This is a genomic window from Hymenobacter negativus, assembly GCF_016056375.1.
GTDB classification, from domain to species: Bacteria; Bacteroidota; Bacteroidia; order Cytophagales; family Hymenobacteraceae; genus Hymenobacter; species Hymenobacter negativus_A.
Genome location: NZ_JAEDAE010000007.1, coordinates 171,621 through 281,258 on the forward strand (window position 1 = coordinate 171,621; position 109,638 = coordinate 281,258).

93 protein-coding genes, 1 pseudogene and 1 riboswitch are annotated in these 109,638 nt (G+C 61.4%); of the genes and pseudogenes, 72 read left to right on the plus strand and 22 right to left on the minus strand.

The genetic code is table 11. The features are described 5' to 3' along the window. The first annotated feature begins 90 nt into the window (after positions 1–90). The 35 genes from I7X13_RS15420 (at position 91) to I7X13_RS15590 (ending at position 25,187) form a co-directional block, all read left to right on the plus strand. Positions 91–1,359 (plus strand): O-antigen ligase family protein, encoded by a 1,269-nt coding sequence (locus I7X13_RS15420; RefSeq protein ID WP_198076166.1) that lies wholly within the window; start codon positions 91–93, stop codon positions 1,357–1,359. Between the two features lie 160 nt (positions 1,360–1,519). Then, a complete protein-coding gene (rplC, locus tag I7X13_RS15425) occupies positions 1,520–2,140 on the plus strand; it encodes a 50S ribosomal protein L3 (RefSeq protein ID WP_198067452.1) in 621 nt (206 codons plus the stop codon). 9 nt (positions 2,141–2,149) lie between these two features. Next, positions 2,150–2,788: a 50S ribosomal protein L4 gene (gene rplD, locus I7X13_RS15430; RefSeq protein WP_198067453.1), complete on the plus strand. Its 639-nt coding sequence runs from the start codon at positions 2,150–2,152 to the stop codon at positions 2,786–2,788. Next, on the plus strand, positions 2,788–3,075 hold the full coding sequence (gene rplW, locus I7X13_RS15435; RefSeq protein ID WP_198067454.1) for a 50S ribosomal protein L23: 288 nt from the start codon (positions 2,788–2,790) through the stop codon (positions 3,073–3,075). Before rplD ends, rplW begins: the two co-directional genes overlap by 1 nt. A 42-nt stretch (positions 3,076–3,117) precedes the next feature. Next, positions 3,118–3,945 carry a 50S ribosomal protein L2 gene (gene rplB, locus I7X13_RS15440; RefSeq protein WP_198076167.1) on the plus strand — a complete coding sequence of 276 codons (828 nt, stop codon included), beginning with the start codon at positions 3,118–3,120 and terminating at the stop codon, positions 3,943–3,945. A gap of 3 nt (positions 3,946–3,948) precedes the next feature. Further along, positions 3,949–4,227 carry a 30S ribosomal protein S19 gene (rpsS, locus tag I7X13_RS15445; protein ID WP_190925685.1) on the plus strand — a complete coding sequence of 93 codons (279 nt, stop codon included), beginning with the start codon at positions 3,949–3,951 and terminating at the stop codon, positions 4,225–4,227. 1 nt (position 4,228) lies between these two features. Continuing rightward, positions 4,229–4,645 carry a 50S ribosomal protein L22 gene (rplV, locus tag I7X13_RS15450; protein WP_196286018.1) on the plus strand — a complete coding sequence of 139 codons (417 nt, stop codon included), beginning with the start codon at positions 4,229–4,231 and terminating at the stop codon, positions 4,643–4,645. Positions 4,646–4,651: 6 nt separating this feature from the next. Then, positions 4,652–5,536, plus strand: coding sequence for a 30S ribosomal protein S3 (gene rpsC / locus I7X13_RS15455; protein WP_198076168.1), 885 nt, complete (start codon positions 4,652–4,654; stop codon positions 5,534–5,536). A 107-nt stretch (positions 5,537–5,643) separates the two neighbouring features. Next, positions 5,644–6,069: a 50S ribosomal protein L16 gene (gene rplP / locus I7X13_RS15460; protein WP_196286020.1), complete on the plus strand. Its 426-nt coding sequence runs from the start codon at positions 5,644–5,646 to the stop codon at positions 6,067–6,069. 5 nt (positions 6,070–6,074) lie between these two features. Beyond that, on the plus strand, positions 6,075–6,290 hold the full coding sequence (gene rpmC / locus I7X13_RS15465; RefSeq protein WP_198067457.1) for a 50S ribosomal protein L29: 216 nt from the start codon (positions 6,075–6,077) through the stop codon (positions 6,288–6,290). 3 nt (positions 6,291–6,293) lie between these two features. Beyond that, a complete protein-coding gene (gene rpsQ / locus I7X13_RS15470; RefSeq protein ID WP_196286022.1) occupies positions 6,294–6,590 on the plus strand; it encodes a 30S ribosomal protein S17 in 297 nt (98 codons plus the stop codon). A 9-nt stretch (positions 6,591–6,599) separates the two neighbouring features. Beyond that, a complete protein-coding gene (gene rplN / locus I7X13_RS15475) occupies positions 6,600–6,968 on the plus strand; it encodes a 50S ribosomal protein L14 (RefSeq protein ID WP_198067458.1) in 369 nt (122 codons plus the stop codon). Positions 6,969–6,971: 3 nt separating this feature from the next. Beyond that, complete coding sequence (gene rplX, locus I7X13_RS15480) at positions 6,972–7,316, plus strand: 50S ribosomal protein L24 (protein WP_198076169.1); 345 nt, start codon at positions 6,972–6,974, stop codon at positions 7,314–7,316. A 15-nt stretch (positions 7,317–7,331) separates the two neighbouring features. Continuing rightward, positions 7,332–7,886, plus strand: coding sequence for a 50S ribosomal protein L5 (rplE, locus tag I7X13_RS15485; protein WP_198076170.1), 555 nt, complete (start codon positions 7,332–7,334; stop codon positions 7,884–7,886). A gap of 12 nt (positions 7,887–7,898) precedes the next feature. Beyond that, positions 7,899–8,168, plus strand: coding sequence for a 30S ribosomal protein S14 (gene rpsN, locus I7X13_RS15490; RefSeq protein WP_035567891.1), 270 nt, complete (start codon positions 7,899–7,901; stop codon positions 8,166–8,168). A 138-nt stretch (positions 8,169–8,306) separates the two neighbouring features. Further along, a complete protein-coding gene (locus tag I7X13_RS15495; RefSeq protein WP_198076171.1) occupies positions 8,307–8,444 on the plus strand; it encodes a hypothetical protein in 138 nt (45 codons plus the stop codon). Between the two features lie 442 nt (positions 8,445–8,886). Beyond that, positions 8,887–10,047 carry a signal peptidase I gene (gene lepB, locus I7X13_RS15500; RefSeq protein ID WP_198076172.1) on the plus strand — a complete coding sequence of 387 codons (1,161 nt, stop codon included), beginning with the start codon at positions 8,887–8,889 and terminating at the stop codon, positions 10,045–10,047. 247 nt (positions 10,048–10,294) lie between these two features. Then, on the plus strand, positions 10,295–10,693 hold the full coding sequence (gene rpsH, locus I7X13_RS15505; RefSeq protein ID WP_068191741.1) for a 30S ribosomal protein S8: 399 nt from the start codon (positions 10,295–10,297) through the stop codon (positions 10,691–10,693). A gap of 27 nt (positions 10,694–10,720) precedes the next feature. Beyond that, a complete protein-coding gene (gene rplF / locus I7X13_RS15510) occupies positions 10,721–11,275 on the plus strand; it encodes a 50S ribosomal protein L6 (RefSeq protein ID WP_198076173.1) in 555 nt (184 codons plus the stop codon). A gap of 9 nt (positions 11,276–11,284) precedes the next feature. After that, positions 11,285–11,635, plus strand: a complete 351-nt coding sequence (rplR, locus tag I7X13_RS15515; protein ID WP_198076174.1) for a 50S ribosomal protein L18 — start codon at positions 11,285–11,287, stop codon at positions 11,633–11,635. Between the two features lie 90 nt (positions 11,636–11,725). Continuing rightward, positions 11,726–12,217 carry a 30S ribosomal protein S5 gene (rpsE, locus tag I7X13_RS15520; RefSeq protein WP_035567955.1) on the plus strand — a complete coding sequence of 164 codons (492 nt, stop codon included), beginning with the start codon at positions 11,726–11,728 and terminating at the stop codon, positions 12,215–12,217. Positions 12,218–12,222: 5 nt separating this feature from the next. Next, complete coding sequence (gene rpmD, locus I7X13_RS15525; protein WP_190925707.1) at positions 12,223–12,402, plus strand: 50S ribosomal protein L30; 180 nt, start codon at positions 12,223–12,225, stop codon at positions 12,400–12,402. Between the two features lie 13 nt (positions 12,403–12,415). Next, entirely contained in the window at positions 12,416–12,865 is a 450-nt protein-coding gene (rplO, locus tag I7X13_RS15530) for a 50S ribosomal protein L15 (protein ID WP_196291018.1), read from the plus strand. A 15-nt stretch (positions 12,866–12,880) separates the two neighbouring features. Next, positions 12,881–14,200 carry a preprotein translocase subunit SecY gene (gene secY / locus I7X13_RS15535; protein WP_198067464.1) on the plus strand — a complete coding sequence of 440 codons (1,320 nt, stop codon included), beginning with the start codon at positions 12,881–12,883 and terminating at the stop codon, positions 14,198–14,200. An 8-nt stretch (positions 14,201–14,208) separates the two neighbouring features. Continuing rightward, positions 14,209–14,994 (plus strand): type I methionyl aminopeptidase, encoded by a 786-nt coding sequence (map, locus tag I7X13_RS15540; RefSeq protein ID WP_198076175.1) that lies wholly within the window; start codon positions 14,209–14,211, stop codon positions 14,992–14,994. A gap of 5 nt (positions 14,995–14,999) precedes the next feature. Beyond that, entirely contained in the window at positions 15,000–15,218 is a 219-nt protein-coding gene (infA, locus tag I7X13_RS15545; protein ID WP_035567874.1) for a translation initiation factor IF-1, read from the plus strand. A gap of 21 nt (positions 15,219–15,239) precedes the next feature. After that, complete coding sequence (gene rpmJ / locus I7X13_RS15550; RefSeq protein WP_046246595.1) at positions 15,240–15,356, plus strand: 50S ribosomal protein L36; 117 nt, start codon at positions 15,240–15,242, stop codon at positions 15,354–15,356. A gap of 112 nt (positions 15,357–15,468) precedes the next feature. Continuing rightward, the gene (rpsM, locus tag I7X13_RS15555; protein WP_196291020.1) at positions 15,469–15,846 is read left to right on the plus strand and encodes a 30S ribosomal protein S13; all 378 of its coding nucleotides are present in this window, start codon (positions 15,469–15,471) and stop codon (positions 15,844–15,846) included. A gap of 87 nt (positions 15,847–15,933) precedes the next feature. Next, the gene (gene rpsK, locus I7X13_RS15560) at positions 15,934–16,326 is read left to right on the plus strand and encodes a 30S ribosomal protein S11 (protein ID WP_035567868.1); all 393 of its coding nucleotides are present in this window, start codon (positions 15,934–15,936) and stop codon (positions 16,324–16,326) included. A 26-nt stretch (positions 16,327–16,352) separates the two neighbouring features. After that, the gene (gene rpsD / locus I7X13_RS15565; RefSeq protein WP_196291021.1) at positions 16,353–16,958 is read left to right on the plus strand and encodes a 30S ribosomal protein S4; all 606 of its coding nucleotides are present in this window, start codon (positions 16,353–16,355) and stop codon (positions 16,956–16,958) included. Positions 16,959–17,048: 90 nt separating this feature from the next. Then, on the plus strand, positions 17,049–18,038 hold the full coding sequence (locus I7X13_RS15570; RefSeq protein WP_198067467.1) for a DNA-directed RNA polymerase subunit alpha: 990 nt from the start codon (positions 17,049–17,051) through the stop codon (positions 18,036–18,038). Between the two features lie 170 nt (positions 18,039–18,208). Further along, the gene (gene rplQ, locus I7X13_RS15575) at positions 18,209–18,811 is read left to right on the plus strand and encodes a 50S ribosomal protein L17 (RefSeq protein ID WP_198076176.1); all 603 of its coding nucleotides are present in this window, start codon (positions 18,209–18,211) and stop codon (positions 18,809–18,811) included. Positions 18,812–19,044: 233 nt separating this feature from the next. Further along, on the plus strand, positions 19,045–20,316 hold the full coding sequence (eno, locus tag I7X13_RS15580) for a phosphopyruvate hydratase (RefSeq protein WP_198076177.1): 1,272 nt from the start codon (positions 19,045–19,047) through the stop codon (positions 20,314–20,316). A 75-nt stretch (positions 20,317–20,391) separates the two neighbouring features. Further along, the gene (locus tag I7X13_RS15585; protein WP_198076178.1) at positions 20,392–20,706 is read left to right on the plus strand and encodes an FtsB family cell division protein; all 315 of its coding nucleotides are present in this window, start codon (positions 20,392–20,394) and stop codon (positions 20,704–20,706) included. 110 nt (positions 20,707–20,816) lie between these two features. Continuing rightward, complete coding sequence (locus I7X13_RS15590; RefSeq protein ID WP_198076179.1) at positions 20,817–25,187, plus strand: CARDB domain-containing protein; 4,371 nt, start codon at positions 20,817–20,819, stop codon at positions 25,185–25,187. A gap of 676 nt (positions 25,188–25,863) precedes the next feature. On the opposite strand, the gene I7X13_RS15595 is transcribed toward I7X13_RS15590, so the two are convergent. Both I7X13_RS15595 and I7X13_RS15600 read right to left on the minus strand, forming a co-directional pair. Beyond that, on the minus strand, positions 25,864–27,033 hold the full coding sequence (locus tag I7X13_RS15595; RefSeq protein WP_317191582.1) for an anhydro-N-acetylmuramic acid kinase: 1,170 nt from the start codon (positions 27,031–27,033) through the stop codon (positions 25,864–25,866). Between the two features lie 72 nt (positions 27,034–27,105). After that, positions 27,106–29,049: an Hsp70 family protein gene (locus tag I7X13_RS15600; protein WP_198076180.1), complete on the minus strand. Its 1,944-nt coding sequence runs from the start codon at positions 29,047–29,049 to the stop codon at positions 27,106–27,108. A gap of 322 nt (positions 29,050–29,371) precedes the next feature. On the opposite strand from I7X13_RS15600, the gene I7X13_RS15605 reads away from it, so the two are divergent. The 6 genes from I7X13_RS15605 (at position 29,372) to I7X13_RS15630 (ending at position 36,986) form a co-directional block, all read left to right on the plus strand. Next, a complete protein-coding gene (locus I7X13_RS15605; protein WP_198076181.1) occupies positions 29,372–31,546 on the plus strand; it encodes a DUF4331 family protein in 2,175 nt (724 codons plus the stop codon). 119 nt (positions 31,547–31,665) lie between these two features. Next, on the plus strand, positions 31,666–32,994 hold the full coding sequence (locus I7X13_RS15610) for a tetratricopeptide repeat protein (protein WP_198076182.1): 1,329 nt from the start codon (positions 31,666–31,668) through the stop codon (positions 32,992–32,994). Positions 32,995–33,035: 41 nt separating this feature from the next. After that, positions 33,036–33,728 (plus strand): HupE/UreJ family protein, encoded by a 693-nt coding sequence (locus tag I7X13_RS15615; protein WP_198076183.1) that lies wholly within the window; start codon positions 33,036–33,038, stop codon positions 33,726–33,728. Between the two features lie 78 nt (positions 33,729–33,806). Next, entirely contained in the window at positions 33,807–34,196 is a 390-nt protein-coding gene (locus I7X13_RS15620; RefSeq protein WP_198067476.1) for a hypothetical protein, read from the plus strand. A 149-nt stretch (positions 34,197–34,345) separates the two neighbouring features. Then, on the plus strand, positions 34,346–34,576 hold the full coding sequence (locus tag I7X13_RS15625; protein WP_198067477.1) for a hypothetical protein: 231 nt from the start codon (positions 34,346–34,348) through the stop codon (positions 34,574–34,576). An 85-nt stretch (positions 34,577–34,661) separates the two neighbouring features. Further along, on the plus strand, positions 34,662–36,986 hold the full coding sequence (locus I7X13_RS15630; protein ID WP_198076184.1) for a TonB-dependent receptor: 2,325 nt from the start codon (positions 34,662–34,664) through the stop codon (positions 36,984–36,986). 94 nt (positions 36,987–37,080) lie between these two features. Here the strand turns inward: I7X13_RS15630 and I7X13_RS22045 are convergent, their stop codons facing one another. Together I7X13_RS22045 and I7X13_RS22050 are read right to left on the minus strand one after the other, a co-directional pair. Next, the gene (locus I7X13_RS22045) at positions 37,081–38,337 is read right to left on the minus strand and encodes a T9SS type A sorting domain-containing protein (RefSeq protein WP_394368596.1); all 1,257 of its coding nucleotides are present in this window, start codon (positions 38,335–38,337) and stop codon (positions 37,081–37,083) included. Beyond that, positions 38,329–39,468: pseudogene (locus I7X13_RS22050) on the minus strand (alpha-amylase family glycosyl hydrolase); the annotation flags it as partial. The gene I7X13_RS22045 and the pseudogene I7X13_RS22050, both read right to left, overlap by 9 nt. 325 nt (positions 39,469–39,793) lie before the next feature. Between I7X13_RS22050 and I7X13_RS15640 the strand changes: the two are divergent. Next, positions 39,794–40,681 (plus strand): murein L,D-transpeptidase catalytic domain family protein, encoded by an 888-nt coding sequence (locus I7X13_RS15640; RefSeq protein ID WP_198076186.1) that lies wholly within the window; start codon positions 39,794–39,796, stop codon positions 40,679–40,681. A 149-nt stretch (positions 40,682–40,830) separates the two neighbouring features. Further along, the gene (locus I7X13_RS15645; RefSeq protein ID WP_198076187.1) at positions 40,831–41,676 is read left to right on the plus strand and encodes a murein L,D-transpeptidase catalytic domain family protein; all 846 of its coding nucleotides are present in this window, start codon (positions 40,831–40,833) and stop codon (positions 41,674–41,676) included. Positions 41,677–41,753: 77 nt separating this feature from the next. Here I7X13_RS15645 and I7X13_RS15650 read toward each other — a convergent pair whose 3' ends face one another. From I7X13_RS15650 to I7X13_RS15660, 3 genes are all read right to left on the minus strand, one after another. Next, positions 41,754–42,818 carry an Ldh family oxidoreductase gene (locus tag I7X13_RS15650; protein WP_198076188.1) on the minus strand — a complete coding sequence of 355 codons (1,065 nt, stop codon included), beginning with the start codon at positions 42,816–42,818 and terminating at the stop codon, positions 41,754–41,756. Between the two features lie 127 nt (positions 42,819–42,945). Then, on the minus strand, positions 42,946–43,899 hold the full coding sequence (locus I7X13_RS15655; protein WP_198076189.1) for a Ppx/GppA phosphatase family protein: 954 nt from the start codon (positions 43,897–43,899) through the stop codon (positions 42,946–42,948). Between the two features lie 138 nt (positions 43,900–44,037). Next, the gene (locus tag I7X13_RS15660; protein ID WP_198076190.1) at positions 44,038–44,922 is read right to left on the minus strand and encodes a class I SAM-dependent methyltransferase; all 885 of its coding nucleotides are present in this window, start codon (positions 44,920–44,922) and stop codon (positions 44,038–44,040) included. 126 nt (positions 44,923–45,048) lie between these two features. Here I7X13_RS15660 and I7X13_RS15665 point away from each other — a divergent pair, with 126 nt between their 5' ends. The 3 genes from I7X13_RS15665 to dapF all read left to right on the plus strand — a co-directional run bounded on the left by I7X13_RS15665 (position 45,049) and on the right by dapF (position 48,403). Further along, the gene (locus I7X13_RS15665; RefSeq protein ID WP_198076191.1) at positions 45,049–45,537 is read left to right on the plus strand and encodes a DinB family protein; all 489 of its coding nucleotides are present in this window, start codon (positions 45,049–45,051) and stop codon (positions 45,535–45,537) included. Between the two features lie 103 nt (positions 45,538–45,640). Further along, the gene (locus I7X13_RS15670) at positions 45,641–47,461 is read left to right on the plus strand and encodes a peptidoglycan D,D-transpeptidase FtsI family protein (protein ID WP_198076192.1); all 1,821 of its coding nucleotides are present in this window, start codon (positions 45,641–45,643) and stop codon (positions 47,459–47,461) included. Between the two features lie 105 nt (positions 47,462–47,566). Continuing rightward, positions 47,567–48,403 (plus strand): diaminopimelate epimerase, encoded by an 837-nt coding sequence (gene dapF, locus I7X13_RS15675; RefSeq protein ID WP_233454807.1) that lies wholly within the window; start codon positions 47,567–47,569, stop codon positions 48,401–48,403. Between the two features lie 76 nt (positions 48,404–48,479). Here dapF and I7X13_RS15680 read toward each other — a convergent pair whose 3' ends face one another. Together I7X13_RS15680 and I7X13_RS15685 are read right to left on the minus strand one after the other, a co-directional pair. Beyond that, a complete protein-coding gene (locus I7X13_RS15680) occupies positions 48,480–48,914 on the minus strand; it encodes an organic hydroperoxide resistance protein (protein WP_198067487.1) in 435 nt (144 codons plus the stop codon). 44 nt (positions 48,915–48,958) lie between these two features. Next, the gene (locus I7X13_RS15685; protein ID WP_198067488.1) at positions 48,959–49,411 is read right to left on the minus strand and encodes a MarR family winged helix-turn-helix transcriptional regulator; all 453 of its coding nucleotides are present in this window, start codon (positions 49,409–49,411) and stop codon (positions 48,959–48,961) included. Positions 49,412–49,538: 127 nt separating this feature from the next. Here I7X13_RS15685 and I7X13_RS15690 point away from each other — a divergent pair, with 127 nt between their 5' ends. The 15 genes from I7X13_RS15690 (at position 49,539) to amaB (ending at position 75,268) form a co-directional block, all read left to right on the plus strand. Beyond that, positions 49,539–50,042: a GNAT family N-acetyltransferase gene (locus I7X13_RS15690; protein ID WP_198076193.1), complete on the plus strand. Its 504-nt coding sequence runs from the start codon at positions 49,539–49,541 to the stop codon at positions 50,040–50,042. Positions 50,043–50,219: 177 nt separating this feature from the next. Further along, positions 50,220–51,524, plus strand: coding sequence for a glycosyltransferase family 1 protein (locus I7X13_RS15695; RefSeq protein WP_198076194.1), 1,305 nt, complete (start codon positions 50,220–50,222; stop codon positions 51,522–51,524). Between the two features lie 85 nt (positions 51,525–51,609). Further along, positions 51,610–52,788, plus strand: coding sequence for a UDP-galactopyranose mutase (gene glf / locus I7X13_RS15700; protein ID WP_198067490.1), 1,179 nt, complete (start codon positions 51,610–51,612; stop codon positions 52,786–52,788). A 140-nt stretch (positions 52,789–52,928) separates the two neighbouring features. Further along, positions 52,929–56,339: a preprotein translocase subunit SecA gene (secA, locus tag I7X13_RS15705; RefSeq protein ID WP_198067491.1), complete on the plus strand. Its 3,411-nt coding sequence runs from the start codon at positions 52,929–52,931 to the stop codon at positions 56,337–56,339. 133 nt (positions 56,340–56,472) lie between these two features. Beyond that, positions 56,473–58,206: a T9SS type A sorting domain-containing protein gene (locus I7X13_RS15710; protein WP_198076195.1), complete on the plus strand. Its 1,734-nt coding sequence runs from the start codon at positions 56,473–56,475 to the stop codon at positions 58,204–58,206. Positions 58,207–58,323: 117 nt separating this feature from the next. Next, positions 58,324–60,075: a T9SS type A sorting domain-containing protein gene (locus tag I7X13_RS15715; RefSeq protein WP_198076196.1), complete on the plus strand. Its 1,752-nt coding sequence runs from the start codon at positions 58,324–58,326 to the stop codon at positions 60,073–60,075. Between the two features lie 662 nt (positions 60,076–60,737). After that, positions 60,738–65,849, plus strand: a complete 5,112-nt coding sequence (locus I7X13_RS15720; protein ID WP_198076197.1) for a beta strand repeat-containing protein — start codon at positions 60,738–60,740, stop codon at positions 65,847–65,849. A 122-nt stretch (positions 65,850–65,971) separates the two neighbouring features. Then, the gene (gene deoC, locus I7X13_RS15725; protein WP_233454808.1) at positions 65,972–66,652 is read left to right on the plus strand and encodes a deoxyribose-phosphate aldolase; all 681 of its coding nucleotides are present in this window, start codon (positions 65,972–65,974) and stop codon (positions 66,650–66,652) included. 1 nt (position 66,653) lies between these two features. Further along, positions 66,654–67,190 (plus strand): hypothetical protein, encoded by a 537-nt coding sequence (locus tag I7X13_RS15730; protein ID WP_198076198.1) that lies wholly within the window; start codon positions 66,654–66,656, stop codon positions 67,188–67,190. 171 nt (positions 67,191–67,361) lie between these two features. Beyond that, positions 67,362–68,552 (plus strand): M20 metallopeptidase family protein, encoded by a 1,191-nt coding sequence (locus I7X13_RS15735; RefSeq protein ID WP_198076199.1) that lies wholly within the window; start codon positions 67,362–67,364, stop codon positions 68,550–68,552. 84 nt (positions 68,553–68,636) lie between these two features. Beyond that, positions 68,637–69,458 (plus strand): hypothetical protein, encoded by an 822-nt coding sequence (locus I7X13_RS15740; RefSeq protein ID WP_198076200.1) that lies wholly within the window; start codon positions 68,637–68,639, stop codon positions 69,456–69,458. 233 nt (positions 69,459–69,691) lie between these two features. Continuing rightward, on the plus strand, positions 69,692–70,210 hold the full coding sequence (locus I7X13_RS15745; protein ID WP_198076201.1) for an Hsp20/alpha crystallin family protein: 519 nt from the start codon (positions 69,692–69,694) through the stop codon (positions 70,208–70,210). A 243-nt stretch (positions 70,211–70,453) separates the two neighbouring features. Next, complete coding sequence (locus I7X13_RS15750) at positions 70,454–71,956, plus strand: S1C family serine protease (protein WP_211531884.1); 1,503 nt, start codon at positions 70,454–70,456, stop codon at positions 71,954–71,956. 320 nt (positions 71,957–72,276) lie between these two features. Then, positions 72,277–73,461: an AAA family ATPase gene (locus I7X13_RS15755; protein WP_198076202.1), complete on the plus strand. Its 1,185-nt coding sequence runs from the start codon at positions 72,277–72,279 to the stop codon at positions 73,459–73,461. A gap of 202 nt (positions 73,462–73,663) precedes the next feature. Continuing rightward, positions 73,664–75,268: an L-piperidine-6-carboxylate dehydrogenase gene (amaB, locus tag I7X13_RS15760; RefSeq protein ID WP_198076203.1), complete on the plus strand. Its 1,605-nt coding sequence runs from the start codon at positions 73,664–73,666 to the stop codon at positions 75,266–75,268. An 83-nt stretch (positions 75,269–75,351) separates the two neighbouring features. Here amaB and I7X13_RS15765 read toward each other — a convergent pair whose 3' ends face one another. From I7X13_RS15765 to I7X13_RS15805, 9 genes are all read right to left on the minus strand, one after another. Further along, a complete protein-coding gene (locus tag I7X13_RS15765; RefSeq protein ID WP_198076204.1) occupies positions 75,352–75,900 on the minus strand; it encodes a hypothetical protein in 549 nt (182 codons plus the stop codon). Positions 75,901–75,957: 57 nt separating this feature from the next. Beyond that, the gene (locus I7X13_RS21945) at positions 75,958–77,478 is read right to left on the minus strand and encodes a TSUP family transporter (RefSeq protein WP_198076205.1); all 1,521 of its coding nucleotides are present in this window, start codon (positions 77,476–77,478) and stop codon (positions 75,958–75,960) included. Between the two features lie 19 nt (positions 77,479–77,497). Beyond that, entirely contained in the window at positions 77,498–79,201 is a 1,704-nt protein-coding gene (locus I7X13_RS15775; RefSeq protein WP_198076206.1) for an NADPH-dependent assimilatory sulfite reductase hemoprotein subunit, read from the minus strand. A gap of 150 nt (positions 79,202–79,351) precedes the next feature. Beyond that, positions 79,352–82,252, minus strand: a complete 2,901-nt coding sequence (locus I7X13_RS15780) for a TonB-dependent receptor (RefSeq protein ID WP_198076207.1) — start codon at positions 82,250–82,252, stop codon at positions 79,352–79,354. A gap of 228 nt (positions 82,253–82,480) precedes the next feature. Further along, a complete protein-coding gene (locus tag I7X13_RS15785; RefSeq protein WP_198067505.1) occupies positions 82,481–84,310 on the minus strand; it encodes an assimilatory sulfite reductase (NADPH) flavoprotein subunit in 1,830 nt (609 codons plus the stop codon). A gap of 219 nt (positions 84,311–84,529) precedes the next feature. Further along, entirely contained in the window at positions 84,530–85,327 is a 798-nt protein-coding gene (cobA, locus tag I7X13_RS15790) for a uroporphyrinogen-III C-methyltransferase (protein WP_198067506.1), read from the minus strand. A gap of 14 nt (positions 85,328–85,341) precedes the next feature. Beyond that, on the minus strand, positions 85,342–86,634 hold the full coding sequence (locus I7X13_RS15795; protein ID WP_198076208.1) for a sulfate adenylyltransferase subunit 1: 1,293 nt from the start codon (positions 86,632–86,634) through the stop codon (positions 85,342–85,344). 176 nt (positions 86,635–86,810) lie between these two features. After that, positions 86,811–87,725, minus strand: a complete 915-nt coding sequence (gene cysD, locus I7X13_RS15800) for a sulfate adenylyltransferase subunit CysD (protein ID WP_198067508.1) — start codon at positions 87,723–87,725, stop codon at positions 86,811–86,813. Positions 87,726–87,868: 143 nt separating this feature from the next. Next, positions 87,869–88,627 carry a phosphoadenylyl-sulfate reductase gene (locus tag I7X13_RS15805; protein ID WP_198076209.1) on the minus strand — a complete coding sequence of 253 codons (759 nt, stop codon included), beginning with the start codon at positions 88,625–88,627 and terminating at the stop codon, positions 87,869–87,871. Between the two features lie 268 nt (positions 88,628–88,895). After that, a riboswitch (SAM riboswitch) is annotated at positions 88,896–88,984 on the minus strand. A 205-nt stretch (positions 88,985–89,189) separates the two neighbouring features. On the opposite strand from I7X13_RS15805, the gene I7X13_RS15810 reads away from it, so the two are divergent. The 6 genes from I7X13_RS15810 (at position 89,190) to I7X13_RS15835 (ending at position 100,184) form a co-directional block, all read left to right on the plus strand. Then, the gene (locus tag I7X13_RS15810; protein WP_198067510.1) at positions 89,190–89,768 is read left to right on the plus strand and encodes an RNA polymerase sigma factor; all 579 of its coding nucleotides are present in this window, start codon (positions 89,190–89,192) and stop codon (positions 89,766–89,768) included. A 128-nt stretch (positions 89,769–89,896) separates the two neighbouring features. Next, positions 89,897–90,682: a hypothetical protein gene (locus I7X13_RS15815; RefSeq protein ID WP_198076210.1), complete on the plus strand. Its 786-nt coding sequence runs from the start codon at positions 89,897–89,899 to the stop codon at positions 90,680–90,682. Beyond that, the gene (locus tag I7X13_RS15820) at positions 90,679–91,971 is read left to right on the plus strand and encodes a hypothetical protein (RefSeq protein WP_198076211.1); all 1,293 of its coding nucleotides are present in this window, start codon (positions 90,679–90,681) and stop codon (positions 91,969–91,971) included. Before I7X13_RS15815 ends, I7X13_RS15820 begins: the two co-directional genes overlap by 4 nt. Before the next feature lie 348 nt (positions 91,972–92,319). Beyond that, the gene (locus tag I7X13_RS15825) at positions 92,320–99,033 is read left to right on the plus strand and encodes a hypothetical protein (protein ID WP_198076212.1); all 6,714 of its coding nucleotides are present in this window, start codon (positions 92,320–92,322) and stop codon (positions 99,031–99,033) included. Between the two features lie 100 nt (positions 99,034–99,133). Next, positions 99,134–99,670, plus strand: a complete 537-nt coding sequence (locus I7X13_RS15830) for a PPC domain-containing DNA-binding protein (RefSeq protein WP_198067514.1) — start codon at positions 99,134–99,136, stop codon at positions 99,668–99,670. A gap of 16 nt (positions 99,671–99,686) precedes the next feature. Then, the gene (locus I7X13_RS15835) at positions 99,687–100,184 is read left to right on the plus strand and encodes a PaaI family thioesterase (RefSeq protein ID WP_233454809.1); all 498 of its coding nucleotides are present in this window, start codon (positions 99,687–99,689) and stop codon (positions 100,182–100,184) included. Positions 100,185–100,209: 25 nt separating this feature from the next. Here I7X13_RS15835 and I7X13_RS15840 read toward each other — a convergent pair whose 3' ends face one another. The 3 genes from I7X13_RS15840 to I7X13_RS15850 form a co-directional block, all read right to left on the minus strand. Continuing rightward, complete coding sequence (locus tag I7X13_RS15840; RefSeq protein ID WP_198076213.1) at positions 100,210–100,566, minus strand: hypothetical protein; 357 nt, start codon at positions 100,564–100,566, stop codon at positions 100,210–100,212. A gap of 13 nt (positions 100,567–100,579) precedes the next feature. Then, on the minus strand, positions 100,580–102,106 hold the full coding sequence (locus tag I7X13_RS15845) for a DNA integrity scanning protein DisA nucleotide-binding domain protein (RefSeq protein ID WP_198076214.1): 1,527 nt from the start codon (positions 102,104–102,106) through the stop codon (positions 100,580–100,582). A gap of 199 nt (positions 102,107–102,305) precedes the next feature. Then, the gene (locus I7X13_RS15850) at positions 102,306–103,121 is read right to left on the minus strand and encodes an energy transducer TonB (protein WP_198076215.1); all 816 of its coding nucleotides are present in this window, start codon (positions 103,119–103,121) and stop codon (positions 102,306–102,308) included. A 183-nt stretch (positions 103,122–103,304) separates the two neighbouring features. On the opposite strand from I7X13_RS15850, the gene I7X13_RS15855 reads away from it, so the two are divergent. The 5 genes from I7X13_RS15855 (at position 103,305) to I7X13_RS15875 (ending at position 109,289) form a co-directional block, all read left to right on the plus strand. Beyond that, positions 103,305–103,715 carry a RidA family protein gene (locus tag I7X13_RS15855; protein WP_198076216.1) on the plus strand — a complete coding sequence of 137 codons (411 nt, stop codon included), beginning with the start codon at positions 103,305–103,307 and terminating at the stop codon, positions 103,713–103,715. A 57-nt stretch (positions 103,716–103,772) separates the two neighbouring features. Continuing rightward, positions 103,773–104,735, plus strand: a complete 963-nt coding sequence (locus I7X13_RS15860) for a bestrophin family protein (protein ID WP_198076217.1) — start codon at positions 103,773–103,775, stop codon at positions 104,733–104,735. Positions 104,736–104,940: 205 nt separating this feature from the next. After that, a complete protein-coding gene (locus I7X13_RS15865; protein WP_198076218.1) occupies positions 104,941–106,512 on the plus strand; it encodes an FAD-dependent oxidoreductase in 1,572 nt (523 codons plus the stop codon). Between the two features lie 245 nt (positions 106,513–106,757). Further along, positions 106,758–107,060 (plus strand): hypothetical protein, encoded by a 303-nt coding sequence (locus tag I7X13_RS15870; protein WP_198076219.1) that lies wholly within the window; start codon positions 106,758–106,760, stop codon positions 107,058–107,060. Between the two features lie 75 nt (positions 107,061–107,135). Next, positions 107,136–109,289: an FUSC family membrane protein gene (locus I7X13_RS15875; RefSeq protein ID WP_198076220.1), complete on the plus strand. Its 2,154-nt coding sequence runs from the start codon at positions 107,136–107,138 to the stop codon at positions 109,287–109,289. 84 nt (positions 109,290–109,373) lie between these two features. Here I7X13_RS15875 and I7X13_RS15880 read toward each other — a convergent pair. Further along, positions 109,374–109,638 (minus strand): sensor histidine kinase (locus tag I7X13_RS15880; RefSeq protein WP_233454810.1); only part of this gene is annotated, 265 nt, incomplete at its 5' end.

The following is a 109,638-nucleotide window of genomic DNA, read 5'->3' on the forward strand; positions in this document are numbered from 1 at the left end:
GATTTCAGTCTTAATTGAGTTAAAGCCCCACCGCATTTCGTTGCGGTGGGGCTTTTTCTTTGGAACTTGCGGGGCCACTATTGATTCTTCATGCTTGCTGTCTTTTCTCTTGCGCGACTACACCGCTCTGCTTTCTTCTTCTGTGCCTGCATTATCATCAGCATTTTCTTAGTCAATTGGCTGAGGGTCGCGCTGGGTATTGCCATGGGAGGACTGGCCGTAACAGGCGTGGTGTTCGCCTTGGTACATAAGCGCATTGCTAACCGTGCGCTGTGGCCAGTCTTCGGTAGCATCGCAATGGTTTTCGTGTTGCATGTGCTGGCCGGATTTTACACGCAGGCCGGCAATATGGATGAGTATCGGTTTGACCTAGGGATGCAACTGCCATTTCTGATTCTTCCGCTTTCGTTCTGGTTATTGCCGCCGCTGCCTAGCCGTTACCTGCGCTGGTTATGGGAGCTTTTTATCGCTATGACAGTGATAGCCGCTTTGGGTGCCACTATCAATTATCTGTTGCATGCTCGGGAAATCAACGAATCCTACATGCATTCCAAAGTGATGCCGACCGAGCCGGACCACATCCGCTTCAGTATCATCGTTACAATGGCCATTGCCGCTGCCGTTCTACTTCTGGCTCATCAGGCAATTCCACACTCATGGCGCAATTGGGTGAAGGGCGCCGTTGTAGTCCTGGCTTTATTTCTGCACCTGCTAGCCGTGCGAAGCGGAGAAATGACCTTTTATGCTTTGGGAGGCATGGCTGTGCTATGGTTGGCTTTTTCCCGAAAGCAATGGCAGAAGTCGCTGCTTCTATTGGTTACATTGATGTTGCTGCCTACGGTGAGCTACTTGGCCTTTCCTACCTTCCGCAATAGGGTGTACAATACCCAAGAAGATGTGAGCAAGGTGCAGGAGAGTTCTGAAGGGAAAAATTTTTCTATATCCGCCCGCGTCTATTCATACCAAGCGGCTTTGGCTGTATGGCGTGACAACAAGCTGATAGGAGTGGGGAAGCCAAACCTTGAAGGTGAAATGGCTAGGCGTTATGCAAAGCTGCACCCGCAGCTCACGCCAGAATTTTATATCCTGCCTCACAATCAATATCTCTACAATCTGGCGGCGTACGGCGTTATCGGCTTGCTCGTGTTCTGCCTCAGCCTGTTTTATCCCGCGTGGTGGGCACGCCACAGGCATGCCCCGTTGCTGCTGGCACAATACGTCAGCATCGCATTGTCATTCCTGGTCGAATACACGCTAGAAACGCAGATTGGATTAGCATTCGTTGTCTTCTTCCTGCTTCTAGCCCTACAGGGACTAATGCCGTGCGAAGAAAGTGACCCTGCCTGGCGGCCAGCTTAAATAGGGCGTCATAACGGCTCCTTTAAGGAGCTAACAGCCTCATTGAGAAAATATTTCTCGGCTACATTGTGATAGCCCGGCCTTTTTCTCTATCTTTGCACTCCCTTAGCGAAAACGGCACTCGGCCGTTTTCTTTTTGTGTCATTTAATCATTAACAGAATGCCTGGCATTATCGGTAAGAAAATCGGTATGACAAGCCTCTTCACTCCGGACGGGAAAAACATTCCCTGCACGCTCATCGAAGCGGGTCCGTGCGTAGTGACGCAGGTTAAGACTATCGCGAATGACGGTTACACCGCCATTCAAGTGGGTTACGGTGAGAAAAAAGAGAAGAACACCACCAAAGCACTGGTTGGTCACTTCAAAAAAGCCGGTACCACGCCTAAGAAAAAGCTGGTTGAATTCCGCCTCGACGCTGAATCGACCTACGCCGCCGGCGCTACCATCGACGCTACTCTGTTCGAAGAGGGCGAATTCGTTGACGTAGTAGGCACCTCGAAAGGTAAGGGTTTCCAGGGTGTTGTAAAGCGTTACAACTTCCAGGGTGTTGGTGGCCAGACTCATGGCCAGCACAACCGTCTGCGTCACCCCGGTTCTATCGGTGCGTGCTCGTGGCCTTCGCGCGTATTCAAAGGGATGCGCATGGGTGGCCGCATGGGTAACGACCGCGTGAAAGTGCAGAACCTGAAGGTGATGCGCGTAGTAGGCGACAAGAACCTCATTCTGGTGAGCGGCTCGATTCCCGGCGCGAAGAACTCTTACGTGGTAATCGAGAAATAGACTAGTACGATGGAACTCGCAGTATATAACCTCAAAGGCGAAGACACCGGCCGCAAAGTGACCCTGTCTGACGCCATCTTCGGCCTCGAAGTAAACGAGCATGTGATGTACCTGGACGTGAAGCAGTACTTGGCCAACCAGCGCCAGGGTACGCACAAGTCCAAGCAGCGCAACGAGGTGCACGGCACCACGAAGAAGCTCAAGAAACAAAAAGGTACGGGCGGTGCCCGCGCCGGCAGCATGAAGTCGGGTGTGTTCGTTGGTGGTGGCCGCATGTTCGGTCCGCAGCCCCGCGACTACGGCTTCAAGCTGAACAAGAAGACCAAGCGTGCAGCTCGTCTGTCGGCTCTGTCGAGCCTGGCAAAGGATGGCAAAATCTCCGTTGTGGAGAACATTGCCCTCTCGGCTCCCCGCACCAAGGACTTCGTTGCCATCCTGGACGGCCTCAAGCTGAACAACGGCAAAAAGACCATGCTGCTTACCGGTGAGGCTAACAAGAATGTTCTCCTCAGCGCCCGCAACCTGCAGAAAGTGAAAGTGGCTACCCCGGTAGGCATCAACACCCACGACCTGCTGAACACGGACACGCTCCTGATTGCGGAAGACGGCTTGAAATCGTTGGTTGAACTTTATAGCACCGCCGAATAATGAGCACGCTGAAACGCCCCATCGTGACCGAAAAGGCCACCGGCCTGAACGAAAAAGGCCGCTACACTTTTGAAGTGGAGCGCACCGCCAACAAAGTGCAAATCAAGAAGGACATCGAAGCGCTGTACGGCGTAACTGTGACCGACATCAACACGATGCGCACCATCGGCAAAATGAAAACCAAAGGCACAAAAGGCGGTCAGGTGACCGGCCGTCGGGCCCACGGTAAGAAAGCCGTTGTGACCGTGAAAGAAGGCGACGTTATCGACTTCTACGGCAACCTGTAGGCCTCTTCAATTTTTCCGCCGCAAAAGCACAACTAGCTAGTAATGGCACTCAAAAAACTCAGACCAACAACCCCAGGGCAGCGCTTCCGCGTTGCGCCGGCGTTCGACGAGATTACGACGTCGACCCCGGAGAAGTCGCTCTTGACTTCCCTCAACAAAACGGGTGGCCGGAACTCCTCCGGTAAGATGTCCAACCGCTACATCGGCGGTGGCCACAAAACCCAGTACCGCATCGTGGACTTCAAGCGCGATAAAGCCGGTGTTCCGGCTGTTGTGAAGTCCATCGAGTACGACCCCAACCGCACTGCGCGCATCGCCCTGCTCAACTATGCTGACGGCGAGAAGCGTTACATCATCGCTCCGGCCGGCATCACGGTAGGCGCGAAGATTGTGTCGGGCCCGGGCGTAGCTCCCGAAGTAGGCAACACCCTGCCCCTGCGCGAGATTCCCCTCGGTACCATCCTCCACAACATCGAGCTGCAGCCTGGCCAAGGCGCCGCAATGGCTCGTTCGGCTGGCACCTACGCTCAAATCGTAGCCCGCGAAGACCGTTACGCCACGCTGAAATTGCCTTCGGGCGAGATGCGCATGGTGCTCGTGACCTGCATGGCCACGGTCGGCACGGTTTCGAACGGCGACCACATGAACACCGTGATGGGCAAAGCCGGCCGCAACCGCTGGGCTGGTCGTCGTCCGCGCGTTCGTGGTGTGGTGATGAACCCCGTTGACCACCCCATGGGTGGTGGCGAAGGCAAGTCGTCGGGTGGTCACCCGCGCAGCCGTAACGGTATTCTGGCTAAAGGTCAGAAGACCCGCAACAAGAACAAGTATTCGGAGAACCTCATTGTGAGCCGCAAAGGCAAGAAGTAATAGATGGCACGTTCACTAAAAAAAGGGCCGTACATTGACTTCCGGCTGGAAAAGAAAGTCACGGCCCTCGACACGGCCGGTAAGAAATCGGTGGTGAAGACCTGGTCGCGCCGCTCGATGATTTCTCCGGATTTCGTGGGCCACACGTTCGCTGTTCACAACGGCAATAAGTTCATCCCGGTGTATGTGACCGAGAACATGGTAGGGCACAAGCTGGGCGAATTCGCCCCGACGCGCAACTTCCGTGGTCACATCGCCAAAAAAGATAAAGGCAAGCGCTAAGATGGAAGCAGTAGCAAAACTCCGCAATGTGCCGACCTCGCCTCGCAAGATGCGTTTGGTGGCCGACCTAGTGCGCGGCAAGAAAGTGACGCAGGCCCTCGGCCTGTTGCGTTTCGAAGCCAACATCGGCGCCGAGAAGATTGAGAAACTGCTCCTGTCGGCCTTGGCCAACTGGCAGCAGCACAACGAAGACGAGCGCATCGAAGACGCCAACCTCTACATCAGCGAGATTTTCGTGGATGAAGGCCGTCAGTTGAAGCGCCTGCGCCCCGCCCCCCAGGGCCGTGGCCACCGCATTCGTAAGCGCAGCAACCACGTGACGCTGAAAATCGACACGAAGGTTGAGAAGGCCGGCTCGAAAGCCGCCCAGGCGCAAGCCGCTAAAACCGCTTCCACCGACAACGAAGCCAACGCCTAACCACACATGGGACAAAAAGTAAATCCAACCGGCTTCCGCCTCGGCGTGATTAAGGGCTGGGACTCCAACTGGTACGGCGGCAAGGACTTCGCCGAGAAACTAGTGGAGGACGAGAAAATCCGCAAATACATCAACGCGCGCATTCAGAAAGGCGGCATCAGCCGCATTGTGATTGAGCGCACTCTGAAGCGCATCACCATCACCATCAACACGGCTCGTCCGGGTGTGGTGATTGGCAAAGGCGGCCAGGAAGTTGACAAGATTAAGGACGAGCTGAAGCAAATCACCAGCAAAGACGTTCAAATCAACATCTTCGAAATCAAACGTCCGGAGTTGGACGCCAAACTGGTAGGCGAGAGCATCGCCCAGCAGTTGGCCGCTCGTATCTCCTTCCGTCGCGCCATGAAGATGTCGATTCAGGCTGCTATGCGTGTTGGTGCCGAAGGCATCAAGATTCAGTGCGGTGGCCGTCTTGGCGGTGCTGAAATTGCCCGTTCGGAGCAGTACAAAGAAGGTCGGACGCCGCTGCACACGCTGCGCGCCGATATCGACTACGCTCTGTCGGAAGCTCAGACCGTGTATGGCAAAATCGGCATCAAGGTGTGGGTAATGCGCGGCGAAGTGTTCGGCAAGCCCGACCTCTCGCCGAACCAGCAGCTCACCAACCCGGGCGGTGGCGAAGGTGGCGGTGGTCGTCGTGACGACCGCGGCCCCCGCGGCGAGCGTCGCGAAGGCGACCGTGGCCCCCGTCGTGACGGTGGTGCCGGTGGCCGTGGCGGCAACGACCGTGGCCCCCGTGGCGGTGCTGGCGACAACGCCGGTCCCCGTCGTAACGGCCCTGCCCAAGGCGGTGGTGCTACCGGCGGTGCCGCTCGCGGCCCGCGTCGCTAGAACAAAATCGAGTCATTTCGCTTCGTTTGCCGCTTTGGGTGAACGAAGCGAAATGTTCGGCTGTTCGCCCCTCTCTTTTAAGAACACTCTTTTTACAATAAATTAAAATGTTACAACCGAAAAGGACCAAGTATCGCAAGATGCAAAAGGGTCGCGTAACAGGCCTGGCCTACCGCGGCAGCTCCATTGACTTCGGTTCGTTCGCTATCAAGTCGCTGGAAGTGTCTTGGATTACGGCTCGCCAAATTGAGGCTGCTCGTATCGCCATGACCCGCGCCATGAAACGCGAAGGGCAAGTATGGATTCGCATTTTCCCCGACAAGCCGATTACCAAGAAGCCCGCTGAGGTGCGCATGGGTAAGGGCAAAGGCTCGCCCGAGTATTGGGTAGCCTGCGTGAAGCCCGGCCAAATCATGTTCGAGTCGGACGGGGTTTCGCTGGAAGTAGCCAAGGAGTCGCTCCGTCTGGCTGCCCAGAAACTGCCGGTGAAAACTTCTTTCGTGGTTCGCCGCGACTACACTGAAGCCGCCTAATTCCGATGAAGAACAAGACCGACCTCAAAGGCCTTTCCGCTGACCAGCTGAAAGAGCAAATTAAAGCCGAGCAGACCACGGGTCAGCAGCTGCGTTTCGCTCACGCGATTTCGCCCCTCGAAAACCCCGCCCGCCTGAAAGCCAACCGTAAGACTGTCGCCCGCCTGCTCACCGAGCAGAACCGTCGCAAAAGCGAGCAGTCCACTAACTCCGCTCAATAACCGATGGCAACCGACGTAACAACCCAAGACCAAGCCGTAGCTGAAGACTCGCGCAACATGCGCAAGGAAATCACCGGCACGGTAACGAGCTCGAAGATGGACAAGTCCATCACCGTGGCTGTGGTGCAGAAACAAAAGCACCCCAAGTACGGCAAGTTCGTGACCAAAACCACGAAATTCCACGCCCACGACGAGAAAAATGAGTGCGGCGAAGGCGACACGGTGCGCATCATGAGCACCCGTCCGCTGAGCAAGACCAAGCGGTGGCGCCTGGTTGAAATTGTTGAACGCGCTAAATAATTCAGTCCGATGATACAGCAAGAATCCCGCCTGACGGTGGCCGACAACAGCGGCGCCAAGGAAGTCCTCTGCATCCGCGTTCTGGGTGGCACGGGCAAGAAATACGCCAGCGTTGGCGACAAGATTGTGGTGGCCATCAAGTCGGCCATCCCTTCGGGCAACGCCAAGAAAGGCACCGTGAGCAAAGCCGTGGTGGTGCGTGTGAAGAAGGAAGTGCGCCGCAAAGACGGTTCGTACATCCGCTTCGACGACAACGCCGCCGTGTTGCTCAACAACAACGACGAGCCCCGCGGCACGCGCATCTTCGGCCCCGTGGCCCGCGAGCTGCGTGAGCGTCAGTTCATGAAAATCGTATCCCTAGCCCCCGAAGTAATCTAAACCATGGCTATCAAGAAAGCAGACCCCGTGCAGCTGCACGTGAAGTCGGGCGATACCGTGAAGGTGATTGCCGGCGACGAGAAGGGCAAAACCGGCGTGATTAAGTCGGTGAACCGGGTAACCCAGCGCGTTATCGTGGAGGGCCTGAACCTGGCAACGAAACACAACAAGCCGAGCGCCAAATCGCCTCAGGGCGGCATCACCAAGATTGAGGCGCCCATCCACGTGAGCAACGTGCAGGCTATTAACCCCACCACCGGTGAGCGGGTGCGCAAAGGCGCCGCAGCAGCAGCAGCTCCGGCTGCACCTGCCAAGGCCAAGCGTGCCACTGCCAAGAAAACGGCTTAAGCAGCCCCCTTCATCATGGCCCGTCTCAAAGACATTTATAAAAAAGACGTTGTACCCGCGCTCCAGGAGAAATTCCAGTTTAAGAGCATCATGCAGGTACCCCGTATCACCAAAATTTGCATCAACCGCGGCATCGGTGCTGCTGTTGCTGACAAGAAACTGGTTGATAACGGTGTAGAAGAGTTGACCCAAATCACGGGTCAGAAAGCTGTAGCGACCATCGCCAAGAAATCGGTGTCGAACTTTAAGCTCCGCGAAGGCATGCCCATCGGCGCGAAAGTGACGTTGCGCGGCGAGAAAATGTACGAGTTCATGGACCGTCTGCTGACGGTAGCCCTGCCCCGCGTACGTGACTTCAAAGGCATCAACGACAAAGGTTTTGATGGTCGTGGCAACTACACGCTCGGCGTGAAGGAGCAAATCATCTTCCCCGAAATCTCGATTGACAAAATCAAAGGCATCTCTGGCATGGACATCACGTTCGTGACCACCGCCGAGAACGACGAGCAGAGCTACGAGCTGCTCAAGGCGTTCGGCATGCCTTTCGCCAACGCTAAAAAAGACGCTTAATCTTCCGAACTCATGGCTAAAGAATCCATCAAAGCACGGGAGCGCAAGCGCATTGCCACCGTGGCCCGCTACGCTGAGAAGCGTAAGGCGCTGAAAGCTGCCGGCGACTACGAAGGTCTCGACAAGCTGCCCAAAAACGCTTCGCCCGTGCGCCTGCACAATCGCGACATGATTGACGGCCGCCCCCGCGGCTACATGCGCAAGTTTGGCATCAGCCGCGTGCGTTTCCGCGAAATGGCTCTTGCTGGGAAGATTCCCGGTGTGACCAAGTCGAGCTGGTAAGCTTCGATTTTCGCAATAAAGTTTTAATTCCCAAGTTGAGGTCTGCAAGGACTTCGGCTTGGGAATTTTGCTTTTATGTTCCTATCTGCCATTAGATTACAATACTTCAGTTCGTAGCGAGGCTAACTACTTTTTAATATGAAGCTTTCATCTTTTTGCCTGCTTTGCGGTGCCGGTAGTATCGTATTTAGTTGCGCCGAAAAGAAATCAGGAATAACTAAAACCAACATTCTTGGTGAATGGCGCAGGGTAACGCCTGCACCTAAAAAAGAATAGATTCGGAGGCTTTACCCCCGGGTGGATGGATAATTGGTTCGGTATTCGTGAAGTGAATAATCAACTGTTTCTTTCAAGCTATTAAGGGCACTACGGACTGAAACTGAATGTTGCTGGTGATACTCTTGCGTTTCGACAGGTCTGTATCATCTATGAGTCGAGGGGGCGAAAGCGACACATTGTGGATTCTCCCATTTGGAAAGTATGTAAGGATGAATTTGAATGATTTTGATGCAAGCCGCAAAGCATTCATAGATGCAAGGCAGTTGAAAAAGGCTCTATAGATGCGGTGAGCAAATTGCTTGAAAAGAATCCACCTAGCCACTTCCGTTTCTCAAGCTGCTGGGGCGGCGGGGGAACTAGGCAATAGCAGAAGAGCTACGGCGTTGATGTTGATAAAGGCATTGTGATACCACGCAGCCATTACTTTAACACGTTGCTTATGCGTATTCCTTACTTCTCTTCCCGCAGAGCTAACTCTTCGCCCAAGCCGCCCAAAAGCAAAACCCGCGAATGGGCCGACTCCCTGATTTTCGCCATCGTGGCCGCCACGCTGCTGCGTTGGTCGGCGGTGGAGGCCTACACCATCCCCTCGGAAAGTATGGAGGGTACGCTGTTGGTAGGCGATTATCTCATGGTAAGCAAGCTGCACTACGGCCCCATCACGCCCCAAACGCCGCTGCAAGTACCCCTCACACACCAAACGCTGTGGGAAGGCGGCCCGCAGAGCTATTCCGACCTCGTCCAGCTGACCACCTACCGCTTCCCCGGTTTCAGCACGGTGAAACGCAACGACGTGGTGGTATTCCACGTGCCCCACGAGCCGCAACGCCCCGCCGACCTGCGCACCAACCTCATCAAGCGCTGCATCGCCGTGGCCGGTGACACCCTGACGCTACGTCACGGTCAAGTGTTCCTCAACGGCCAGCCCGGCGCGGTAGCCGGCCGCCCCCAAACCACCTACTTCATGCAGGTTGCCGCGCCCAACGATGAAATCCTGGCCGCGCTGCACGCCCATGGGGTGGTCGACTACCGCGAGCCCGACGGCGTGCCCCGCGCCATCGTCAACCCCGAAACGGGCAAGCACGGCTTCGTCATTAGCTGCCCGGCCGAGGTGGCCGCCTACTTCCGCCGGCAGCCCTACGCGAAGTCGCTGGAAGTATTGCAATACCCCGTGCAACTCTTCCCCGACGTGGCCGACTTCGACGTATCGCAGGCCGCCAGCAGCGTGCCCAACCATTGGCAGCTCGATGAGTACGGCCCGCTGCCGGTGCCACGCCAGGGCCAGACTATTGTCCTCACGCCGGCCAACGCGGCCATCTATTACAAAATCGTGGCCCAGTACGAGCACAACGAGGGCATTACTTGGCAGCACAGGATGATATACCAGAACGGCCAGCCGCTCACGCGCTATACCATCAAGCAGAACTACTACTTCATGATGGGTGACAATCGCCACAACTCCGAAGACTCCCGCTTCTGGGGCTTCGTACCCGAAGACCATATTGTGGGCAAAGCCGTATTCACCTGGCTGTCCCTTGACCCCAATGCAGACTTACTGCACAAAGTCCGCTGGAGCCGGCTGTTTCGGTCGATTGAGTAGCGGCAACGCTCAACGGAAATTTGCATAGCACCCTTGCATAAGTGCTTCGCCTCCCGCTACCTTTGCACACCCAAAACCCGAGGCGTGCCTCAAAATCATTTGGCAGGTTGCCGAAAGAAACCATTGGCCGGACCGTCGCCGGACGTGCCAAGTAGTCTTAACCCGAAATTTCGTTAGGCGCCATTGGCAGCCGGGCGAAATTTTCTTATCTTTGCGCTCCGAAAAAAGCGGACGTATTTAATTATCAATGAACACTGACCCCATTGCCGACTACCTGACTCGGGTACGCAACGCCATCAAGGCGAACCACCGGGTGGTAGAAATCCCGGCCAGCAACATCAAAAAGGAAATCACGAAAGTGCTGTACCACAAAGGGTACATCCAGTCGTACCGTTTTGATGATTCGTCGGTTCAGGGCACCATCAAAATCGCCCTGAAGTACAACCCCACCACGAAGGCCCCCGCTATCACCAAGCTGCAGCGCGTTTCGACGCCCGGCTTGCGTCAGTACGTGGCCGCCGACAACCTGCCCCGCGTCCTTAGCGGCCTGGGTGTGGCCATCATCTCGACCTCGAAAGGCGTGATGACCGAAAAGGAGTGCAAAACCGAGAACGTGGGCGGCGAGGTGCTGTGCTACGTGTACTAGTCCGGAACCGCTTTAGCAAATTCAATTATGTCACGTATTGGTAAACTGCCGATTTCTGTCCCCGCCGGGGTCGCTATTTCGGTCGACAACAACAACGCGGTGACGGTGAAAGGCCCCAAAGGCACGCTCACTACGCAAGTAGACCGCGACATCACCGTAGCTGTGGAAGACGGTACCCTCACCGTAACCCGCCCCACCGAGCAGAAGCGCCACAAGGCCATGCACGGCCTCTACCGCGCCCTCATCAACAACATGGTGACCGGTGTTAGCGCTGGTTTCGAGAAAAAACTCGAGCTGGTTGGCGTAGGTTACAAAGCCTCGCTCGTGGGCAGCACGCTGGAACTGGCCCTCGGCTACTCGCATAACGTGTACATCGCCCTCCCCAGCGAAGTATCCGCTACCGCAGTAACCGAAAAGGGTAAGAACCCGATTGTGACGCTGAATAGCATCGACAATCAGCTGCTGGGCCAAGTGGCCGCCAAAATTCGTTCGCTGCGCAAAGTGGAGCCCTACAAAGGCAAAGGTGTGCGCTTCGTGGGCGAGATTATCCGTCGCAAAGCTGGTAAAACGGCCTCTAAATAAATTCGCATCATGGCATTTGATAAAGCAACTCGCCGCAAGCGGATTCAGCGCATCATCCGCACGAAAGTGTCCGGTACCACGGAGCGTCCGCGCTTGTCGGTGTTCCGCAGCAACACAGGCATTTATGCTCAGATTATCGACGACACGACCGGCCGTACCCTGGCTGCTGCTACGTCGAAAAAAGTAACCTCCGAAGGTGGCAATGGTGTAGCTCTGGCTGCTGCTGTAGGCCGGCAGCTCGCCGCCGTCGCCCAAGAGAAAGGCATCACGAAAGTGGTGTTCGACCGCTCAGGTTACCTCTACCACGGTCGCGTAAAATCATTGGCTGAAGGAGCCCGCGAAGGCGGCCTCAATTTCTAAACTATCATGGCGCAAGAACGCGACAACAATCGTCCTGGCGGAGACCGTCAGCGCAGCAACGACCGCGACCGGAACAAGGACAACTCCCGCATGGGGGCTGACTCCGACTTCAAAGAAAAAGTAGTAGCCATCAACCGCGTAGCGAAGGTGGTGAAAGGCGGTCGCCGCTTTAGCTTCTCTGCCATCGTGGTAGTAGGCGACGGCAACGGCAACGTAGGCTACGGCCTCGGCAAAGCCAACGAAGTAACCGACGCCATTGCCAAAGGCATTGACGACGCCAAGAAGAACGTGGTGAAAGTGCCCATGTACAAGCACACCGTTCCTCACCTCATGGAAGGCCGCTACGGCGGTGGTTTCGTGCTCATCCAGCCGGCTGCTGCCGGTACGGGTGTAATCGCCGGCGGTGCTATGCGCGCCGTGTTCGAGAGCGCCGGTATTAAGGATGTGCTGGCGAAGTCGAAAGGTTCGTCGAACCCTCACAACGTGGTGAAAGCGACGTTTGCAGCCCTCGCCAAAATGCGCGACCCGTTGCAAATCGCTCAAGCCCGTGGTATTTCTTTGGCCCGCGTTTTTAACGGTTAATTGACATGGCACAAATTCAAGTAAAGCTCGTGCGCAGCGCCATTGACCGCCCCGAGCGTCAGAAGCGCACCGTTCAGTCCCTCGGCCTGAACAAACTCAACAGCACCGCTACCCACGAATCCAACCCGTCCATCCTGGGCATGGTGAAGAGCGTGCAGCACCTGCTCCAAGTAACCGAACTGTAAGACTATTATCGTCATGCTTAATCTCAGCAATCTATCGCCCGCCTACGGCTCGACTAAAAACGAGAAGCGGATTGGCCGGGGCGAAGGCTCCACGCGCGGTGGCACGTCGACCCGTGGTCACAAAGGCGCCAAGTCACGTTCGGGCTACAAGCGCAAGTCCGGCTTTGAAGGTGGCCAAATGCCCCTCCAGCGCCGTGTGCCCAAGTTCGGCTTCACGAACATCAACCGCGTCGAGTACAAAGCCATCAACCTTGACGTGCTCGCTGGCCTTCTCGAGAAGAACAGCGCCACCACTCTGGATGCCGCTTACTTCGTGGCCGCCGGTCTGGTTTCGAAAAACGCCAAAATCAAAGTTCTCGGCCGCGGCGAAATCGCCACTGCTGTTGAAGTTCATGCTCACGCCTTCTCGAAATCAGCTGTTGAAGCCATCGAGAAAGCTGGCGGCAAAGCGGTAACGCTCTAATAGCTACCTTCGGCAATGAATAAGTTTATCGAGTCGATAAAAAACATTTTTGCGATTGAGGATTTGCGTACGCGAATCCTCAATACGCTTTTCTTCATTGCCATCTATCGCCTAGGCGTTTACGTGGTGTTGCCGGGCGTTGACCCCACGCAACTCAAGACCGGCGCCCAAGGCTTGTTTGGCATTCTGGATACGCTGCTTGGCGGCGCATTCAGCCACGCGTCCATCTTCGCGCTGGGCATCATGCCGTACATCTCGGCGTCGATTGTGTTGCAGCTGCTCACCATCGCCGTGCCCTACTTCCAGAAGCTTCAGAAGGAAGGCGAGTCGGGACGTAAGAAAATCAACCAGTACACCCGGGTTCTCACGATTCCGATTGTATTGGCTCAATCGGTTGGCTTCATCGCCACGATTAACGCTGAGGCCATCATCAACCCCGGCACATTCTTCACCGTTTCGACCATGATTATCATCACGGCCGGCACGTTGTTCTGCATGTGGCTTGGCGAGAAAATCACGGACAAAGGCATCGGCAACGGTATCTCCATGATTATCATGATTGGCATCGTGTCGCGTCTCCCCGGTGCCATCATCGGTGAGGCTGCTGCCAAAGGCGTCAACAAATCCCTCATTTTCCTGCTGGAAATGGTGGTGCTGTTCCTCGTGGTTATGGCGGTTATCGTGCTCACGCAGGCGGTTCGCCGCATCGCGGTGCAGTACGCTAAGCAAGTAGGTGGCACTACGCAGCTGGACGCCCAGCGTCAGTTCATTCCTCTCAAGGTGAATGCAGCCGGTGTAATGCCCATCATTTTTGCCCAGTCGCTGATGTTCGTACCCGCCATCGTGGCCTCGGTATGGCAGAACCAGAGCGATACCGCCAGCTACATCGGCGTGAAGTTTTCGGACTACACCTCGTGGCAGTACAACCTGACCTTCGGCCTGCTGATTATCATCTTCACTTACTTCTACACGGCCATCAGCGTTAACCCTAACCAGATTGCCGATGACCTGAAGCGGAGCGGTGGTTTCGTACCCGGCGTGAAGCCTGGCCGCGATACCTCGGAATACATCGATGAAATCCTGACGCGCATCACCCTGCCGGGTGCTGTAGCGCTGGCCCTCATCGCCATATTCCCCGCGCTGGCCTTGTTGCTGGGCGTAACCCGTCCGTTCTCGGCTTTCTATGGCGGCACGTCGCTCATCATCATGGTGGGGGTAGTGCTCGACACGGTGAACCAAGTGCAGAGCTACTTGTTGATGCAGCACTACGACGGCATGATGAAATCGGGTAAGCTGCGCGGTCGCACGGCCCAGCCCATTTCCATCGCCTCGTAACCAGCATAATGGCAAAAGGTCCGATACAATACAAAACCGAAGAAGAGATTGACCTCATGCGGGCGAGCGGCCAACTGCTAGCCCGGGCTCACGGCGAAGTCGCGAGTCTCATCAAGGAAGGAGTGACGACGCGGCAGCTTGATAAGCGCGCGGAGGAATTCATCCGAGACAACGGTGGGATACCTTCTTTCAAAGGTTTATACGATTTCCCCTACAGCCTGTGCCTCTCGCCGAATGCGGTGGTGGTGCACGGGTTCGCCACCGACGAGCCGCTAAAAAGCGGCGACATCATCTCGGTGGATTGCGGGGTGTTGCTGAATGGCTACCATTCAGATAGTGCTTACACCTACCCAATTGGGGAGGTGGCGCCGGAAGTGCTAACGCTGCTGAAGGAAACGAAAGCAGCCCTGTACAAAGGCATCGAACAAGCCGTGAGCGGCAACCGCGTGGGCGACATCAGCTACGCTATCCAGAACCATGTAGGCCCGTTGGGCTACGGGGTGGTGCGTGAGTTGGTTGGCCACGGAGTTGGCGCGAAGCTGCACGAAAGCCCCGATGTGCCGAACTACGGCAAACGGGGTTCCGGGCCGCTCTTGCAAACGGGGCTGGTCATCGCCATTGAACCGATGATAAACTTGGGCAAGAAGGACGTGGTGCAGGAGGCGGATGGTTGGACCATCCGCACCAAGGACCGCAAGCCCTCGGCGCACTTCGAGCACACCGTAGTAGTTAGAAAAGAAAAGGCGGAGATTCTCACCTCCTTTGAATACATCGAAAAAGCATTGCAGCAGTAGCCCTTATGGCAAAACAAGCCTCGATTGAGCAGGACGGAACCATCCTGGAAGCCCTCTCCAACGCCATGTTCCGCGTGGAGCTGGAGAATGGTCACCAGCTGATTGCCCACATTTCGGGCAAGATGCGGATGCACTACATCAAGATTCTGCCCGGCGACAAGGTGAAGCTGGAAATGTCGCCCTACGACTTGTCGAAGGGCCGGATTAAGTATCGTTATAAATAAACCCGTTTCCCTTCACAGGTCATGAAAGTAAAAACCTCGGTGAAAAAGCGTAGCGTGGACTGCAAACTGGTCCGCCGTAATGGCAAACTCTACGTCATCAACAAGAAGAACCCGCGCTTTAAGCAGCGTCAGGGTTAATTCAAATTTTTAGAACCCCGGAACCTTGGGTACTGAGTCGTTGGTTACTAGCCTTCGGCCCGCCTTCCAAGTAGTTGCCGGGTTTCTGTCCGCAAACACATAACCACACACAATGGCTCGTATCGCAGGGGTTGATATCCCGGACAACAAGCGCGGCGAAATCTCGCTGACTTACATTTTCGGCATCGGCCGGAGCAACGCCAGCAAGATTCTGGTAAAAGCTGGCGTCGACGTCAACAAGAAGGTAAAGGACTGGACCGACGAGGAGTCGGGTGCTGTCCGCGCCATCATTGCCGCCGAACACAAGACCGAAGGCGTGCTGCGCTCGGAAGTAACGACGAACATCAAGCGTTTGATGGACATCGGCTGCTACCGTGGTCTGCGTCACCGCAAAGGTCTGCCGGTTCGTGGTCAGCGTACCAAGAACAACTCGCGTACCCGCAAGGGCAAGCGCAAAACGGTGGCCGGCAAGAAGAAGGCAACGAAATAAATTTAACCGGGAATCGGCGCTGGCTCTGGCGGGTACCATACTCGCGCAGCCAGCGCCAACACCTCCCGCATTTTTTGCGATAACCAAATGGCACAAAAAAGAAAAGACAAAGCCAAGAAGCGCGTTGTCGTGGTGGAGCAGGTGGGCCAGGTACACATCCGTGCCTCGTTCAACAACATCATCATCTCCATCACCAACAACAACGGTCAAGTTATTTCGTGGGCTTCGGCCGGCAAAATGGGCTTCCGTGGTTCGAAGAAAAACACGCCCTACGCCGCTCAAATGGCGATGAGCGACTGCGGCAAAGTGGCCCACGACCTGGGCATGCGCAAAGCCGAAGTATTTGTTAAAGGTCCAGGCTCGGGCCGTGAGTCGGCCATCCGCGCCCTCGGCAACGTGGGCATTGAGGTGACCACCATCCGCGACGTAACGCCGCTGCCGCACAACGGCTGCCGCCCCCCCAAGCGTCGTCGCGTTTAGTTTTCCACTTCAGAAATTAGATTACAATGGCACGTTATACCGGCCCTACCTCAAAAATTGCCCGTCGCTTCAACGAGCCGATTTTCGGCCCGAGCAAAGCGCTCAACAAGAAAGCCTATCCTCCGGGCCAGCACGGCCGCGGCCGTCGCAAGAAGCAGTCGGAGTACGCTGTCCAGCTGATGGAGAAGCAGAAGGTGAAGTACATGTACGGCATGTTGGAGAAGCAATTCGAAAACCTGTTCCACAAAGCTGCAGCACTGCCCGGCATCACCGGCGACAACCTGCTCGCCCTGCTGGAAGCCCGTCTGGACAATGCCGTGTACCGTTTGGGCATTGCCTCGACGCGTCGCGCTGCTCGCCAGCTCGTTGGTCACAAGCACATCACCGTGAACGGTGAAGTGGTGAACATCCCTTCGTACCACCTCCGTCCCGGCGACATCGTGGCCGTGCGTGAGAAGTCGAAGTCGCTGGAAGCCATCACCACGAGCCTGTCGGTTCGCAACTCGCGCCAGTTCTCGTGGCTGGAGTGGGACGGCAAGGAGTTGGCTGGCAAGTTCCTCAACGCCCCCGCCCGTGAGCTGATTCCGGAGAAAATCACCGAGCAGCTCATCGTCGAACTGTATTCGAAGTAAATAACGCTACTGGTAGCGGCCCGGCAGTTTGTCGGGCCGCACTTGTGCTTATACTTCACCAATTTTTTTCTAATTTTTTACGCCCCACATATGTCAATCTTAGCTTTTCAGATGCCGGAGAAAGTGGTGATGGAGAAATCCGACGACTTCACCGGGACGTTTGAATTTAAGCCGCTCGAGAAGGGCTACGGCGTCACCATCGGCAATGCGCTGCGTCGCATTCTGTTGTCGTCGCTGGAGGGTTTCGCCATCACGTCGGTGCGCACTAACAGCGTGCTGCACGAGTTTTCGACCATCGAAGGGGTGATTGAGGACATGTCCGAAATCATCCTGAACCTGAAGATGGTCCGCTTCAAGAAAGTGAGCGATGCCATCTCGGATAAAATTACGGTGCGCGTGAAAGGCCAGGATACCTTCTCGGGCGCTGATATTGCCAAGTTCGCCAGCGGTTTCGAAGTACTGAACCCCGACCACGTAATTGCTCACCTCGACCCCAGCGTGGAGCTGGAGCTGGAGCTGACGATTGCCCGTGGCCGTGGCTACGTGCCCGCCGACGAGAACAAGCCGGCTGACCAGGTTTTCGGTCAGATTGCCATCGACGCTATCTACACGCCCATCAAGAACGTGAAGTATAGCATCGAGAACACCCGTGTGGAGCAGAAGACCGACTACGAGAAGCTCGTTATCGAGATTCAGACCGACGGTTCGATTCACCCGGAGGACGCGCTGAAAGGTGCGGCCAACATCCTCATTCAGCACTTCATGCTGTTCTCGGACAACACGATGACCCTCGAGGGCCCGCGCGTGACCGAAGACGAGCCGATTGATGAGGAAACCATGCAGATGCGCAAGATGCTCAAGACTCCCCTGGAGGACATGGAGCTCAGCGTACGCGCCAAGAACTGCCTCAAGGCTGCCGACATCAAGACGATGGGCGAATTGGTGCAGCTCGAAATTGCCGACATGATGAAGTTCCGCAACTTCGGCAAGAAGAGCCTGACCGAACTCGAAAACCTCGTGGAAGAGCGTGGTTTGGAGTTCGGCATGGACCTGGGCAAGTATCGCCTGGACGAAGACTAGTAGTTAGAATACCGGATGTGCTGATTGGCTGGACTTGTCCGGCGGGTTAGCACATCTTCTTTTTTATCCATTTACTATTTCACCAGTGTGCCCCAGGGGCAGCGGTTCTAATGAGGCCTTGAGGCCCGCCGTGGTCGCCGCCCGCAAGCACACATTTTTTCAAACGACCAATGCGTCACGGAAGAAAAATCAACCACCTGGGCCGGACTACCGCCCACCGCCACGCCATGTTGTCGAACATGGCTTCGTCGCTCATCCTGCACAAGCGTCTGACGACGACTGTGGCCAAAGCCAAAGCCCTGCGCAAGTACGTAGAGCCGATGCTGACCAAGTCGAAGGAAGACACGACGCACTCGCGTCGTATGGTGTTCGCCGCTCTGCAGGACAAAGAGTCGATTAAGGAGCTGTTTGGCAACATTTCGGGCAAAATTGCTAACCGTCCCGGTGGCTATACCCGCATCCTGAAGCTGAGCGATACCCGTCTGGGCGACAACGCCGATATGTGCATCATCGAGCTGGTGGACTTCAACGAAACCCTGATTGAGTCGAAGCAGGCTGCTGCCGATAAGGCTGCTGCTGGCACTACCCGTCGTTCGCGTCGTGGTGGCAAGAAGGCTTTGGGCGACGCTGCTACTTCGGCTACCGAAGTAAAAGGCGAAGCTGTGGCTCCAGCCGCAGTAGTTGAGCAGTCGGCTCCGGCTGACACGGCTACCGAAACGGTAAAAGACGGCGAGAGCCGCGAAGACGCTAAGGCTGACGAGGCCGGCGCTTAATTCATAGTAGTTGCTGCAAGATTGAAAGGGACGCTCCGTGAGGGGCGTCCCTTTTTTGTGCGAAAAATTCTGGCTACATACAGTGAAATAAATGACTTTATAAGACAGATTCAATCGTTAGCGCAAGCTTTAGGAGAGTGATGTAAAACGTTCTTTTAATACTGTAAGCGTGCTTATGCGGGTTGATTCGCGTACGTTTGCAGCATATTTAACTGTTTACAAAACGACTTGCTATGAGCTTCATCTCGCAAATTCACGCTCGCCAGATTTTTGATTCCCGCGGTAATCCGACGGTAGAAGTTGACGTAACGCTTGACTCGGGTGTGGTAGGCCGGGCGGCCGTTCCATCGGGCGCCAGCACGGGCAAACACGAAGCGGTAGAACTGCGCGATGACGACAAGTCCATGTATATGGGTAAGGGCGTGTTGAAGGCGGTAGAGAACGTAAATTCGCGCATTGCGGAAGAATTGGTGGGTTTCTCGGTGTACGAGCAGGCCCTGTTCGACAAGATTATGCTGGAGATGGACGGCACTCCCAACAAAGCCAACTTGGGTGCCAATGCCATTTTGGGTGTGAGTCTGGCCGCTGCCCGCGCGGCGGCGCAAGATGCGGGCATGCCGCTATACCGCTACGTGGGCGGGGTAGGGGCTGCTACGCTGCCGGTGCCGATGATGAACATTCTGAACGGTGGCTCGCACGCCGACAACTCGATTGACTTCCAAGAATTCATGATTATGCCCACGGGGGCGTCATCCTTCTCGGAAGCGCTGCGTTGGGGCACGGAGATTTTCCACCACCTGAAAAACGTGTTGAAGAAGCAAGGCTTTAGCACCAATGTGGGTGACGAAGGTGGCTTTGCGCCGAACATCAAGTCGAACGAGGACGCAATTAAGATTGTGCTGCAAGCCATTGAAACGGCCGGCTACCGCCCCGGCGAGGACGTGTTCATTGCGATGGATGCAGCGGTGTCGGAGTTCTACGAGGATGGTGTGTACCACTTCAAGAAAAGCACCGGCGATAAACTGACTTCGTCGCAGATGGTAGACTACTGGGCTGACTGGATGAAGAAGTACCCCATCATCAGCCTGGAGGACGGCATGGACGAGGACGACTGGAGCGGCTGGAAAGCCCTCACGGAGCGCGTGGGCAAACAGACGCAGCTGGTGGGCGATGACTTGTTCGTAACCAACGTAGACCGCTTGCAGCGTGGCATTGATGAAGGTATTGCCAATGCCATTCTCATCAAGGTGAACCAGATTGGTACGCTGACGGAAACCATCAATGCCGTGAACCTGGGCCGCCGCAATGGCTATAAGTCGGTGATGAGCCACCGCTCGGGCGAGACGGAGGACAGCACGATTGCCGATTTGGCCGTGGCCCTGAACACCGGCCAGATTAAGACCGGCTCGGCTTCGCGCTCGGACCGGATGGCCAAGTACAACCAGCTGCTCCGCATTGAGGAAGAGTTGGGCGAGGTGGCGTACTTCCCTGGCAAGAAGATGTAATTATTTCAGTGATTAAGAGCACAAACGGCCAATTTCGCACTAGCGAAATTGGCCGTTTGTATTACCTTTATATCGATGAATCTACCTTTCTTCATTAGCCCGATAGTTCGGGTAGTGCGCAGCTTCTATTTTCTGACCGGTGTGGGCTTTTTAGTCTGGATGCTGGTGTTCGATGCCAACGATGTGGGCAAGCAGTTTGACATCTACCAGAAGTGGAAAGAACTGCGTAATGAGAAGCAATATTACCTTGACAATATTGAGGTGGTAAAAAAAGAGCGAGCCGAACTGATGAGCTCGCCGGCGTTGCTGGAAAAGTTTGCGCGGGAAAAATACCTGATGAAACGCCCCGGCGAGGACGTATTCGTGCTGGTGCCCCAAAGCGAAAATTAATAGCGGGAAGTTTCGGTAGACACGGTATAACAATATTGTTGTGCAAAATCTGTTGTCCAGCCACTTCTGACATTACTACAAATTCCCTTTTCATTCCTAAACCTTTTCACATGAAGCAATCCTACGATGCGATTTTTCGGACACCTGTGCGCTGGTGCATATTGGTGGCCGTGCTGCTCTGGAGCCAGTTGGCGAATGCGCAGACTTACCTGCTGCCCACTTCGGGCATAAATACCGTGACCACTTGCGCGGGCACGCTCTATGACGATGGCGGCGCGTCGGGACCTTACTCGACCAACGCGTTGGGGGGGACCACGCTGGTCCCGGCCACCGCTGGCAATAAAATCCGCCTGCAATTCAGCCAGTTCAATATTGACCCTTACTACGATGTAGTGCGGATTTATGATGGCAGCTCGACTTCGGCACCGCTCATTGGCGAGTACACCAACTACAACCTGCCCCCGGCATCGGTGTACGCGACCAACGCAACGGGCAGCCTGACGGTGGTGCTCCAGAGTGACTACTACTACAGCCTGAGCGGTATTGAGGCGGCCGTGTCGTGCGTAACGACGGTGCCGCTGGCCGATTTGGCAGTGCAGGGCGCTTCGGTGAGCCCCCTGAGCACGGTGGCCGGCAATTCGGTGTCGCTGAGCTGCTCTATTTATAACATCGGGGCCGGGGTGGCCAGCAGCAGCAGCGTTGGCTATTATTTCTCGACGGATGCCACGCTGGATGCCAACGACGTACTGCTGGGTAATTCGACGGGGGCCTCGCTGAACCCGGGCTTGTCGAGCAGCCGCTATGCTTCGGTTACTATTCCGGCCACGACCGCGCCGGGCAGCTACTATATCCTGTTTGCTGGCGACTACCTGAGCCAGGTGAGCGAGAGCAACGAAAACAATAACGTGGCCTCGGTGAACGTGACGGTGACGGCACCCAGCATCGACCTGACTATTTTGCAGCCGTCAGTGACGCCAACGACTACGGCCGTGGGCACACCGATATCCATGAGCTGCTATATCCTGAATACGGGTAATGCCACGGCTGCCAGCAGTAGCGTTGGTTTTTATATTTCTACCAATAACACATTGGATGCCAACGATGTCCTGTTGACTTCGCAGTACGGTGGGTCCCTCACTACGACGTATTCATCGTCGCGCTACGGTACGGCCGCAATTCCGACGGGCCTGACGCCAGGAACCTACTACATTCTGTTTGTGGCCGACTATCAGGGCCAAGTAGCGGAAACCAACGAGACGAACAACGTGGCATCCGTTGCTATTACAGTAGCCCCTCCCGGTGTGGATTTGATAGTGCAGCAGCCTTCGCTGTACTATACTTCAACCGTGGCCGGCGGTACGGTGCAGGCTTCGGCATCGATATATAACCAGGGCAACGTGACGGCTACGAGCAGCACGATGGGCTTTTACCTCTCGACCAATACTACGCTGGATGCCAGCGACGTGCTGCTGTCGACCGTAACGGGCGGTTCGTTGGCTGCCAACTTATCCTCGTACCGCTCGGCTAACCTGACGGTGCCGGTGGGCACGGCGGCAGGCAGCTACTACGTACTGTTTGTGGCCGACCCCACGAACGTGGTGACGGAAACCAACGAAACCAACAACGTGAGCAGCGTGGCGCTGACGGTAATTGCGCCGACGATTGACCTGTCGGTAACCTACCCCTACGTTTCGCCGACAACGGTGGCGGCGGGGGGCAGCGCCAGCGCTTCGTGCTACCTCAATAACCTGGGCAATGCCACGGCCAGCCCTGCGAATATCAGCTTCTACCTGTCGACGGACAACGTGTTCAGCACGAACGACGTGCTGGTAGGCAGCCAGACGAATTCTTCGCTGTACGGCGGTGGTTACCTAAGCATCTACTCAACCATCACGGTACCGTCGGCTACGACTTCGGGCACGTACTACCTATTGTTTGTGGCCGACCCGGCTAATGCCGTGACGGAAACCAACGAGAACAACAACGTGGCCAGCACCACCCTGGTGGTAACGGCTCCGGGCATCGACCTGCAAATGAGCCAAGTATATGCCTCGCCCTACACCATTGGGGCCGGCGGCACGCTGAGCCTGAGCTCGTACATTTACAACACGGGTACCGTCTCCTCGCCGAGCAGCACGGTGGGCTACTACCTGTCGACGAACGCGACGCTGGATGCCAGCGACGTGCTGCTGAACACCGTGGCCGGCAGCTCATTGGCAGCCAATGCAAGCTCCTACCGCACGGCTTCGGCTACTGTGCCAGTGGGCACGGCGGCCGGCTACTACTACGTGCTGTTTGTGGCCGACCCGGCCAATGCGGTGACGGAAACCAACGAAACCAATAACGTAGCCAGCACCTCCATTCAGGTAATTGCTCCAACGATTGATTTGTCGGTGACCTACCCCTATGTGACGCCCACTTCGGTGGCGGCAGGGGCCAGCGTAAGCGCTTCGTGCTACCTCAACAACCTCGGCAATAGCGCTGCTACCCCGGCCAACATCAATTTCTACTTGTCGACGGACAATGTATTCAGCGCGAATGATGTGCTGGTGGGCAGCCAGCCAAACTCCACGCTGTATGGCGGCGGTTACCTGAGCATTTACTCAACCATCACGGTGCCGGCAACTACGGCTTCGGGCACGTATTACGTGCTGTTTGTGGCCGACCCAACCAATGCGGTGGCCGAAACCAACGAGAACAACAACGTGGCCAGCACCACCCTGGTGGTAACGGCTCCGGGCATCGACCTGCAGATGAGCCAGGTGTATGCCTCGCCTTACACCGTTGGTACTGGAGCAACGCTGAGCCTGACCTCGTATATCTACAACACGGGCTCGTTGTCGTCGCCGAGTAGCACTATTGGCTATTATTTGTCGACCAATTCGACACTGGATGCCAGCGACGTGTTGCTGACCACCGTGGCTGGTGGCTCGCTGTCGGCTGGGTTGAGCGCCTACCGGACGGCCTCGGCTACCATTCCGACGGCAACGGCACCGGGCTACTACTACGTGCTGTTTGTGGCTGACCCGGCCAATGCGGTAACGGAAACCAACGAAAACAACAACGTAGCCAGCACCACCATCCAGGTAACTGCGCCGAGCATCGACCTGCAGATTACGCAGCTGTACATGAACCTCACGTCGGTAGCACCTGGTACTTCGGTTGCGGTTACTTCCTACATCTACAATGCAGGCAACACGTCCTCGCCGAGCAGCAACGTGGGCTATTACCTGTCGACGAACTCGACGCTGGATGCCAACGATGTGCTGATGAGCACGACCACCGGCGGCCAGCTTGGGGCCTACCAGTCGTTGACCTCGTATGGCAACGTGACCATCCCGACGGGTACCGCTGCTGGCAACTACTACCTGCTGGCCGTAGCCGACCCCACGAACGTGGTGACGGAAACCAACGAGAACAACAACGTAGCCTATTACTACTTCACGGTAACGGGCCCCTTCACGGGTACCATTGTGCCTTTCTCGGGCACTAATACCGTGACTACCTGCAGCACCACGGTGTATGACCACGGCGGATTCGGCAACTATTCGGACAATGCCAACGGCACGCTGACCATCAACCCCGGCACGGCCAACAGCCGCATTCAGCTTTCGTTCAACTCGTTCGCAGTGGAATCCTGCTGCGACCGTTTGATGATTTACGATGGTCCGGATGCACAGTCGCCGCTGCTGGCTACGCTTACGGCCATGCCGTCGCTGCCCATCATGGCTACCAATTCGACCGGTGCCCTGACGCTGGTATTCACGAGCGATGGCAGCGTGACGGCCTCGGGCTTCGATGCTGCCGTGACCTGCGTAACGGCTCCCACGATTCTGCCCGACCTGCTGCTGACGCAGATTGGCGCTTCGCCGTCGTCGGTGCCCGCTGGTGGCAACCTGTCGCTGAGCGCTACCGTGGCCAACCAGGGTGGCGGTTCGGCGGCCAGCTCGGCCGTGGGCTATTACCTCTCCACCAACCAGACGCTGGATGCCAGCGACGTTCAGCTGGGTAGCAGCGCCGGTACCTCGCTGGCGGCCACGGTAAGCGCCAACCGCCAGTTGGTAGCCACCGTGCCGGCCAGCACCACGCCGGGTGCTTACTACGTGCTGTTTGTGGCCGACCCGCTGAATGTGGTAGCCGAAGCCAACGAAACCAACAACCTCGCGTCCCTGGCCGTGACGGTAACCACCGGGCTGGCCAGCCGCGAGCAAACCGCTGGCTACAGCGTGGCCGTAGCGCCTAACCCCGTGGCCAACGGCGATGCCTTGCGCGTGCAAATGACCGGTGTGGGCGCAACCTGCACGGCATCGGTGGACTTGTACAATGCCTTGGGGCAGCGGGTGAGCTCGCAGCAATTGCAGCTGGGCACCGGCCGCGCCAATCAGGCCGAGATTCCGACGCGTGGCTTGGCTACCGGGGTGTATGTGCTGCACCTCACCGGCACGAACCTGAACGTGACGCGCCGCGTGGTAGTCGAATAACCTGCGCAAGCTAACCGAGCCCACTAGGGCTCGGAGCGGGGGCGGCTGCCCGGACCAATGTCCGGGCCAGCCGCCCCCGCTTATTTTTGGCTATGCAAGCATATTCAGGCCGGAAGCAGAAGCGGTGGCTAACCAGTGCCAGGGCAAGCCTGCTGGCGCTGGCACTGTTAGTTGCGGGAGCGGCTAGCGGTGGGCTGAGAAAGGCGCAGCAGGACGCGGGGACCAGCCCGGCGCTCAGCCAGGGGCAGGCGGCCGGACAATTCCTACGGGCCGTGCTTCGCGCCAATTATTCGTCCGCTTACAACCGATTGGCGCCGGAAGTCCGGCAGGGTATTAGCCTCGCCCGGTTTACTGCGGCGGCCCGGCCCCTCTGGAAAAGTGGCCAGCGGCCCGGGCGCGGCACCGCCATCGAACTTTACAAGCTAGGCATGCGCCTGGGCGACAGAGGGAGCTCTCGGCTATTCTACAGCTTTTCTTTCGCGGCTGACTCCAGTCTGCGAATTCCCTCAGAGCTGCTGGAAGTTACTTTTCGGGACACCGCTACCCGGGCGGTGCTGGGGTTTAGCCTACGCCCGACTGACGCTACCCGGCCAAAAAAGCCCGCGACAAAAAAAGTGCAAAACCGGTAGCTATTGTCTGCTGCGGAAACGTGCCAATAACGTTGCAGAGCAGACAACTAGGGCAGACAGATTTTGCCCAAGCTAATGCCGGGGGTGCCCGCCACGGTTTCGTTGGCCAATACGGCAAACAGCACGGCTTCTTTGGCATCGGCGGGAATGCCAAGGGCATCGATGGGTGCGAAGCGAGCCGTGGGCAGGTGCCGTTGCAGGGCCCGGAGCAGTGCGGCATTGTGGCTGCCGCCGCCGCTCACGTAGCAGGCGGCATTGGATTGCTCGGCTTCTAGCAAACACTGCGCAACGGCGCGGGCTACCCCGGTAGCCGTTAGCTCAACCAGGGTGGCCAGCACGTCGGCGGGTGGGAGGGAAGCGGTGTCGGTTTTGATTTGGGCTTCGTGCAGATAGTCGGGACCGAACAGCTCCGGTCCGGTGGTTTTAGGTAGCGGTGCGGCGAAAAACGGGTGACTAAGCAATTCCTGTAGCAGGGCTGCATGAGCGGTACCGCTGGCCGCAATTGCGCCGTTTTCATCGTATTCCTGGCCCGGGAAATGCTGCCGCGTTACGGCATCGAGCAACGTGTTGCCAGGGCCGGTATCAGTGGTGAGGGGCTGGCCAGCGGGCCGGGCCGGTAGGTACGTGAAATTAGCAATGCCGCCGAGGTTGAGCAGCAGGCGGTTTTCGGTGGGAGAGGAAAACAGCAACTCGTCGGCATAGCCAGCCAGGGGGGCTCCCTCGAAGCCGTGAGCCACGTGTTTCTGCCGGAAATCGGCCACGGTGATGATGCCGGTGCGCGCCGCCAAATGGTCGCCATCGCCGATTTGCAGCGTGGCGTGGTGCGGGAAATTGGCCTGCTGATGCTGGTGGCGCGGCGCGTGCCAGATGGTTTGGCCGTGGCTGGCAATGAGGTCGACTTCGGCCGCCGCCACCAGCCAGGATTGCAGGCACCCCAGCACCATTTCCGCGTGCTGGCGGGCCACTTCGGCATTGAGAATGGTAACATCCTGCAACGCCACGGTGGGCTGCGAAATGGCGCGCAGCCGCAGGCGAAACTCCGCCGGGTAAGGCAGCGTGGCAAAATGCTCCAACGTGGTCTGCATCCCGGCTCCGTGCCCGACGCAGCGGCACAGCGCCACGTCCAGCCCATCGAGCGAAGTGCCCGACATCAGGCCAATGATGCGGCGGCTGGGCTGCCGGGCCAGCGAGAAAAGACGGACTAGGTACGGATTCACGGGAGGGCCTTTGAGAACTTTTGTGCAGGTATAAAAAGTGGTTTGTGCCCCGTTGTACCGATTGGCTGAAATCTAATCGATTTTCTTGCCGGCCATGGCCTGCTGGATGGAGATATTCATTACCCGCTCGGCGTAGGGGCGCGTCAACTCGTCGAGCTCATCCATGGCTTTCAGAATGGGGTCGCGGTCAGTGCCAGCCAGCGCGGCCTGCACCGTGGCCACTTGGGCGGCGGTAGCCGTCAGCTCCGCTTCGGTGAGGTGCTGGCGGTTTTTCCGGGTGAAATTATTCACCTGGTACAAGAGCTGCTCGGCGGCGGTGCGGGCCTCAATGAGCAGGCGCGCCGCCACGTCGTCTTTGGCGTTCACCAGCGAGTCCATCAGCATCTGCTCCACTTGGTCGTCGGTAAGGCCGTACTGAGGCTTGATTTCGACCTGCTGGCGCGTATTGGAGCGCAGCTCGATGGCTTCCACTTTCAGAATGCCGTCGGCATTCAGCAGGAAGTTTACATCAACCTTAGGCAGGCCGGCGGGCATGGCCGGAATGCCGGTGAGGGTGAACTCGCCCAGCTTGCGGTTTTGGCTCACGAGGTCGCGCTCACCCTGGTACACGGCAATTTTCAGGTTCACCTGCCCATCTACGCTGGTGGTGTACTGGCGGCCGGCTTTGGTCGGGATTTTCGAATTGCGTGGGATGATGGGGTCCAGCAGGCCGCCCAGCGTTTCGATGCCCAGCGTGAGCGGCGTCACGTCCAGCAGCAGCACATCGCGCCGGTTGCCGGCCAGGATATCGGCCTGAATGGCCGCGCCCAGCGCCACCACCTCGTCAGGGTTCAGCGAGTTATTCGCCGGCTGCCCGAAGAATTCCGAAACAGCGTCGTACACCAGCGGCACGCGGGTCGAGCCGCCTACCAGCAGCACGGCGTCGAGCTTGGGAGCAGGAAGCGGGGAGTGGGAAGCGGACGAAGGTTCGGTGGTGTGGCCCGCTTCCCGCTTCTCACTTCCCACTTCCAGTTTGGCATCGGCCAGGGCTAGGCGGCAGGCCGCAATGGTGCGGTCCACCAGCGGACGGATGAGGTCGTTGAACTGCGCACGGGTGAGCGTGACGGTAATATTCTGGCTGGCCTCATCGGTGAGGTGAGTCGTGAAATCGTCGTGCTGGCTGAGGTACTTCTTGGCCATCTCGGCGGCCAGGCGCAGCTGCTGCTGCAGGTGCGGGTTGGTACGGAAGGCCTCCGGCAGGCCGAAGGTGGCCGTCCAATGGTCCACCACGGCGCGGTCCAGGTCGTCGCCCCCGAGGTAGGTGTCGCCGTTGGTACTCAGCACTTCGAAAATGCCCTGCTGAATGCGCAGAATGCTGATATCGAAGGTGCCGCCGCCGAGGTCATACACGGCCACAGTCTTTTCTTCGTCGGGGTCGAGGCCGATGCCATAGGCCAGGGCGGCGGCCGTGGGCTCGTTCACAATGCGCAGCACTTCGAGGCCGGCGAGGCGGCCGGCGTCGCGGGTGGCCTGGCGCTGCGAATCGTTGAAATACGCTGGCACGGTGATTACGGCGCGGTTCACCGGGGTCTTGAGGGCGTGTTCGGCGCGGGCCCGCAGCTCCCGCAGAATGTTGGCCGACAGCTCGATAGGAGAATAGAATCGGTCATCGACCCGGATTTTGACCAGGCCTTCGGAGTTATCGTCGATAACCTTGTAGCCGAGCTGGGTGGCGTGCTGGCCCAGGTCGCGGTAGCTTTTGCCCAGCAGGCGCTTCACCGAGTAGATGGTGCGCTGCGGGTCGGTGAGGAGGTATTCGCGTGCCTCAGCGCCCACAATCGGGTCAGCCCCATCGGCGGGGAAGTGCACCACTGAAGGCACGATGGTGCCCCGGCCCAAATCGTTGATGGCGGTGGGCTGGTGGCTTTCGGGGTGCACGTAGGCCACGAGGCTGTTGGTGGTGCCCAGGTCGATGCCGACTATGATTTCTTCCTGCTGAAGGCTGCCGGTGGCCAGGTTGATTGCTACTGTAGCCATATAAACGAAGGGCGGCCACTGCCGGCAGCCCGAAAAATGAAAGTGAATGGCGCCGAAAAGCGCGATGCAAAAGTACGGGTTAAACCCCGCCATGTCCGGGTCGATATAAGGTCTGGCGTGGTGCCAGCAGCATTAACCAAAATTTTATGGAACTATTATTAGAAAAATCAAAACCGACGCCGCGAGTATGAACGTAAGGAAAGTACAACTGCGCAGCTAGGGCTAAAAAAACTAAATTATATGTTTTTGACAACTCTACTGTTCAGCTTGTAATGCTTTTTAGGTTTCCTTACACCTCACCCCAATCCCATTTTCAGATTTTATGAAAAATCTACTTACTCGCCCTCTTTTCCAGGCTGCTCTGCTCGCAACCGCGGCCGGAGGTGTGGTGGCTCTGAGCAGCCAGCACAACACACTGGAGGCCTCGAGCCACCGCGAAGCCCCCCTCATCGCCGACGACCCGTTGGCCGATAACACCGACCTCTACGCCTTCCGCTCGCCCGACTCGCCCAACAACGATGGCAACGCCAGCGTGACCATCATCGCCAATTACATTCCTCTGGAATTGCCCCAGGGCGGCCCGAACTATAACACGTTCGGCGAAAACGTGCGCTACGAAATCCACGTGAAAAACAACCCGGCCACGGCCGGTGACGACATCACGTACCGTTTCACGTTCACGCGCACCAACCAGGACCCGACCACGTTCTTCAATATCCGGCTGGGGCAGCAAAACCTGAAAACCACTTATACCTGCGAGAAAAGCGTAGGCGGTGGCGCCTTCACCACTATTGTAACCAATGGCGTGGTGCCTCCCCCCAACATCGGCCCGCGTTCCATCAACGGCGCTGCTGGCCTAAACCAGGCTGCTTCGTACTCGGCATTGATGACCAACGCCATTCAGACGCTGTCTGACGGCACCAAAATATTCTGCGGCGCGACGGATGACCCGTTCTTTGCGGACCTGGGCGGCATCTTCGACCTGGGTGGCATCCGCGCCCCCGGCGCAGCCCGCGACGGCTTGGCCCGCAAAAATACCCACGCCATTGCGCTGCAAATTCCGGTGACTGTGCTGGCTAAAGCAGGTACGCCTGCTCTGGGTGCTACAACCAACATTCTGGATTCGAACTACATCATCGGCGTGTGGGCTTCGGCCAGCCGGCCTTCTACCCGCGTGCTGTCGGCCACGGGGGCTGCGCCTACCACGTCGGGCAACTACGTGCAGGTGTCGCGCATTGGCATGCCGCTGCTGAACGAAGTTATCAACCCCATCGGGGCTAAGGATGCCTGGAACTCCGGTACTCCTTATGCCGAGGTTGCGGCTACGGACGATTACCTGTCGAACCCCGAGCTGGGCCTGTACATGGCCGATAATACCCCCGTGCCTCCTGCTGCTCCCAAGCCCGCCGGTCAGACGTATTACGGTGAGGCGGTACAAGGCCTCGGCCCGCTGCGTGTCCAGTCCAAATCGCTGGCTGGCCAGGCCCTGGGTGGCCTGGGCGGGGCTAGCTTCGCTGGCTTTGACTTCCGCAACGGTGCGGCCGGCCTGAGCGGCCTGGCCGGCAATGCTGCCCTGAACGGCACGGCGCTGGCGGCTAATACCTACGGCCCGTATCTGCTGCGCGCCGGCAAGCCGCGCTCGGTTGATATTCTGCCCATCTTCCACACGGGTGTTCCAAACCTGGCTCCCTACCAACTGGCTACCGGCAAAAACGGCAACCCGCTGGCAGCCGGCAAGCCTTTCATCAACAACTTCCTGTTGGTGGGCGGCTCAGCCAGTAACCCCGGTGGCGACATGCTGCGCCTGAACATGGCCGTGCCGCCCACGCCCCGCAACTCGGCTAACTTCAGCTCGGAAGGCCTGCTGGCCGCCGCCGTGCTGGGCCTGACGAATGCTACCTACAACACCACCACGACTGTACAGAACATCCCCAACATGGACGGCTTCCCCAACGGCCGCCGCCTGGAGGATGACGTAACCCGCATCGAACTGCAAGCTGTGGGTGGCGCGGTACTGGCTGCCATTGGCTTGTGGTACGATGACTATACCACGACTTCGACGAGCCCTGTTACCACCCAACTGGGCAACGTGCTGAACTTCAACGCTGGCATTACCGCCAATGACACCACGTTCAAAGCCTCTTTCCCGTACTCGCAGACGCCCTGGAGCGGCACCACGGCCCAGCGCACGGCGCTGGCACAGCGTTCGGCCGGTCTCGGCCTGTCGCCTAACCTGACGGTAGCCAATGCTTACCCCAACCCCTTCGCCGACCGCACCACGCTGCGCTTTGAATTGCCCACCAAAGGCACGATGAGCGTAGTTATCAGCGACGTGACCGGCCGCAAGGTGGCTACCATTGCCAAGGACAAAGCCTTCGGTGCCGGTGCCAACGAACTGGCCTGGACGCCCGGCCGCGATGTAGCTCCCGGCCAGTACATTGCTACGCTGTACAACGGCAGCACTGTGGTGCAATCGGTGCGCATCGAGCGCCACTAGCCTGCGCTGGAAGCTGATTGAAAAGAGCCGTCGTTTGGTCCTGGTTCGGGCTGGCGGCGGCTCTTTTTTTTAGGCGTTAAGTTTACGGTTACTCCTCCACACAGTCATCTTTCTCTGTTTTGAAAAAGTACTTATACCCCGGTTTATTGGTTGTTTTTGGCTTGATGGCGGCCGCCATCTTCTTTTTTAAGAAGCCGGAGGTTCGCACGCCGGAACTGAAAGACCGGCGTGGTAGCCTCTCGGTGGGCAACGAGTGGCTGAATACCAAGGCGGCCATTGAGGGCCTGCTGGCCAAGCTGCGTGCCAACCCTAAGGACCAAAAAAGCCGCCTGCTACTGGCCCAGGCCTACATGCAGGAGGGCCGCGTCACCGGGGACCACCCGTATTACGACGGTGCCGCCATGGGCCTGCTGGAGCAAGTGCTGGCCGCCGAGCCCGAAAACTTTGAGGCGATGTGCTGCAAAGCCTCCCTCTGCCTCACGCAGCACCACTTCGCCCAAGGCCTCGGCATTGCCGAGCAGGCCCAGAAGCTGAACCCCAACAGCGGCTTCGTGTACGGCCTGCTGACCGATGCCAACGTGGAAATGGGCCACTACGAGGACGCCATCAAGATGGCCGACAAGATGAATGCCGTGCGCCCCGACCTGCCCGCCTACGCCCGGGTGAGCTACCTGCGCGAGATTTACGGCGACGTGCCCGGGGCCATTCAGGCGATGGACATGGCCACCAAAGCCGGCTACATTGGCCTGGAGCAAACCGAGTGGACCCGCGTGGCGCTGGGCCACCTCTACGAAGTGAGCGGCGATACGGCCCGCGCCCGCGGCTACTACCTGATGGCGCTATCGGCCCGCCCCGGCTATGCCTACGCGCTGGCCGGCCTGGGCCGCATGGCGGCGGCTCATAAAGACTATGCCCGTGCCATCAAGCTCTACCAGGAAGCCCGCATTACGGTGAAGGATTATGCGTTTGCCGATGAGCTGACCGACCTGTACCGCCTCAACGGCCAGCCCGCCGAGGCCGATAAAATGGCGAAGGAATCCATCGACATGCTGGCCAGTGCGGCCAAGGAAGCCGATAGCAACGAGCAGATGGGCCACTACGCCGACCGCGAGCTGGCCTACGCCTACCTCAAAACCAACGAGCTGGACAAGGCGATGGAGCACGCCAAAATCGAGTACGACCGCCGGCCCGATAACATCGACGTGAACGAAACGATGGCCTGGGTGCTCTACAAGCGTGGCCAGTACGCCGAGGCCCAGAAGTACATGCAGGTGGCCCGTCGCACGGGCTCGAAAAACCCGGTGTTGCTGTGCCGCGCCGGTCTTATCCTCACCAAACTGGGCAAGAATGCCGAAGGCCAGGCCCTGATTGAAAATTCACTGAAAACCGCGCCCTACCTCAATCCCGAAGTAGAAGCCGAGGGTAAAAAGCTGCTGGCGGTACGGTAAGGTGGGTATTTAGTAGTCGGTAGTAAGTATATCAGACTCATATGAAAAATCCGGGCCAGCTACGCCGCTTCCGCCTGCCGCGCCGCGCCCTGGCGGCCCTGCCGCTGCTGGTGCTGCTGGCGTTGCCGGCCGCCGCGCACGTCCTCAATACGGACCTGAGCAAGCTGTCGCGCACGGAGATTTTCTGGACCTACCTGCAGCTGGGCTTCACGCACATCATTCCGCTGGGGTTCGACCACATTCTGTTCATCATCAGCCTCTACATCCTGGAGCCGCGCCTGAAGCCGGTGCTGATGCAGGCCACGGCGTTTACGGTGGCGCATTCCATCACGCTGGGGCTGGCCATGTACGGGCTTATTTCGCCGCCCTCGTCGGTAATTGAGCCGATTATTGCGCTGTCCATTCTGTTTGTGGCCATTGAGAATATCATCACCGACAGGCTCAATCCGTGGCGCTTGCTTATTGTGTTCGGCTTCGGGCTGGTGCACGGCATGGGTTTCGCCAGCGCCCTCACGGGGCTGGGGCTGCCGCAAAAGGACTATTTCGGCTCGCTCATCTCCTTCAACGTAGGCGTGGAGCTGGGCCAGGTGTCGGTGATATTGCTATGCTGGGCGCTGGTGGGCCGCTGGGCTGCCAACAAAAGCTGGTACAAGCAGCGGGTAGTGGTGCCGGTGTCAGTAGTTATCGGACTGATTGCGGCTTACTGGACCGTGGAGCGCGTGTTTTTTGCCTGAATAATTAATCGAGAACCATTCCGCCCTTGCCGGGGCTTTTCGCCGTAGATAGTGCGAACTCCGACCCGGCCCTCATCCATGATTTTTCGCCCCTACCTCACGCTGCTGCTGCTGCTCAACTACCTGCTGGTGGTGGGGGCGGGCCTCGTGGAGCGCCCGGCGCGGGTGATTGACCGGCCCTTTGCCTACGTGCACAGCCCGGACTGCCAGCTGAAGCATACGTTGCGGCTGGCCTGTTTCGATGACTGCAACGGCGTGCAGTACACGGTGCAGAAATACGGGGAGCGTCTACCATTGCAGCAGCTGCTTTCCACCTTCAAAGGCCTGGATACGCACTGCCTGACGGAAACGCGGGTGGTGTTTGCCCGGCCAGTCTTTACGGCCGCCAAGGTCCGGCGGGCGACCCGCGTAGGGGCCGTGCCCGTGGGCTACCGGGGCCAGGTTGAGTTGCCGCCCTGTCGGGGATAAGTTGAGCTTGGGTTCCGGGTTGGCTTGCAGCCAAACGGGGCCGCGGTATGCAGCGGGTGCCATTCGGTAGCCGCGCCGCTTCATCTTATCCAACCATCCGACGCTGCTTGCGGGCCGTTTGTGCCCGGGCGCGTTCAACTCCTCATTCCATGATTTTCCGGGCTAATTACTTCCAACCCGTAGCGGGCGCTACGGGCGTTGCTTCGCGTGTGCAGCTGCCCCCGGCGGGGCGCCTTACCACCAACCCACTCGGCCTGAGCAGCCGCCCCGCGCTGCCCGCTACTGCTATGCGGACCCAGGCGCGCGGCCACCTTGGCCAGCAGCGCACCCAGCACCAGGTGCAGTGCCGCGCCAACTGCATGAGCAAGGCCAATTTCTAGCCGGCTGCCTTTCCTCTTTATTTCACTGCGCGGATGGCAGGCGGCACTTCGGGGCCGCCTGCTACTCGCCTCGCTACCGGCCTGGATGAAACAACTTCTTACTGCCTTATCGACCTGGAGTCTGGCGCTCGGGTTCTTCTTGCTTACCCAAACCGCGCAGGCCCAGGGCACCGCCACGCTGCGTGGCACCGTGGCCGACTCGCTCTCGGGCCTGCCGCTGGCCGGCGTGAGCGTGGGCCTGACGGGCCAACCCGGCGGCACTGCCACCGATGCGCTGGGCAACTTCCGGCTGGGCGGCATTGCCCCCGGCACTTACCAGCTGCGCGTGGGAGCTTTGGGCTACCGCGCTCAAACCATGCCCCTGACGCTGGCCGCCGGCGAAACCCGCCGCCTGGCCCTCACCGCCGCCGCCACCACGCTCAGCCTGGCCGAAGTAACCGTGAGCCAGCCCCGCGACCCCAACCAGAGCCTGGCCGCCATCTCGCACATCGACCAGCTGCTGCGGCCCGTGAACTCAGCACAGGATTTATTACGCCTTGTGCCGGGCCTGTTTATTGCCCAGCACGCGGGTGGCGGCAAGGCCGAGCAGATTTTCCTGCGCGGCTTCGACTGCGACCACGGCACCGATTTCGCGGTGAGCGTAGACGGGCTGCCGGTGAACATGGTGAGCCACGCCCACGGCCAGGGCTACGCCGATTTTCACTTCGTAATCCCCGAAACGGTGGAGCAATTGAAGGTGTACAAAGGCCCGTACACGGCGCGGTTTGGTGATTTTGCCACAGCCGGCGCGGGCGAGTTCACCACCAAAACGCGGTTGGAGCACAGTCAGGTGAAGCTCGAAGTGGGCCAGTTTGATACCCGCCGGGCGCTGGTGATGCTGGACCTGCTGGGCCAGAACCACCACCTGCTCAGCAAGCGGCCGGAAAGTGCCTACGTGGCGGCCGAATACAACTTTACCAACTCGTATTTCGACCAGCCGCAGCACTTCAAACGCTTCAACGGCATGGGCAAGTACACGGGCCAACTCTCTGACAAAACGGCCCTCACGCTGCTGGGCTCGCACTTCACCTCGAACTGGGACGCCAGCGGGCAGATTCCCGAACGCGGCATCCGGGAGGGCATCATTTCACGCTACGGTAGCATTGACCCCACCGAGGGCGGCCGCACCAGCCGTACCAACGCCAGCGCGGCGCTCACCACCGCGCTGCCTCACGATGCCGTGCTGCGCCAGCAGGCCTACTATTCGAAGTACGATTTCAACCTGTTTTCCAACTTCACTTTCTTCCTGCACGACTCGATAAACGGCGACCAAATCGACCAGACCGACGACCGGCACCTGTTCGGCTACACGGCCACGTATGAGCGCGACGACCACCTCGGCGCGCGCAGCCTGCACAGCACGCTGGGCGTGGGCACCCGCAACGATTTCTCCACCCTTGGTCTGCGCCACACCGTGCGCCGGCAGGTGCTTGATACCATCAGCACCGGCCAGCTCTATGAGCGCAACATCAACGCCTACCTCGACGGAACCCTGGCCCTGACCGACCGCCTCACAGTGAACGCAGCCGTGCGGGCCGACTTCTTCACCTTCGATTTCCGGGGCCGGCGCACCGATGAAATCACGGGCGCACTGGCCCCGTTGCGTGGCCGCGTGGCCCGCGCCCGCGTGTCGCCCAAGCTCAACCTGTACTACCAGCTCACGCCGGCCGTGCAGCTGTTTGCCCGCTCAGGCTTCGGATTTCATTCCAATGATGCGCGGGGCGTGATTCAGGGCGTGAATGCCAACGTGCTGCCCCGCGCCATCGGCTCCGAAATCGGCAGCACGTTTAAGCCGTTGCCCAGCCTGGTGGTGAACGCGGCGCTGTGGAGTCTGCATTTGCAGGACGAGCTAGTGTACGTGGGCGACGAGGCCGTGGTGGAAAGCACCGGCCCTACTCAGCGCTACGGGCTGGATTTGTCGGTGCGCTACCAGCTGAGCAGCCGGATTTTTGTCGATGGCGACTTCAACTACAACCACGGCCGCCAGCTCGACGCGCCCGAAAAAGCCAACTACATTCCGCTCGCGCCCACCTTCACCAGCACCGGCGGCCTCACCTACCGGGCCCCGAAGGGCCTGAGCGGCAGTCTGCGCTACCGTCACATCGACAACCGGCCGGCCAACGACGACGGCAGCATCACGGCCCGCGGCTACTTCCTGCTCGATGCCGTGCTGGCCTACACCACGTCCCGCTTCCAAATTGGGGCTTCGGCCGAAAACCTGCTGAATGCGGAGTGGAACCAGGCCCAGTTCGCCACCCAAACCCGCCTGATAAACACGCCCAAGCGCGAGCCCCTCGAAGGCATCGACGAACTGCACTTCACGCCCGGCACCCCATTCTATGCCAAGCTTAATGTGAGCCTGTTTTTCTAGCCTGCTACTGTTTTTCCGCAGGCGCGTCAACAGCCTAAAAACAAAAAGCCTCTCCGGTTACTCGGAGAGGCTTTTTGTTTCCGAACGAAATGGCTTATTGCACCGCCACCTTCTGGCTCACGTGAAACTCTGGCACACTCAGCTGGTAGATGCCAGCTGGTAGCGTCTTTTTCACGCCGAGGCGCAGCTCGTTGGAGCCGTTGTAGAGGCGCACGGTTTCGGTGTGCACCAGGCGGCCGGTCAGGTCGTGCAGCTGCACGGTGGCGGCCTGCTCGCGGTTGGCGGTAATCACCACGTCGATGCGGTCGGCGGCGGTGGGGTTGGGATACACCAGCACTTCGGCGGTGGCGGCCTCCTGGGCGGTGGCCAGGGCGTTGGCGTCGCGGCGGCCGGTCATGGCTCCGGTTACCACGGTGGGGGCGGTGTAGGTCACCTTCACAAATGCGCCTTGGGCGGGGTTGGCGGTGCTCGCGTTTTTAGCTTTCAGCGTGTACCAGCCCTCGGTGGTGGGGGTGTAGGTGCCCGTGAGGGTACCGGTGCCGGTCTGGCTGCTCACCACGGTGCCGGCACTGTTGAGCACGGCCACCGTGAGGCTGCGCGTTGCATCCACGGGGTAGAGGTTGTAGGTGACGCTCTTGTTGGCAGCCACGTAGATGCGGCCGGCCGTGCGGTAGGCCGTGCTGGCGGCGGGCAGCGCGCCACCCTGGCCCAGCGAGCGGCTGTCGGAGTCGCCGAGGTCATTGGCCAGCTCCCATTCCTGGGTAGTGGTCAGGGCCGGGCGGGTGTAGCCGGTCACGGCGTTGGTGGGAGCCCACACCGAGTAACCGCGGCGGCCACCAGCGGCCGTGCCGTTGCACGGCGGCGTGTTGATGGCCACGGTCTGGCTGGCGCTCACCGTCACGGTAGCCGTGCCGTTGGCCCCCGAGTAGTCCTTGAGCACGGTGCCGGGGGCGAAGTCGCAGCTCACCGTGTTATTCTGCCAAGTGGTGTAGTTGTCGTTGATGCCGATGATGGCCTTGGTGCTGCGCTCAATCACGAGGTGGTCGGCGGCCTGCCAGCGCACTTTGTACGCGCCGTCCTTGAAGTGCAGGTTCTGGTGGCACCACACCAGGTTCACGAGGTCGTCGCGGGTGGGCAGGTCCACGGTGCTTTTGGGGCTGTGGCTGTAGCGCTTGCTGGTGTTGCCCACGTTGAACACGTCCTCAAAAAACAGCATCGGCGAGCCATCCATGGCCAGCGCGGCGGCATACACGGCCGAGAGGCGCGGGTCGAACGGGTCGATGTGCGGGGCCAGCTCCGAGCCGGTGTTCCAGCCGGTGTAGTTGCCGTTGGCGTCCACCTGCGGGCGCATGGTGTCGTGGTTGTTCACGAAGGGCACCGTGCGGTGCACATACGTCCCGCCGATGTTCACCACGCGGGTATTCTGCTGGTAGGTGGGTAAGGTGCCGATATCGAAGCTGCCGCCCTGACTCACAATCTGATACAGGCCATTGCGCAGCGAGAAGTCAAAGGTGCCGGCGCGGTTGTTCACGTTGGCCACCCAGCCGTCCATCTGCGAGGCCGAGCCCACCCATTCGCCCACGGCGTACATGGTGGCCCCGCCGCTGGCCCAGCCAGCGTTGCTTTGCAGGTTATACAGGAAATCCTCGCTGGCGAAGTCCGGGAAATGCTTCACTGCATCCATCCGCACGCCATCGAAACCCACCTGCTTCTTGTACCAAATCAGCCAGTTGCGGTTACCGGTGCGCATATAGTCGCTGGCCTGCGCGGGGTTGTAGGTGGTGGCGTTGGAGCTTTGGCCGTAGGAGCCGGGGTAGTAGCTGATGTCCGGCCCGAAGTAGGGCGCGTTCCAGTCGCCCGTGGTCGAGTTGTTGCCCTGGTTGGGGTTGAAGTTCTCCCAGTTCTTCGCGAAGCGGCCCGAGCGGCCGTAGTAGTCGGCGGCGCTTTCGTCGGTCACGGGCCGGCCGTAGCTCACATAGCGGAAGTTCTTGTACTTGCTGGTCGTGCCATCTTCCCAGGCGCCGGGGTCCTGCCCGCCCGCGCCGTTCGAGGAGCCCGCCCCGTCGTTGTGGTTCAGCACCACGTCCTGAATCACCTCCACGCCATTGGCGTGCAGCACGGCCACGGCGCGCAGCAGCTCGTCTTTGGTGCCCATGCGGGTAGCCAGGAAGCCCTTTTGCCATTTATCGCCCAGGTCGTAGTTGTCGAAAGGGGAGTAGCCATTGCCCTGGTTGGCGTTTTTGATGGTCGGCGGAATCCAGATGGCGTCCACGCCCATGCTCTTGAGGCGCGGTGCTAGGTCAGCGAGGTAGTTAGCCCAGCCGTTGGGGTAATTGCTATTCCAGAAATCCCACCAGAAGCCCTGCATCACCACTTTTTGGGCGTGGGCGCTCTGGTTGCCGGCCCCCAGCAAGGCCATCGCCAGGGCCAGCGTGAACCGGAATCGTTTGCGGAATGGAAAATGAGGAGAAAAGTGCATCATGTGTGGGAATTTGGGTTTTGTGAAGAAAGAGTAAGCGCAGCTTGCCAACCAGCAGCCACCTAAAAATCAGGTTTTGTTGCTGATTGATGGTGTCAAGGTAGAAGAAATGGTTTGCATGACCTCAAAATGACAAAATATTATTTGCGCATTCGATTGCACTTTTTAAATAATTGTGCTATGCGGATATTTATTGTTCATCACACCTCGGGTTAGTCCCGGTTCCACGCTTTATCTGTTGCCCGCCATCCGCATGTGGCCTAAATCATTTTAGTAAAAGAGCGGGCCGGCGTACGGTAGCTGTGGCGGCCGGCTGTAATTTCGGCTTATGGTTAGGTTGAAAGCAGCACGGGGTATTGCCAAAACGGCCGTCGAGAGGGCGCACTTGGTTAGTTGCCTGGCGGCGGCGCTGCTCACGGCCGGCTGCCAGCTGCGAGCCGAAGAGGCCCAGATGCCCGCTAAAAAAACCGTCTCAGCCGCTGCGCCTATCACAGCAGCCATTTCCCCTACTGCGCCGGCAACTGCCGATGTGCCCGATTCGCTGCGTCTGACGCCGGTACCCGCCCTGACTGCCGTCCCCGACACGTTGCACCGGGCCATCCAGCAGCTGCACGCCGCCCTTGGCCCTGCTGCCGCCGCGCTGCGCCCCGAAGTACTGGAGCAGGCGTGCGTGGGCTACCTCACGCTGCATCCCACCGGCCGTATCGAGCGGGCCGGCCTGCTGGCCGTGGCCGATATGGACCTGCCCAATACCACCGAACGTCTCTGGGTCATCGACCTCCAGAATGCCCAGGTAATACACCGCAGCCTCGTCGCGCACGGCGAAGGCTCGGGCCACCTACGCGCGCGTCGCTTCTCCAACCGGGAGTCTTCCGCCTGCACTTCGCTGGGCTTCTACCGCACCGGAGCTACCTACGATGGCATTCACGGCTACTCACGCCGCATCGAGGGCCTGGACAAGGGGCAAAATGCCAATGCTTTCGACCGCTACGTGGTGCTGCACGCGGCTGACTACGCCAGCCCGAAATACATCGAAAAATACGGCCACCTGGGCTACAGCCGGGGCTGCCCGGCCCTGCCGCCCGAGCAGTTTAAGGACATTATTGCCACGCTCCGGGTGGGCAGCATGCTACTCGTGAGCGGCCCCGGCCTGGCCTCGCGCTGGCTGGATGGCGGGGCCGCCGGGCGGCGCTTTTTGCAGCGCGGCTGGCGCTAGGCGGGCGGCCTGGTAGGGCAAAAACGGAATCATTTTGGCTAATACGGGGTTTAGGAATAGCCACCGGGATTTCTATTCCGTATAATGCTTTGGAAACAGTTGCTGCGTTTGCAAAGGCTGTTTCCTTTTCATCATCAGCTACTTCGATTATGCACCAGCACCAGCCCAGCATTGTTCAGCGCAAACGCAAAAGCCTGCGTCGTCAGCGTTTGGCACGGCGCGTTCTGCCGTTCTTGGCCTCGTTGTTTCTGGCCACGCCATTGGCGGGCAATATCCAGCAGTCGGTGGCCAGCTCGCGCAATGAATTGCAGCTGCCCAAGGTGGACTTCTCGCCTAAAGCGCAGTTCGACCAAGAGTTGCACGCCACCTACAACGCCCTCGGGGCGGAGCAGGAGGGCTTACGGTTTGAAACCTTCGCCAAAGCCATGACCGGCTACCTCAACCTGCGCCAGGATGGCAAACTGGACGAAAACAAGCAGGTGCTGACGGTTATCGATTTCGACCTGCCCAGCACCGAAAAGCGTCTCTGGGTACTCGATTTGGGCAAGAAGGAAATCCTCTTCCACACCCTCGTGGCCCACGGCCACAACTCGGGCGAGAACGAAGCGACCAACTTCTCCAATACCGACCAGAGCAACATGAGCAGCCTCGGCTTCTACGCCACGGGCAGCGAGTATGAGGGCAAGCACGGTCATTCGCTGCATCTGCAGGGGCTGGACGAAGGCTATAACACCAACGCTGCTGCCCGCTCGGTGGTGATGCACGGAGCCGACTACGTGAGCGAAGAATTCATCAAGCAAAACGGCCGCCTGGGCCGCAGCCTCGGCTGCCCGGCCCTGCCGATGGACCAGTACGCGCAGATTATTGATGCTGTGAATGGCGGCACCTGCCTGTTCCTGAATAAGTCGGATGCAGGCTATACTTCGCAGTACCTAAACCAGGACGTGGCCATTGCCGCATTGGTGCCCCAAGCGGCAACCAATGGTATTTCTTAAGTCCGAATGCATTTTGTGAAAAAGGCCCTGCGCATCAGCGCAGGGCCTTTTTTTTTGTTTGACCGGCTGAATTCAGGCTACAGTTTCACCCCAAGCTTTGCCCCCACGCCTTCCAAGTCCTTCACCACGGCATCGAGCAGCGGAATGCCTTCCAGCAACCGGTGGGCGGCCATTTCGCGCTCCGGGTCGCCGGGGATGAGGACCTTTTTGCCCTCCACGGCCTGCGCGCTGCGGAAGGTCGAAATCCAGTTATCCATGTGGGCCTTGAACTCGTCGGCGGGCCGGAACGCGTCTACGCGCATCGCCCCAAAAAAGTGGCCCAGGCCCTGGCCCACGGGGTTGGCCGAGGGCTGCAGAAAGGCCACGAAGGGCGGCACCCACGGCCCGTAGTTCGCGCCCGACAGCACGGCCGAGAAAATATCCACCACCGCGCCCAGGCCGTAGCCCTTGTGCGAGCCGGTGGCCCCGCCCAGCGGCAGCAGCGCGCCGCCGTTTTTCACGGCGTTGGCATCGGTGCTCGGCTGGCCGTCGGCGGTTTGAGCCCAGCCTTCGGGCAGGGGCAGGCCTTTGCGCTGGGCAATTTCGAGCTTGCCGTTGGCGGCGGTGGTGGTGGCCATATCGAGCACGAAATCGGGCTGTTCGCCGGCGGGTACGGCCACGGCAATGGGGTTGGTGCCGAGCAGCCTGTCCAGCGAATAAGTGGGCGCTACCAATGGCGAGGCGTTGGTCATGGCAATGCCCATCATGTCGTGCGCCAGGGGCAGCATGGCGTGGTAGCCGGCAATACCGAAGTGGTTGGAATTCTTTACTGAAACCCAGCCAGTGCCCACTTGCTGGGCTTTCTCAATGGCCACGCGCATGGCTTTGGGACCCACTACGAGGCCGAGGCCGCCGTCGCCGTCCACCACGGCAGTGCTAGGCGTTTCGTAGGTGATGCCCACCCGGGGAGTGGCGTTGATGCGGCCGGCCTCCCACAGCCGCACGTATCCCACGAGGCGGGCCACGCCGTGCGAGTCCACGCCGCGTAAATCGGCCGAGAGCAGGGTTTCGGTGGCCAGCGTGGCATCGTCGGCCGGGCAGCCGATGGCGCGAAAAACGCTTTCGGTGAAGGTGAAAAGCTGGCTGTAGGAGAAGGTTGGCATGGGGATTTATTAAAACGTCATGCAGAGCGCAGCGAAGCATCTTGCCCGCTCAACGCAATCAGTATGAGTTAGTGGTGGTAGGCAAGATGCTTCGCTGCGCTCTGCATGACCCACTGATGATGCCAGTTTATACAACCAACATCTCGGCCAGCAGCCCTTCCTTCAGCGCATAAGCCGAGGTGCGAATGCGCGTGATTTCCGTAATGCCCAACACAAAATCGATGAGCACGGCGGCCACCACCAGCATATCGGCCCGCATGGGCAGGATGCCGGGCAGGGCCTTGCGCTGCTCGTGGTTGCCGCTGAGCAGTTGGCGGTAGCTGGTTTGGAATGACTCCAGCGCCAGCTCAGTGCAGGGCGGCAGCTCGCCTTCGGTACGCAGGCGGCCGAGCTGCATATCGGCCAGGCTGTCGAAGCTGCCCGACGCGCCCACGAGGCTGGCCGGATGGTAGCGCCGAACGGCTTCGATGAGCGGCTCCAGCACCGTACTTAGGTAGCGCTGCTCCGCTTCCACGGCCTCGGCAGGAAACACGCCGCTGGGGTCGGGGAAAAACTTGTCGAGCAGGCGCTGAGCCCCGATTTCAAAGCTTTGCTTCCAGAAAATGGTGTGCTGGTTGGCGATGATGAACTCGACCGAGCCGCCGCCGATGTCCATAATCAGCTGCGCGTCCTCACCCAAATCCACGGCCTGGCGCACGCCCTGGCAGATGAGCTCCGCCTCCCGCTCGCCGGGAATAACATTGACCTGGATGCCGGTTTGCTCGAAGATGTCGCGTACCAACTCGGGGCCGTTCTTGGTGACGCGCATGGCGCTGGTGGCTGTGGCGCGCACTTCGGTCACTTCGTGCAGCTCCATTTCTTCCTTGAAACCAGCCAGCGTGTGCAGGGCGCGGTCGTAGGCCGCCGGGGCGATGATGCCCTGGCTGATGCCGCCTTCGCCGAGGCGAACGCCGGCTTTGGTGCGCAGAATAACCAGCGGCTTTTCGCCGGGTGTTTTGGAGATTTCCACAATAAGCAAGTGGAACGTGTTGGTGCCCAAGTCAATGAGCGCAAGGCGGCGATGGGCGTGCGGCGTGTGCATGTGGTTAGTATTGCGGAGTGTCTGTCGTCCTGAGCGCAGCGAAGGACCTTATCACGTTAGACCGTAACACAACGGTACCGGCGTGGTAAGGTCCTTCGTTGCACTCAGGACGACAGCCGAGTACGAAAGCCGAATATATTAGTTGGCAAACCGGCAGAATGTGCCCAGCGGCAGCTTGCGCTGGCCGGCATCGTGCAAATAAATCTCGCCCAACTCGCGCACGGCTTTTTCGCCGGGGAAAATGGCGGTGGTCAGGTTGTCCAAAATCAGCGCCGAGAAGCCCAGCGAGTACAGGTTCACAACGAAGAAATGGTCCTCGGGGTCGAGCAGCTGCTGGCTGAGCTTAAGCATTTCGTTGAGCTCGTCTTCGAGCTGCCATTTCTCGCCGTTGGGGCCGCGGCCGTAGGCGGGCGGGTCGAGGATAAGGCCCTGGTACTTGCTGCCGCGCTTCACTTCGCGCCGCACGTATTTCATGGCGTCTTCCACCAGCCAGCGCACGCCGTCGAGCTGGCTGGCTTCCATGTTGTCACGGGCCCAGAAGTTCACCTGTTTCACTGAGTCGAGGTGGGTCACGTCGGCCCCGGCAGCGCGGGCGGCCAGCGTGGCCGCGCCCGTGTAGGCAAACAGGTTGAGCACGCGCGGCAGCTTGGCGCGGCGCTTTTTGGTTTGATTATAAATGAACTGCCAGTTGGGGTCCTGCTCCGGAAACAGCCCCACGTGCTTGAACGACGAGAGACCCAGGCGGAACTTCAGCCGGAGCCCGTCGGGTCGCTCGTAGGCAATCACCCACTGTTCGGGCATGCTGGGCTTGAGGCGCCACTGGCCCTTTTCGGTGGAGCCGGGGGCGCGGGCGAAGGCGGCATCGGCCTTTTCCCACTCCTTAAGCGGCAGGTGCGGGTCCCAGATGGCCTGGGGTTCCGGCCGGGCGAGTATGTATTTGCCGAAGCGCTCCAGCTTCTGAAAGTTGCCGGAATCAATCAGCTCGTAGTCGGGCCAGGGGGAGGTGGTGAGGAAGTCGTACATAAGCAGGCCGCAAAGGTAGGGGCCGTGCCCGGTAGGGGCGAGGCGGGTGAGGTGCCGCGGCCGCAGCTTTTCGGATGCGGCTGCCGTATTTCAGCTCACCTCATTCCACCATTCCTACTCTTCATCATGTCCGAAATCACCCGCCTGCTCGACCAACTCCGCCGCGCCTTCGATGGCGAACCATGGTCTGGGCCTTCATTGCTGGATACCCTCAAAGGCCTGACTGCCGCGCAAGCCGCCCAGCGGCCCATTGCCAATGCCCACAGCATTTGGGAAATTACGCGCCACGCCGGCGTGTGGGCCGAGGTGGCCCGCCGGCGGCTGACTGAGGGCAAATTGGTACAGGTCAGCGATGCCGAAGACTGGCCGCCGACGCCCGAAAACCCCACCGAAACCGCTTGGCAAGCGGTACTAGCCGGCCTGCGCAAAACCCACGAACAGCTGCTGGCTGCCGCATCAACCGTTTCCGACGAAACCCTCGACCGTCCCATCAACACCATCATTGATGCGCGAGTGGGCTACGGCTCTTCCATTTACGTGACCCTGCACGGCGTGGCACAGCACTACCTCTACCACGCCGGGCAAATTGCGCTGCTACGCAAAGCAGTAGCCTAGTTATATGGCCGAATTTCCGCCCTTAGCCCAGCTTCGTGAGGTGACAGACCCTGTTCATCGAAGTGCGCAGGCCAAGCTGCCAACCGAACACTAGCTTTGCCGAATGCTGTCTGCCAACCGCAAGAAGTTAGCTGCATTAATCATTCTTCTGCTGGCCGGATTTGTTCTGGTGCTGTGGTGGCGACGCGTGCCCGTGCCCGGCATGGGCGTTATCCTGCCGCACGATACCTACACGCCAAAGCGCGAGGCTTTCTGGCCGCACCGGGGCCGAATTCTCGACCGCAACGACTCGGTGCTGGCCTACACCGGGCCGCGCTACCTGCTGGTGCTGCCACCCGGGGGGCGGCTCGATTCGACCCGCCTCAACCGCCTGCTGGGCTGGCCTGATAGCGCTTTCGAGTACCGCAGCCGCGACCTGCGCCGCCGCGAATTGCCATTACAGCTGGATTTAACGGCTGCCGAATACGACCTCCTGCGCCGCCACCAGAGCGAGTGGCCCAGGCTTAGGCTGCGCCAGTACACGGCCCGCAACTACGCTACGCACGTAGCCGCGCCCGTGCTGGGCTACGCTTATGCCAACGCCCAGCCCTTCCTGTACCAAGCGCAGCGGCTGGCGCGGGGCCGCTTCTACCGCCGGCGCAACGGCGGCCTCGAAACCTACTATAACGGCCTGCTGAAAGGCACTTTCGGCGCCTACCACCCGCTGCTCGACGTGCTGAACCAGCCGCACGGCACCTGGGCCACCGACACCATCTACCACCCTGGTCAGGACCTGCACCTCAGCCTCGACACCGAATTGCAGGCCTACGCCGAGCGCATCATGCGCGAGCGCAAGGGCTACATCGTGGCCCTGGAGCCCGCCACCGGCGAAATACTTTGCTACGTGTCGGCCCCAACGTATGACCCCGCCACCATCACCATGCCCGGCCGGGGCCGCGAGCGCAGCGCCCTGCTGCTGGCCGAAGACATGCCACTGCTCAACCGCGCCGCCCTGCAAGCCAGTCCGCCGGGCTCGGTGTTCAAGCTGGTGAACGCGGCCGTGGCGCTGCAACTGGGCAGTATTACGGCTGATACCGGCTTCCGCTGCGACCAGTCGCTCATCAACTGCGTGCACGAGCACCCCAACGCCCGCAACCTTACCCAGGCCCTCAAATACAGCTGCAATCCCTACTTCTACCAGGTGCTGCGCAACGTGGTGAACAACGTGCCCGATTCGCTGGCCCAGCCCGTGGACACCTGCGCTCAGCGCCACCTGAACCTGGCCGCCTGGACGCGCCACGTTAAATCCTTTGGCCTCGATACGCTGCTGGGCGTTGACTTGCCGCAGGAGCGCCCTGGCTTCATCCCCACGCCGGCTTATTACGATAAGCGGCGCGGCCGTTGCGGCTGGACCTACGGCAGCATCTATTCCCTCAGCATCGGGCAGGGCGAAATCAACCTAACCGGCCTGCAAATGGCCAACGTGCAAGCCATCATCGCCAACCGCGGCTACTACTACATCCCGCATTTTGTGCGCAGCGTGGGCACCGGCGGCCCGCTGCCGCGCTTTCGGGAGCAGCACCGCACGCTGGTTGATAGTGTCCATTTTGCCGAGCTCATCCCCGGCATGGTGGCCGCCCTGCGCCGCGGTGGCACCGCCGAGCTGGCCAACCTCGACGACGTGGGCATCAGTGTGGCTGGCAAAACCGGCACCGTGCAAAACGACGAGGGCGACGACCACGCCACCTTCGCCGGCTTCGCCCCGGCCGAAAAGCCGAAAATCGTGGTGGCCGTCTACATCGAAAACGCCGGTTTCGGCGGCCTCTCCGCCGCCCCCTGCGCTGCCCTGATTATGGAGAAATACCTGCGCGGCAACATCGCCAAAAAGCGCAAGCGCTGGGAAAACTGGCTGCGCTGCGGCGATTTGGCCGGGCAGGGGCACTGATTTGCGGCTAAAACGAGGTAGAGACGCATATTTGCGTCGCGTCGTTGAACGGCCAGCACCTGTATGATAATGTATAGTAAACGGTGCGAACGATGAGGCGCAAATATGCGTCTCTACCTCGTTCTGGATAACTTATTTCTGATGATGCAATTCCACAAATACCAAGGCACCGGCAACGACTTCGTCATGATTGACGACCGCGCCCGCGCCTTCGACGAAACCGACCACGCCCTTATTGCCCAGCTTTGCCACCGCCGCTTTGGCATCGGGGCCGATGGCCTGATTCTGCTGCGCAACAAGCCCGATTTTGATTTCGAGATGGTGTACTTTAACGCCGACGGCCGGCCCAGCTCGATGTGCGGCAACGGCGGCCGCTGCACCGTGGCTTTTGCCAAATACCTGGGGCTGATTGGCGAAACAACACATTTCCTGGCAGTAGATGGTCCCCACGACGCCCGCGTAGAGAATGACGGCACCGTGCGCCTCAAAATGATTGACGTGAACGCCCCCATCGAGGCTGAAATCGGGGAAGACGACGTGTTTCTGCACACCGGCTCGCCCCACCACATCCACTTCCTTGACCCCGAAGAGCACCCCGCACTGACCGAGTTCGATGTGTACGGCGCGGGCCACGACATTCGCCACGACCAGGCCTACGACCCCGCCGGCACCAACGTCAACTTCGTGGAAGTGCCCGTCGACCCCGCCCACGCCTGGCCCGTGCGCACCTACGAGCGCGGGGTGGAGAACGAAACCCTGAGCTGCGGCACCGGCGTCACGGCCGTGGCGCTGGCCGCCTCGCAGCGCGGCGCAGTGTCACCGGTGCGCCTGCAAACCATGGGCGGCGAGCTGGAGGTGAGCTTTGAGCATCGCTCCGATGGCGGCTTTGCCAACGTGTGGCTGAGTGGCCCGGCCGTGCGCGTGTTTGGCGGCGAAGTATAGAAAGCACTGTTTTATGGCATAAAAAAGAGGCCCTGATGCAAATCAGGGCCTCTTTTTTATATCGGCGACGAGTCGCTTAAGCGTTGGTCGTCGTGGTGAGGTTTACCTCAATGTTGCCTTTGGTAGCGCGCGAGTAGGGGCAGATGCCGTGGGCAGCTTCCACCAGCTCCTCCGCCTGCTTTTGCTCGATGCCCGGGAGGTTGACGTGCAAATCGGCCGAGATGCCGTAGCCGCCGTCCTCTGCCTTGCCGAAGCCGATTAGGGCCTCCACAGTCACGTTGTCGAGACGCACCTTGGCCTGGCGGGCAGCCACGCCCAGCGCCCCTTCGAAGCAGGCCGCGTAGCCGGCGGCAAAGAGTTGCTCGGGGTTGGTAGAGCCGGCTTTGCCGGGGCCGCCCATTTCCTTGGGCGTGCTCAGTGTCAGGTCGAGCACCTGGTTGTTGGAGGTAATCTGGCCGTCGCGGCCGCCTTTGGCTTTGGCCTGGGCCGTGAAGATTTTTTCGATTTTCATCGGAGATTGGTAAGAAAAAGTGGGTAAGCAATAAGTGTCGGCCGCTAGGCCAACTGGGTAAGCAAGTGCGTAAGGTGGGTGCGCAGCGATAGAATTTCGGCTTCCGATAGCTGCATTTTGTCGAGCATCTGCATCGGGATTTGTTGGGCCTGCGCCTCCAGCGCCCGGCCAGCCGGCTGCAGCGCGATAATGACCGACCGCTCGTCGCGCGGGTCGCGGCGGCGGCTCAGCCACTGCTTCTGCTCCATGCGCTTGAGCAGTGGCGTGAGCGTGCCCGAGTCGAGGAGTAGTTTTTCCCCCAGCTCCTTCACCGTCAGTTGCTCATGTTCCCACAGCAGCAGAAAAACTAGGTACTGCGGGTAGGTAAGGTCGAGGGCCTGCAGCAGTGGCTGGTAAGCCTTGGTAATGAGGCGCGACACGGCATAAACCGGAAAGCAAATCTGGCTTTCCAGCTTCAGCAGCGAGTCTTTGACGGATGGGGTAGGGGAGGGTGCCATGTGGTATCGCAAAGGTAAACGGATAATGGTTGTATAATGTTTAATTGTGCACAATTTATTTTTCTTGCTCGTCACATCCTACTCGATGTCTTGTGGAGCGGGGCGGGTGGTGGTTTACTTTTACCGCATGCACCTGCGCGCCCTCGAACCCGACGACCTCGAATTCCTTTACGCTCTGGAAAACGACCCCGACATCTGGGGCGTGTCTGATACCCTGGCACCGGTGTCACGCCACGCCTTGCGCGAATACCTGGAACACGCCGGCGCGGATTTCTACGTAGTGCGCCAGTTACGGCTGGTGATTACTACTGATATTGGCAGCCCGGCCGTGGGCGTCGTCGACCTGTTCGACTACGACCCGCTGCATCAGCGGGCGGGCGTCGGCATCACCATTCTGGCCCGCGAGCGGCAAAATGGCTACGCCCAACAGGCTGTGGAATTGCTGAAAAAACACGCCCGAAACGTGTTGCGCCTGCACCAGATTTACGCCACCGTAGGAGCCGACAACCTGCCCAGCATGAGGCTTTTTGCCGCTGCCGGATTTCGCCAGGTAGGCACGCGGCAGGCGTGGCTGCGCACCGCCACCGGCTGGCAGGATGCCGTAGAGTGGCAGTGCTTGCTGAGCAGCTAAAAAAATAGCATAGCCGTATATCTCATTGATAAAGTGAAGAATTGGTGAGCTTTAGTAAAGTAAGCTGGGCTATATCCTTTGGCCGGTGGGCTCCGTATAGGGTAGCAAGCGCCCCGGCCGGGTAGGTTGAGAGTACCTCCGGCGCGGCGCGAAAAACCCTCTTTCCTGCTACTTTTCATGCCCCCTTCTTCGACGGTGGATGCGCCCTTGCGTGCCTCCACCACCGCTGCCCGGCCCAGCGACCAAGCCGCCGAAAACAAACGTCCTTATGCCTTGCCCGACCTGGTGTGCTTTGCGCACCTGCACTGGGATTTTGTGTGGCAACGGCCGCAACATCTCATGTCGCGCTTTGCCCAACAGGGCCGGGTGTTCTACGTCGAAGATTCTTTTTACCACAACGACGACCTCATTGAGCCGCACGTCGAAATCAAAGACCGCGACAACGGCGTGAAAGTGGTGGTGGTGCACCTGCCCCACCGCCTGCGCGCCGATGAAACTGCGGCCGAACAGGCCGAATTTGAGGTGCTTACCCACTATTTCGCCGAACAAGGCGTCACGAAGTACATCTTTTGGTACTACACGCCCATGGCCTTGGGCAAGTCGCGCCAGTTCCACCCCGAACTCACCGTGTACGACTGCATGGACGAGCTGGCGGCCTTCAAATTTGCTCCGCCCGAACTCAAAAAGCGCGAGCAGGAGCTCTTTGCTAAAGCCGACCTCGTGTTTACCGGCGGCCATACGCTTTTTGAAGCCAAGCGCGAGCAGCACCCCGACGCGCACCCCTTTCCCAGCAGCATCGATAAGGCCCACTTCGGCCAAGCCCGTGGCCCGATGGCCGAGCCGGCCGACCAGGCCAGCATCGCGCACCCACGCATCGGCTTCTTCGGCGTGGTAGACGAGCGGCTCGATATTGAACTCCTGCGCCAGCTCGCACAAAACCACCCCGAATGGCAGTTTGTCATCATTGGCCCGGTGGTGAAGATTGACCCTGCCACTTTGCCCCGCACCGCCAACGTGCACTACCTAGGGGGGAAGGATTACAAGGAACTGCCGGCTTATTTAAAGGGTTGGGATGTAGCAACGCTTTTGTTTGCTGATAACGAAAGCACAAAGTTCATCTCGCCGACTAAAACGCCGGAATACCTGGCCGCCGGCAACCCCGTAGTCAGCACGCCCATCCGCGACGTGGTGCGGCCCTACGGCGACCTGAACCTGGTGCAGATTGCTGACAACGCATCCGATTTCGGCCGGGCCATTGCGAAGGCTCTCACCCAGCGCGATGATGCCGACTGGCGCCAGCGCACCGACGATTACCTGGCCACCATCTCCTGGGACCAAACCTGGCAGCAAATGGTGGACCTGATGCAGGACCGCCTGTGGGCCAAAAAGCCCGATGCCTCCACCACCGCCGTGGCCGGTGCGCCCCTCATGCCTACCAAGGTTTCGGAAGTATATCTGCCACCCGTCACGCCTGTTCGGTAAACGTATTGCATTGTTTACCTGATTTTTATTTTCTCAATCCGCTTTCAGTAACGTTCTTTCTTTACCTCATTTCCATCCCTGCACTATGTTTGATTACCTCATCGTTGGGGCCGGTTTTGCCGGCAGCGTGCTGGCCGAACGGCTGGCCACCCGCAGCAATAAAAAAGTCCTTGTAGTTGACAAGCGCAGCCACATTGGTGGTAATGCATACGACCACTACAACGAAGACGGTATCCTGGTGCACAAGTATGGCCCGCACATCTTTCACACCAATTCGAAAGACGTGTTCGATTACCTCGGCCACTTCACCGAATGGCGTCCCTATGAGCACCGCGTGCTCGCCTCGGTAGATGGCCAGCATGTGCCGATGCCCATCAACCTCGATACCATCAATAAGCTCTACGGCCTGAACCTGACCAGCTTCGAAGTAGAGGAATTCTTCGCCTCCGTGGCCGAACAGGTCGATGTCATCAAGACCTCGGAAGACGTGGTGGTGAGCAAAGTAGGCCGCGAGCTCTACAACAAGTTCTTCAAGAACTACACCAACAAGCAGTGGGGCCTCGACCCCTCGCAGCTCGATAAATCGGTGACTTCGCGCGTACCCACCCGCACCAACCGCGACGACCGGTACTTCACCGACACCTACCAGGCCATGCCCCTGCACGGCTACACACGGATGTTTGAGAATATGCTCAACCACCCGAATATCAAGGTAATGCTGAACACGGATTACCACGAAATCATGGACTTCATTCCCTTCAAGGAAATGATTTTCACCGGCCCGGTAGACGAATATTTCGATTTTAAATTTGGCAAGCTGCCTTACCGCTCGCTCGAGTTCAAGCACGAAACGCTCTGCAAAGACAAGCACCTGGCCGCGCCCGTGGTGAATTTCCCCAACGAGCACCCCTACACGCGCATCACCGAATTTAAGGCCCTCACCGGCCAGGAGCACCCCAAAACGGCCATCGTGTACGAGTACCCGCAGGCCGAAGGCGACCCGTACTACCCCATCCCGATGCCCGAAAACGCCGAGCTGTACAACAAGTACAAGAAGCTGGCCGATGAAACGCCGGGCGTACACTTCGTAGGCCGCCTCGCCACCTACAAGTATTACAACATGGACCAGGTAGTGGCCCAGGCCCTCACGCTCTACAAGAAGCTGACGGAGAAGGAAAATGCCAGCAAGCCGGCGCTCCCAGCTATTTCGGGCAGCACGTCGCTGGTGGAAAAGCTCATCAGCCGTTCGCCGAAGCAGGAGTAGCCTAGGCGTGCACCCGCAACGTCCACACTGCAGAAAAAGCCCCGCCAATTTGGCGGGGCTTTTTGTTTTGGGACGGTTTTAGCGGAACGCTCCGTAAATTTGAGGTGCGCCACCGCGCTTATCGCTATAAAAACTACCTGATGTTTGAATTCCTAGGCAAGACCGTCGCCAAAATATTTGGCTCCAAGTCGGAGCGCGATTTAAAGGAAATCGTGCCCTACGTGGCGCTGATTAATGCCGAATATGCCAAACTGGCCGGCTTGACCGACGACCAGCTGCGCGCCCAGACCGACGCCGTGCGTGCCCGCATTGCCGAGCGCCTCGCCGGCCTCGATGGGCAGATTGCCGGGTTGCACCAGCAAATCGACACGCAGCTGCAGCTGGACGTGGCCCAGAAAGAAGTGCTGTTCGAGCAAATTGACGCGTTGGAAAAGCAGCGCAACAAGGACCTCGAAGCCGTGCTGCTGGAAGTGCTGCCGCTCACCTTCGCCATTGTGAAGGACACGGCCCGCCGCTACAAGGAAAACGGCCAGATTGTGGTGACGGCCAATGCCCACGACCGCGAGTACGCCACCACGCACCCCAACTGCGTGATTGAGGGCGACAAAGCCATCTGGGCCAACAAGTGGACGGCCGCCGGCGCCGAAATCACCTGGGACATGGTGCACTACGACGTGCAGTTGATTGGCGGCGTGGTGCTGCACCAGGGCAAAATTTCGGAAATGGCCACGGGCGAGGGCAAAACGCTGGTGTCGACGTTGCCGTCCTTCCTCAACGCGCTGTCGAAGCGCGGGGTGCACCTGGTGACGGTGAACGACTACCTGGCCAAGCGCGACTCGGAGTGGAACGCGCCGTTGTTTGAGGTGCACGGCATCACAGTAGATTGCATCGATAAGCACCAGCCCAACACGCCCGAGCGCCGCAAGGCCTACCAGGCCGACATCACCTACGGTACCAACAACGAATTCGGCTTCGACTACCTGCGCGACAACATGGCGCGCGACCCCGAGGAGCTGGTGCAGCGCAAGCACCACTACGCCATGGTGGACGAAGTGGACTCCGTGCTGATTGACGATGCGCGGACGCCGCTCATCATCTCGGGCCCCGTGCCGCGCGGCGACGTGCACGAGTTCTACCAGCTCAAGCCGCGCATTCAGCGCCTCGTGGATGAGCAGAAAAAGCTGGTGCAAAACTACCTGGTGCAGGCCCGCAAGGCCATTGCCGAAGGCAAAACCGGCGTGGAAGAAGCCGACAAAAACGGCACCGGTGGTCTGATGCTGTTCCGTGCCTACCGCGGCCTGCCCAAGAGCAAGCCGCTCATCAAATTCCTCTCGGAAACCGGCATCCGGCAGGTGCTGCAGGCCACCGAGAACCACTACCTGGCCGACAACTCGCGCCAGATGCCCAAGGCCGACGAGCCTCTGTTCTTCACCATCGACGAGAAGAACAACCAGATTGAATTGACGGAAAAGGGTATTGATTTGATTACGGCGCAGGGCGAAGACCCCAAGCTGTTCATCATGCCAGACATCGGCATGGCCATTGCCGACATCGAGAAAAACAACGCCCTCTCGGCCGAGGAGAAGCTCCAGCAGAAAGACAAGCTGATGAGCGACTACAACGAGAAATCGGAGCGGGTGCACACTGTGAACCAGCTCTTGAAGGCTTACACGCTGTTTGAGAAGGACGACCAGTACATCCTGACCGAGGACGGCAAGGTGAAAATCGTGGACGAGCAGACCGGCCGTGTGATGGAAGGCCGCCGCTATTCCGACGGCCTGCACCAGGCCATTGAGGCCAAGGAAAACGTGCGCGTGGAAGACGCCACCCAGACCTACGCTACGGTGACGCTGCAGAACTATTTCCGCATGTACCACAAGCTGGGCGGCATGACCGGTACGGCCGAAACCGAAGCCGGCGAGTTCTGGGAAATCTACAAGCTCGACGTGGTGGTGATTCCCACCAACCGCGGCATTGCCCGGAAAGACGCCGACGACCAGGTGTATAAGACGGTACGTGAGAAGTATAACGCCGTGGCCCAGGAAATCCAGAAGCTGGTGGAAGCCGGCCGCCCGGTGCTGGTGGGTACGACTTCGGTGGAAATTTCCGAGCTGGTTTCGCGCATGCTGAAGCTGCGCGGCATCCAGCACCAGGTGCTCAACGCCAAGCAGAACCAGCGCGAGGCCGAGATTGTGGCCGCCGCTGGCTACCCCGGCACCGTGACCATCGCCACCAACATGGCCGGCCGCGGTACCGATATCAAACTGCGCGAAACCTCGCGCGAGGCGGGCGGCCTAGCCATCATCGGCACGGAGCGCCACGAAAGCCGCCGCGTCGACCGTCAGCTGCGGGGCCGCGCCGGCCGCCAGGGCGACCCGGGTACCTCGCAGTTCTTCGTGTCGCTTGAGGACAACCTGATGCGCCTGTTCGGCTCCGACCGCATTGCGAAGCTGATGGACCGCATGGGCATGGAAGAGGGCGAAGTGATTCAGCACTCGATGATTACTAACTCCATCGAGCGCGCCCAGAAGAAGGTGGAGGAAAACAACTTCGGCACGCGCAAGCGCCTGCTGGAGTATGATGACGTGATGAACGCCCAGCGCGAGGTGGTGTACAAGCGCCGCCGCAACGCCCTGCACGGCGACCGCATGGAAGTCGACATCCTCAACATGATTTATGACGTGAGTGAGGATATTGCCAGCGGCCACAAAATCACGGGCGACTTCGAGGACTTTAAGCTCAACATCATCAAGGTATTCGGCTACGATACCTACCTCACGGCGCAGGACCTCACCAGCCTGCAGGTGCCGGCCCTCACGCAAAAGCTGTACGACGAGGCCCTGGGCTACTTCCAGAGCAAGAACGAGCACATCGCTTCGAACTCGCTGCCGCTGGTGAACGACCTGCTGAGCAACGGCTCGCCCTACGAGAACATCGCCGTGCCCTTCACCGATGGCAAGAAGCAGGTGCAGGCCATTGCCAACCTGCGCCGCGCCCAGGCCACCGGCGGCCACGACATTCTCCGGCAAATGGAGAAAGTGGTGGTGCTGAGTGTGATTGACACGGCCTGGACCCAGCACCTGCGCCAGATGGACGACCTGAAGCAGGTGGTGCAAAACGCGGTGTACGAGCAGAAAGACCCGCTCTTGGTGTACAAGTTCGAGAGCTTTGAGCTGTTCAAGCGCATGATTGGTAAGGTGAACGAGGAGACGACGACTTTCCTCTTCCACGCCGACGTGCCGGTGAACACCAGCATGGTGGGCACCAACGAGGAGCAGGATTACTACCTCGAAGATGAGGAGCAGCAAACCAACTTCACGGTGGAGCACGAGAGCAGCCTTGACTCGCTCGGCGCTGGCCCCGAGGACATCGGACCCGACTACCAGTCGCCCCAGGTAGCCGAAAAGCAAATGCCCGTGCGCAGCCAGAAAGTTGCCAACCGCAACGACAAGGTGAACGTGCAGTACATGGACGGCCGCGTGGTGCGCGACGTGAAGTACAAGTCCGTAGAGCAGGACGTAGAAAGCGGCCGCGCTGTGCTGGTGGATTAGTCCTATCCGTTTTTTAAGTGGAAAATAAAACGCCCCGGCCGGTTGGTCGGGGCGTTTTTGCGTGCGCAGGATTAAACTAGCCGCTGCTGCGGTGGTCAACGGGAATACGCACAATCCCGAATGCCCTACCCTCATGAAACACCTCTTTACTCTACTGCGCCGCTTACTGCTAACCGCGCTGCTGCTTGTCAAATGCGGCCTGGAGGCCGCCCACGCCCAAGCCCCCGCCTGGCAAACGGCCACGGCCGTAGCCACGGCCAGCAACGGCGCCTATACCGTGACGGCCACCGCGCCCGATGCCACCAGTACCAACCTTTACGTGACGGGCTACTTCGCGGGCACCGTGGCCATGGGCGGGGCGCTGCTCACCAGTGCCGGGGCCACCGATGTATTTGTGGGCAAGTGGAACGTGGCCAACCAGCGCTTTGCCTGGGTGCAGCGGGCCGGCGGGGCCAACAACGACCAGGCCCTGGCCCTCACAGTGCGGGGCGTGAGCGTGTTCGTGGCCGGCACGTTTGGGGTGGCGGCTAGCTTTGGCACCATCAATCTGACGGCGGCCGGGGCCACCGACGGCTTCGTGGTGAAGCTGAGCGATGCGGGCACCAGCGCCGGTTTTGTATGGGCAGAGCCGGTAGGCGGCCTCAACGAAGACCGAGCCACGGCGCTCGACGTGAGCGGGGCCAACGTGTACCTCACCGGAACCTTCCGCAGCCAGACGGCCACGCTGGGCCGTCTCACTCTCAACAACCCTACCGCCGGGGCCACTACGCCTGGCCTGGCCCACGTTTTCCTCACCAAGCTCGCCGATGCGGGCACCACGGCCGGCTTTGTATGGGCACGGGCTTTTGGCGGCAATGCCGCCGACGATGCCGCCGCCGCTCTGGCCGCGAATGGCACCAGCGTGTACCTAGCCGGCGACTACACCGGCAACCTCAACCTGGGCGGTGGTACCACGCTGAGCAGCAATGGCGGGCGCGATGTGTACGTCCTCAAATTCACGGATGGCGGCAACAACCCCGCCCTGAGCTGGGCCAAAAGCGCCGGCGGCCCCAATGCCGACCTGGCCACCGCCCTGGCTTTAAGTGGTACCAACGTGTACGTGGCCGGCAGCTTTGGCGGTCTCGCCATTTTTGATGTAAACGGCGTGGTGAGCGCCGGCCCGGCCAACATATTTGTGGCCAAGCTGGCCGATGCCGGCACCAGCAGCACTTTTACCTGGGCGCAGCAGGCCGGCGGCACTGCCACCGACGGCGCCGCCGCTCTGGCCGTGAGCGGGGCCGATGTGTACGTGGCCGGCGGCTTCACCAGCAGCACGGCCACCTTTGGCACTGTCAGCCTGGCCAATAGCTCGACGGCCACGGCCCGCACGGCCGACGTGTTTGTGACCAAGCTGAGCGACAGCGGCCCCGCCAGCACGTTTGTATGGGCCCAGAAGGGCGGCGGCACCGGCGGCGATGGCGCTAATGCCGTGGCCGTGCTGGGCAGCACCGTGTATGTGGGGGGAATTGCCACACCGCCGGCCACATTTGGCACCCAGTCCATTGCCACGGTAGGCACAGCGAGCGTGGGCTTTCTGGCCTCGCTGGCCGCCAGTCCGCTGGCTACAGCCGATGCGGTAGCACTCCCTGGCTTCACCCTCAGCCCCAACCCCGCCCACGGCGCGGCCACGGTGCAGTTGCCCGCCGTGCCTGGCGCAGCCACAGCTACGCTCACCGTGCTCGATGCGCTGGGCCGTGCGGTGCGTACCGGCAGCGCGCCCACCAATGCCCGGGCCGCGCTCGACCTGGCCGGCCTCGTGCCCGGCCTCTATATCGTGCGGGTGCAGGCCGGCGGCAGCGCTGCCACCCGGCGGCTGGTGGTGGAGTAGCACTCGCTTGTGGCCGGGTAACAGGGACGGGAAAGGGGGAATGGGCGCCGGAGCAGCGGTACCTTTGGCAGTAACGGGTTGCTTCCAGGTCTAAAACCCGTTTCTATTCTTTTCCTGATGAACCCTTTCTATTCTTGTATTACTGGCGGCCGGGTGGCCGCGCTGGCACTGCTATTGGCTGCCACGGTGCCGGCCGCGCGCGCACAAGCCCCGGCCTGGCAATCGGTTTTTGGCCCGAGCCCCGTCACCAGCAACCGCTCGGAGGTGAACGCCACCGCTACCGACGCGGCCGGCAACCTGTACTTGGTGGGCGATTTCAGTGGCGCTATTCAGCTGGGTGCCACCACACTCACCAGTGCCGGGGGCGACAATGTCTTCGTGGCCAAGTGGAGTCCGGTGAGCCGCAGCTTTGTGTGGGCGCAGCGCCTGGGTGGCACCGGCGACGACTACGGCCAGGCAATTGCCGTGAGCGGCAGCAGCGTGTACGTGGGCGGGTTTTTTCGCAGCTCCAGCCTGGGTGCGGGCAGCTTCACGCTTCTGAACAGCAGCGCCCCCGGAAGCGGCTCGTCCGATGCCTTCTTGGTGAAATTCACCGACGCGGGCGCCAGCGCCAGCGTGGCTTGGGCCCAGCAGGTGGGCGGCACCAGCACGGAAGAAATTGACGGGCTGGCCGCCGTGGGCAGCAGCCTGTACGTGGCCGGTAGCTTCTCCAGCTCCACGGTGCAGGTGGGCGGCACCACGCTCGCCAGCGCCGGCACGTCCGATGTGTTCGTGGCCAAGTTCAACGATGTCGGGGCTGCCCCCAGCCTGGCTTGGGCGCAGCGGGCCGGCGGCCCCGGTTTCGACCAGGCTGACGCCTTGGCCGTGAGCGGCGGCAACGTGTATGTAGCCGGCACCTTCGAGATGACGGCCACCTTCGGCACCACGGCCCTCACCAGCGCCGCCGGTGGGCAGGGGCAGCCCGACGTTTTCGTGGCCAAGCTGGCCGATGCGGGCGCTTCGGCCGGCTTTGGCTGGGCGGTGCGGGGCGGCGGCCGCAGCGCCTTTGTGCGCGGGCTGGCCGCCAGCGGCAGCAGCGTGTACGCGGTGGGCGATTTTAGTGGCCCCACCGCCACCTTCGGCCCCGCCACTGTGGCCAATGCCGGCGGACAAAACGGCAACGACGCCTTCATTACCAAACTCACCGACGCGGGCACCACCGGGGCCTTTGTGTGGGCACAGGCCGGCGGCGGCTCCGACTACGACGAAGCCAACGCCGTGGCCGTGCGCGGCGGCAGCGTGTACGTAACGGGGCATTTTGCCAGCGCCACGGCCACGTTTGGCTCCACCGCCCTCACCAACCCCAACCCGGTGAGCGGCTACGATATTTTCGTGGCCCGCCTGCGCGATGCCGGCCCGTCTGGCAGCTTCGCGTGGGCGCAGTCGGGCGGCAGCACGGGCAGCGACTATGCCCGCGCCGTGGCCTTGGGCAGCACCACCGTGTACGTGGCGGGCTCGGCGCGCACACCGGCCACCTTCGGGGGCCAGACGCTGAATGCCCCGGTCTTGTACGCCACCGACCCCGTAGCCTTCGTGGCCACTCTCAGCGATGCCACGGGCCTGCCCATCGCCGACGCGGCCGCGCTAGCCGGCTTTGGCCTGAGCCCCAACCCCGCCCACGGTATGGTCACCGTGCAGTTGCCCGCCGTGCCCGGCGCGGCCACGGCCACGCTTACCGTGTTCGATGCGCTGGGCCGTGCGGTGCGCATCCAAAATGCCGCCATCAATTCCAAAGCAGAGCTGGACCTGGCCGGCCTTGCGCCCGGCCTGTATGCCATGCGCGTAGCGGCCGGCGGCAGCACCACTACCCAGCGGCTGGTAGTGGAGTAGCCCCGAAACCGCGCAAAAAAAGGCCCGCTGCACACGCAGCGGGCCTTTCCCTTTAGCCAATGCCAACATCCGCTACGCCTTTTTCGGGGCTTGGGGTCCTGCGGCGAGTCATTGACGGTGAAGCCGTAGTCGCCCATCTCGCGCAGGCGGGCTTTGTCCACGTTGCCTTGCTACATCAGCAGGGCTATAGTGACCGGGCACGCAGCCCCGGCCCCGGTCGCATTGCGCCGCTCGTAGAGCTTTTCGAGCTAAAACTCCACTGTTTTGGCTTCGGCATGCGCGGCCCGGGCAGCGGGTATTTTGGCGGTCGCCGTTTGCAGCTTTACTGCCTCCAATTTTAGGAAACATGAAATTATTTTTAGAAAGGGTGAAATAAAATTATGCAATGTCCGGCGCTGGCTCAATGCCGTGAGGGCCCTCCGTTTGCCCGGTCACTGTAGCCCTCTTGATGTAGCAATGCATTTTTCGGTCAAATGTGCGCGGCAAATGGCCTGCCTTGGACCGGATGCGCTACCGCCAGGTGCGGTGAACGAAGCGAATGAGTGTCTCAGAGCAGGGCAGGAAATTCTCGGTTTTTTAGCATAACTCTGGTAGCTTTAGGTGCCTTTTTTGCAAATGCTGTTTCATTCATTCCTTTTCACTTCATCACTTTTTGCGTTTACATGCTCCTTTCTTTACCCTCGTTTCATGCGTTGCGCTGCCCGAAAACCGGGCGGGCGTTGGCCCTGATACCGGCTCTACTGGCCCTGCTGGCCGCCCCGGCCGCCCGGGCCCAGACGCCCACCTGGCAAACGGTGAACACCCCTACCAGCGGTAGCAACGCCACCGACTACCCCACCATCCTAGAAAGCGTGCCCGACGGCAACGGCAACGTGCTTGTGGCCGGTACCTTCCAGGGCCGGGTGTCGTTTGGCAACACCACGCTGGTGTCGGCTGGCTACACCGACGGCTTCGTGGCCAAGTACAACCCCACCACCGACACCTACCTGTGGGCCGAGCGGCTAGGCACCGCCGCGCCCGACAACCTGACCGGCCTGGCCGTGAGCGGCACGTCGGTGTACGTGGTGGGCGGCGGCGGCGGCACCTCGTCCAGCACTACGTTCACCATCGGCACCCAGGGCCAGTTCACGCTGAGCAACGACACCTACGTGGTGAAGTTTACTGACGCGGGCACGAGCCTGACCTACGGCTGGGGCCAAGCCACGGTGTCCACCGTCGGCAACGAGGCGCGCGGCGTGGCCGTGAGCGGCAGCAACGTGTACCTCATCGGCTACCAGGGCACCGGCGGCTCCTCAACGATTGGCCCCCTGACGCTGGGCACCCTGACGCTGCCGGCCAGCAGCGGCGGCGAAAGCGCCGCCTACGTGGCCAAGCTGGTGGACGCGGGCAGCAGCGCCAGCTGGCTGTGGGCCAAGCCGTTGAATGCCATCTGCACCGACATCGCGGCCGTGGGCTCGGCGATATACTTCACGGGCTACTACTACTACAGCGGCCGCTTCGATACCACCACCTTTACCGCCGATACCTACTACGGCTATCAGGAAGACCTGTTTGTGGCACGGCTGACCGACAACGGCGCCACCGCCACCTACAGCTGGGTGCTGAGCGACGGCGACCGCAACAACAACGCCCGGGGCAAGGCCCTGACCGTGGCCAACGGCAACGTGTACGTGGTGGGCTCCACCAGCGGCAGCCAGGGCTTCGGCCAATACTACTCTGGCGGGGTGTATAATGCGTTTATCTGGAAGATGGGCACTTCTGGTTACTCCCAGTGGCAAACGCTGTGGCGGATGCCCGGCTTTGGCTCGCCCACGCTCAACGAGCTGAATGACGTGGCCGTAACCGGTGCCGACATTTTTGTGTCCGGTATCTTCGGTGGTAGCACTACCAGCATGGGCAGCGCCACGGCCACCAACGGGGGCAACACGCTGAACGCCCCCAGCTACGACGGGTTTGTGGGGAAAGTAATCGACCGAGGCACCACCTTCACCGGGGCCTGGGCCCTGGGCCTGGGCGCGGCCGGCGACGACTTCGCCCGCACCCTGAGCGTGGTGGGCAGCAAGGTGTACGTGGGCGGCACGGTGGTGCCCCCAGCGCAGTTCAGCGCCATCACCATCACCAGCAGCAACACCACGCCGCTCGGCTTCATCGCCGGCCTGCAGGCCACCCTCACGCCCGCCGTGGTGGGCATCAGCCCCAGCACCGGCGGTGCGGGCACCCTCGTCACCCTCACCGGCAACAACCTCACCGGGGCCACCGCCTTGACCCTGAACGGCGTGGGCATTACCGGCTTCACGGTCGTGAATGCCACGACCATCACCTTCACCGTGCCCGTGGGCGCTACCACCGGGGCCATTGGCGTAACCGTGCCCAGCGGCCCGGCCGTGAGCACCGTGGGCTTCACCGTCGTGTACCCCCCCACCGTCAGCAGCCTCAGCCCCAATCACGGCGTGGCCGGCACCACGGTGGTCGTGAACGGCTCCAGCCTGAACGGCGCCACCGCCGTTGCCCTCAACGGCACCGCCCTGAGCGGCTACACCGTGAACACCGCCGGCACCCAGCTCACGCTGACGCTGCCCGCCGGCGTGAGCACCGGCGACCTGGCCGTGACCACGCCCACCGGCACCAGCCAGCTGCCCTTTACGGTAGACGCGCCGACGGCCGGCCCCATCCTGCTCGACGGCTACCGCGAGTCACGCTACGGTGCTGCTCAGGCCGTGCAAACCAGCGCTACCGGCGTCGGCAATGCCGTCAACGGTTCGCAAACCACCGCCCTGCTGGGCTCGGAGCTGGACGCCGCCTACACCTACGTGCACGGCGACTCCCTGTACGTGTTCTTGGCCGGTAACCTGCAAAACAACGGCAGCACCGTCGACATCTTCTTCGACACCCAGACCGGGGGCCAGAACATCTTGGCCAACAACAACCCCAACGTCGACAACGGCGGCCTGAACGCCATGGCCGGCCTGCGCTTCGACACCAACTTCGCGGCCGACTACATGATGAGCGTAAAGGCCCGGGTGCAAAACGGCGTGATTGATACCTACTTTGCCACCTTGGGCACCGGCGGCACCAGCCAGAACCCCGCCAGCACCGGCGCGGGCCGCGTGGTGACCATGAACCTGGGCAGCGGCCGCACCGGCACCGTGGCCGTGGACATGTCGAATACCGGCGGCGTAAGTGCCACCACCGTAGACCCCGGCACCCCCGAGGCCGTGGTGACGGGCATCGAGTTCGTGCTGCCGCTGGCGGCCATCGGCGCGCCGGCGGGCTCGCTGAAAATAGCCGCCTTCATCAACAACGCCAGCCACGACTTCTTGTCTAACCAAGTGCTGGGCGCGCTACCGGCCGGCACCACCAACTTGGGCAATCCGCTCAACGTGAACTTCAACAACGTCGCCGGCAACCAGTACTTCACCACCACCCTGCCAGCGGTGCCCACGCAGGTGAGCACGGTGAGCCCGGCGAGTGGTGCCGTAGGCAGTACCGTTACCATCACCGGGGCTGGCTTCACCGGCGCTACCTCCGTGAGCTTTAACGGCGTCTCGACTACGGCCTTCACCGTGACCTCGCCCACGACCATCACCGTGACGGTGCCCGCTGGGGCCACAGCCGGCCTGGTGTCCGTCACGGCCCCCGGCGGCGTGGCCACCAGCGCCACCAGCTTCTGCGTACAATACACGCCGGCGGCCACGGCCGCCAGCCGCTGCGGCGCGGGCTCCCTGACCCTGACCGCCACGGGTGCCCCCACGGGTGGTACTTATGCTTTCTATAGCACCGCCACGGGCGGCACGCCGTTGGGCAGCGGGGCCAGCTTCAACACGGCCAGCCTCAACGGCACCACCACATTCTACGTGGGCATCTCGACGGGCAGCGGCGCCAATGCCTGCGAGGGCCCGCGCACGCCGGTCGTGGCTACCATCAACCAAGTACCCACCACCGCTATATCCGCCAGCGGCCCGCTTAGCTTTTGCCCCGGCGGCAGCGTGACCCTTACGGCTACCGGGGCCGATACCTATCGGTGGAGCACCGGTGCCACCACGCCCACCATCACGGTGAGCCAAAGCGGCAGCTATAGTGTGACGGGTACCAACACGACGGGGGGCTGCACGGCGGTTTCGGCGGCTACGCAAGTCACCGTGAACCCGGCCGCTACGGCCAGCATTACGGCTGGCGGCCCCACCAGCTTCTGCCAGGGTGGCTCGGTAACGCTGACGGCCAACGGCGGCGGCACCTACTTGTGGAGCACCGGCGCCACTACGCCCACCATCACGGTGAGCCAGAGCGGCAGCTATAGTGTGACGGCGACCAACGCCAGTGGCTGTTCGGCCACCTCGGCCGCCACCACCGTGACGGCCAACCCCCTAGCAGTGGCCAATGCCGGGGCCGCCGCCACGTTCTGCTCCGGTAGTTCGGCCCAGTTGGGGGCGTCCGCCGTGGCGGGCTACACCTACAGCTGGAGCCCGGCCACGGGCCTGAGCAGCGCCACGGCCGCCAACCCCAGCGTGAGCCTGGCCAATGCCAGCAATGCCCCCACCACCATTACTTACACGCTCACGGCCACTAACGCCAGCGGGTGTTCGGCCACCAGCACGGTGGCCGTGACGGTGAACCCGGCCGCAACGGCGAGCATTACGGCTGGCGGTCCCACCAGTTTCTGCCAAGGTGGCTCGGTCACGCTGACGGCCAGCGGCGGCGGTACTTACCGCTGGAGCACGGGTGCTACAACACAGAGTATTAGCGTGAGCCAGAGCGGCAGCTACAGTGTAACGGCTACCAACGCCAGCGGCTGTTCGGCCACCTCGGCCGCCACCACCGTGACGGCCAACCCCCTAGCAGTGGCCAATGCCGGGGCCGCCGCCACGTTCTGCTCCGGTAGTTCGGCCCAGTTGGGGGCGTCCGCCGTGGCGGGCTACACCTACAGCTGGAGCCCGGCCACGGGCCTGAGCAGCGCCACGGCCGCCAACCCCAGCGTGAGCCTGGCCAATGCCAGCAATGCCCCCACCACCATTACTTACACGCTCACGGCCACTACCGCCAGCGGGTGCTCGGCCACCAGCACGGTGGCCGTGACGGTGAACCCGGCCGCAACGGCCAGCATTGCGGCTGGCGGTCCCACCAGTTTCTGCCAAGGTGGCTCGGTCACGCTGACGGCCAGCGGCGGCGGTACTTACCGCTGGAGCAACGGTGCCACTACGCCCACTATCAACGTGAGCCAGGGCGGCAGCTACACCGTGACAGCGACCAACGCCAGCGGCTGTTCGGCTACCTCGGCCGCTACCACGGTCGTCGTGAATGCCATTCCGGCCCAGCCGACGTTCACCCAAACCGTCACCAGCAGCGGCATCATCCTGACCAGCAGTGCCCCTACCGGCAACCAATGGTACCTGGACGGCGTGCTGATTCCGGGGGCTACCGGCAACACCTACACCGTAAGCAGCCGCTCCATGAACGGTACCTACACAGTAGTAACGACCTCAGCCGCCGGCTGCGCCTCGCCGGCTTCGGTGGGTACGCTCGTGCTGGGTACTGCTCCCCAGGCCCTGATGGCCCAGGTGCAGCTTTACCCCAACCCCACCCGGGGGCAGTTTATCGTGCAGGCCCCGGCTCCGGCCCGCGTGCGCGTGCTGAATGCCCTGGGGCAGGTAGTGGCTACGAAGCTGGCCGCTTCCACTACGCAGTCCCTCGACCTGACCGGCCTCGCCTCGGGCGTCTACGCCGTTCAGGTGCAGCTAGGTAGCGATGTCGTGGTGAAGCGCATCGTGCTGGAATAAGCAGTTGCAGCCTTTGCAAAATGGCCCGCCCGGCAGTTGCCGGGCGGGCCATTTTGCGTTGAAGAAGAGGTCGGGCAGTGGCTAGCCGCCTGCCAGTAGTTGCCTGGCCGTATCTTCGCGCCATGAGCCAGCCCATGAACTTCGCTGCCCGAATCGACCATACCCTGCTGCGCCCCGATTGCGCAGAGGAGCAAATCATCCAGCTCTGCGAAGAGGCTGCCGCCCACGGCTTCGCCACGGTGTGCGTGCCGCCGTGCTACGTGGCGTTGGCCGCGGCAAAGCTGGCCACAACCAGCGTGGGCATCTGCACCGTCATCGGGTTTCCGCTGGGCTATGCTACCTCGGCCGTCAAGTTCAAGGAAGCCGAAGTGGCCTTGTATGACGGGGCCACCGAGCTGGACATGGTCATCAACATTTCGGCCCTGAAATCGGGCAAGACCGATGCCATTCAGGCTGAAATTCTGGATTTGGCCGACCTCTGCCACGTCAATCAGGCCCTGCTTAAGGTCATCATCGAAACCGCCCTGCTCTCGGACGAGGAGATTGAGCTGGCCTGCCGCCTGTGCGTGGGCGGCGAGGCCGATTTCGTGAAAACTTCCACCGGCTTTGCCAGCCGGGGCGCGTCGGTGGCCGACATCGCGCTCATGCGCCGCTCCCTGCCCGATACCGTGCGCATCAAGGCGTCCGGGGGCATCCGCACCCGCGAAGCTGCGCTGGCCCTGGTGGCTGCCGGGGCCGACCGCATCGGCTCGTCCAATAGCCTGGCCCTGATTGCTGAATCCGATGAACCGACTGCTGCCTAAGATGCTCGTCGCCTCCCTGCTCTTCGGGCTCACGGCCTGCGCTGGTGCGGCCCCGCAGGCTCCCCGCGCCAGCACCCCCGCCGATACCACGCTCAAAAAAGCTGCTACTGCTGCGCCCATGCCCGCCGAGGACGTGACGAAATACCGCCCGGTGTTCGCCGCGCCCAAAGCCACGCCCCTCGTTCCCACCGTGCCCTCCAAAACCACGGTGCTGCCCACTGCCCACGTCAACGCTCAGGTAGAACAGCGCCTGCGCGACCAGGCCTTCACCAATCAGAACGTGAAGTATGCCCAGGGCTACCGCCTGCTGGTGTACCTGGGCTTGGAGCGCGACCAGGTGATGGCCATTCGGCGCACCGTCATCGGCCGCTACCCCGACGAGACGGACTACATCACCTTCAAATCACCGGTCTACCGCCTCTACATCGGTGACTACCTTACCAAACTCGACGCGGCCCGCGCCATGGCCCGCCTGCGCGGCCTCACCCCCAAGCTGGAGCTCGAAGCCACCCAGGTGGTGCTGAACAAAAACCCGTAGGGGAGGAGCCTAGATTGATTATAAAGGCCGTCATGCCGAGCGCAGCGAAGCATCTTTACCGCAGTAGTAATCCTAATCGAAAGAGTTAGTGTCGAGGTAAAGATGCTTCGCTGCGCTCGGCATGACGGCCTTTCTTCCGGCCCCAAAACTGTCCAACCCCTACCCACTCCCATGCCCGACATCCTCATCCCTCGCATCCAGGCGCTGGCCGCCGCCCATGCCGCCGACACTGTGGCCCTGCGCCAGCACCTGCACGCCCACCCGGAGCTTTCGTTTGAAGAAGTGAACACCGCCGCCTTCGTCACACGGGAGCTGGAGAAGCTGGGCCTGAAGCCGCAGCCCATCGCCAACACCGGCGTGGTGGCCCTCATCGAAGGCCAGCCCGGCGGCTCCACCATCGCCCTGCGGGCCGACATGGACGCGCTGCCTATCCAGGAAGCCAGCGACGTGCCCTACAAATCGACCAACCCTGGCGTGATGCACGCCTGTGGCCACGACGTGCATACCGCCTCACTGCTGGGCGCGGCCCGCATCCTGAACGAGCTGAAAGGCGAGTTCAAAGGCACCGTGAAACTGATGTTTCAGCCCGGTGAGGAGCGCCTGCCCGGCGGCGCGTCGCTGATGATAAAGGAAGGCGTGCTGGAAAATCCGGCCGTGAGCCACGTGCTGGGGCAGCACGTTTTTCCGCACCTGCCGGCCGGCAAAATCGGCCTGCGCCCCGGTCGCTACATGGCCAGCACCGATGAGTTGTATCTAACGATAAAAGGCAAGGGTGGCCACGGGGCCATGCCCGAAATGAACCTCGACCCCGTTCTGGTGGCCGCCCACATCATCGTGGCTGCTCAGCAAATCGTGAGCCGGCGCGCCAACCCCAAAATTCCCTCGGTGCTGAGCTTCGGCAAGGTCATCGCCAACGGCGCCACCAACGTCATCCCCAACGAAGTTTACCTCGAAGGCACTTTCCGGACCCTGAATGAGGAATGGCGCGCCGAGGCCCACCAGCACCTGCGCAAGCTCTGCGAGGGCCTGGCCGAAAGCATGGGCGCGGTGTGCGAGCTCGAAATCCGCCACGGCTATCCGTACCTGGAAAATGAGCCCGCCCTCACCGCTCGCGTGCGGGCCGCCGCCGAAGCCTACCTCGGCCCCGAAAACGTGGTTGAGCTCGACCAGTGGATGGCCGCCGAGGACTTCGCCTACTTCTCGCAGGCCGCGCCGGCCTGTTTCTACCGCCTTGGCACGCGCCACGCCGATGGCCGTTTTGCCGCTTCCGTGCACACGCCCACCTTCGATATCGACGAGCAGGCGCTGGCCACCGGCCCCGGCCTTATGGCCTGGCTGGCCATCAAGGAGCTGGGGGAGTAAGCCCTACGTAGTCGCGGGCTTTTGGTCCGCCAAGGCATCTGCTCGTACCATTCGCGGATTAAAAGTCCGCGCTACCTTCCCTTTATGAACCGAATTCTGCCCCTCGTCCTGCTCTCGGCCGCCCTTTTGGCCCGGCCCGCGGCCGCCCAAACGCGCCGTTCCACTTCTGGCCTGCAGCTCTGGCCTGAAGCGCAAGCCGAGCTGGCCCTGCCCGGCAACGACTACCTGCTCCTGAGCGCCCGCGGCCAGCAGAACACCGACAACAACCACCTGCTCGGGGGCGACCCCAAACGGGTGCTGGGCTTCGACGAGCAGCGCCTGAACTTGGCGTACGAGCATTTCTTTGGCGAGCACTGGAGCCTGGGCGGCACGCTGGGCTATTTCAGCGCCAGTACCAAGGACTACGTGCTGATACCAGAAGTGCTGCTGCGCCACCGCAGCCCCGTCGGCCCGCTCACCTTCGGCCAGCGCCTGAGCGTGGAGCGCACTTTTCCCAGCGTCACTGGCGCCAAGGGCCAGACCAACGCCCGCCTGCGCGTCGACCTCGAAAAGCTGTTGCCCCTCGGCACGGGCAGCTTTGCCCTGCGCCCCCGCCTGAGCTACGAAGCGACCACCCACGTCCGCCTGCTAACCTCCGATACCGACCCCGACGAGCGCACCATCCAGTTCACCAGCCTACGCGGCGAAGTGGGCGTTCGGGTAGCCGGATTGTTTGATTTCACGCCCTGGTTTGCGTACCAGACCAATTATAGCTTTAGCCTGGCCAGCTATGATAGGTTTAACAACATCATCATCCCGGCTGGGCGTTTGAACGCCGTGACCCCGGTGCTGGGCCTTGACTTGCGCTTCACCATTCTTCAGGGCCAGGGTGCTGAGGGCCGCCAGCAACTGCCCACCCAACACTAATGCCGAGTTGATGACAAAATTTCAGGCTTGGCTTTAAGGGTAATTGTTATCTGAATAACTCTGGTGGCCGTTTTGTCAATTGGAGTAGGCATTTGATATTAGCATAATTTTCCGAAATAAGACAAATTGTCGCAAAAGTCTGCGCGTAAATCGATTGGTATAGAATTTAAGGAAGTGAGGTATGCCGCCAGCCGGCTGTGATTCTTTCACTTACTCTAACATTCTATATTTCAATGGCAACTCTGCTGTATAACAACCGCCCTTCTCTCCGCCCCAGCCGCGCTTTGAGCGCCATGCTGGCCGACATGCTCCGCGAGCCGCAAGCACCCGCCGCGCAGCCCACGCCTGCCTTCGTACCCGCCGCCGACATCCTCGAAACCGCTACCGGTTTTGAATTGCACCTGGCCCTGCCCGGCGTGAAAAAAGAAAGCATTAACCTTGAATTCCTCGACGGCCAGCTCGTAGTATCCGGCACCCGCCCAAACCCGGTGGCCGCTGCGAAAGAAGCTGACACTGTTGCCTCGGAAGCTCCCGCTGCCGAGAATACCGCCACCGTGGTGACGCCTGAGGCACCGGCCGCGCCTAAGTTCCGCCGCATCGAAACCAACTACGGCCAGTTCTCGCGCACCTTCCGCCTGCCCGATACGGTGAATGTGAAGGCCATCGCCGCCGAACTCACCGATGGTATCCTGCGCGTGACGCTGCCCTTCGACACGGAAAAAGTGACCACCCAGCACATCGAAATCCGCTAAGCGCGGGCCGGGTTGTAAAAAAAGGCACCTCTCGGGGTGCCTTTTTTGCAGCCACCAATGTTGGGCTGCTGACAAGCTGGTTTTGGCCTGTTTTCTGCTGAAAGCAACCTTCGCACGCGAAAGCGAATCCTTTCTGCGTTAAGCCGGAAATAACCTGGCTGGGCTCATCCGGTTTTCATTCGGCTGATGCTAAATTAGGCTCTCTGTTCACCCCATTTACCTTTTTCAAATTTTCCCTTACCCATGCAAGCAAAACAAATGATGCTCGGCCTGCTCGGTTCTGCCATTCTCGGCGGCGGCGTGGCCGTGGGGGGATACAAGCTGCTCGAGCCGGCCCAGGTGGCGCCTCAGGCCGTAGCCGCCGACCCCCAGGTGCGTTACACTTCCGAGATGCGGAGCACGCCCTACGCCGTGCCCGAGGGCCTGAATTTTGTGGCCGCCGCCGCCGCCGTGACCCCGGCCGTGGTGCACGTGATGACCGAATATGCCGCGCCGTCCGTCGACCAGCGCCAGCAGCAGATGGACCCCTTCCTGCGCCAGTTTTTTGGCGACCAGTTAGAGCAGTTTCATGGCCAGCAGCCGCAGGGCGGCGGTCAGGGTTCGGGCTCGGGCGTGATTATCGCCGCCAACGGTTATATCGTGACTAACAACCACGTCATCGACAAAGCCTCCAAGATTGAGGTCGTGCTCGACGACAAGCGCAAGTTTGAAGCCGAGTTGGTGGGGGCCGACCCCAACACCGACCTGGCCGTGCTGAAAGTGAAGGCCGACAACCTGCCCTTCGTGAAATACGGCAACTCCGACGACGTGAAAGTGGGCCAGTGGGTGCTCGCCGTGGGCAACCCATTCAACCTGAACTCGACCGTGACAGCCGGTATCATCTCGGCCAAAGGCCGGAACATCGACATCCTGCGCCGCAAGGACAACATGGGCATCGAGTCGTTCATCCAGACCGACGCCGTGGTGAACCCCGGCAACTCGGGCGGCGCCCTTGTGAACCTGAACGGTGACCTGATTGGCATCAACTCGGCCATTGCCTCGCACACGGGCAGCTACGAAGGCTACTCCTTCGCCATTCCCAGCTCGCTGGCCAGCAAAGTGGTGGACGACCTGCTGAAATACAAAGTAGTGCAGCGCGCCCTGCTCGGCGTGCAAATCCAGGAAGTGGACGCCAAGCTGGCTTCGGAGAAAAAGCTCAACACGCTGAACGGCGTGTACGTGCAGGGCCTGACGGCTGGTAGCGCCGCCGCCCAGGCCGGTCTGAAAAAGGACGACATCATCACCCAAATCAACGGCGTGGCCGTGAATACGTCGTCGCAGCTCCAGGAGCAGGTGGCCCGTTTCCGGCCTGGCGATAAGATTAAGGTGAGCTACCTGCGCGGTGGCACAGCTAACACGGCCGAAGCTGTGTTGCGCAACGCTACTGGCACCACTGGCATCGTGCGCGAGGATGCGATGGCAGCCGCCATCAAGTACGAAGGCGCGACCATTGCCGCCGTGCCGGCCCGCGACCTGGCCAAGCTGGGCTTGGAAGGCGGTGCCAAAATCAGTGGTATCAAGGGCAGCAACTTCCGCGAGACGGGCATGGCTGATGGCTTCATCATCACCCGCATCGATAAGAACCAAGTGACCAAGCCGGCCGATGTGAAGAGCTACCTCGACCAGGCCCGCGAAAACTCGGGCGCGCTGGTGGAAGGTGTGTACCCTGATGGCCGTAAGGCCTACTATCCCATCGGGCAGGAATAGCCCACTGTAGTTGAGTAATGGAAAAGCCCCTGCCGCATCGGCAGGGGCTTTTTTTGTTTATAGTCCGCTTACAATGCTGGAGTCTCATTTTGGGACAAGTTTGAGTTGACAACCCCGTAAGCCGGAAGTATTCATCCTGTGCTCACCATAAAGCGGATATACCATTGAACATCAGGAAAAAATATAAAAAATGCGTCTGTTTAAGTGCTTTTAGTTAGCCCCTATTAGTAGGTTCTAACGTAGTTATTATCCCAAGTCGGGAAATGAATGGCTTAGTGTTTCCACTTATATATACAGCATGCCCAGCTTTCCCTTGCCCAATGGAAAACGTAATCAACACCCTCTATATTCAGAACTTTAAGTCGATTCGGAGTGCTGTGCTGCACCCGCGGCGGGTCAATCTCATCATCGGGCAGCCCAATGTGGGTAAGTCGACGGTGCTCGAGGCCATGAGCCTGCTGGGGAGCTTTCCATTTGAACAGAAGAAGCGTTTTATGCGCAGCTTTATCCGATATGAGAAGCCGGCGCAGCTGTTTCACGACAGCCTAATGACCGCGCCTATCCGGGTGGAAACGGACCGCGACGTGTGCCTGCTGGGCCGCGTGGGCGAAGGCGACGCCAAGCGTTTTCAGTACGGAGCGTTCAGCCAAACGGCTTACCTGCTGCTGCGGGCCCAACTGGGCCTGCCGCTGCTGGAAGGCCGGAGCCGCACCCGAAGCAACGACGATGCGCTGTTATTATCGCGCCTGCACAGCCACCTGGCCAATGCCGCCACGCTGCCCGAGCCCGGCTTTATCTACACCGAGTTTGACCGCGACGGGGTGCCCGACCGGCCGGGCGCGGGCGGGCACTACCTGGCGTCGCGGCCGGCCTGGCAGCCCCGGGCCGTGAAATCCTACCGTTTCAAGCGTAACACCCACCTCGACCGCCGCTATGCTGATACCAGCCTGCGCCCACCCCACGGCAACAACCTGGTGCAGGTGCTGGAAGCCAGCGCCGACCTGCGCCACGAATTTGCCGCCCTCTTTGCCGACCATAACCTGCGCCTGCGCGTGCGCCCCGACGCCAACCGCTTCGAGGTGATGAAAGAGTTGGACGGCCTGAGCTTTGCCTACCCTTACTCGAGCAGCGGCGATACGTTGCAGCGTTACGGCTTCCACCTGGCGGCCATGGAATCGAACCGAAACACCGTGATTTTATTAGAAGAGCCCGAAGCCCATTCCTATCCGCTGTACGTGACGCAGCTGGCCGAACGCATCGCCACCCAGCAAACTAATCAGTATTTCGTGACCACGCACAGTCCGGTTTTCTTTGATGCAGTGCTGGAAAACATGGTGCCCTACGAGAATCGGGTAACGGAGCTGGCCGTGTTTGTGGTGCATTACAAGGACTTCCATACCAAAATCCGACAGCTGTCGGACGAGGAAATACGAGGCATGCGCCGCAACAGCCTCGACGTGTTCAATAACCTGCACCTGCTGGCGCAGGCGCCGCGCAAGGTGTAGAAAAACCGTTGAGGCGGGGGAGGGTTGTCCTTCCGACGCAGGAGGAATCCGATTGAATCCATTGGAACGGCTTTTCTCAGATTCCTCCTGCGTCGGAATGACAGTTTATGAGGAGTTGGCCAAGGCAGCTCGGGGCAGCTCTCGGCCAACTCCCCGGCAAACCGTAGCTTTGCCGCCGCAACATCCCACCCCCAACCACCCCATGAAGCAGGCCCTCGAAGAAGCGACCGCTGCCGACGTTACTGTTGAGCACCCCCACCACGACCCTCACGGCATTCAGGACGTGCTGCGCCAGCTGGGCGTGCAGGCCGATAACGCCGCCTATAGCACCGGCCGCACCTGGGGCGGTGCCCAGAATGCCGACCGCCGCGTCATCAACGCGCCCGCCGATGGCCGCCGCATTGCCAGCGTGGCCTTTGCCACCGCCGATGACTACGAAACCGTAGTAAAGGCCGCACAGGAAGCCTTCAAGTCCTGGCGCTTGGTGCCGGCTCCCAAGCGCGGCGAAATTGTGCGTCAGATTGGCAACAAGCTGCGTGAGTTCAAGGAGCCACTGGGCAAGCTGGTGAGCGCCGAAATGGGCAAAATTCTCCAGGAGGGCCTGGGCGAAGTGCAGGAAATGATTGATATCTGCGACTTTGCGGTGGGCTTGAGCCGGCAGCTGCACGGTTTCACCATGCACTCGGAGCGCCCCGCGCACCGCATGTACGACCAGTACCAGCCGCTCGGCATCGTGGGCATCATTTCGGCCTTCAACTTCCCGGTGGCCGTGTGGAGCTGGAACGCCATGCTGGCCGCCGTGTGCGGCGACGTGAGCATCTGGAAACCTTCGGAGAAAACGCCCCTCACGGCCGTGGCCGTGCAGCATATCATCAAAGACGTGCTGGCTGAAAATGACATTGCCGAAGGCGTGTTCAGCGTGATTATCGGCGATGCCAGCATTGGTGCGGCAATGGCGGCCGATAAGCGTATTCCGTTGGTGTCGGCCACGGGTAGCACCCGTATGGGCCGCAAGGTGGGCGAGGTAGTAGGCGCCCGCCTGGGCCGCGCCCTGCTGGAACTGGGCGGCAACAACGCCATTATCGTGACCAAAAACGCCGACCTTAAAATTGCCATCCCGGCCATTGTGTTTGGGGCAGTGGGCACGGCCGGACAGCGCTGCACCAGCACGCGCCGCGTGATTATTGAGGACAGCGTATTTGAAGAGGTGAAAAACCGCCTGCTGGCCATCTATCCCAACCTGCCCATCGGCCACCCGCTGCAAACGGGCACGCTGGTCGGCCCGTTGATTGACGCCGACGCGGTGAAGATGTTCGAGCAAGCATTGGTGGCCGTGCAGGCCGAAGGCGGCAAGCTGCTGACCGGCGGCGAGGTGCTAGCCCGCCCCGAGCTGAACGGCGGCCACTACGTGACCCCGGCCCTGGTGGAAGTGGAAAACCACTACCACACGGTGCAGGAAGAAACCTTCGCACCCATCCTCTACCTCATCAAGTACAGCGGCGACGTGGAAACGGCTATCGAGCTGCAAAACGACGTGCGCCAGGGCTTGTCGTCGTCCATCTTCACGCTGAACATGCGCGAGGCGGAGGCTTTCCTGGCCGCCAGCGGCTCAGACTGCGGCATCGCCAACGTGAACATCGGCACGAGCGGGGCCGAAATCGGCGGCGCGTTTGGTGGCGAGAAGGAAACCGGCGGCGGCCGCGAATCCGGCTCCGACGCCTGGAAGGTGTACATGCGCCGCCAGACGAATACCATCAACTACTCGACGGAATTGCCGTTGGCGCAGGGCATTAAGTTCGACGTGTAGCACACGCTTTGGCTTGCGCCGCAAAAGCAAAAAGGCCCCGCTGATGGATTCGGCGGGGCCTTTTTGCGTCTGGGCGTAGCTGGTTATTGCGGGGTATAGCGCACGTCGCCGTGGCCTTTGTAAACGAGGCCATTGGCATCGTAGACGACATAGTAGATGCGGTACAGCTCGTTCGGGCTCAAGCCTAATGATGGGTAATCAAAGCGGTGGTAAATAGCATAGGTAGTAAATGGGCCTAACCGTTCTATCACCTGATATTTACGGTTGACAAGAACTGCCTGTATATTATAGAGCTTGGGCACTGTGCCATTGGTCCCACGTTGAGTTTGCAATTCCCAAACAGCCTGGCCTTCCACCGAGGGGTTAGGATAGGCAGTGGTGTAGGAGATGATGCCAGGCTGTTGCGTACCGTTGAAGTCAAAACTCAAATCCGGAAAGAGGCCGCGTTCCTGCTTGTTCCACTCGCCGTCCGAAGTCCAGTCGGTGGGGTCGTTGGGGCCGGCCGGCAAGTTCTGGCCGGTGCGGTAGGTGATGCCTTCACCCTCTCCGAAATCAACAATAGGATTGGAGTCGGACTTGCTGCAGCCCATGAGGGTGGCGAGCAATAAAATGGGTAAGAAACGCTGACGCATGGAAAGGGATTGGTGATGCGAAAGCGTCAAAGGTAAAAATGGAAACGAAACCCGATTCTACAGCAGCTTACGCAGCGCCCACAGGCTCCAGACGATGACCATCAGGCCCACGCCCACAAACATCCAGCGGGTGGGCAGGCGGCCGGCCAGCCGGGCGGCAATGGGTGCGGCGGCCACCCCGCCCACGATGAGGCCCAGCACAATCTGCCAGTGCGAGATGCCCAAGATGGTGAAAAACGTGAAGGCGCTGGCAAAAGTCACGAAGAATTCCACCAGACTCACCGTGCCGATGACGTAGCGCGGCGTGCGGCCGTTCGTAATCAGCGTGCTGGTCACCAGCGGGCCCCAGCCGCCGCCGCCGAAGGAATCGAGGAAGCCGCCCGCCCCGGCCAGCCAGCCGGCATTCTTCACCTTCTTGCGCTTCTTCGCCGCTTTCTGGAAGGCTTTGGTGATGATGCGCAGGCCCAAAAACAGCAGGTACACGGCCAGAATGGGCTTGACGTAGCCAGCGTAGGTTTCGCCGAAGTGCGACAGCAGCAGCGCGCCGCTGACGGACCCGGCAATGCCCGGCAGCAGTAGCACGCGGAACAGGCGCTTGTTCACGTTGCCGAAGCGGTAGTGATTGTAACCCGACGCACCGCTGGCAAACACCTCGGCCGTGTGGATGCTGGCACTCACCGACACCGGGCTCAGCCCCAACGACATCAGGCTGATGGCCGACACCACGCCGTAGCCCATGCCCAGCATGCCGTCTACCATCTGGGCCAGGAAACCCACGGCCACAAACGTGTAGAACGTGCCCGACGAGCGCACCAGCTGCCACGCCTGCGCCGGGGTGAAGTAGTAGGAGAGGATGTTGATGAAAATGAACACCGCGAAGGTGATAAGCGCGCCCGTGGCCACGCGCCGCCAGTAGGCGGTGGCGGGCGTTTCGTAGGCGGGGCCGTGGGCCAGCTCGGCGGTCACGGCGTTCAGCGACTTCACTTTTTCGGCGAAGTCCCCCTTTAGCCGGCTGCGGATGATGGTCATCTGGCCCAGCACCGAGGCCAGCTCGGCGGGCAGCACTTCGGCCAGCACTTCGCGCAGGCGCTTGCCCACGGTGGGCGACTTGCCGTTGGTGGAAATGGCAATTTTCAAATCGCCCTTTTGCAGCACCGAGGAGAGGTAAAAATCGCAGAGCTCCGGTGTGTCGGCCACGTTGGTGAGGAGCTGGCGGGCCGCGGCCGCCGCGCCGATGTAGCGGTGCAGCGCCACATCGTCGGTGGCCAGGAACAAGAGGTCTTTGTCGTCGAGGTCGCGGTCTTGGTAGGGGCGCTGGTGCAACTGCACTTTGGGGTGGCGGGCGGCCAGCTCACGCAACTCGGGCAGGATGTGTGGCGCAACTACGGTCACGGCCGTGGCGGGGCTATTGCGCAGAATGGCCCCCAGTTTTTCCAGTCCCACGTTGCCGCCGCCCACCAGCAGCACGCGCAGGTTTTCCAGCTTCAGGAAGATGGGAAACAGGTTGTTGGCCGGTGGGGCAGTATCCGGCGGCGTTGCCACCGCCGGGCCGGTTTGGTTCGGGAAATTGGAATCCATAGCTCAGAAAGATAGAGAATTAAGCGTGAAAATCCAGCCCGTGCCGGGTAGCTTTCACAACATCGGTCCGCACCACAAAGTCGCCGAAGCCCTCGTTGGTTTGGCGTTTGGTAGCGTAGGCGGCCAGCAGGGGCGCGAGTTCGCGCAGGATGCCGTCTTCGTCCAGCATCTCGCGGTAGAGCTTGTTGAGGCGCTCGCCGGCGTGGTTGGCCCCGAGGTAGAGGTTGTAGCGGCCGGGGGCTTTGCCCACCAGCCCGATTTCGCCCAGATAGGGCCGGGCGCAGCCGTTGGGGCAGCCCGTCATCCGAATTAGAATACCGGCATCGGCCAGCCTGTGGGCGCGGATAACGGCGTCGAGCTTATCGAGCAGCTGGGGCAAATACCGCTCGGCTTCGGCAAAAGCCTGCGAGCAGGTGGGCAGGGCCACGCAGGCCAGGGCGTTGCGGCGCAGGGCGGTGAGCTGCTCGGCTTTGGGGGCTGCACCGTGGGCTTCGAGAATGGCCTGCACGCGGGTGCGGTGGGCGGGCTCGATGTTGACCAGCATCAGGTTCTGGTTGCCGGTGAGGCGGAACTCGCCGGTGTGGAAGGCGCTGATTTCGCGCAGGGCCGACTTGAGGCGGTAGCCGGGGCGGTCGAGCACGCGGCCGCCTTCCACGAATAGGACGAGATGCGAAGGGCCATCAGCAGAGCCGGTCCAGCCGAAGGCATCGCTGGAGCTGTGGAACTGGTAGGGGCGGGGCTCGGCCAGCGCGTAGCCCAGGCGCTGGTGCAGCTCGGCCACGAAGGCGGGCAGGCCGGCGTGGTCGACGGTGTACTTGAGGCGCGAGAGCTTGCGGTTTTCGCGGTTGCCCCAGTCGCGCTGAATGGTCACTATTTTCTCACACACGTCCACCACCTTTTCGGCGGGCACGAAGCCAATGAGGTCGGCCAAACGCGGGTAGGTTTCGGGCAGGCCGAAGGTCATGCCCAGGCCGCCGCCCACGGCCACGTTGAAACCCAGCAGCCGGCCGTTTTCCTCGATGGCGATGAGGCCGATATCGTTTGAGAAGATATCCGAGTCGTTGTAGGGCGGCAGCGCCAGGGCGATTTTGAACTTGCGCGGCAGGTAGGTTCGGCCGTAGATAGGCTCGGCGTCGTCGGTGGCTTCGGTGGTGTTCTGCAGCTCGCCGTCGAGCCAGATTTCGTGGTAGGCGGTGGTGCGCGGCGTGAGGTGGGCGCTGATTTCGGCGGCTACGGCCTGCACCTCGCCGTGCACCGCCGACTCGTGCGGGTTCACGTTGCACATTACGTTGCGGTTCACGTCGCCGCAGCCGGCAATGCTGTCCAGCAGCGCATCATTGAAGCCCTGGATGGTAGGCCTTAGGTCGCGCTTCAGCACGCCGTGCAATTGGAAGGTTTGGCGGGTGGTGAGCTTGAGGGTGCCGTTGCCGTAGGCGTCGGCCAGGGCATCCAGGCGCTGCCACTGGGCGGCGGCGGCCACGCCGCCCGGCACCCGCACCCGAATCATGAAGGAAAACAGCGGCTCCAGCTTCTGTCGCTTGCGCTCGGAGTCGAGGTCGCGGTCGGTCTGCTGGTACGAGCCGTGAAACTTGATGAGGTGGGTGTCGTCGTGGTTCAGCGCGCCGGTGAGGCGGTTGCTCAGGCTCTCGACGATGGTGCCGCGCAGGTAGCGGCTGGCGGTTTTGACGTGCTCGACTTCGGAGAGCTGCGGGGTTTGAGACATGGTTGTGGTGGTTGGCCTCACCCCCGGCCCCTCTCCGGTGGAGAGGGGAGCCACGGCGGCGCGAACGCAGATTTTGTTTATATCAGGGTGACGTTACAGAGTCGGCTAGCACCCCTCTCCACCGGAGAGGGGCCGGGGGTGAGGCTTTCGTTAGTGCAGTACCGTGGCGTCGAAAACCACGCTCACGTAGTACAGCGCCCCGATGGTGGGGCCGGCGGCGTACTGGAAATAGCGCTTGTTGAGGATGTCGGTGCCGCCGAGCTTCACGGTGGATTTCAGGGTGGGCACGCGCAGGTTCACCTGCGCGTCGAGTGCGGCGTAGGCGGGCACTTGGCCGGTGGCCAGCGGGCTTTCCCACAGGAAGGCGTCCTGCCAGCGCCAGTTCACGTTGAAACCGAAGTTTTTCACGATTTCGCGGTTGCCGACCGACACGTTGGTGGCCCATTTCGGGGTGTTGAAACCGGTCACAAACACATCAGGCTGGTCGTTTTTCGACAGCGCGTTGTAGTTCACATTGCCAGCCACGGTGAACTTCTGATAGAAGTTGTAGGTGAGGCCCAGCGTGGAACCGTAGCTGTGGTAGTTCTGGCGCGAGTTGGTGTACACGCGGTAGCGGTCCTGGCGGGCGTCGCGGTTGGCACGCAGGGCGGCCAGGGCGGCGGCATCGGAGCCCACGGGCACTTGCTGGCCGTTGGCGTCTTTGGGCACGCTCACCTCCACCTGGCCCAGAAAGCCGGAGTAGATGTTGTAGTAGGCGTCGGCATCGATGGCCAGGCGGTTGTCGAGGAGCACGCTGCGGTAGCCCACTTCGTAGGCGTTGATTTGCTCGGGCTGCTCGGTGGGCAGGTTGGCCACTTGCAGCAGGTTGCGGTTCTGGGGCAGCAGGGCGGCTTGGGCGGCGGTGCTGCCGGCGTTGGCCGCCACGTAAGCATTCACGGCTGCGTTGAACTGGTCGATGCTGGTGCGGGTATAGGAATTTTGCAGGTAGTTCAGGCCCTCGTTCACGCGGGCCAGGCCGCCCACGCGGCGCACGTTGCCGTTGTTCACGAAGGACAGCGCCTCGAACAGCGACGGAAAGCGCCAGCCATTCTGGTAAGAAGCGCGGAAGTTGTGCTTCTCGGCCAGCGTGTACACGGCGGCGAGGCGCGGGTTCACCTTGGCGGTGAACTCGGGGTTGTAGTCGACGTGCAGCGAGCCGGTCAGCTTCAGCTTATCGCCGAGCAGCAGCTTGGTGGCCTGGCCGAAGGCGCCGTACTTCTTGTAGTACACGTAGCTGCCGCCGGCCTGATTCCGTTCGGCCAAGGGCAGGCTGAAATCGACGAAGTTGTTGCCGTCGGGAATAATCTGATACACGCGGGCATCGGCGCCCACCAGCAAATCCACGAATTTCACGCGCGGCCCCAGGTTCCAGATGCCCTCGGTGTGGTAGGTGCGGCTGCGCTGGGTGAGGGCCGCGCCGCCGGGAATGGGCGCGCCGGGCACGTTCACGCCGCTATCCCAGTTGTTGGTGCTCACGATTTGGGCTTTCAGGGCGTCGAAGGCGGGCGTGCCGGGCTCGGCGCGGCCGGCGTCGGCGGCGGCGCGGGCGGCCGTCATGGCGGGCGCGAGGGCGGTGCCGGCTGCCAGCTGGCTTTGCAGCGTGGCCTTGAACTTGTTGCCCCACACGGCGTTCGAGCCGTTTTGCAGGTCGAGGTTCAGGGCCAGGGGGTTGAGGTTATAGGAGTTGCCGGTGTTTTCGAGCAGGGTGTAGGCGCGCACCACGAAGTCGCTGCCCTTCAGCTCCAGCTTGTGGTTCTGCACAGTCACGCCGTCAAGCTGAATCTTGTTGCCGCGCTGAAACACGCCATCCATCAGCCCGAAGCGGTAGCCGTAGCTCAGCTCCAGCTTGTCGGTCAGCTTGTAGTGCAGGCTGGCGTCGGCCTTGATGTTGCGCACGATGGGATTGGTCAAATCCTTCTCGTAATAGCCGGTGCGCGTCACGGTAAACGCCTGGTTTTTGCCCTGGTAGGGGATGGTGATGGTGAGCGAGGAGTTGGTGTCGTCGCCGTAGCGGTTCCAGAGGTCGGCCGCCGGGTTGGCCGCGCCGGCCAGTTCCGGGAAGGCGGGGTTGGAGGTGCTCAGGCCCTGCGGGTTCTGGTCGGTTTGGGTGTTGGCTAGCCAGTCAGTACCGCGCAGGTAGTCGAGGTTCACCTTGTAGGCCCAGCGGCTGCCCAGTGCCTGAGCGTAGCGGATGGCCGTTTCGGTGAGGGCGCTGGTGCTGCGGTCTGCAGCGCTGCCTACGTGGTTCACGCCCACTTTCTGGTACACGCTCAGGCCCTGGTAAGTGAAAGGGCTTTTGGTGGTGAGGTTAGCCATGCCGTTGATGGCATTCATGCCGTAGAGGGCGGAGGCCGCGCCGGGCGTCACCTCCACGCTGGCAATATCGAGCTCCGTGGGGCCGATGGCGTTACCCAGCGGCACGCCCAGCGTGGCGGCCTGCATATCGACGCCATCCACCAGCTGCATGAAGCGGAAGTTATTGGGGATGTTGAAGCCCCGGGTATTCGGTACTTTGAAGGTGAGGCTGCTGGTAAGCATCTGCACGCCCTTCACGTTCTCCAGCGCGTCGTAGAAGCTGGGCGCGGGCGTTTCCTTAATAGCGCGGATATCGAGCTTCTCAATGGCCACCGGCGATTTCAGCCGGCTTTCCTCCACCCGCGAGGCTGATACCACGACTTCATTAGTGAGCACGCCCTTGGCTTCGAGCGTCACGTTCAGCGGCTGGCTGCTGCTCACGATTTCCAGCTCCACGGCCTCGTGCCCCAGGGCATTGAAGACGAGCGTAAACGGATACGTCAGCTTGGCTTTGAGGGCGAATTTGCCCTCGCCGTCGCTCTGGGTGCCGGTGCTGGCCCCTTTTACGCTGATGCTCACGCCGGGCAGGGCTTCGTTGGTGCCCTTCTCGTGCACCACGCCGCTGATGGCAATGAGCTGCGTTTGGGCAAAGGCCGCGCTGAGGCTAGCCAGAAACAGGAGCAGAAAAAGGAGAAAGGAGGGGTAATAGGATTTCATGAATTGGAAGAGTTGCTGTTGAAGAAGAGGGGCTGGAAAGCGAACGCATTCGACAGCAACAGGGCATTGGGGGAGTTTTCATAGGGTTTGGTGGTGGGGCCTCACCCCGGCCCCCTCTCCGGGTGGAAAGGGGGAGCCACGGCGGTGTAGGCGCAGGTTGGTCAGAAGTGAGAAATAAGGAATTGGCTGGCACCCCTCTCCCCGGAGAGGGGCCGGGGGTGAGGCTTTTTAATACACGTCCTCCAGATAGCGGCGCTGTTTGCGCAGGTTCTTCACGTAGGCCGCCGCGTCTTCAGCCGAAAGGCCGGCTTCTCGTTGCACCACTTGCGCCAATGCCGTTTGCACGGCCCCGCCCAAACGGTTTTTATCGCCGCAGACGTAGAGCTGCGCACCGTTTTCGAGCCAGCCAAATACCTCGCGGCTGTTTTCGAGGAGGCGGTCCTGCACGTAGATTTTCTCGGCTTGGTCGCGGGAAAAAGCCACATCAAGCTTCGTCAAGCCCCCTTTTTTCAGGTGTTGCTGCCACTCGGCCTGGTACAGAAAATCTGTGGTGAAGTGCGGGTTGCCAAACAGCAGCCAGTTGCGGCCGGCGGCGCCAAGCTCCACCCGTTCCTCCACGAAAGCGCGGAAGGGCGCAATGCCGGTGCCCGCCCCAATCATGATGATGTCGGTAGCCGGGTTGGCCGGCAGCTTGAAGTACTCGTTGTGCTCCACAAACACGCGCACCTCGTCGCCCACTGCCACGCGGTCGGCCAGAAACGACGAGCACACGCCCTGCTTGCGGCGGCCGTGGGCCTCGTAGCGCACGGCTCCTACGGTGAGGTGCACTTCGTCGGGATGCGTGAGCAGGCTGCTGGCGATGGAGTAGGCGCGGGTCGGCAGCGGGCGCAGTGTGTCGGCCAGAGTTTGGGCGGTGAGCTGGTCGGTGGGGAAGTCGGTGAGCAGGTCGGCCACGTCGCGGCCGTAGAGGTAGGGCTGCAGGCGCGTGGTGTCGGCCAGCAGGCCGCGCAGCTCGGCGTGGGGGGCCAGGGCGGCGTATCGTTCCAGCACGTCGCGGGTGAGCACCGTGAGCTCGCGGCGGCTGGCCAGGGCGGCGGCGAGCGGTAGGCTTTCCGCCCCCAGCTGCACCAGTGCCGAGTCGGAGAGGCGGGCGGCGCGCAGCACTTCCTCCACCAACGGGTCGTGGTTTACGGAACGCACCGCCAGCGCATCGCCGGGTGCGTATTGCAAGCCCGAACCAGCCAAATCCAGCTCGATGTGGTACGTCTCCTTGTCCGAACCGCGCCCATTCAGCTGGATGCTTTCGAGCACCCGTGCCGGCCAGAGGTTTTCGCGGGTGTACTCGGTGATGGGTGAATGAGTGGATGTGTGAATGGCCGAATGAGTAGCGCCGACCGTGACCGCAGCGGCCGCAGCGGTGGCTGTCGCGGCCGTTTCGGCTGTCCCAGCTAGTTGGTTCAGCGCGGCCTCAATCCACTGGGTGGCGGCGGCCTGGTAATCCACGTCCGCATCCACGCGGTCGAGCAGGCGGGTGCCGCCCAACTCGGCCAGACGTTGGTCGAACTCCTTGCCCGTTTGGCAGAAGTGCAGGTAGCTGCTATCGCCCAAGGCCAGCACGGCGAAGCGCAGCTTGGGCAGTTTTGGTGCGCGGGGGCCGTGGAGGAATTGGTGCAGCTCCTCGGCCGCGATGGGTGGCTCGCCTTCGCCGTGCGTGCTCACCACCACAAGCAAGTTCTGCTCTTGCGCCAGCTGCCGGGCCGGGTAGTCGTTCATGTCGCGCACCTCAGCCGTGAGGCCGCGCTGCTTGGCAGCCTCAAAGGCTTGTTGAGCCACTTTTTTGCCGTTGCCAGTGTGCGAGCCATAGATAATGGTCAGCTTCTCGGCCGGAGTCGCCACGGCGGGGGCAGCCGCGACAGCTGCAACTGCCGCGCCGCCGCTGGTGGCCTGACCGTAGAAATAGCCACTCAGCCACACCAGCTGCTGCGCCGATAAGCCGGTGGCAAGCTGCCGAAGGTGCGCCTCGTCGAGGTGAGGAGGAAGGGTTGGGAAAGCTGACATAGTTCGTTCTAACATGGGCCTCACCCCGGCCCCTCTCCGACGAGGGAGAATGGAGCCACGGAGGCGGGGGCGATGTAGCACAGGCTTCCGCTAGTGCGTGGTTGGTGTTTGTTCTGGTAGTGCACAGGCGGAAGCCTGTGCTGTAGGTCGTTGGGCTCTCCTTATGCCCAAGCTTTCGCGGCTTAAGCGAACCGGGGCCGGCCCGGAGGGGGCGTGAGGTTACGCCACTTGCGCGTATGTCAGCAGCTCCGCTGGGACTTCGGCCGCTGCGGCTGCCGACGGCTTCATTAGCCGCACTACTTCGCCCAGCACAATCACCGCCGGGGCGCTCAGGCCGGCTGCGCTGGCGCGCCCGGCAATGTCGGCCACGGTGCCGGCCACGGCGCGGGCAGTGGGCAAAGTGCCGTTCTGGATGACGGCCGCCGGTAGCCCGGCCCCGCCGTAGCGGGCAAATACCTTTGCGATTTCGGCCAGTCGGCTCATGCCCATCAGGATAACCGTGGTGGTGCGGGGCGACTGGGCGGCTTCCAGCAGGGCGGCCGACAGCTGGTCGTCGGCCGTGGTGCCCGTCAGCACCCGAAAGCCTTCGCTCAGCCCCCGGTGCGTGGCCGGAATGCCCAGGCTGCCCGCCGCCGCCACCGCGCTGCTAATGCCCGGCACGTAGGCCGTCGCCAGCCCGTGCGCCTCGGCATACAGCATTTCCTCGCGGCCCCGGCCAAACACGAAAGGGTCGCCGCCCTTTAGCCGCACCACGTGGCCGTGGCGGTAGGCCTGTTGCACAATCAGGTCGTTGATGCCTTCCTGGGTATAAGCTTTGAAACCGCTACGCTTGCCCACAAAAATCAGCGGCACGCCGTGCCGGACGTGGGCCAGCAGCGCATCATTCGCCAGCGCGTCATACAGCACCACATCGGCCGTGGCTAGGGCTTTGGCGCCGCGTAGGGTCAGGAGGTCCGGGTCGCCGGGGCCGGCCCCTACCACGGTCAGACGAGGCAGGAAAAAGGGGAAATCAGCCATGATGATATCAAATGCTAGATGGAAAAAGCCGCTTCTGCTGGTACCTCATCCGTGAAATACTCCGGGTCGGTAGCCGCGACGAGGCCAGCGGCAAGTGTGGCCCCGGTCTGCTCATCGACCAAGATGAAGGCCCCCGTCACACGGTTTTGGTGGTACTCGTCCACTACCAGCGGAAGGGCCGTTTTGAGGCGCACTCGCACGATGTCGTTGAGCTTAGCCTCGTCGGTGCCCTGGCTTTCAAAGGTTTCGATGTTGGTTTTCTGCAGGATGGTGGTCACGGCGGCTTTCACGGTGGCGGCGTGGTGCTGCACCAGCAGCTTGCGGCCGGCGCGCAGGGGCCGCTCGTCCATCCAGCAAAGGGTGGCTTCCAGCTCGCGCACCACGGCCGGGTGGGCAGCGGTGGGCACAATGGTATCGCCCCGGCTCACGTCCACGTCTTCGCGCAGGCGCAGCACCACGCCCTGTGGGGCGCTGGCAGCCGCCACTTCCTGCTGGTTCACTTCAATGGCCTCAATCACCGTTTCCAGCCCCGAAGGCCAGATGCGCACCCGGTCGCCGGCCTGGTAAGTACCGCTCTGGATGCGGCCGGCGTAGCCCCGGTAGTCGGGCAATTCTTCGGTCTGCGGCCGAATCACATATTGCACCTGAAAGCGCGGCTCGTTGGGGTTGGCGTCGGTGGCGGCGGGCACGCTTTCGAGGTGCTCCAGCAGGCCGGGCCCCTGGTACCAGGGCAGGAAATCGGAGCGGCGCACCACGTTGTCGCCGTTGAGGGCGCTGAGCGGGATAGCCACTACGTTCGGCAGCCGCAGCTGCCCGGCAATAGCCTGATAATCGGCCACGATGTTGCGGAAAATAACTTCCTCGTGCCCCACCAAATCCATCTTGTTCACGGCCAGCACAAAATGTTGAATACCCAGTAGCGAAGCCAGCAGCGTGTGCCGCCGGGTCTGCTCAATCACCCCCTGGCGGGCGTCCACGAGCACAATAGCGAGGTCGGCGTTGCTGGCACCGGTCACCATGTTGCGGGTGTATTGCACGTGCCCCGGTGCATCGGTAATGATAAACTTGCGCCGCGGCGTGGTAAAGTATTTATGCGCCACATCAATGGTGATGCCCTGCTCGCGCTCCGCCTTCAGGCCATCGGTGAGCAAGGCCAAATCCACGGTGCCGCCCGCAGTAGCGCGGCGCTTTTCCAGCGTCGCCAGCACGTCGAGGGAAACGGAGTCGCTGTCGTACAGCAGCCGGCCAATGAGCGTACTCTTGCCGTCGTCGACGCTGCCGCAGGTGATAAATCGGAGAAGGTCCATGGTGCGTTCTGTATTGCGCTGGCGGGCAGACGGCCCCAGGCGTGGGGCCTCCCCCCTGGCCCCTCTCCGCTGGAGAGGGGGGCGGTCGATTATTTATTTGATTGATTCATTAGTTGACGTCAGGCATCCCTCTCCAGCGGAGAGGGGCCGGGGGTGAGGCCCCACGCCTGGGGCCGTTAGAAATACCCGTTTCGCTTCCGGTCTTCCATGCCCGTTTCGGAGAGTTGGTCATCGAGCCGCGTGGCCCCGCGCTCGCTCACTTTCGCCAGCAGCAGGTCCTGGATGATGTCGTCGACGGAGGAGGCGTCGCTTTCCACGGCGGCGGTGCAGGTGGAGTCGCCCACGGTGCGGAAGCGCACGCGGCGTTGCACTATTTCGTCGCTCTCGTCCAGGTTCAGGTGCTCGCTGAAACCGAGGAGCTGGCCTGTGGGCATTACCACGCACTGGCGTTCGTGCGAGAAATAAATGTCTGGCAGCTTGATGTTTTCGCGCTGGATGTAGTTCCACACGTCCAGCTCGGTCCAGTTCGAGATGGGGAACACGCGCACGTTTTCGCCCTTCTGAATGCGGCCGTTATAGATGTTCCACAGCTCCGGCCGTTGGCGCTTGGGGTCCCATTGGCCAAAGTCGTCGCGCACCGAGAAAATCCGCTCCTTGGCGCGGGCCTTTTCCTCATCGCGCCGCGCGCCGCCGATGCAGGCGTCAAACTCGAACTCTTCGATGACATCGAGCAGGGTATATGTTTGCAACGGGTTGCGGCTGGGGTACTTGCCGCCCGGCTCGCGCAGGCCACGCGCCCGGATGGTGTCTTCTACCCGGCGCACAATCAGCTTCTCGCCCAAATGCGCGGCCAGCTCATCCCGGTAGTCAATGATTTCCTCGAAGTTGTGGCCCGTGTCGATGTGTACCAGCGGGAAGGGAAACCGGCCCGGCCGAAAGGCTTTTTCGGCAAGTCGAGTGAGGGCAATCGAGTCTTTGCCGCCCGAAAACAGCAGCGCGGGCCGCTCGAACTGGCCGGCTACTTCACGTAGAATATGAATAGATTCAGCCTCCAAACGGTCGAGGTAATCGAGATAAGCAGCGGTTGGCATTGGCACAGGAAGTTATGGCCCGAAAAAAATCGGGCAAAATTGAAAGCCGGAAAAAGTTGGGTGGGATAGGGCCCGCGAAAGGTGCCCTTGGGGAAGAAAGAAGGCAGCGCCAGCGGCCCGGCCGCCGGCGCATGGGTTTAGGCCTAGCCCGGCATTCGCTCCACCACCGGGTCGAGGCCTTGGTGAACGGCGGTGGCGTGCAGGCCGCACTCCTTAGCAGCCGCGTCTTCCCACCACCAGCGGCCGGCGCGGAATTCCTCGCCCGGCGCAATGGCGCGGGTGCAGGGCGCGCAGCCGATGCTCACAAAGCCCTTGTGATGCAGTGGGTTAATTGGAATTCCATTGGCCTGAGCAAATGCTTCGCACTCGGCCCAGGTCCAGTCGAAGAGCGGGTGCACTTTGATGAGTGCGTGGCCAGCATCCCATTCGGCCGGGTGCATGGTCTGGCGGTTCTGCGACTGCTCGGCGCGGATGCCCGTCACCCAGACCTGCTGGCCGGCCAGGGCGCGGCTCAGCGGCTCCACCTTGCGGATAGTGCAGCACTCGTTGCGGTTTTCGATGCTCTCGTAGAAGCTGTTGGGGCCTTTCTGGGCAACCAGATCTTCGAGTGCGGCGGTTTGCGGCACGAAGACTTCGATGGGCTTTTTGTAGCGCAGCAAGGTCTTGTTCCAGGTCGAATACGTTTCCTGAAAATTGCGGCCCGTGTCGAGGGTGAAAACCCGGATGGGCAGGTCGTTTTCGAAGATGAAGTGCGTGATAATCTGGTCCTCAAGCCCGAAGGAGGTGGAAAACGATACGCGGCCGGGGAAGTGGTCGGCCAGCAGGGTCAGGGTTTCCGGTACCGAGCAATCGGGCAGGTAGCGGCGTAGGTCAGCGACCTGGCTTTCAAGGGGTAATGCCATGATGGGAGGGGAGTTTTTCTCCGCAGAAAAAACCGAAATGGGCCGTGAAGGCCGCAAAAACCCGCTACGCGTCGCGCAATGAATCAATCATTACCGGAAAGGAAGCGGGGTGGCCGTCGCAACGGCCGCCGGAAGAAAAGCCCAGGCTCAACAACCAGCAATCTTCCCCGGCATAGCGGCCAGGGAACAGCACATGCAACAGCACATTCGGCGCGGCGCGGCGAGGGTGGTGGGGTGCAGGCGAGGATTGGTGGATGTGCTCACGGCGTTTTTATATGTCAGGACTTGGCACCGTTCCAACGGGTGGGGGTTGCCGGCGTTTCGTCGAGCCTGTCTCTCCGCGCCTCTGTATAAAAATGATTAGCGCCCCAAACGGGGGTTGCTGGGGCAAATGTAAAGGACGAAAATGCGAAATGCCAAAATTTTGTTTCGCGGAGATGAAGCTGACCGCGGCGCTAGAGGTTTGGCGGCCGTGCATTCGCCGCGTAATTTGCCGTGCAACCCCTGAACCTGCCGCGTGGTCTATGGGTTGCTTAAGCACTTCTAATACCTCGTTTTCTGCATGGAAGCCCTCGCCCACTCCGCCTACGTCGACATCAACGCCCCGCTGGTGGAGCGCTGCCGCCTCAACGACCGCCAGGCCCAGGCCGAAATTTACCGGCGCTACTCCAAGGCCATGTTCAACGCGGCCCTGCGTATCACCGGCGACTATGCCGAGGCCGAAGATGTGCTCCAGGAGTCGTTTCTGAGTGCTTTTCGGGAGCTGAGCGGCTACAAGGGCGACTCGTCGTTCGGGGCCTGGCTGAAGCGCATTGTGGTGAACAAAAGCATCAACTGCCTGCGGCAGCGGCGGCTGGCGCTGGTGCCGCTGGGCGAGCAGCACCACGAAGAGCCCGCCGAATCCGCCGCGCACTCGCCCGAAGACGAAGCCGATATGCACTACCGCGCCGACGTGCTGCGCCGCTGCATTCAGGAACTGCCCGACGGCTACCGCGTGGTGCTCAGCCTGTATCTGCTGGAGGGCTACGACCACCTCGAAATCGCCGGCATCCTGGGTATTTCCGAATCTACTTCCAAATCGCAGTACAGCCGGGCGCGGGTTCGGCTGCGCGAATTAGCCGCCCAACGCGGCCTTAGCTAAGTTTTTATCCGTTATCACTAGTCGTTTAACCGTTCACTACCCTTCATCCGTTTTCGCCCGGCCGCGGTTTTCGTATAGCCCCGTGGCCCGCCCTGAACCTGGACGAACCGTGCGTCTGCTACTCATTCATGGATACCAAGAAAAATAATTCCCTTGAAACCTTCGTCGAGCGGCACCGTGCCGATTTCGACACCCACGAGCCGCGTCCTGACCTCTGGGCCGCGCTGGAGGAAAAGCTCAATGCCGCCACGCCCGCGCCCCAAATCCCGGCCATGCGCGTGGCCGAGGCTGTGGAGGTGCCTTTTGTGGCGCCCGTGGCCGCGGCAGCTCCCGTTGTTCAGCCCGAAGCCCGCCTCCGCTGGTTTCAGCGCTACGGCGTAGCGGCGGCGCTGGCCCTGCTCGTGTTCGCTGCCGGGGCCAGCGAGGCTTGGAAGTCTCGCAGTGCCGCGCCCGAAACGGCCGTAGCGGCCGCGCCTGCTGCCTCGCTCAGTGCCACTGCTACTGAACCCGACGCGGCGCTGTACCAGGGCGGCAACCCGCTCTCCCTCACGGCCGCCGAGCACACCACCGGCGCCGACAGCCAACTGGTGCGCGCCGTGCGTGGCATGGAAGCCTACTACACCAACCAGCTGGCCCGCCGCCAGGCCGAGCTGAGCCAACTAAGCGGCCCCGGCATGGCTGCCATGAATGCCGACTGGCAGCACGAGTTGGTGTCGCTTGATTCCAGCTACCGCGAGCTCAAGCAGCAGCTGCTGCACCACCCGCAGCCCGATGCCGTGCTCACGGCCATGAACCGCAACCTACAAATCCGCCTCGACATTCTGGACCGGCAGCTGAACCTGGGCAACAATGCTCAGGCAGCGCCCAACACTAGCTCTTACGTGCTGGCCGATAGCCGGCGCCAGGCCGAATGAACCATGACCTAGGCTTCCGAATGGGCCGCCTGTTGGTGCTGTGCGGCGGGCTGCTGGGCCTGTTGAGCCCGCGCAGCATTCAGGCGCAGGACCGCCAAACCCGCTGGGTGGTGGTTGGCCACGGCGTGGCCATCAACATTCTCACCCCCGAAGCGCGCCGCGCCGAAGCTGCCTTGTTTGGTTCGGTGCCGGAACCCGAGCAACAGCCTCAGCTGCAACCCCAGGCGCCGCAGAACCCGCTGGTGGACCAGACCGACGGCCAGGGCAGTGCCAGCCTGCAAGTGGAGCAGCGCCGCCACCTGGTGCGCAGCTACGTGGTGCCAAAAACCGGCCGGCCGTTTTCGCTCGATACGCGCTACGGCCGGGTGCAAATCAACACCTGGAATAAGAAGGAAATAAAGGTGGATGCCGAACTGGTGGCGCGCTCGGAGAGCAACGCCGGCGCCCGTCAGATTCTGGATGCGCTGGGCGTGCAGTGGCTTGATTACGACGCCAAAACCGGCGGCGTGGCCGTGAGTACGCAGTTTGGCCCCGCGTTGCGCGGCCGGGCCGGCGGCTGCCGCTACGAGGTGAACTACACCGTGTGGCTGCCCCGCACCACGGCCCTGAAAATCTACAACAACTTTGGCGAGGTGACCCTGGCCAATGATGTGAGCGGCTCTACTGAGCTGGCCGTGGAATACGGCACCCTGCGCACCGCCCGCCTCGAAGGCCCCCGCAACCTCATCCGCATCGGCAATGGCGACTGCCGCATTCCCTTTGCCAGCCGCGCCAGCATCGACGCCAGCTACGCCCAGCTGCGCCTCGACACGGGCACCACGGTGGACCTGCGCAACAACTATTCTGACGTGGACATCGGCACGGTGCAGGACCTAACCGTGCACAGCAAGTACGGCGACGTGGCCCTGGGCACCGTGCGCAACCTGCGTGGCTCGTCGGGCTACTCGCGCTTCACCATCGAAAAACTCGACGAAGCCCTTGATATGGCCCTGCGCTACTGCCCCGATTTTGTGGTGCGCGACATGGGGGCCAATTTCCGTCAGGTAAACCTTGACGGCGGTTTCAGCACCATCCGGCTGGGCTTTGCCGAAACGCCCGCTTTCCGCTTCGATGTGAGCACCGAGCAGGGCCAACTGCTGGTCGATAAAAACCTGGTGCGCGTGCTCTCGCAGGAAAACGGCCCGCAAACCAGTGACGTGCTGGGCACCTTTGGGGCCGCCGCCCCGGCGCGTGGTGCCGGCAACGTGAACATTAAGGTGCGCTACGGCACGGTGCGGTTCAGCAAATAGGGCGGTTTGATTGCTAGCGGTTACGGTCAACCCGTTCCTGAGCGTTGTGTATAAAAGGGCAGCAGCGGCCCGCCCGGCTCTAAGCCGGGCGGGCCGCTGAGCGTTAGGGCTATTGGGTAAGGAATCTGCCTGCCAGGATGGGTAAAAATGAAATTATGGATATGCTACTGTAGTGCTTATCTTGCACCAGGGAAAGTGTAATGCTTTGTCGAAATTATTGTAATCGGCCGCTTTCCTGGTTTCTGTTTCTGCGGTTTCATTTTACGCTTTTACCTACTTTTTATGGTGCAAAAATTACTTTCTTTTTCGTTGCGGGGGGCGCTGACGGGTGCCCTTTTTTTATTGTTGATGCTGGGGTCGAGGGCGGGATGGACGCAGCCCATCAGCGGCACCAAAGCCATTCCTGGGGATTACGCTTCGCTGACCGCCGCTTTTACCGACCTGACCGCCAAGGGCGTAAACGGGCCGGTGGTGTTGGAGCTGCAATCGGCGTATGTTCCCGTCGCGGCCGAAATATCCGGCGGCATTGTGTACAGCTTTACCGGGGGCTCGGCCACCAACACCATCACCGTGCGGCCCGCGGCTGGTGCCAACGGGCTCAGCATAAGTAGCTCGACCAACACTGGTCCCATGTTCAGCATCAGCGGCGGGCGCAACCTGATACTCGACGGCCGGCCGGGCGGGTCGGGGAGCCCGGTTTCGGGCACCATCACGGCCAATGACCTCACCATCGCCAACAGCAATACCGGCGGTGGTACCAGCGCCGTTGCCTTTACCAGCGACGCGACCTTTAACACCGTGCAGCATTGCCAACTGCGGGCGGCTACGGTGGCAGCTTTTGGCGGGGGCGTGGTGTACTTTGGCTCGGGCACCAACGGCAACAGCAACAACACCGTGCAGTACAACGACCTGCGCGAGTCGGCCGGTGGCACGCCCACCGCGGGCGTGCTCTGCACCAGTGCTAAAAACGCGGCCAACGCCATTCAGGGCAACAACATCTACAATTTCTTCCGCAACAGTGCTTCCGACTGCTACGGCATTTACCTGAGCAGCGCCGGCGACGGCTGGACCATTGCTGACAACAGCCTGTATCAAACGGCCAACCGCGTGGGGCCGGGCAACGCCTACATGTACGGCATCAACCTGGCGACAGGCAACAGCCACCTGGTTTCGGGCAACTACATCGGCGGGCAGGCCCCCACCTGCGGCACGGCCGGTGCGCCGCTCACCATCAACGGAACGGCCGCGGCTTACAAGTTTGCCGGGATTATTTCGGTGGGCTCTACCACAACGGCCAACAGCCTGCAAGGCAATACCATCGCCAATATTACGTGGCTGACTACCAGCGCCGGAGCAGGAACCGGAGGTATTTTTTCGGGTATTTACATCGGCACGGGCAGCGTGAATATTGGCACCGTGACGGGCAATAACATCGGCACGCTGGCGCTGCCTATTACGTGCAGCGAGGTGACCAATAACGGCGGGGTGTTGAATGGCATCAGCGTCAACAGCTCCGCTTCGGTGGGAGCCGTCAATATTTCCCAAAACACGATTCAGAACATCACGGCGGTGGGCGGAACCGCGAGCGTGGGTGCCTCGGTAAAAGGTATTTACGTGCTGGGCGGAACGGGGATTGTGCTGAGCCGAAACCGGATTTTCAATCTGGCGTCGACCGTTGTCAGCAACTCAACGGCCACCTGCTTTGGCCTGGACGTGCAGCCGGGAAACAGCGTCGTCAGCACCATCACTAACAACCTGATTGGCGACTTGCGCGCCCCGGCCGCCAACAGCAGCGCCAACGCGGTAATTGGCATCTCGCTGAGCAGCACCAGTGTGGCCAACGTGTACTACAATACCGTGAACCTGAGCGCCAGCAGCACCGGAACCGCCTTCGGCAGCTCGGCCCTGTCGGCCTCGACGGCCGTGAACCTGGACCTGCGCAACAACATTCTGGTGAACACCTCAACGCCCGGCAGCGCGTCGGGCCTGACGGTGGCCCTGCGCCGCAGTGCGGCGGCTACTGCGACGAACTTCTTGGAAACCTCGAACAACAACCTGCTCTACGGGGGAGCGGCGGCCGCCAACAAGCTGCTGTATTCGGACGGTACCGCCGCCGTACAAACGCTGACGGCGTATAAAAACCTGCTCACTACACTGGCGGGCCGCGAGTTGTACACGGTGACGGAACTGCCACCGTTCCAGTACACGGCCGTTACGGATGCGGCTTCGCTGGCGGGCTACCTGCACATTGCCGCCGGCACGGCCACGCAGGTGGAAAGCGGCGGGCAGCCGGTGGCAGGCCTCGCCACCGATTACGACGCCCAAACCCGTGCTACTGACTTTCCTGACATCGGTGCCGACGAAGGGTCTTTTCTTCTCAGCGACAAAACCCAGCCGGCTATTCGCTTCACCGCCCTGGGCAATGGTCCGGTGGCCGCTTCGCGGGCGCTGGGCAGCGTCGTCATTGCCGACCCCAGCGGCGTGGGCCTCGACAACAGCAGCCTGGCCACGGCCGGCCCCTACGTGTACTACCGCAAGGGCACGGCGGGCAACTATGTGCAAGCCGCCTACACCAGCGTGAGTGGCACGGGCAACACCCGCACCTTTGGTTTCACGCTCGACTACGCACTGGTGGGGGGCGTGGTGGCCGGCGATGTTATTCAGTACTACCTCGCGGCGCAGGACGCGGCGGCGACGCCTAACGGCGGCACGTTTGTGCCCAACGTAGGAGCCATTCTCACCAACGCCAACCCGCCCGGCACCACCAGTGCGGCCACCTTCACCGCCACGCCCAGCCAGTACACCATCGTGCCCACCATTCCGGCCACGGTGTACGTGGGCACCGACCCCGGCAGCGGGGCCACGTTCTACCCGTCCCTCACGAAAGCCGGCGGCTTGTTTGCGGCGCTCAACGCGGGATTTGTCACGCAGAATGTGACGGCCGTTGTGAATGCTAACTTGGCCGGAGAAGATGGGGCCAACGCCCTGAATGCCCTGACCACTGACGGAGGAACGTACTCGCTCACTATTCAATCGGACGGCACGGCGCGTACCGTGGTGGGCACCGGCGTGGCCACGGCCAACGCGGGCGGGCTCATCCGCTTCAACGGCGCGCAGAACGTGACAGTGAGCGGGGGCACGGGCGCGGCCCGCAACCTGTTGTTTCGGACGACGACCACCACGGGGGTGCCCGTGTTTGGCTACTACAACGACGCACGCTTTATCACGCTCAACAACCTGACCATCGAAAGCAACAACGTGGCCGGGCCTTTTGGCACCAACCCTGGCACGGTAGGCTTCTACACGGGGGCGTCGGGCACCGGCGGCAACCGCAATAACGTGCTCGACGGCTGCGAAATTCGCAACCGCAGCGACATTGCCGCCACCATCGCCACCAACCCCGGCCTAGCGGTGTACTCGGGCACCACTGCCACCACCGGTACCAACAGCAACAACACGCTGCGCAACTGCAACGTGTTCGACTTTGCCAACTACGGCCTGTACCTGGCCACCACCGGCGGGGGCGACAACTGGACGGTGGGTGGCACGGGGGCCGGCAACAATTTCTACCTCACCACGGCCACGACCACCAGCGCCGTGAGTCCGGTGTACGTCAATGCCGGGGCCGGGCACGTCATCACGTATAACAACCTGTACACCACCGGTACTATGTCGGGCAACTATACCGGCATCAACGTGACGGGCGGCAACGGGCTGGTTATTTCCAACAACACCATCGGCGGCTCGCAGGCCGGCGCGGGTGGCAACCCGCTCACGGCCAGCGGTTCGGGGCAGTTTGCGGCCATTTCGCTGTCGGCGGGTGCCGGCTCGGTAGCCAGCCCCTACGCCCTGGTGCAAAACAACGTCATCAGGAATCTGGCGCAAACCAGCCTCAGCAGCGCCTCAGTATATGGGATATACGTGTTGGGCGGGGCGGTCAATGTCAGCGGCAACATGGTGGGCGACCCCGGTGCCGTGGCTCCGGCAGTAGGCTTCACCGCCGCCTCCACCACGGTGGGCATCTACCTGAGCTTTTCGGCCGCGGCCTCGCTGGTGAATAACAACACCGTGGCGGGCATGACCCTGGTGAGCGGGGCGGCGCCGAGCAGCTTTTTCTCGGGAATTCAGTTGCAGAGCGGTGGCCACACCGTGAGCGGCAACACCGTGAGCGACCTGCGGGTAGCCAGCGGGGCCGGTGCTACCGAAACGCTCTACGGCCTGTACGTGAGCGGGTCGACGGCCGCCAGCATCCAGGGCAATGCGGTGAAGCGGCTGCAGGTGGCCAGCGGGGCCGGCGACAACGCCACCCTGGTGGCGCTGTACGCGGGCGGCGGCGGGGCGCACGCGGTGCAGGGCAACACCATTGGGGTGGGTACTGCCGGCGACGGGTTGGCCAACGGGGCGCGGGCTGCAGCGGGTTCGGTGCAAACAATTGGTATTCAGGCGCTGAGCGGTACTGCCTTGGTGGCTGGCAATACAATTAGTGATATGGGCAATACCAACACCGCCCCCACCACGAACAGCACCAACGTGACGGTGGTGTACGGCATTTCGGCGCTGAACGTGACCGGTCCGCTGGTGGTGCGCAACAACCGCGTGCAGAACCTATACAACGCCGCGCCCTACAACACGCTCGCCAACGTGCAGGAGGGGGTGCAGGCGCTGGCTTTCCGGGGCTCGACCACCAATGCCAGCTTCCAGAACAACCAGATAGCCCTGGTTGGCACCGCCACCTCGAACATCGGCGTGGTTGGCATTGCCAACGCGGCTACCGGCACGGGTAATACGGCCTACTACAACTCGGTGTATGTGAGCGGCATCAGTGGCGCCGGGGTGAAAACCTACGCCTTGCGCCACTACACCACGGTGTCGACGGCCAACCTGCTGCGCCTGCGCAACAACGTGCTGGTGAACGAGCGCACGGGCGGTGTCGGCAACTTTGCCATCGGGACCAGTTCGACGCTGGCCGGCGCGGCGGCAACCGTGGGCACCACAAATGCCGCCTCGGTTGATTCGGACTACAACGACCTGTATGCGGCGGAGAACACCGCCAAGCAGGGCGAAAACGGTGCCACCGCTCTGGCCTTTGGCACCGTGACCCCGGCCGTTGGCTGGCTAGGCCAAACCGGCAACCCCGACACCAACTCCAAGAACGTCAGGGTAAAATTCAGCGACCCCGCCGCTGGCAACCTCAACCTTGACGCCACCACCAACTGTCAGCTCGACGGCGCGGGGCTGGCCATCGCAGGCGTCGACGGCGAATACGACAACCCCGCCACCAGCCGCCAGACCACGCCCGACTTAGGGGCCGACGAGTTCAGCAGCGCGACGCAGGCCGCAGCGCTGGCCACCACCACCGCCCAAACGGTGTGCCCGGGCGGCGCGGGCACGCTCACGCTGAGCCTGGCCGGCAACGGCGGGCCGTTCACGGTGGTGTATTCCAACGGCACCGCCAATACGACCCTGACCGGCGCCACCAACGCCCAAACGGTGAGCGTGCCGCTGGTGGGCAGCACCACCACGTACACGCTGGTGAGCGCCACCGATGCCTACGGCTGCGCCCTGAGCGTGACGCCCGCCAGCAGCACCTTGACCTTGAGCGAAGCCACCACGACCACCTGGAATGGAAGCGCCTCGACCGACTGGTTTGCCGCCGCCAACTGGACCAACTGCGTACCGGGCAGCAATACCGACGCGACCATTGCAGCCGGGGCATCCAACTACCCCGTGCTGAATTCCGGCATCTCCGCCGTGCGCACCCTCGCCATTGCCAGCGGGGCCAGCCTGGCCCAGAGCGGTGGCACGCTGAAGGTGTACGGCAACCTGAGCAACACCGGCACCGCCAGCCTGACCGGTGGCACGGTAGCCTTGCTGGGCACCTCGCCACAGGTAACGGGCCTGAGCACGTTCTACGCCCTGGAGGTGAACCTGAACAGCGGCACCATGGCGCTAAGCAACCCCACCAGCATCAGCAGCCGCCTGACCATGACGCAGGGCGTGCTGAATACCAGCGGCTACGCCCTCACGCTGCCTGCCGGCTCCACGCTCTCCGAAACCGAAACCAGCTACGTGCTGGGCACCGTGAGCGCGCCCGGCCGTACCCTGGTGGCTGGAACGGCCGAGAACTTCGGCGGCATTGGCCTGATGCTGACGCCGGCCACGGGCTCCGCCAGCCCCGGCCTCACGCCGGTGGTGCGCACCACCGGCACGGCCCTCACGGGCGCGGGCACCAGCGTCAGCATCAAGCGCTACTTCGACATTCAGCCCGCCGTGAACACCGGCCTGAACGTGGCCATGGATTTCAGCTACTTCACCCACGAGTTGAATGGCATTCCGAGCGCCAACTTGGCCTTGTTTAAATCGGTAACGACCACGGCCGGGCCCTGGGCCAACCAATCGCCCATCACGGCCACCGGCAACACCATCAGCAAAGCCGGCATCGCCGATTTCTCCATCTGGACGCTCGGCAACAGTGCCAACCCGCTGCCCGTGGAGCTTACGGCCTTCACTGCCGAGCGCCAGGGCACCAGTGCCGTCTTGGCCTGGACCACCGCCAGCGAGAAGAACAACCGGGGCTTTGAAGTGCAGGTGAGCACCGACGGGCGCAACTTCCGCGAGCTGGGCTTTGTGGCCGGCGCTGGCAGCAGCATCGCCGCGCACGCCTACGCCTTCTCCGACCAGGAAGCCGGCAAAGCCGGCCTGCGCTACTACCGCCTGCGCCAGCTCGACCTGAATGGCACGGCCACGTTCTCGCCCGTCCGCGCCCTAACGTTCGGCCCGGGCGAGGCCAACGCCCTGCGCCTGACGGCCGCGCCCAACCCATTCCGGCAGATTCTCACCCTGACCGTGGACGTGCCCTTGGGCACTGCTGCCGCTCCTGCTCAGCTCACCCTGACCGACGCTGCCGGCCGCACCCTGCTGAAACAGGGCACCGCTACGCTGGTAGCCGGCCCCAACACGGTAGAGCTGCCCGAGCTGGCTGGCCTGGCCAGTGGCGTGTATTTCGTGCACCTGGCCCTGCCCGGCCAGCCCGCGCAGCACCTGAAGGTGGTGAAGGAATAACCGCCACCTGCCGTTGTTTGCTCAACGCCCACTGGCTTCTGTCAGGGGGCGTTGTTGTTGGGGGGAGGTAGGAGCGGGGCCGCGCTGATTACCTTCGGCCATGAAATTGTTCCTTCTGGCAGGGCTGGGACTGGTGGCGGGCCCGCTGCTGGCTCAGCCCACCGCTCCGGCTTCGCTCGTGTCCACCGCCCCGCACTCCACCCTGAAAACCCACGCCCTGCGCCTGCGCCCCGGCGACGACCTTCGCCAGCAACTCACGGCCTTTGTGCTGGCCAACCATATCCAGGCGGGCACCATGCTTACCTGCGTGGGCAGCCTCACGGTGGCCACGCTGCGGCTGGCTAACCAAGAAGGTCCTTCGGTTTATAAAGGGCATTTCGAGATTGTGTCGCTGGTCGGCACGCTTTCCACCAATGGCTCGCACCTGCATTTGGCCGTTTCGGATAGTACCGGGCGCACCATCGGCGGGCATCTGCTGGATGGCTGCAAGGTGTACACCACGGCCGAAATCGTGCTGGGCGAGCTGCCGCAGCTGGAATTTCGGCGCGAGAAAGACGACACGTTTGGCTACCAGGAACTGGTGGTGCGGCCCGCGCCTGCGCCGGTTGGTGAAAAGGGCAAAGCACGCAAGCACTAAAACGTACCTTCGCCCCATGACTAACGCCGCCGATACCCCGCAGGCCGCCGCTTTCCGCCGCCAGGTGCTGAACCCCATGAAGCTGCGGCTATTTATGCTGCGCAAGCTGCCCATGGCGTGGCTGGCGGGCCTGCGCCTCACGCAGCTCACGCCGGAGTCGGCCACGGTCACCATCCGCTACAAATACCTCACCCAAAATCCCTTCCGCAGCCTCTACTTCGCTTGCCTGGCCATGGCGGCGGAGTTGGCCAGCGGTATTCAGGCCATGATGCACGTGCAGGCGGGCGGGCCGGTTTCGATGCTGGTAGTAGGCATTCAGGGCGACTTTACGAAGAAAGCCGTAGGCCTCATCACCTTCACCTGCCCCGATGGTCCGCACATTGCTCAGGCCATTGCGGAGAGCCGCGCTACTGGCGAAGGCCGCACCGTGGTGTGCACCAGCACCGGCGTGGACGAGGCCGGCGACGTGGTAGCCGTGTTCAAGCTCACCTGGTCGTTTCGGGCGAAGAAGTAGGTTTTACGCGCTGCGTAGCCGAGTCTTATTTTAAAATCTGCCAGTGGATAAAAGAACCTGCGCCTATCGCAACAGCCACTCCAGCTAGTCGCTTGATACGGTCTTTTACAATCAGTTTACTGTTGTAGGCATTGGCAACAGCCAGGGGCAGAAAGTAGCCACGCCAAGCGTTGTCGGGACTTGAAAGAGCCCAGGTTTCGCCACAATTCGGGCACTGATAAAGCTGCTCAGGAGCCATAACGGCCAAACCCTGGGTTAGAATGCGTGGCAAAGGCAATAGCTGCCGATGCACCAGTTTCTGATGTAGCTCAGCTTCAAAAGCCTCGAATTCCCAGTAAGAGGGAAAACCGGCAAAGCCAGAAGAGAAGCAGCTTGGACACACGGTAAGTAGGGTTTTACTCCTGCACCGAGCTTATCACGTCTACCATGCCGTCCTCGCTCACTACCACGGCGATGCAGGGATAGTCGGAGCTTTCTATGTAGCGCAGGGCCGAGTTGTAACGGGCCCCGCGGGTGCCGTCGCCCCGGCCCGAGGCGCGGCCGTCGAGAATCACGCCAATGGAGTAGCAGTAGCCGTCGGGGTCGAGCAGCACCGCCCCGTCGATGCTGGTGACGAGGCGGGTGATGAGCGGGGTGAGCGGCACGGGCTCGATGAGCGTGCACTGCAGCTTGAGGCGGTCAGCTTCGGCCAGGGCTTCGGTGGTAATGACGAGAAGCGTGCCGTGCTTCTGGCGGCTGGCTTCGAGCACCACGTCCCAGAGACGTTCCACCTTGGGCGCATCGGTGAGGGCGAAGGTGCGTTTGAGCGACTTGCGGAAGGCCGTGCGGCTGAGGCGGGTGCGCGGCAGGCCGGGCAAGCCGTAGTGCGAGCGCATGAGCACTTGCCCGGCGTGCTGCAACTCCCAGGCGTAATGCGTCACGAAATTGATGACGAACAAGTCCTCGCGCACGGCATCGTAGTGGCCCACCTGCTTGCCCAGGGCGTACACGTTTTCGCCGTCGGCCAGCAGGTGCACGTCGGGCGTGGTCATCTCCAGCAGCTTGCGCACGGCGCGGTAGTCCGTGAGCTCGGTGGGGCAGGTGAGGGCAAATATCTCCTCAATGTTGGGGTGGCCGCGCCGGGCCATCAGCAGCTTGCCCACGCCCTCGGCCCCCTCGTAGCGCAGGCTGCTGATGGTGTTGCAGGTGGCAAACAGCTTCGTGACGGCCGGGTCGAGGCCCAGGGCCTGGGCCGGCGTGTCGAGGAACGTTTTGCCGGCGGCGCGCAGCAACTCCTCGCTCTCGCGGGGCCGCACGAAGATGCTGGCGCCCGGCTCGGGTTCGCTCAGCGCCTTCACGCCTTCCTCGTTGAAGCGGTACATGGCCGCCAGCAGCAGCGACGGGGCCAGCGGCTTGCCATCGGTGTAGTAGCGGGCGGGCTGCAGTGATGGGTAGGCCTTCAGCGGCTTGCGCATCAGGCGCAGCACCGTCACCACAAAGTAGCCGTTGATTTCGACCGGCCAGCCGCCAAAGTGCTGGTACTGGCCCTGTTCGTCAAGCTCATTCAGGGTTTCCTGCACCGCATCCCGAATGCCAATGCCCTGGTGCTTGCGCCGGATGGCGGCGGCGGGCACGTCGTCGCGGTCGGGGAAGGGCCAGGGGGTGGTAAGCTGCTTCACGCGGCCCCGGGCCACGGCATCCGAAAAGGCCGCGGCGGGCAGGCTGGTATCGGTGGGTTCGAGGCAGCGGGCGGGGTGCGCGTCGTCGGCGGGCAGGGCCAGCAATATCACGAAGGGCTTTAGGTCGTCGTCGAGGGCATCGAATAAGTCCTGGGCCAGGGCCTGGGCGCCCTCGCGGTAGCGCACCTGGTGGGGCCAGATTTGGGCGGGCGGCGTGACGGTGGCGGGCAGTTTAGAGACAACGATGGAGCAGGCGGAGAACATGGGCGGGGCAGGGGAGAAGTGGCAAAAAGCCCCCCTCACTTGGTAAGGAGGGGTTGTTTCAGCGCAGCTGAAACGGAAGGAGTTATAGGCGTTGACGAGTTTACGTAATGATGCCAGCAGTTGTCATCCAACGTCCGAAACCACCCCAGCGTCCGCTTCGCGGCTACGTCCCCTCCCTGGCGCGGAGGGTAGTTGCAGCCTACAACTGGAATAGAACAGGCAACACCATCTTTTGCTTCATCGGCTTGCCCTGAAACATGGCCGGCTCCCACTTCGGGGCGGCCTTTATCAGGCGCAGCGCTTCTTCGTCAAGGCCGGAGCCCATCTTCTTGATAACGCGCGCATCGGTCAGGGTACCATCCTTTTGCACCATGAATTCGACCATCACCTTGCCCTCTATTTTGCGCTTGCGGGCCAGGTCCGGGTATTTCTGATTTTTTTCAATCCACTCGAAAAAAGCCTGGTTGCCGCCCACGGGCTGGGTGGGGCGGTCGGGGGCCACCACGGCGGGGCGGTCGGGGTTGGCCGAGGCGGCAATGTCGGCGGCCGAGGTGGTGATGGGCCGCTCCTTGGCCGGCCCGCCGATGGTGACGGTGCTGCCCGGCGACATCACAAACGACACCGGCACCACCACGCGCTGGCGCACCACCTGGTTGCGGTGCTTGGCGGGCGTCCACTTGGGGCCGCTTTTGATGAGGCGAATGGCTTCGGCATCGAGCTCAGGCGACACGGGCGTTTCTACCTTCACCTCGTTCACGGTACCGGTTTTTTCCACCACGAAGCTCACCTTCACCGTGCCCTGAATGCCTTTTTGCATGGCACTGGCGGGGTATTTCTGGTGCGCGGCCAGAAACTGTGCGTAGCGCTCGGTGCCCCCGAGGGGCACGGCGGGCTGCTGCACCGAGTCGTACACGGCATTGGCCGAGGGCTTGGGCGGCATTTTGCGCTTCTGGGCGTGGGCCGACAGGCTACTAAAACTAAGGCCGCCAAGCAGCAGGAGCATTGGGATTTTCATGCGTAGAACAGGGAGAAGGGGAGGGGAAATGAAAAAGACAGTTTCAGCGCAAAGGCCGTGCCCGCCGAAATAGTGCCGGCGCGCTGCGCAAAGAACGGCAGCCCGCGCCCCGTCTGGTTTCGCCTTCCCTGCTATTATGACGTTCTTTGACGCGAAATACTGCATCCCTCAACGCATAATAGCATGACAACCGAAAGCCGCGCCCCCGAACCCGTGGGCGCCTACCCCTACACCCGCCGCGTGGGCAACCTGTTGTTTCTGTCCGGCGTGGGGCCGCGGCAGCGCGGCCAGAAGGCCATTCCCGGCGTGGAGCTGGACGCCGACGGCAATATCCTGCGCTACGACTTTGAAAGCCAGTGCCGCGCCGTGTTCCAGAACGTGCGCTACATCCTGGAAGAAGCCGGGGCCGCGTGGGACGATTTGGTGGACGTGACCGTATTCCTGACCAACATGAAGGACGACTTCCCGACCTACAATCACCTCTACGCTGAGTACTTTGCCACGGCCCAGCCCTGCCGCACCACCCTCGAAATAAACTGCCTGCCCACGCCCATCGCCATCGAGCTCAAGTGCATTGCCGCGCTGCCGAATTAATTGGGATTTAATGCTTTTAGTGCAACACCTCGGAAGTTTTAGCGGTAATTGCCCCCAATGTATATCCGTAAAAATCTTCGCTGGAGCGTAGTTTGGCGCCTGACGCGCCGCAGCCTGCTCATTTTTCTCATTTACAATACGTTGGTGTGCCTGTTCTACGGGCCGCTCAACGTGCACGTTCTCGACATTCCGTGGCAGCCCGTGGCGCTGCTCGGCACGGCTGTGGCCTTCTACATCGGCTTCAAAAGCAACGGTTCCTACGACCGGTTCTGGGAGGGCCGGCAGCTCTGGGGCAGCATCGTGAACACGAGCCGCGTGTGGGCCATCCGCACCTTCGATTTTGTGCAGGCCGTGCCCGACGGCGTCGGCCCCGACCCGCGCTACCTCACCGAGCTGCACCGCCGCCTGCTCTACCGCCAGATTGCCTGGGTGAATGCCCTGCGCCTGCACCTGCGCCGCCAAACCGCCGCCCTCTGGGACACCGAAGTGGCCCCCTTTCTGCCCCCCAACGAGGCCGCGCAGGCCAAAAACCTCAGCAACCCGCCCACCCACCTGCTGCGCCGCCAGAGCGTGGAGCTGCGTGAGCTCCATAAGCGCGGCCTCCTCACCGAGTTCCGCCAGGTGGCCCTGTCCCAGACCATCCAGGACCTGCTGAATGCGCAGGGTGGCTGCGAACGCATCAAGAACACGCCGTTTCCGCGTCAGTTTGCCTATTTCAGCTTCGTGTTTGTGTGGGTGTTCGCGGCCATTTTGCCGCTGGGTTTGGTGGAGGAATTCGACAGCCGCCTGGCCCTGGGCCAGTACCACGTCTGGCTGATGGTGCCCTTCTCCGTGCTCGTGTCGTGGGTGTTCAACGTGATTGAAGTGGTGGGCCACACCAGCGAAAACCCCTTCGAAAACGACATCTATGACGTGCCGATGACGTCCATCTGCCGCAGCATCGAAATCGACCTGCGCGAGCTGCTCGAAGAAACCCAGCTGCCGCCCCGCATTGAGCCGGTGAACGACGTGCTGTATTGATTCAAGGTAGATAGTAGAACGCAAATAAAGAACGGTCATGCAGCGCGCAGCGAAGCATGACCGTTGTGGTTTTTAGCATGACCGGTCGGTCTATTTCAATTCCTTGGCGATTCACACAACCCCAATTCGAAACTAAGCTCGACCTAACGCAAAACCGCTCCAGGCGTATGGAAAAACATCTTTTCATCCTTTTCCCAAACGCCTGATGCCACAAGTCCCTAACCCCGCCCGCACCTCGGCCCTTACCAAAACGTCGTGGTTTGGCACCGCGCCCGCCCTGCCCACCTTCGAGCCGCTCGGCGAAGACACCAGTGCCGACGTGGTGGTGGTGGGCGGGGGCATTGCCGGCCTCACCACTGCTTATTTGCTGGGCAGGGAAGGGGTGAAGGTGCTGCTGCTGGAAGACGGCGAGCTGGCCAGCGGCGAAAGCGGCCGCACCACGGCCCACCTCTCCAACGCCCTCGACGACCGCTACACCACGCTGGAAAACCTGTTTGGGCAGGAGGGCGCCCGGCTGGCCGCCGATAGCCACACCGTGGCCATCGCCACCATCGAAGGCATTGTGGCCGAAGAGAAAATCGACTGCGACTTCACCCGCCTCGACGGCTACCTGTTTCTGCCCCAGGGCGGCCACAGCCAGGAGCTGAGCGACGAGCTGGCCGCCGCCCACCGCGCCGGCCTCACCCAGGTAGCGCACCTGGCCGAGGCCAGTACCACGGGCTTTGAGCCGGGCGAATGCCTGCACTTTCCGCAGCAGGGGCAGTTTCACATCCTGAAATACCTGGCCGGGCTGGCCACCGCCATCACCCGGCAGGGCGGTCGCATCTGCACCCGCACGCACGTGAGCGAGGTGCACGGCGGCGCCAATGCCCGCGTGCTCACCGCCACCGGCCACACCGCCACCGCCACCAAGGGCCTCGTCATTGCCACCAACACGCCCTTCAACGACCGGGTGGTGATGCACACCAAGCAGGCCCCCTACCGCACCTACGTGGTGGCCGCCCGCGTGCCCAAAGGCGCCATCACCAAGGCCCTGTACTGGGATACGGCCGACCCCTATCACTATATCCGCCTGCAGGAAGTGGCCGCCGGCCCCCGCGGCGGTGCCGCCAATTACGACCTGCTCATCGTGGGCGGTGAAGACCACAAAACCGGCCAGGAAGACCACCCCGAAGCCCGCCTCGACTGCCTCGAAGAATGGGTGCGCGCCCGTTTTCCCGTGGTGAAGGACTTCGAATACCGCTGGTCGGGCCAGGTGATGGAGCCGCAGGACGGCCTCGCCTTTGCCGGCCGCAACCCCCTCGATTCGGACAACGTCTTCATCATCACCGGCGACTCGGGCCACGGCATGACGCACGGCACCCTCGGCCCGATGATTATCACCGACCTCATCCAGAGACGCCCCAACCCCTGGGCCGCCCTCTACGACCCCGGCCGCGTCACCCTGAAGCGCGAAAGCGCCCAAGAATTCATCCGCGAAAACGTGAACGTGGCCCTCGAATACACCGAACTGCTGACCAGCGGCGACGTAAAAGATGTCGATGAAATTCCCGTCGGCGAGGGCGCTGTGCTCCGCCGCGGCCTCAGCAAAGTGGCCGTGTACAAGGACAACCAGGGTGCCACGCACGAATGCTCGGCCATTTGCCCCCACCTGGGCTGCGTGGTGCACTGGAACAACCTCGAAAAAAGCTGGGACTGCCCCTGCCACGGCTCCCGCTTCACGGCCCTGGGCGAGCTGCTGAGTGGCCCCGCCAATACCGGCCTGGCTGCCGGGTAGTTTCAAGTAACATCCGCGAACCAATAAAATTAGTTCGGACCGCACGTGTAGAGCTTCCAAAGCGGTTACCCGCCGGTAGCAGCGTTCGGCTCCTGCGTAGCAACGCCTGTGCGGGGCGACACTCGTTGAACGTGTGTCGCCCCGCACAGGCGTTGCTGATTTTCGAATTCTGTCTTATCGCACTACTCCACTCCTCCAATGGACGATGGTAACTGTCTGCAGCACGAAGACGTAATTTTGGCCTGATGAAACGCCTTCTCCTGACTTTTGCCAATGCCCTCCGGGGCACGCTGCTGGTCGGCCTGGCAGGTGCTCTGGCCCTCGCCCTGCCCGCCTGCCAGGCCGACCAGCAGCGCCTGGCCCGGCTTGAGGCCGTGCAGCAGCAGCAAACCCAGGAGCTGGCCCGCCTGCGCCGCCAGCTGGCCGACAAGGAAGAAGAGGTAGCCGAGCTCGAAACCTGCGTCGACGACCTGGAAAGCGCCGTGTACGAAGACGATTCGACGGCTTACGACGACGAGCCCGACCGCCCGGCCCTGAAGCAGCTGTAGCAGCGGCAGGTTGCGGGTTCGCTAACCCATTTGGGCCATCTTCGCGTTAATTGCGGCATTACCCGCTTTCGCTGCATGAACGACCAGACGCGCCGGCTCCGCTACTTCTTTTCCGGCCAGAATTTTTCCGATGGGGTGCGCATCACGGTGTCCATTCTGCTGCCGGCCGTGCTGCTGGGGCAGTGGGGCCACTTTGCCGAGGGCCTGAGCATCTCGACCGGGGCCGTGTGCGTGAGCGTGACCGACACGCCCGGCCCCGCCGCGCACCGCCGCAACGGCATGCTGGCCGCCCTGGCGCTGGTGGGCACCACAGCCCTGCTCACCAGCGTGGCCGCCCTCAACGTCTGGACACTGGCCCTGGAAGTCGGCGTGCTGAGCTTTGGGCTGACCATGCTGCTGGTGTGGGGCGCCCGGGCCGGCGCCGTGGGCACCGCCGCCCTGCTCAACGTGGTGTTGCTGCTGGCCCACCCGCCCGCGCTGGCCGATGCGCCGGCCCACGCCGGCCTGCTCCTGCTGGGCGGCATCTGGTACGCAGGGCTGGCCATGGTGGCCTACCAGGTACGGCCCTACCGCCCGGCTCAGCAGGCGCTGGGCGAGTGCATTCACGCCCTGGCGCGGTTTCTGGACCTCAAAGCCAAGTTCTACAACACCGCGACGGCCCTGGATGAAGACTACCGCCAACTGGTGGCCCAGCAAGTAGTAGTGAACGAAAAGCAGGAGGCCGTGCGCGACCTGCTCTTTCGCACCCGCCAGATTGTGAACGAAACCACCACCACCGGCCGCCGCCTGGTGCTCACCTTCGTGGAAACGGTGGACCTGTACGAGCGCATCACGGTGGGGTACTACGACTATTCGGCCGTGCGCGAAACCTTCGGCCACACTAGGATTCTGGACGATGTGGCCCGGCTCATTCGGCACGTGGCCACCGAGCTCGACCACCTCGGCGTGGCCATCCAGACCAACCACGCCCACCCCGGCACCGGCCCCGTGCTCACCGCCGAGTGGGACCGCCTGCAGGCCCGTATCAGTGCCCTCGAAAACACCGCGACGGGCAATGGAAATACGTTGGTATTGAAAAAAATACTGGTGAACCTGCGCGACATCATCCGGCGCGTGGGCAACATCCGCCGCTACTTCGATGAGGCCTTGGCGGCTGCCGCGCCCGCCGCCAGCCGCGCCGCCGAGCACACCCGGTTTGTGGCCCGCCAGGAAATCGAGCTGCGCGCCCTGGGCCAGAACCTCACCCTGAAATCGGCCGTGTTCCGCCACGCCGTGCGCATGATGGTGGCCTGCCTGGTGGCCTACGCCGTGGCCGAAACCCTGTGGCACGGCCAGCACAACTACTGGATTCTGATGACGGTGACCATCATGCTCAAGCCCGGCTTCAGCCTCACGCGGCAGCGCAACACCGAGCGCATCATTGGCACGCTGGCGGGCGGGGCGCTGGGCGGCCTCATCCTGTGGGCAGTGCCGTGGCCCGAGGCCCGGTTTGCCATTCTGGTGGTATTCATGGTGGTGGCCTACAGTTTCCAGCGCACCGTGTACCTGGTCACGGTGGTGTTCCTCACGGCGTACCTGCTCATCATGTTCCGGTTTCTGGGGCTGAGCTACCTGGGCGTGGCGCAGGAGCGCATCGTTGATACACTCATGGGCTGCGCCATTGCGTTTTCGGCCGGTTATTTTCTGTTTCCGAGCTGGGAATCGGAGCAGTTGACCGATTACATGGCCGCCGCCCTGCGTGCCAACCTAGCCTACCTGCGCCAGCTGGCCGACCGCCTCGCTGGCCGCCCCCTCACGCCCAACGAATACCGCCTGCTGCGCAAGGACGTGTACGTGAGCGGGGCCAACCTGGCGGCCGCCTTCCAGCGCATGCTCACCGAGCCCAAAAGCAAGCAGCACCGCCCCACCGAAACCCACGAATTTGTAGTGCTGAACCATATTCTCTCTTCCAACATCGCGGCCCTCACCGGCACCCTGCGCGAGGCCGCGCCCGCCGTGCCGCCCTTCCCGCCCGACAGCCGCCGCGCCCTCACCAGCGCCGTGGCCGCCCTCAGCAAAAGCCTGGCTCGCATCGCGCCAGCCGCCACCCCGCCCCCCGTGGAGCTGGCCGCGCCCGAACCCAACATCTCGGTAGCAGCCGCCGACGACAAGCTGCTGCTGGAGCAGCTCACGTTCCTGCAGAAGGTGAGCGGGGATATCGGGAAAGTGACGGAAGTGCTGGCGGGGTAGGGGCGAAGCGGTACTTTGCCCGCCGTTGCCCGGAATCGTTGTTTTAGCGCGAACGATGGGCGAAGCACCGCTTCGCCCCTACACCTAGCACGGCAGGCGCACCCGCACCCGCGTGCCCACTTTTGGCACCTCAATAGCCACGCTGCCACCCAGGTAGGCCGCCCGGGTGCGCACGCCGCGCAGGCCGATGCCGGTGAGTGGCGTGTCCTCGCCCCGGCCGAAACCACGGCCGTCGTCGGACACGCATAGCTCCAGGGCGGTGGAGTGGCGGCGCAGGTGCACCCGCACCTGCCGGGCCTGGGCGTGGCGCACCGCGTTGTTCACCAGGTCGGCCACGATGCGGAAGGCG

What these genes read in the sequence shown, in the direction of transcription:
- I7X13_RS15420 (WP_198076166.1), top strand. Translation starts at nt 91, where the DNA reads ATGCTTGCTGTCTTTTCTCTTGCGCGACTACACCGCTCTGCTTTCTTC.
- rplC (WP_198067452.1), top strand. Translation starts at nt 1,520, where the DNA reads ATGCCTGGCATTATCGGTAAGAAAATCGGTATGACAAGCCTCTTCACT.
- rplD (WP_198067453.1), top strand. Translation starts at nt 2,150, where the DNA reads ATGGAACTCGCAGTATATAACCTCAAAGGCGAAGACACCGGCCGCAAA.
- rplW (WP_198067454.1), top strand. Translation starts at nt 2,788, where the DNA reads ATGAGCACGCTGAAACGCCCCATCGTGACCGAAAAGGCCACCGGCCTG.
- rplB (WP_198076167.1), top strand. Translation starts at nt 3,118, where the DNA reads ATGGCACTCAAAAAACTCAGACCAACAACCCCAGGGCAGCGCTTCCGC.
- rpsS (WP_190925685.1), top strand. Translation starts at nt 3,949, where the DNA reads ATGGCACGTTCACTAAAAAAAGGGCCGTACATTGACTTCCGGCTGGAA.
- rplV (WP_196286018.1), top strand. Translation starts at nt 4,229, where the DNA reads ATGGAAGCAGTAGCAAAACTCCGCAATGTGCCGACCTCGCCTCGCAAG.
- rpsC (WP_198076168.1), top strand. Translation starts at nt 4,652, where the DNA reads ATGGGACAAAAAGTAAATCCAACCGGCTTCCGCCTCGGCGTGATTAAG.
- rplP (WP_196286020.1), top strand. Translation starts at nt 5,644, where the DNA reads ATGTTACAACCGAAAAGGACCAAGTATCGCAAGATGCAAAAGGGTCGC.
- rpmC (WP_198067457.1), top strand. Translation starts at nt 6,075, where the DNA reads ATGAAGAACAAGACCGACCTCAAAGGCCTTTCCGCTGACCAGCTGAAA.
- rpsQ (WP_196286022.1), top strand. Translation starts at nt 6,294, where the DNA reads ATGGCAACCGACGTAACAACCCAAGACCAAGCCGTAGCTGAAGACTCG.
- rplN (WP_198067458.1), top strand. Translation starts at nt 6,600, where the DNA reads ATGATACAGCAAGAATCCCGCCTGACGGTGGCCGACAACAGCGGCGCC.
- rplX (WP_198076169.1), top strand. Translation starts at nt 6,972, where the DNA reads ATGGCTATCAAGAAAGCAGACCCCGTGCAGCTGCACGTGAAGTCGGGC.
- rplE (WP_198076170.1), top strand. Translation starts at nt 7,332, where the DNA reads ATGGCCCGTCTCAAAGACATTTATAAAAAAGACGTTGTACCCGCGCTC.
- rpsN (WP_035567891.1), top strand. Translation starts at nt 7,899, where the DNA reads ATGGCTAAAGAATCCATCAAAGCACGGGAGCGCAAGCGCATTGCCACC.
- I7X13_RS15495 (WP_198076171.1), top strand. Translation starts at nt 8,307, where the DNA reads ATGAAGCTTTCATCTTTTTGCCTGCTTTGCGGTGCCGGTAGTATCGTA.
- lepB (WP_198076172.1), top strand. Translation starts at nt 8,887, where the DNA reads ATGCGTATTCCTTACTTCTCTTCCCGCAGAGCTAACTCTTCGCCCAAG.
- rpsH (WP_068191741.1), top strand. Translation starts at nt 10,295, where the DNA reads ATGAACACTGACCCCATTGCCGACTACCTGACTCGGGTACGCAACGCC.
- rplF (WP_198076173.1), top strand. Translation starts at nt 10,721, where the DNA reads ATGTCACGTATTGGTAAACTGCCGATTTCTGTCCCCGCCGGGGTCGCT.
- rplR (WP_198076174.1), top strand. Translation starts at nt 11,285, where the DNA reads ATGGCATTTGATAAAGCAACTCGCCGCAAGCGGATTCAGCGCATCATC.
- rpsE (WP_035567955.1), top strand. Translation starts at nt 11,726, where the DNA reads ATGGGGGCTGACTCCGACTTCAAAGAAAAAGTAGTAGCCATCAACCGC.
- rpmD (WP_190925707.1), top strand. Translation starts at nt 12,223, where the DNA reads ATGGCACAAATTCAAGTAAAGCTCGTGCGCAGCGCCATTGACCGCCCC.
- rplO (WP_196291018.1), top strand. Translation starts at nt 12,416, where the DNA reads ATGCTTAATCTCAGCAATCTATCGCCCGCCTACGGCTCGACTAAAAAC.
- secY (WP_198067464.1), top strand. Translation starts at nt 12,881, where the DNA reads ATGAATAAGTTTATCGAGTCGATAAAAAACATTTTTGCGATTGAGGAT.
- map (WP_198076175.1), top strand. Translation starts at nt 14,209, where the DNA reads ATGGCAAAAGGTCCGATACAATACAAAACCGAAGAAGAGATTGACCTC.
- infA (WP_035567874.1), top strand. Translation starts at nt 15,000, where the DNA reads ATGGCAAAACAAGCCTCGATTGAGCAGGACGGAACCATCCTGGAAGCC.
- rpmJ (WP_046246595.1), top strand. Translation starts at nt 15,240, where the DNA reads ATGAAAGTAAAAACCTCGGTGAAAAAGCGTAGCGTGGACTGCAAACTG.
- rpsM (WP_196291020.1), top strand. Translation starts at nt 15,469, where the DNA reads ATGGCTCGTATCGCAGGGGTTGATATCCCGGACAACAAGCGCGGCGAA.
- rpsK (WP_035567868.1), top strand. Translation starts at nt 15,934, where the DNA reads ATGGCACAAAAAAGAAAAGACAAAGCCAAGAAGCGCGTTGTCGTGGTG.
- rpsD (WP_196291021.1), top strand. Translation starts at nt 16,353, where the DNA reads ATGGCACGTTATACCGGCCCTACCTCAAAAATTGCCCGTCGCTTCAAC.
- I7X13_RS15570 (WP_198067467.1), top strand. Translation starts at nt 17,049, where the DNA reads ATGTCAATCTTAGCTTTTCAGATGCCGGAGAAAGTGGTGATGGAGAAA.
- rplQ (WP_198076176.1), top strand. Translation starts at nt 18,209, where the DNA reads ATGCGTCACGGAAGAAAAATCAACCACCTGGGCCGGACTACCGCCCAC.
- eno (WP_198076177.1), top strand. Translation starts at nt 19,045, where the DNA reads ATGAGCTTCATCTCGCAAATTCACGCTCGCCAGATTTTTGATTCCCGC.
- I7X13_RS15585 (WP_198076178.1), top strand. Translation starts at nt 20,392, where the DNA reads ATGAATCTACCTTTCTTCATTAGCCCGATAGTTCGGGTAGTGCGCAGC.
- I7X13_RS15590 (WP_198076179.1), top strand. Translation starts at nt 20,817, where the DNA reads ATGAAGCAATCCTACGATGCGATTTTTCGGACACCTGTGCGCTGGTGC.
- I7X13_RS15600 (WP_198076180.1), bottom strand. Translation starts at nt 29,049, where the DNA reads ATGGCTACAGTAGCAATCAACCTGGCCACCGGCAGCCTTCAGCAGGAA.
- I7X13_RS15605 (WP_198076181.1), top strand. Translation starts at nt 29,372, where the DNA reads ATGAAAAATCTACTTACTCGCCCTCTTTTCCAGGCTGCTCTGCTCGCA.
- I7X13_RS15615 (WP_198076183.1), top strand. Translation starts at nt 33,036, where the DNA reads ATGAAAAATCCGGGCCAGCTACGCCGCTTCCGCCTGCCGCGCCGCGCC.
- I7X13_RS15620 (WP_198067476.1), top strand. Translation starts at nt 33,807, where the DNA reads ATGATTTTTCGCCCCTACCTCACGCTGCTGCTGCTGCTCAACTACCTG.
- I7X13_RS15625 (WP_198067477.1), top strand. Translation starts at nt 34,346, where the DNA reads ATGATTTTCCGGGCTAATTACTTCCAACCCGTAGCGGGCGCTACGGGC.
- I7X13_RS15630 (WP_198076184.1), top strand. Translation starts at nt 34,662, where the DNA reads ATGAAACAACTTCTTACTGCCTTATCGACCTGGAGTCTGGCGCTCGGG.
- I7X13_RS22045 (WP_394368596.1), bottom strand. Translation starts at nt 38,337, where the DNA reads ATGCGCCCGCAGGTGGACGCCAACGGCAACTACACCGGCTGGAACACC.
- I7X13_RS15640 (WP_198076186.1), top strand. Translation starts at nt 39,794, where the DNA reads ATGGTTAGGTTGAAAGCAGCACGGGGTATTGCCAAAACGGCCGTCGAG.
- I7X13_RS15645 (WP_198076187.1), top strand. Translation starts at nt 40,831, where the DNA reads ATGCACCAGCACCAGCCCAGCATTGTTCAGCGCAAACGCAAAAGCCTG.
- I7X13_RS15650 (WP_198076188.1), bottom strand. Translation starts at nt 42,818, where the DNA reads ATGCCAACCTTCTCCTACAGCCAGCTTTTCACCTTCACCGAAAGCGTT.
- I7X13_RS15655 (WP_198076189.1), bottom strand. Translation starts at nt 43,899, where the DNA reads ATGCACACGCCGCACGCCCATCGCCGCCTTGCGCTCATTGACTTGGGC.
- I7X13_RS15660 (WP_198076190.1), bottom strand. Translation starts at nt 44,922, where the DNA reads ATGTACGACTTCCTCACCACCTCCCCCTGGCCCGACTACGAGCTGATT.
- I7X13_RS15665 (WP_198076191.1), top strand. Translation starts at nt 45,049, where the DNA reads ATGTCCGAAATCACCCGCCTGCTCGACCAACTCCGCCGCGCCTTCGAT.
- I7X13_RS15670 (WP_198076192.1), top strand. Translation starts at nt 45,641, where the DNA reads ATGCTGTCTGCCAACCGCAAGAAGTTAGCTGCATTAATCATTCTTCTG.
- dapF (WP_233454807.1), top strand. Translation starts at nt 47,567, where the DNA reads ATGCGTCTCTACCTCGTTCTGGATAACTTATTTCTGATGATGCAATTC.
- I7X13_RS15680 (WP_198067487.1), bottom strand. Translation starts at nt 48,914, where the DNA reads ATGAAAATCGAAAAAATCTTCACGGCCCAGGCCAAAGCCAAAGGCGGC.
- I7X13_RS15685 (WP_198067488.1), bottom strand. Translation starts at nt 49,411, where the DNA reads ATGGCACCCTCCCCTACCCCATCCGTCAAAGACTCGCTGCTGAAGCTG.
- I7X13_RS15690 (WP_198076193.1), top strand. Translation starts at nt 49,539, where the DNA reads ATGCACCTGCGCGCCCTCGAACCCGACGACCTCGAATTCCTTTACGCT.
- I7X13_RS15695 (WP_198076194.1), top strand. Translation starts at nt 50,220, where the DNA reads ATGCCCCCTTCTTCGACGGTGGATGCGCCCTTGCGTGCCTCCACCACC.
- glf (WP_198067490.1), top strand. Translation starts at nt 51,610, where the DNA reads ATGTTTGATTACCTCATCGTTGGGGCCGGTTTTGCCGGCAGCGTGCTG.
- secA (WP_198067491.1), top strand. Translation starts at nt 52,929, where the DNA reads ATGTTTGAATTCCTAGGCAAGACCGTCGCCAAAATATTTGGCTCCAAG.
- I7X13_RS15710 (WP_198076195.1), top strand. Translation starts at nt 56,473, where the DNA reads ATGAAACACCTCTTTACTCTACTGCGCCGCTTACTGCTAACCGCGCTG.
- I7X13_RS15715 (WP_198076196.1), top strand. Translation starts at nt 58,324, where the DNA reads ATGAACCCTTTCTATTCTTGTATTACTGGCGGCCGGGTGGCCGCGCTG.
- I7X13_RS15720 (WP_198076197.1), top strand. Translation starts at nt 60,738, where the DNA reads ATGCTCCTTTCTTTACCCTCGTTTCATGCGTTGCGCTGCCCGAAAACC.
- deoC (WP_233454808.1), top strand. Translation starts at nt 65,972, where the DNA reads ATGAGCCAGCCCATGAACTTCGCTGCCCGAATCGACCATACCCTGCTG.
- I7X13_RS15730 (WP_198076198.1), top strand. Translation starts at nt 66,654, where the DNA reads ATGCTCGTCGCCTCCCTGCTCTTCGGGCTCACGGCCTGCGCTGGTGCG.
- I7X13_RS15735 (WP_198076199.1), top strand. Translation starts at nt 67,362, where the DNA reads ATGCCCGACATCCTCATCCCTCGCATCCAGGCGCTGGCCGCCGCCCAT.
- I7X13_RS15740 (WP_198076200.1), top strand. Translation starts at nt 68,637, where the DNA reads ATGAACCGAATTCTGCCCCTCGTCCTGCTCTCGGCCGCCCTTTTGGCC.
- I7X13_RS15745 (WP_198076201.1), top strand. Translation starts at nt 69,692, where the DNA reads ATGGCAACTCTGCTGTATAACAACCGCCCTTCTCTCCGCCCCAGCCGC.
- I7X13_RS15750 (WP_211531884.1), top strand. Translation starts at nt 70,454, where the DNA reads ATGCAAGCAAAACAAATGATGCTCGGCCTGCTCGGTTCTGCCATTCTC.
- I7X13_RS15755 (WP_198076202.1), top strand. Translation starts at nt 72,277, where the DNA reads ATGGAAAACGTAATCAACACCCTCTATATTCAGAACTTTAAGTCGATT.
- amaB (WP_198076203.1), top strand. Translation starts at nt 73,664, where the DNA reads ATGAAGCAGGCCCTCGAAGAAGCGACCGCTGCCGACGTTACTGTTGAG.
- I7X13_RS15765 (WP_198076204.1), bottom strand. Translation starts at nt 75,900, where the DNA reads ATGCGTCAGCGTTTCTTACCCATTTTATTGCTCGCCACCCTCATGGGC.
- I7X13_RS21945 (WP_198076205.1), bottom strand. Translation starts at nt 77,478, where the DNA reads ATGGATTCCAATTTCCCGAACCAAACCGGCCCGGCGGTGGCAACGCCG.
- I7X13_RS15775 (WP_198076206.1), bottom strand. Translation starts at nt 79,201, where the DNA reads ATGTCTCAAACCCCGCAGCTCTCCGAAGTCGAGCACGTCAAAACCGCC.
- I7X13_RS15780 (WP_198076207.1), bottom strand. Translation starts at nt 82,252, where the DNA reads ATGAAATCCTATTACCCCTCCTTTCTCCTTTTTCTGCTCCTGTTTCTG.
- I7X13_RS15785 (WP_198067505.1), bottom strand. Translation starts at nt 84,310, where the DNA reads ATGTCAGCTTTCCCAACCCTTCCTCCTCACCTCGACGAGGCGCACCTT.
- cobA (WP_198067506.1), bottom strand. Translation starts at nt 85,327, where the DNA reads ATGGCTGATTTCCCCTTTTTCCTGCCTCGTCTGACCGTGGTAGGGGCC.
- I7X13_RS15795 (WP_198076208.1), bottom strand. Translation starts at nt 86,634, where the DNA reads ATGGACCTTCTCCGATTTATCACCTGCGGCAGCGTCGACGACGGCAAG.
- cysD (WP_198067508.1), bottom strand. Translation starts at nt 87,725, where the DNA reads ATGCCAACCGCTGCTTATCTCGATTACCTCGACCGTTTGGAGGCTGAA.
- I7X13_RS15805 (WP_198076209.1), bottom strand. Translation starts at nt 88,627, where the DNA reads ATGGCATTACCCCTTGAAAGCCAGGTCGCTGACCTACGCCGCTACCTG.
- I7X13_RS15810 (WP_198067510.1), top strand. Translation starts at nt 89,190, where the DNA reads ATGGAAGCCCTCGCCCACTCCGCCTACGTCGACATCAACGCCCCGCTG.
- I7X13_RS15815 (WP_198076210.1), top strand. Translation starts at nt 89,897, where the DNA reads ATGGATACCAAGAAAAATAATTCCCTTGAAACCTTCGTCGAGCGGCAC.
- I7X13_RS15820 (WP_198076211.1), top strand. Translation starts at nt 90,679, where the DNA reads ATGAACCATGACCTAGGCTTCCGAATGGGCCGCCTGTTGGTGCTGTGC.
- I7X13_RS15825 (WP_198076212.1), top strand. Translation starts at nt 92,320, where the DNA reads ATGCTGGGGTCGAGGGCGGGATGGACGCAGCCCATCAGCGGCACCAAA.
- I7X13_RS15830 (WP_198067514.1), top strand. Translation starts at nt 99,134, where the DNA reads ATGAAATTGTTCCTTCTGGCAGGGCTGGGACTGGTGGCGGGCCCGCTG.
- I7X13_RS15835 (WP_233454809.1), top strand. Translation starts at nt 99,687, where the DNA reads ATGACTAACGCCGCCGATACCCCGCAGGCCGCCGCTTTCCGCCGCCAG.
- I7X13_RS15845 (WP_198076214.1), bottom strand. Translation starts at nt 102,106, where the DNA reads ATGTTCTCCGCCTGCTCCATCGTTGTCTCTAAACTGCCCGCCACCGTC.
- I7X13_RS15850 (WP_198076215.1), bottom strand. Translation starts at nt 103,121, where the DNA reads ATGAAAATCCCAATGCTCCTGCTGCTTGGCGGCCTTAGTTTTAGTAGC.
- I7X13_RS15855 (WP_198076216.1), top strand. Translation starts at nt 103,305, where the DNA reads ATGACAACCGAAAGCCGCGCCCCCGAACCCGTGGGCGCCTACCCCTAC.
- I7X13_RS15860 (WP_198076217.1), top strand. Translation starts at nt 103,773, where the DNA reads ATGTATATCCGTAAAAATCTTCGCTGGAGCGTAGTTTGGCGCCTGACG.
- I7X13_RS15865 (WP_198076218.1), top strand. Translation starts at nt 104,941, where the DNA reads ATGCCACAAGTCCCTAACCCCGCCCGCACCTCGGCCCTTACCAAAACG.
- I7X13_RS15870 (WP_198076219.1), top strand. Translation starts at nt 106,758, where the DNA reads ATGAAACGCCTTCTCCTGACTTTTGCCAATGCCCTCCGGGGCACGCTG.
- I7X13_RS15875 (WP_198076220.1), top strand. Translation starts at nt 107,136, where the DNA reads ATGAACGACCAGACGCGCCGGCTCCGCTACTTCTTTTCCGGCCAGAAT.